The sequence below is a fragment of the Kitasatospora sp. NPDC001540 genome, assembly GCF_042894345.1.
Lineage (GTDB): Bacteria > Actinomycetota > Actinomycetes > Streptomycetales > Streptomycetaceae > Kitasatospora > Kitasatospora phosalacinea_C.
This window is the reverse complement of sequence record NZ_JBIAVO010000001.1, coordinates 586,333-669,836: the sequence shown is the minus strand read 5'-3', so window position 1 is coordinate 669,836 and position 83,504 is coordinate 586,333. Positions and strand designations below refer to the sequence as shown.

Sequence of the window (83,504 nt, the reverse complement as noted above, 5' to 3'; positions counted from 1 at the left end):
TGGCACCACCCCCGATCCGGCAGCCGCCCCGGAACTGCAGCCGACCCCACGATCGAGCGATGCCGAACCATTAAAAACAGGACTTAACGCCCTCTGAACGGACGCCGGACCTACCGCCGCACCGGACGCCGAACCGCCCGCCCGCCCGGGACGCCGTTCCGGGCGGGCGGCGCTCGTTGACAAGTCTTCCCGTCGGGCCGATCCTAAGCAAGCGCTTAGTCAGCACGCCCCGACCCCTGCGAGGTGCCCCGATGACCACCGCCGCTCCGCCCGGACTGGACCTGGAGAGGCTGCGCGCCCACCTGGACGCCGCCCTGCCGACCCCCGTCGCGGGGCCGCTGACGGCCCGGTTGTTCGAGGGCGGCCGGTCGAACCTGACCTACCTGGTCGAGGACGGCGCCGCCCGCTGGGTGCTGCGCCGCCCGCCGCTCGGGCACGTGCTGGCCACCGCGCACGACATGGGCCGCGAGTACCGGGTGCTGGGCGCCCTGGTGGGCACCGCCGTGCCGGTGCCGCGGCCGGTGCTGCTGGTCGAGGACACCGAGGTGATCGGCGCGCCGTTCTACCTGATGGAGCACGTCCAGGGCACCGCCCACCGGGACCCGAAGGCGCTGGCCGCGCTCGGCGCGGAGCGGGTGCACGCCCTGGGCGGGCGCCTGGTGGAGACCCTGGTCGCCCTGCACGCCCTGGACCCGGACGCGGTCGGCCTCGCCGGCTTCGGCCGCCCCGAGGGCTTCCTGGAGCGCCAACTTCGCCGCTGGGCCAAGCAGTTGGACGCCTCGCGGAGCCGCGAGGTGCCGGGCGCGGACGACCTGCGCCGCCGCCTCGCCGACACCCTGCCGTCCTCCCCCGCGCCCGCCCTGGTGCACGGCGACTACCGGCTGGACAACGTCCTGGTCGACGCCGAGGACCGGATCACCGCCGTCCTGGACTGGGAGATGTCCACCGTCGGCGACCCGCTCACCGACCTGGGCCTGCTGGTGATGTACACCGAACTCGCCCGCCGCTTCGACGGGTTGCTCCCCGGCGCCGCCCTCGCCCCCGGCTTCCCGTCCTCCGCCGAACTCGTCCGCCACTACGCGCAGGCCTCCGGCCGGGACGTCTCCGGCCTCGGCTGGTACGTCGCCTTCGCCTCCTTCAAGCTCGCGGTCGTGCTGGAGGGCATCCACTACCGCTACACCCGGGGCGGCACCGTCGGCCCGGGCTTCGACCGGGTGGGCGAACTCGTGCCGCTGTTCGTCGAGTTCGGCACCGAATCGCTGGAGGGCTGACCCCATGGACTTCGCCCACGACGCCCGGACCACCGAGCTGATCGCCGAACTCACCTCCTTCATGGACGAGTTCGTCCACCCCGCCGAACCGGTGCTGGCCGACCAGCTCGCCGACCCGGACCGCGAACCCTGGTCGATCCCGCCGGTGGTCGGCGAGTTGCGGGCCGCGGCGAAGGCCCGCGGCCTGTGGAACCTGTTCCTGCCGGGCAAGCTCGGCGCCGGACTGACCAACCTCCAGTACGCCCCGCTGGCCGAACTCACCGGCCGCTCCATCCTGTTGGCGCCGCCCGCGCTCAACTGCGCGGCGCCCGACACCGGGAACATGGAGCTGCTGGCCCAGTTCGGCACCCCGGCCCAGCGCGAACGCTGGCTGCGGCCGCTGCTCGACGGCGAGATCCGCTCCGCCTTCGCGATGACCGAACCGGACGTCGCCTCCTCGGACGCCAGCAACATCACCACCCGGATCGAGCGCGACGGCGACGAGTACGTCGTCAACGGCCGCAAGTGGTACATCACCGGCGCGATGAACCCCGACTGCAAGATCCTCATCGTGATGGGCAAGACCGACCCCGCCGCCGAGACCCACCGCCAGCAGTCGATGGTCCTCGTCCCGCGCGACACCCCGGGCGTCCGGGTGCTGCGCGGCATGCAGGTCTTCGGCTACCCGGACGAGGACCACGGCGGCCACGCCGAGATCCTCTTCGAGGACGTCCGCGTCCCCGTCGCGAACCTGATCGGCGAGGAGGGCGGCGGCTTCGCCATCGCCCAGGCCCGCCTCGGCCCCGGGCGCATCCACCACTGCATGCGCGCCCTCGGCATCGCCGAACGCGCCCTCGAGCTGACCTGCCGCCGGGTCAACTCCCGGGTGGCGTTCGGCCGTCCGCTCGCCGACCAGGGCGTCGTGCAGGACTGGATCGCCGAGGCACGGGTCCGGATCGAGCAGGCCCGCCTGCTCGTCCTGAAGACCGCCTGGCTGATGGACACCGTCGGCAACCGCGGCGCCCACACCGAGATCCAGGCGATCAAGATCGCCGTCCCGTCCACCGTCGAGTGGATCCTCGACAAGGCCGTCCAGGCCCACGGCGCCGCGGGCGTCAGCCAGGACACCCCCCTCGCCCAACTCTGGGCCGGGAACCGCACCCTGCGCCTCGCCGACGGCCCCGACGAGGTCCACAAGCGCTCGCTCGCCCGCCGCGAGCTGCGCAAGTACCGCTGAGGGCGGTGGGGGCGGGGGACGCGGCCCCCGCCCCCACCGGTCAGGGAACGATCGCGAGGCGGCCGGTGGTGGTCCCGGCGGCCAGGTCGTGGACGGCGGTGGCCGCCGCCTCCAGGGGGAGGCGGGCGGAGACCAGGGGGCGGGGGGCGAGGGCGGTGAGGGCCGCGTGGCAGGCCCGGACGGCGGCGGGGTCGCGGGTGACGTAGAGGCCCCAGTGCAGGCCGAGCAGCGAGTAGTTCTTCACCAGCGCGTGGCCCAGCGGCGGGGCGGGGATCTCCCCGGAGGCGAAGCCGACCACCACGATCCGGCCCTCGAAGGCGACGCACTTGGTGGAGCCGGTGTAGGCGGGGCCGCCGACCGGGTCGAAGACCACGTCGGCGCCGCGGCCGCCGGTGGCCTCCTTGACGGCGGCGACGAAGTCCCCGGCGCGCCGGTCGACCACCAGGTCCGCGCCCAACTCGGCCGCGACGGCGGCCTTCTCGGGACCGCCGACCACGGCGATGACGAACGCGCCCGCCGCCTTGCCGAGTTGGACGGCGGCGCTGCCGACGCCCCCGGCCGCGGCGTGCACCAGCAGGGTCTCGCCGGGGGCGAGGCGGGCGCGCCGGTGCAGGGCGAACCAGGCCGTCTGGTAGGCGATGTGGAAGCCGGCTGCCTCGGCGTCGTCCAGGTAACCGGGGGCGGGCAGCGCGGTGGCGTCGCTCATCAGGGCGTGCTCGGCGAACGCCCCGGCGGGCAACTCCGCTGCACCGATGAGGCGTTGACCGGCGCGCGGCCCCTCGACGACCTCGCCGCACAGCTCCACGCCGGGCGTGAACGGCAGCGGCGGGCGGACCTGGTACTGCCCGGCGGCCATCAGCGCGTCGGGGAAGTTGACGGCCGCCGCCCGCACCCGGACCAGGAGTTGGCCCGGTCCGGGGACGGGGAGGTCGGCGTCCTCGACGAGTTCCATCACGTCCAGGGGCGCGCCGGTTCGGGTGATCCGCCAGGCTCTCATCGGGTCTCGATCTCCTGCTGGAGGCGGTTCATGCCGCGCAGCCAGCGGTCGGGGGTGGTGGCGCGGGCCGCGTACTGCCCGGCGGTCTCGGGGTGCGGGAGGATCAGGAACTCGTCGGCGGCCATCCCGCGCAGGGCGGCGGCCGCGGCCGCGGCGGGCTCGATCGCGGTGGGGGCGAGCAGCACGTCCCCGTGGACGCCGGTGCCGTCGAGCATCCGGGTCCGCACGCCCTGCGGGCACAGCGCGTGCACCTTCAGGCCGCGGTGCCGGTAGGTGGCGGCGAGCCACTCGGCGTACGCGAGGGCGCCGTGCTTGGTGACGGCGTACGGGGCGGAGCCGAGCATGGTGAGCAGCCCGGCGGCGGAGACGGTGGCCAGGTAGCGGCCGGTGCCGCGCTCCAGCCAGTCGGGCAGCAGCAGGCGGCTGGCCCGGACGTGGGCGAGCACGTTGACCTGCCAGGCCAGTTCCCAGGCCTCGGGCGCGGCGTCGGGGCCGCCGGTGGTGGCGACGCCCGCGTTGGCGCAGTAGAGGTCGATCGCGCCGAGGTGGTCGCGGGCGGCGTCGATCAGGGCGGCCACGCCGTCCTCGCCCGCGGCGTCGCCGGGGACGGCGTGCCCGCCGGTCTCGGCGGCGACGGCGCGGGCCGCGTCGGCGTCGAGGTCGTTGACCACCACCCGGGCCCCGGCGGCGGCCAGCGCGCGGGCGAGGGCGGCGCCGATGCCGCGCCCGGCGCCGGTGACCACGGCGCCGACCCCGGCGAAGTCCGCCCCCGCGGAGTCGGCGCGGGAGTCGCTCACAGCCCGCCGCCGAGGGTGACGCCGCCGTCGACGACCAGGGTCTGGCCGGTGATCCAGGCGGCGTCCTCGGAGAGCAGGAAGGCGACGGCCCCGGCGACGTCCTCGGGCAGGCCGAGGCGGCCGAGGGGGTAGGCGCGGGCGACCTTCTCCTCGCGGCCCTCGTAGAGGGCCTCGGCGAACTTGGTCTTGACCACGGCGGGGGCGACGGCGTTGACCCGGACGCCGGGGCCGAGTTCGGAGGCGAGTTCCGTGGTGAGGCGGATCAGCGCGGCCTTGGAGACGCCGTACATGCCGATCCCGTTGGAGGCGCGGATGCCCGCGATGGAGGCGACGTTGACCACGGCGCCGCCGTGCTCGCCCATCCAGGCGGCGTGGGCGCGGCGGGTCCAGGCCAGCGGGGCGAGCACGTTGACGGCGAGGATCTTGGCGGCGGCGGCCGGGTCGGTGTCCAGGACCGGGCCGTAGACGGGGTTGATGCCGGTGTTGTTGACCAGCAGGTCGAGGCGGCCGTAGGCGTCCATGACGCGGGCCACGGTCTCCTCCTGGTGCGCGGCGTCGTCGGACTTCCCGGCGACGGCGATCGCGTGCTCCGGCCCGCCCAGCTCCTTCGCGGCCTGCTCCAGGGTCTCCGCGGTGCGGGCGGTGAGGCAGACCCTCGCCCCGCGCCGGACCAGCTCCCGGGCGATGCCGAACCCGATGCCCCGGCTCGCGCCGGTGACCACGGCCACCTTGCCCTCGAACGACACTGCCATCCTCGTACCTCGCACCTCTCCGAGCGGATGTGACTAAGCGCTTGCTTAGCATCTTGGCGGCGGGCGACACTGTCAACAGCCCGACCCGCCGGGGCGGGCCGGAGCCGTCTGGGAGGATTGCCCCATGACCGACCCAGCGACCGCCGACCTCTGGCCCGGGGAGCGCACCGAGGCCGCCCGGCGGCTGCTGCTGGCCGCCGTGGACTCCTTCGCCCGCCGCGGCTACCACGCCACCACCACCCGGGACATCGCCACCGCCGCCGGGATGAGCCCGGCCGCCCTGTACATCCACTACCCGTCGAAGGCGGCGCTGCTGGCCGAGATCTCCCGCACCGGCCACCGGGCCACGCTGGAGCTGGTCGAGCGCGCCGAGGCCGCCGGGGCGGACCCGGTGGAGCGGATGCGCGCCCTCGCGGAGTCCTTCACCACCTGGCACGCCCGCGGCCACACCGTCGGCCGGATCGTCAACCACGAGCTGCACGCCCTGCCCGAGGAGGACTTCGCGGCCGTCGCCGAGCTGCGGATCCGGATCGAGGAGACGGTGCTGCGGATCATCGCGGACGGGGTCGCCCAAGGCCTGTTCCACGTCCCCGACCAGCGCACCGCGGCCCGCGCCGTCACCTCGCTCGGCATCGACGTCTCGCGCTGGTACACCGAGCGCAGCAGCGAGACCCCGGAGGAACTGGGGCGCCGGTACGGGCAGTTGGTGCTGCGGATGCTGGGCGCCCCGGCCGGGCGGGTCGGCGACTGACCGCACCGGACGCTGGACGCCGGCCCCCTTCATGGTTAGGTTAGCCTCACCTAATCAGAAGGAGGCTCCCCGTGCTGCCCCGGCCTGCCCCCGCAGGTCGCCTGCGCGCTGCGGCCCGACGGCTCGGTGGCGGTCCTGGTCGGCCGCGAGTCGGCCCTGCACCGGATCACCGCCCTCGCCCGCACCCCGTTCACCGCCGAACTCGACTGCGTGGACGTCGCCCCCGTCGCCGTCCCCCACCGCGTCCGCGGCCGCCTCCTGGTCCGCGGCCTGCTCACCCCCTCCCCCGGCGAGAGCGCCGCCGCGCTGTTCCCCCGGCACGGCCACGCCGGGAGCGCGCTGCTCCGGCTGGCCCCCGAGCACCTGGCGCTGGACGACCTGTGGGGCTCCGAGTGCTGCGTCGACCCCGACGAGACGGCCGCCGCGGCCCCCGACCCGGTCGCCGCCGAGGAGGCCGGCCTGCTCCAGCACCTGGCCGCCGCCCACGCCGACCAGCTCCTGCTCCTGGGCGCGAGGGCCCTGGACCACCACCGCCCCACCGCCGACCACCTGCACGCGGTCCGCCCGGTCGCCCTCGACCGCCGCGGCCTGCGGGTGCGCCTGCTCCTCGGCGAAGGCACCCTGGACGCCCGCTTCGACTTCCATCGCCCGGTCGACCACCCCGACGACCTCCCCGAGGCGATGCACCGGCTGTTCGCCCCCACGCTCACCCCCTGACCCGGGAGGCCGGGCCGAACGGCGAGGCGCGCCATCAGGGGCCCGGGGAACGGCGGGCTCGGGGCTGCTCACGGTTCACTGCCGGTGCGTGTCGTTGCTTCGGGTTCTGTTCAGGCGGCCCGAAGCAGCAGGGACACATCGTTGGGCTCCGGCCGCCAGCAGCACGGACCCGCCGTTCCCCGAGCCCCTGAGCTCAGCGCACCGGGCTCAGGACCGAGAAGCGTCCGCCCTCCGCGTCCGCGAGGCGGGCCACCCGGCCGTACGGGGAGTCGGCGGGGCCGTCGAGGACGCGGCCGCCGAGGGCGGCGGCGTGCCGGGCGGCGGCGTCGGTGTCGGGGACGGAGAAGAACACCTCCCAGTGCGGGGAGAGGTCCTTCGCGGCGCGCAGCGCGGCCACGCTGTGGTCCTCGGAGCGCAGCACGACCCGCTCGTGCTCGTAGCGGACCTCGAACCGGGCCGGGTCGCGGTCGTCCCAGCGGAACACCTCGCCGTAGAAGAGGGCGGCGGCGAACGGGTCGGCGGTGCGCAGTTCGATCCAGGCGGGGGCGCCGGGCTCGGTGCTCCAGGGGGCGTCGCCGGGCCGGGGGTCGGCGAGGTCGCCCTCCCAGATGCCGAAGGTCGCGCCGAAGGGGTCGGCGGCCAGCGCGACCCGGCCGGCGTCGAAGGAGAGCGGGCCGACGGCGAGGGTGCCGCCGCGTTCGCGGACGCCGTCGGCGGCGCGGTCGGCGCTCTCGATGCCGAAGTAGGTGGTCCAGGCGACGGGGCGTTCCCAGTCGGTGCCGAGTTCGCTCAGCCCGGCGACCTCGACGCCGTCGACGACCGCGCGCAGGTACGGGCCCCAGCGGTCCGGCCCGGGGATGAACTCCCAGCCCAGCAGCGGCCCGTAGAAGCCCTGCGCGGCCGAGAGGTCGCGCGCTGTCAGGCCGACCCAGCACGGCACCGCGGGCACGCAGCGCACCGTGGCCGTTCGCTCCACCATCCCGGGGGCTCCCTTCGACGCTCCGCCGACCGGAAGGGCCGGACCCGCCCAGCCTAGGCAGAAAGCACCGCCGGGGGGTGGTGCGCCTCGCGGGCGAATCCGGTCCGGGGCGGTTCGCGGACCGGCGCGGGTCCCCCGGTCGGACGTGTGGCGGTGCCAAGGTCGGGCAGGACGGCGTACAAGGGGACGCCGCTGTGGGAAGGACGTGTGGAGATGGACACCGGGATCGTGATCGTCGGGGCGGGCCTGGCCGGGGCGAAGGCCGCCGAGGCGCTGCGCGCGGAGGGTTACCGGGGGCCGGTCACCCTGGTCGGCGACGAGGCCGAGCGGCCGTACGAGCGGCCCCCGCTGTCCAAGGGGTACCTGCTGGGCAAGGAGGAGAAGGAGAAGGTCTACGTCCACCCGGCCGACTGGTACGCGCAGCACGAGGTGACGCTGCGGCTGGGCACCGCGGCCACCGCGATCGACCCGGCCGGGCACACCGTCACGCTGGAGGGAGGCGAGCGGCTGCCGTTCTCGAAGCTGCTGCTGGCGACCGGTTCGGCGCCGCGCACGCTGCCGGTGCCGGGCGGGGACGGCGACTTCGTGCGGACGCTGCGGCGGCTCGGCGACAGCGAGCAGTTGCGGGCCGCGTTCCGCCCGGGCGCCCGGGTGGTGATCGTCGGCGCGGGCTGGATCGGCCTGGAGGCGGCGGCCGCGGCCCGCACCGCGGGGGCGGAGGTGACGGTGCTGGAGGCGGCCGAGCTGCCGCTGCTGCGGGTGCTGGGCCGGGAGGTGGCCCGGGTCTTCGCGGACCTGCACCGGGCGCACGGCGTCGACCTGCGCCTCGAGGTGGAGGTCGAGGAGCTGCGGGCGGACGGCGTGCGGCTGGGCGACGGCAGCACCGTCCCGGCGGACGTGCTGCTGGTCGGCGTCGGCATCGCGCCGAACACGGCGCTGGCCGAGCACGCGGGCCTGACGGTCGACAACGGCGTGCGCACCGACCAGCACCTGGCCACCTCGCACCCCGACGTGTTCGCGGCGGGCGACGTGGCGAACGCCTTCCACCCGCTGTTCGGCAAGCCGATCCGGGTCGAGCACTGGGCGAACGCGCTCAACCAGCCCGCGGTGGCGGCCGCCTCGATGCTCGGCAAGGCCGCCGTGTACGACCGCGTCCCGTACTTCTTCACCGACCAGTACGACCTGGGCATGGAGTACACCGGCTACGCGGAGCCCGGCGGCTACGACCGGGTGGTGTTCCGGGGCGACGTCGCCGGGCGGGAGTTCCTCGCGTTCTGGCTCTCCGGCGGGAAGGTGCTGGCCGGGATGAACGTCAACGTCTGGGACGTCACCGATCCGATCCGCGAGCTGGTCCGCTCCGGGCGCGCGGTGGACCCGGAGCGGTTGGCCGACCCGGCGGTGCCGCTGGACGAGCTCTGACGGCCGGGGCGGGCCCCGACGGCCGTCGCGGGGCGGTCAGGTCACGTCGTCGCGCCACATCAGCGGGGCCATCGGGTCCCCGGTGGGGCGGGTCGTCTCGTCGTGGGCCTTGGTGAGCAGCTGCATGGCGAGGTCGTTGAGGGCGCGGGCCCCGGCGACCTCCTCGCCGACCCGCAGCTGCGGGCTGTCGCCGTGGTGCCGGGTCGCGCCGCCGTGGCCGCGCAGTTCCGTGCCGTCGGCGAGGCGGACCAGCGCGGCGGCCCTGGTGCGGTCGCCGTCCTCCTGGAACTCCATCTCGACGTGCCATCCGACCAGCGTCCTCGTCATCGTCATGGCCGCCACCTCCCGGGTGCGTGCAGGGTGTCGGGACCGGTCCGGTCCTTCCAGGGTGCGACGCCCGGGCCGGGGCGGCCAGGCGGGGCCGGTCAGCAGCGGTTGAAGCCGGTCCGTTCCACGTCGATCGGCGCCTCGCCGACGCGCTCCTCGGGGGTGTCCGGCCCGTCGCACGCCTCGCGGCCGGTCCCGGTGTGCACCACGCGCACCGGGTGGTGGGGGTCGTCCTCGTGGACGACCTGCTGCGGGCGGCCGCAGCGCGGGCAGAGCAGGGGCATCTGGTTCATCGGCGCTGTCCACGCGCCCCGCGACGGGCAGCGCCCCGGGCCCGCGTGGCCTCCTCACTGCTTCCAGTGTGCCGCGTCCGCCGCGGGGACGGGGACGGTGACCAGCACCGACGTCCCGGAGCGGACCTCGAAGCGGGCGATCGCCGCCGGGGGCAGCCCGCTGCCGCCCTCGGTGCGCAGCCCGGTGGTGGCGCCGTAGCCGGTCGGCGGGACGGCCCAGGTCGCGACGGTCTGCCGGGTGCCGTCGGTGCCGACGGCCACCAGTTCGCAGGTCTGCGGGCCCGGGACGCGGCCCAGGTCGAGGGTGATCCGGCTGCCCCAGGCGACGGGGTCGACGCCGACCGTGGCGGACACCCCGGTGGCCGGGTCGGTGGCGCTGAACCGCTGCGCGACGGAGGCGACCTGGCTGCCCTGCAGGACCGCCCAGGTGACCGCGGGGCCGCCCAGCGCGAGGATCGCCGCGACGGCCGCCAGCACCAGCCGCCGCACCCGGGCCCGCCGCCGCTCGGCGGCCACCCGGCCGAGCAGCCGCTGCTCGCCCGCGGGCTCCGCGGGTTCCGGGGCTTCCGGGAGCGCGTCCGCGGCGAGTTCGGCGAGCAGCGCGGTGGTCGGGGCGAGTTCGGCGGCCTCGGCGGCGCAGCGCGGGCAGTGCGCGAGGTGCGCGGCGAAGCGGGCGGCCCGGTCGGGTTCGAGCACGCCGAGCAGGTGCGCGCCGAGGTCCGCGTGCGGGTCCTCGTACGGCTCCTCGTACGGTTGCTCGTGCCGGTTCTCGGGGGTGGTCATGGGGTCGCGCCCCGTTCCTCCAGGGCGAGCCGCAGGGCCCGCAGGGCGTAGTGCAGCCGGGACCGGACGGTGCCGGGCGGGACGCCGAGGACGGCGGCGGCCTCGGTCGCGGTGCGGCCGCGCAGGTAGGTCTCGGTGATCGCGGCGCGGTGTGCGGCGGACAGCGAGCCGAGCGCGTCGGTGAGCGTCATCAGCCGTAGCGCGCGGTCGAGTTCGTCCTCGGCGGCGGCCGCGTCCGGGCGCCGGTCGAGTGCGCTCTCGGGCACCTCGCGGGGGCGGGCGCGGGCGCTGCGGCGGCCGTCGATGACGATCCGGCGGGCGACGGTGGCCAGCCAGGGGCGCAGGCTGCCGCTCCCCGGGTCGAGCCGGTCGAGGTGCCGCCAGGCCCGCACCAGGGTCTCCTGGACGACGTCCTCGGCCCGCTGCCGGTCGCCGCCGACCAGGTGCAGCACCATGCCGTACAGCGGCCCGGCGTGCTCCCGGTACAGCGTGCGCATCAGCCGGTCCTCGGCGGCGGGGGTCGCGGTGCGGCGGGGACCGGTGGGGGGCGCGGGGTCGGCCACGGCGCCATCCTCGCGCGCCGGGCGCGGGGCGGCGATCGGGCACGGCGGACGCGGCGGGCGGGGGGCGCGGGGCGGGCGCGGGCCCTCAAGTCCGGTGCGGCCGGTGTCGATAACCGTGACGGGGGTGCGGCCCGGGCGCCCGCGCCGCACCCCCTTCCCCGCTCCGCCGTCCACGCCCCGGCCCGTCCGCCGTGCCCGCCGCTCAGTAACCGCCGCCGGACGGCGTGCCGGGCGTGCCGCCGTTGACCGGCATCGCCTTGCCGCCGCTCGGGGTGGCCGCGAACCAGGTGCCGTCCACGCCCTGGCCCTTGGTGTCGCCGGGCTTGCTGTCGGGCGCGTAGCGGTACAACGGCCAGCCGTCGAGGGTGAGTTGGTGGCTTCCGTCGGGGCGGGTGACGGTGGAGACCAGCTTGCCGTCGATGCCCTTCAGGTCGGCGCTGCCGCTGCCGTTCGCGAGTTCGGGCGGCCACAAGGTGGCGCAGGCGTCGGTGCAGTGCGAGGCCGAGGGGTGGTTGGTGTCCTGGTCGAAGCGGTACAGGGTGTGGCCCTGGCCGTCGGTGACCAGGGTGCCGAGGGTCGCGTCGTGCGCGGTCATCAGGGTGCCCTGGCTCTGCCCCGGGTTGCCGGTGTGGCCCGCCGAGGTGCTGCCGCCGCCGCTGCCGCCGCCGCTCCCGCAGCCGGCGACCAGGGCCGCGGAGGCGAGGGCCCCGGCGGCGAACAGGGTGAGGCGGCGGCCGCGGGGGGCCGTCCGGCCGGTGGTGGTCATCGGAGTGCTCCCGTCCGGGAGGGTGCCGTCCGGCCCGGTCGGGCCGGTTCGTCCGGGGGTACGTACGGCGGGCCCCGGGTGTTCACCGCCCGCGCCGCCGGAATAGTTCCGCAGGTGGCGGGGTTGTGCCGGGCGAAGGGCCCGACCGGCGGGGCCGGAGCTGCGAGAGGCAGGTGGCGATGATGAGCACGGTGGAATTGACCAAGGACAACTTCGACGAGGTGGTCCAGGGCGAGGACGGCAAGGCGTTCGTCCTGATCGACTTCTGGGCGGCCTGGTGCGGCCCCTGCCGCCAGTTCGCACCGGTCTTCGAGCGGGCGTCCGACAAGCACCCGGACATCACCTTCGCGAAGGTCGACACCGAGGCCCAGCAGGAGCTCGCCGCGGCGTTCGACATCCGGTCGATTCCGACCCTGGCGATCATCCGCGAGGGCGTCCTGGTCTTCGCCCAGCCCGGCGCGCTCCCCGAAGCGACCCTGGAGGACCTGATCGGCCAGGCCCGGAAGCTCGACATGGCCGAGGTCCACGCGGGCGTGGCCGCCCAGAAGGCCGCCCAGAACTGACCCACCCTCGCCCCCACGGCGGGGCCGCCCGGAGCACCACTCCCCCGGGCGGCCCCGCCGTTCCGCTGCCCGGCGCACCGGTTCGACGGGATCAGTTCTCCTGGTACGGCTCACGCAACGGTCGAGGTCGGCGTGCTCCGCCGACGATCTCCTCGGGCAGGTCGGCACCCGCCGTGTAGTAGCGCCCCTGGGCCTCGCCCTTGGCGGCGAGCCAACCGGCCCGGACGAGCTCCCGGATGTCGCGCTGGGCCTGCTGCTCGCTCAGGTCGGCATCGGCCTGGTAAGTGGCGCGACGGACCCGGTTGCCCATGGCCGCCGGATAGAGGGCGTAGAGAACGCGGTCGGGCCAGCCGTGCTGCTCGACGGCCTCGTCCAGGGCGGTCCAGACTTCCCGGGTGGTCTCCACCTGGCGCTGGACGGCTTGGGCCTGCTGGTGGTGGGCGCGCAGGCAGAAGCGGATCCAGGCCAGGGTGTCGCGCTCCGGAGTCCACACCGGCCCGCCGACCTCGGCGAGGACGTCGTAGTAGCGGTAGGTGTTGCGGGCGCGGCCGAGCCACTCCTCGATGCTGGAGAACTCCGGTGCCACGACGCCCTCCCGGGCCAGCACGAGGGTGTGCAGGGCGCGGGACATCCGGCCGTTGCCGTCCGCCCAGGGGTGGATCGCGACCAGGTTGAGGTGGGCCATCGAGGCCCGGACCAGTCCGGGTGCGTCGAGGTCGCCGCCGTTGAGCCAGTCGACCAGTTCCGCGGTGAGCCCGGGAACCGAGTCCGCGTCGGGCGCGGTGTAGGCGGCGATGGTGGGGTCCTCCGCCGAGGTGACGTACACCGCACCGGTGCGCCACCAGCCCGGACGCTTGAGCAGGTGGTGACCCTGCATCATGAAGTGCAGGGCGTTCAGCAGTTCCTTGCTGAAGGAGAAGTCGTCCCCCGCTTCCGCCAGGCGCTGGATGTAGGTCATCGCCTGCCGGTAGCCCTCGATCTCGACGGCGACGGTGTCGTTCGCCTCGATCGGCGCCTCTCCGAGCATGATGTCCTCGACGTCCGAGACGCTCGCCGCATAGCCCTCGATGGTGTTCGATCCGGCGATGGCGCGGGCGGTGAGGTTCCGCCGCAGTTGGCCCTCCCAGCGACGTGGCGTGCGCAGGTGCAGGCGCAGCCGATCCCGCATGTCGTCGATCTCCGCGAGCACGGCTTCGTCAATGTCGTGGAGCACGGGCGTCCTGTACAACATGAGGGAATGACACCATGACGGTGTTACCGCGTCAACAGAGGCCGTCGTGCGATGGCTACGCGGAGGGCGCCGCCCTGGCGGAGGAGGCCTGCGCCTTGGACAGCGGGTTGGCCGCGGGCGGTGCCCGCGCTCGTCCGCTGAGCCGGACCGGGGTGGGCGCCGGCATTTCCCGTCCGTGCGGCGCGCTGGCGTGCGGCTGTCAGTGGCCCGGAGCACACTGCTGCGGGACCGAGCACGACCGAGTCTCCGGATGGGTTCGACGATGAACGACGCACGTGACGCCCGTGGGTTCCTGCTGGCCGTCGGCACGAAGAAGGGCCTGTTCCTGGGCCGCAGTTCGGACCGCGAGAAGTGGGAGTTCAGCGGTCCGCACTTCCCGATGAACGGGGTCTACGCGGTCGGCATCGACCGCCGCGGCGGCCGCACCCGGCTGCTGGTCGGGGCCGACAGCAGCCACTGGGGGCCCTCGGTGTGGTGGTCGGACGACCTGGGCGGGAGCTGGCAGGAGCCCGCCCAGCCCGCCGTCCGGTTCCCGGAGCGGACGGGCGCCTCGCTGGAGCGGGTGTGGCAGTTGCAGCCCGCCGGGGACGAGGCCCCCGGCGTGGTGTACGCGGGCACCGAGCCCGCCGCGCTGTTCCGCTCCACCGACGGCGGCGAGAGCTTCACCATGGTCGACGCGCTGTGGGACCACCCGCAGCGCGAGCAGTGGGGCGCGGGCTACGGCGGCCAGGGCATGCACACGGTCCTCACCGACCCGCGCGACCCGGACGCGCTGCTGGTCGCGGTCTCCTCCGGCGGCGCGTACCGGACCGCCGACGGCGGGTTGAGCTGGCGGCCGTCCAACCTGGGCGTGCGGGCCGACTTCCTGCCCGACCGCTTCCCCGAGTTCGGCCAGTGCGTGCACAAGATCGCCCGCGACGCGGGGGACCCCGACCGCCTGTACCTGCAGAACCACGGCGGGGTCTACCGCAGCGACGACGCCGGGCGGACGTGGAAGTCGATCGCCGGGGACCTGCCCGCCGACTTCGGCTTCGGTGTCGCCGCGCACCCGCACACCTCCGGCACCGCGTACCTGTTCCCGCTGGAGGCCGACTACGCCCGGCTGCCCGTCGACCGCCGCTGCCGGGTCTTCCGCACCACCGACGCGGGCGAGACCTGGCAGCCGCTGGACACCGGCCTGCCCACCGGGGAGCACTACGGCGTGGTGCTGCGCGACGCCCTGTGCACCGACGACGCCGACCCGGCGGGCGTCTACTTCGGCAACCGCAACGGCGAGGTCTACGGCTCCCCGGACGGCGGCGAGCACTGGTCCCTGCTCACCTCCCACCTGCCGGACGTGCTGTGCGTGCGGGCGGCGGCGCTCGGGTAGGCCCCGGGGGGCCGGGGGCGCTCAGGAGTCGGCGGCGCGCAGGCGGTCGCTGACGGCACCGAGGCTCTCGGCGAGGGCGGTGAGCTGGGCCGGGGTGAGGACGTCGATCAGCGCCTCGCGGACGGCGGCGACGTGGCCCGGGGCGGCGGCGCGCAACGTCTCCCGGCCCTGGTCGGTGATCTCGGCGAAGACGCCGCGGACGTCGCTGGGACAGGAGCGGCGGGCCACCAGGCCCGCCTTCTCCAGTTGGGTGACCTGGTAGGTGAGGCCGCTCTTGGAGGTGACCAGGCGGTCGGCCAGGTCGGTCATCCGCAGCGAGCCGTCGGGGACGGCGGAGAGCTGCACCAGGATCTCGTACTGGGTGTGGGAGAGCCCCGCGTCCTCCTTGAGCTGGCGTTCGAGGCGGCGGGCGACCAGGTTGGTGGCGGCGACGAACCCCCGCCAGGCGGCCATCTCGGTCTCGTCGAGCCAGCGGGGATCGTCCATGCCCCGCACTCTACTCCGGTTGTTCAAATTCGAACTCGGGTGTACCTTCGACACCGTAAGGTTCAAATTTGAACTAACGGTTTGGGCCAAAGGCCGGCAGCAGGAGGACGGACCCATGAGCACCCCCACCACCGAGCGCATGCCCGCTCTCTACCTCTCGCACGGCGCTCCCCCGCTCGCCGACGACCCGGTCTGGCCCGGCCAGCTCGCCGCCTGGTCCGCGGAGCTGCCCCGCCCCAAGGCGATCCTGATGGTCTCCGCGCACTGGGAGGAGGCCCCGCTGGCGATCGGCGCGGTCGACACCGTGCCGCTGGTGTACGACTTCTGGGGCTTCCCCGAGCACTACTACCAGGTCCGCTACGCCGCCCCCGGCGCGCCCGAACTCGCCGCCTCCGTCCGCAAGTTGCTCAACGCCCCGGGCACCCCCGTGCAGGACGTGCCGGACCGCGGGCTGGACCACGGCGCGTACGTGCCGCTGGTCGAGATGTACCCCGACGCGGACGTTCCCGTGCTGCAGGTCTCGCTGCCCACCCTGGACCCGCAGAAGCTGATGGAGATCGGCCGCAGGCTCGCCCCGCTGCGCGACGAGGGCGTCCTGATCGTCGGCTCCGGCTTCTTCACCCACAACCTGCGCGCCCTCTCCCCCGACGGCCGGGTCACCTCCGTGATGGCCGAGTTCGACGACTGGGGCCGCCGCGCCCTGGAGGCCCGCGACCTCGACGCCCTGCTCGACTTCGAGCACAAGGCCCCCGCCGGGCGCCTCGCCCACCCCCGCACCGAGCACTTCGCCCCGCTCTTCGTCACCCTCGGCGCGGGCGAGGCCGACCTCGGCAGGCAGCGCAGCGTCATCGACGGCTTCTGGATGGGCCTGGCCAAGCGCTCCGTCCAGCTCGGCTGACGACGGGGGACGCGCCCGCGCCCGTGCTCACGGGGACCGTCCTTACACGTTCCTTCTCCGCCGTTCGACAGAATGCGCCGGGGCGGTCCGCGTGACGGAGGAGGAGCGGGAAGAGATGGCGCAGACGACGAGGACGGGCCGCCCGTTCCGGGCCAGGTACTGCCTGGCGGCGCGGGCGGCTGTCTGCTGTTCGTGGCCCTGCCCGCCGCCCTCCTGCTCGGCGCCTTCCAGTACGCCGTCCTGCAGGACGCCCGCGGGCAGGACGGCCCACGGCGCAGCCCCTGCGAGGGGGGCCCCGCCCACGGCGGGCTGGGCGGACCGCAACCTCCCCGACCGGCAGCGCGTCTGACCGGGGGACGGACGTCGAGCCGGACGGGACGGGTGGGAGATGGACGAGGACCGGGTGCGCTGGTGGTCCCGGGTGCGGTACAGCCTGCTGACGACCGGCGTCGGCTGGGCCTGCAGCCTCGGGGCGCTCACGGCCATGTCGGCGTTCCAGGCCGAGCTGGGCCGACACTGCTTCGGCACCCTCCGGATCGCCGGGTACGCGCCGCTGCTCGCCGCCACCGGCCTGCTGGCGGGCGCCGCCGCGTTCGGCTGGGGCGCCTGGCAGCTCGGCTCCGCCCTGTTCCGCCGACCGGAACGGGGAGGGGGCCGGGAACGGGCCGGGAACGTCGTGCTGGCCGTCGTGGTGCCACTGTCCGTGCTCGGCCTGCTGGGGCAGGCGGTCGTGCTGTACGGGGCCGACAGGTACCGCGCGCCGCACTCGACGTGGTGCCCCAAGGGCTGACCGCTGCGGAACGGGGTTCAGGGCGGGGGCCTGAGCGGGGTTCAGGGCGGGGTTCAGTAGGCGCAGGTGAAGCGTTCGCCGTGGTGGGCGGGCTGCTCCAACTCGTCGACCAGGGCCACCGCGAGGTCCGCCAGCGAGAGGGTGGACAGGCCGTCCGGGGTGGTCACCAGGTCGTCGGCGGCGGAACGGTAGGCCCCGGTGCGCTCGCCCGGGAGCAGGTGCTGCGGCGGGCTGAGCACCGTCCAGTCGAGGTCGCGGACCGTGCGCAGGTAGTCCAGGGCCCGGCCGTGCGCACGCATCAGCTCGAACTGGCGGGGCGTCACCGAGGGGTCGTCCCACAGCGGGGTGCCGGCGGCGGTGAGGAGACTGCCGGCGCTGCCGACCACCAGCAGGCGCGGTGCGGCGTCCGCGAGCCGCCGCAACCCCGCGACCAGCGCGTGCGCGGCGGGCTCCACCAGCCGCCCCCGCCCCGGGCCGTCCCCACCGCCCACCGCGCTCACCACCGCCTCCTGCCCCTCCGCGACCCGCGCCACGTCCTCCGGGTCCAGCACGTCACCGCGCTCCACGCTGATCGCCACCCCCTGGTACTGCTCCGGCCGCCGCACCACCGCCGTCACCCGGTGCCCCCGCGCCAACGCCTCGGTCACCACGCACCGGCCGATCGCGCCGTTCGCCCCGATCACCGCGACCTGCATGCCACCAGCCCCGCTCTCCTCGCCCGCGACCCTGACGTTTCATCAGACCATGTGAACGCGCGGTGACACGGGAGGCCGCCGCGCGGTGGAGGGTGGATGGTGGTGGGTAGGGGTGGGGGCGGTCGTGGTGTCGGTGCGGGAGAGGTGGGCGGGTGGACGGGTTGGTGGCGGACGTGTTGGCGGAGGGGGCGGAGCTGGAGGCCCTGGTGGTGGGGGCCGGGGCGGCGGGGTGGGGGGTGGCGACGCCCGCGGAGGGGTGGACGGTGGCGCACCAGGTGTCGCACCTGGCGTGGACGGACCGGTGGGCGTTGCTCGCGGTGCGGGACCCGGAGGGGTTCGGGCGGGCGCTCGAGCAGGAGTTCGCGAACGGGTTCGACGCGGTGGAGCGGGGGGCTGCGGAGGGGGTCGGGGAGGATCCGGCGGCGCTGCTGGGGCGGTGGCGGGCGGGGCGGCTGGAGGTCGCGGCGGCGCTGGCGGCGGTGCCGCCCGAGGTGCGGGTGCCGTGGTTCGGGCCGCCGATGAAGGCCCGGTCGATGCTGACGGCCCGGCTGATGGAGACGTGGGCGCACGGGCAGGACGTCGCGGACGCGCTCGGCGCGGAACGCGTCCCCACCGACCGGCTGCGGCACGTCGCGCACCTGGGCGTGCGCACCGTCGGCTTCGCGTTCGCCGCGCACGGGCGGCCCGTGCCGGACGCCCCGATCAGGTTCGAACTCCGCTCCCCCGGCGGCGAGTGGTGGTGCTGGGGGCCGGAGGACGCGGCGGACCGGGTGAGCGGCCCGGCGCTGGACTTCTGCCTGCTGGTCACCCAGCGCCGCCACCGCGACGACCTGGCCCTGACCGCGGAGGGCGACACCGCCCGGGCCTGGCTGCCGATCGCCCAGGCCTTCGCGGGCCCGCCCGGCCCGGGGCGGCCCCCGCGGCGGGGCTGAGCGGAGGACGGCCTCGTCAGGGGCGGCCGCGGTGGTGGCGGGCGCTACCCGGCGGGGGTGAGTTCCGCGCGGGCCTGGGTCACCCAGCGGCGGACGCCGCGGGCGTCGGGGGCCTCGGTGAGGGCCTCGGCCTCGCGGAGGAGGGCGGCGGCGTCCTCGGGGCGGCCCTGCTGGGCGGCGAGGTGGGCCAGGCCGACCAGGTTGGCGGCCACGCCGGGGAGGAAGCCCAACTCGCGGCGCAGGCGGGTGGATTCCTCCAGGTGGGTGCGGGCCTCGTCCAGGTGTCCGGCCTGGTGGGCGGCGAAGCCGAGGTGGCGGCGGGCGTAGGAGGTGGTGAGGCGGTCCCCGGCGGCGACGGAGAGCGCGAGGGAGCGTTCGAGGGCTGGCAGGGCTGCGGGGGTGTCGTCGCGGACGACCTGGTGGAAGGCGCCGATCCAGAACCTGGCCTCGCCCTCGCCGCGGGTGTCGCCGAGCGCGCGGTACAGCTCGGCCGCGCGTTCGAAGAGTTCGAGTTCCCGCTCGTCCTCGACGCGCTGCTCCAGGTAGCGGGCGTGGGCGATCCGGCCGCGGGCCAGGGCGAGGTCGGCCTCGACGGCGTCCAGGTCACGGTCGGCAGCTGACAGGACGTCGGCGTTGCCGCCGAACACGGCCTGTTCGTAGTGGAGTTGGGCCTTCGCGATCCTGGAGTCCGTGGTCACGGGCCGATGGTAGCAACGACGTTCGAACGGGGTCCTGCGGTGCGGCACTCCGGGCGGGGAGGGGGCTTTGACCTAGATTGCCCGGTTATGGGAGAGAGTCACGGGATCAGTCGCCGGTCGGTGCTCAGGACGGTCGCCGCCGCCGGTCTCGCGTCGGTGGCGGGGACGGGAGCGGCCGCGGGGCGGGCGGTGGCGGCCGCGGCGCCGGCGGGGTTCCCGCAGCCCGTGACCGCGTACCGGCGGCCGGCGCCGGGGCGGGTGCCGTCGGTGCTGGAGCAGGTGCTGGACGTCCGGTACGCGGAGGTCGCGGTGCCGGGCCACGGGCGGGTGACCGTCCGCGCCTACAACGGGGCCTTCCCCGGGCCGACGCTGCGGGTGCGGGCCGGGGACACCCTGCTGCTGACGCACGTCAACGGGCTGCCGCCGAACCCCGTCCACGACCACCGCGGGCACCGGATGGCGCACCGGCCCAACAGCTTCAACCTGCACACCCACGGGCTGCACGTCTCCCCGTCCGGGCGCGCCGACAACGTGCTGCGGGAGTTCGCGCCGCGCGCCGCGGAGGGCGACCCGGAGCCGCGCTACACCTCGGTCGTGCACGTCCCGGCCGACCACCCGGCCGGGACGTACTGGTACCACCCGCACCTGCACGGCTCCACCGCCGAGCAGGTGGCCGGGGGCATGGCGGGGGTGATCGTGGTGGAGGGGGACGTGGACGAGGTGCCGGAGGTCCGGGCCGCCGCGGACGTGGTGGTGTGCGTCAACGAGCTCAAGCTGCGCGACGGTCGGGTGCCGCCGTTCACCTCGAACGCCTGGACGGCGGGGGTGCCGTCGGTGTTCACCGTCAACGGCGCGGTCAACCCGGTACTGGCGCTACGGCCCGGCGAGGTACAGCGCTGGCGGCTGGTGGGGGCCACCGCGTTCACCGCGCTCAAGCTGCGACTCACCGGCCCGGCGGGCGGGTTGACGCTGCACCGGATCGCCCAGGACGGGGTGACGCTGCCCGCCCCGGTGCCCGCGCAGATGGTCGAGCTGGTGATGGGCAACCGGGTGGACGTGCTGGTCCGCGGCGGCGCGCCCGGCCGGTACGAGCTGCGCGCGGAGCGGGTGCCGCAGCCGCTGCTGACCGTCGAGGTGGCGGGGGAGCCGGTCGTCCCGCCGATGGGCCTGCCGTGCGCCCTGCCGCCGGGGCGGCCGTTCCTGGACGAGCGGGAGGTCACCGGCCCGGAGCGGGAGGTGCTCTTCCACACCGACCCGAACGTCTTCCCGCAGCCCTTCCCGGACGCCTTCCGCGTCCTCGGCAGCCACCCCACCCCGCCCGCCGACCCGGACGGCGACCTCGGCCGCGACCCGGCGTACGGCCTGTACGACCCCGACCACGTCAACCACGTGCTCCCGCTGGGGCGGACGGAGCGCTGGACGGTGCGCACCGGCGAGACCGCCCCCGGCTTCAACCACCCCTTCCACCTGCACACCAACCCGTTCCTGGTCACCCACCGGAACGGCGTCCGGCTGGACCCGCCGGTCTGGCACGACACCGTCGGCCTGGCGGGCGGCACGCCCGGCGAGTCGGTGACCTTCCTGGTCCGCTACGAGGACTTCACCGGCCGCACCATCGCGCACTGCCACCACCTGCACCACGAGGACCTCGGCATGATGCAGACCGTGCAGTACGTCGACCCGTGAGGCGGTGCGCTACAGCTGCTCGAAGTGGAAGGAGCGGATGAAGCAGTCACGGGGCTGGGAGACCGCGAACAGCACGCAGTCGGTGACCGACTGGGCGGTGAGCGGGTCGGCGGCGGTGCGCGGGGCGGTGTCCCAGGACGGGGCGAGCGGGTCGGCGTCGGTGAAGTCCGGCGGGTAGAGCGAGATCACCCGGATCCCCTCGGGGCGCAGCCGGGCGGAGAGGACGTCGGCGAAGCCCGCCTGGGCGGCCTTGGCGGCGTAGAAGGCGGGGTGCGAGTCGGAGCGGTGGTTGCGGGGTTCGGCTACGCCGGAGACCAGGTTGACCACGTCGGCGGCGGCGGAGGCGCGCAGCAGGGGCAGCAGGTGGCGGGTGAGCAGGACGGTGCCGGTGGCGGTGGAGGCGATGGTGTCGGCGATCGCCTCGTCGTCGGCGTCCAGCAGGTCGGTGCCGCGCAGGTAGCGGGCGCCGTTGTTGACCAGGACGTCGACCCGGTCGGTACGGGCGGCGACCGCGGCGGCGAAGGCCCGGACCGAGGCGGGGTCTGCCAGGTCGCAGGGCAGGCCCTCGGCGTCCGCTCCGCTGTCGGCGGCGACCTCGGCGGCGACGGCACGGGCCGTCTCCGCCGAGCGGGCGCAGAGCAGGACCCTGGCGCCGAGGCGTCCGGCCCGCAGGGCGAGGGCGCGGCCGGTGCCGCGGCCCGCGCCGGTGACGACCAGGACGCGGTCGGTCAGTTCCATCGGTGGTCCCCCGTTCGGTGGTGGATGATCCACGGGCGAAGATACCGGGGCGGACGGAAGGGGCCGGGGTGGACGGTTGGGGTGCGGAGGTCGGGGTGCCGTGCGAGTGCGGGGCGACGGCCGCGCAGGGGGTGGGGCAGTCCGTCCGGGACGGGCGGCTGTGCTGGGACGCCGACGTGTGGTGCCCGGCCTGCGAGCGGAGCCTCTGCCTGGACTACGGGCACGAGGACGCGCCCGCCTGGGTCCGCGGCCCGCTGCTGGAGCGGCACGGGCCGGTCCGGGTCAGGCTGACCGGACCGGCCGGGGCGGGGCGCGTCGCGGTGCTGCGGGTGGTGCGGGCGGCCTGGCCGGTGACGCTGCCGCAAGCCGCCGACCTGGCACGGCGGTTGGCCGCGGACGGGCTGGCGGGGACGCCCGCCGAGGCGGCCTGGCTGTGCGGGCGGCTGACCGAGCGGGGCGTGGCCGCCGAGACGCTGCCGGGCCCCGCGGGCCTGGCGGGCCTGGCGGCCGACTGGCCGTGGACGCTGAACGCCTGAGCGCCTGAGCGCCTGAGCGCCTGAACGGCCTGCGGGTGGCTGCCTCGGCGGGGTCAGTCCTGCTGGTCGGCGGCCCGGCGGCGGCGGCCGCTGGTGCGGGTGAACTCGCCGGAGGTGACCCGGGCCGCGAGGGTGTCGTCCGGGCCGGAGAGCAGGGAGCCGTAGCCGGTGGCGGCCCAGAGGCTGCGCTCGGCGGGGACCTCGAAGTACGGGACGGTGCGGCCCTGGTCGCGGACGGCGAGGACCTGCGGGGAGCGGCGGGCCCTGAGGGCCTGGGCGCAGTCCGCGCAGACGGCGACGTCGACGCGTTCGCGGCGGCCGAGGGGCCGCCAGGTGGTGCGGCGGGCGGCGGTGCCGTGGCGGGGGTCGAAGAAGCAGAGCGGCAGGCGCGGTTCGGTGGCGAGGGCGGCGCGTCCCTCGGCGGCGAGGGCGAGGACACCGGCCAGGTCGGGGAGGCCGTCGGCGGCGTCGAGGACCCGTCCGGCGGCGTCGTAGGCGTCCAGGGCGCGGCTCAGGCCGGGGGTGGTGGCGCCGTCGGCGCCGTGCAGGGCGGTGCCGAGGGCGAGGACCTCGTCGGCGGCCTGGCGGCGCAGCCCGGCCTCGTCGGCGGCCCGGTCGGCGGCGAACACCGCGTCGGGGAAGGTGAAGGCGGTGTGCCGGGGGCGGCGGCGGCTGCGGACCAGCAGGGCGGAGCCGATGACCAGGGCGAGCACCAGCACGGCGGCGATCGCGAACGGGCCGCTGGTGAGGGAGGAGCCGGACGGGGTGTCGTCGGCGCGGTCCTCGGTGGCGGGGCGGGCCGAGCGTTCGCGGTCGAGGCGGTCGGACTCGGCCCGGTAGACCTCGGTGCCCTTGCCGGTGCTGATCAGTTCGACCGCGCGGCCGACCTTGGCGGCCAGTCCGGCGTCCTTGAGTTCCTCGAGCAGGCCGACGGCGGAGGCCGCGTCGCGGGCCTGGTGGGTGTCGCCGGTGGGCCACTCGTAGCCGCTGAGCCAGCTGCCGTAGCTGCTGGTGATCACGATCAGCGGGCTCTGGCCGAGGCGTTCCTGGACGACGGTGGCCATCGCCCGGGAGTCGCCGTCGAAGGCGTCGCCCTTCTGCAGCGGGACCAGCACCACCTTGATCGGCAGGCCGGTGGCGGCGATCTGCTCGGCGATCTGCTGCTGCTGGGCGGGGGTGACGGCGGCGGCGTAGGCCGGGTCGACGTACACCGGGGAGGTCTTCAGCGCCGCGGCGATGCTCGCGCCGGTGGACGTGGTGGCGGGGGTGGGGTCGGCGGCCCGGGCGGCGGTGGCGCCGGTGCCGAGCAGGGCGGTGCAGGCCAGCAGCAGGGCCGCCAGCAGCGCGGTCAGCGGCGCCGTCGGCAGCGTGGTCGGCACCTGCGTGGTCGGCACCTGCGCGGTCGGCGGCGCGGGCGGGCGGGGCGTCGTCGTGGTGGGGCGGTCACTGGACACTGGCGGACTCCCTGGCCCTGAGGATGAGTGCGTCGAGGCCGTCGAGGGCGGCCGGCAGGACCTGCCCGGCCTCGTGCCAGACGGTGCTGCTGCGGCCGTCCGGGTCGGGGACCCGCAGCAGCCGCCTGTCGGCCTCGGTGCGGCGGAAGGCCCGGTCGGCGGTGGAGCGGTCGGCGCCGCTGCGGCGGAAGGCGTCCCGGCAGTCGGGGCAGACCCGGGCGGACTTGGGGCCGAGGTCGACGGAGGCGAACCAGAACGGGGCCTTGCCGCCGTTGGCGGCGCCGTGCAGCGGGTTGGCGCGGCACAGCAGCCGGTCGGGACGGCCGGTGAGGGCGTCGGCCCCGGCGCGGGCGAGGGCGACGGCGGCGGCCAGGTCGGACGGGTCGGCGGCGCGGCCGCCGTCCTCGCCGAGCAGGAGTTCGGCGGCGTCCAGGCAGTCCCAGGCGCGGGCCCGGCCGGGGGCGTCCTGGTCGGCGGCGGCGAGCCGGGCGGCCAGTGCGCGGGTGTCCTCGACGGCCCAGGAGCGCAGTTGGCGGGCGGTGGGCGTCGCGGCGAGGCGGCGGGGCCCGGTGACGGACGGCGCCGGGGACGAGGACGGGGCGGCGGCCACGGTGCGCCGGGCGCGGAGCACGGCCTGGGTGGCGGCGATCGCGGCCCAGGCGAGCAGCACCAGGACGCCGAGCAGCAGGGCGCCGAGGAAGAGGCCGGGTCCGAAGTCGTTGCTGAACAGCGGCGGCAGCTTGTTGCTGCGCAGTTCGGGCAGTTCGGAGCCCTCGGCGCTGTCGCCGGTGCGGCCGGTGGGCTGGGCGGCGGCGACCTCGTCCAGGACGGTGTTCAGCCGCTCGGAGAGCTTCAGGTCGTCGGAGTCGGTGCTGCGGTCGGGGTAGCGGAGGTCGGCGCGCGAGAACTGGCGCTCGACGTCGGTCGCGACGGGGCCGTACTCGGCGAGCTGCAGGTAGCCGCGGACCGGGTCGACCTGCACGTACACGCCGTCCCGGCCGGTGTGGCGGCGGACCTGGGCGAGCAGGGTCGCGCTGTCGCCCTCGCTCTCGTCGTCGCTGTTGGAGGAGGTGAACAGCAGGTGCACCGGGGTCTTGGCGGCGAGTTCGGACAGCCGCCGCCGGACGGCCGCCAACTGCTCGACGGTGAGCGGGGCGGGGGCGGAGGGGTCCTGGTAGATGCCGTCGGCGGCGAGCGCGGCGGCGGCCTCGGTGGCGCGGGCGTCCAGGTCGGCCCGGGTGACGGTGAGGTCGGGCTCGTCGATGGTCTGCGGGAAGACCGCGGGCGCGGCGAGCACCACGCCGAGCGCGGCGGCGACCGCGGCCAGCAGGGACGCCGCCAGGACGCCGCGGCGCAGCGGCTCGGGGGCGACGGCCCCGGGCCCGCCGGGCCGGGGGCGCTTGACGACGGAGGCCTTCGCGCCCTTCCCGGCCTTGGTCAGGGCGACGGTCGGCTGCTTGCCGAGCGGGACGGGGCGGCGCGGCGGCGCGGGGACGGCGGGCCGGGCGCCGCGGCGACGGGAGAGCCGCAGGCCGAGGGCGACCAGCAGGCCGGGGAGGACCACCACGGCGAGGCCCAGCAGCAGGTTCTGGTTCTCCCGGTCGGTGCTGGAGATGTACTGCCGGGGCGTCTCGTCGTCGTGGTTCCGGTAGATCTCCTCGACCTCGGCGTCGACCCGGGCCTCGTCCTGGACGACCTTGTCGGCGAAGGCGCTGAACCGGGCGAGCGGCCCGGCGTCGTACGACACCCGGTGGTTGGCGATCCGGGCGGCGGCCTCGGCGGGCAGGTCGACGCCGAACGCGGAGACGGTGACGCCGCCGTACTTCTCGACCAGCACGTACAGGCCGTCGGCGCCGAGCCGGTCGTGCACCTGGGCGAGCGTGGTGCGGTCCGCGTCCGGCAGCACCAGGACGTAGGTGGGCACGCCGATGCGCTTGGCGACGGCCGCGAACTCGGGCGCCATCGAGCGGGGCACCTGGCGGGGCAGGTCGGCCGAGACGTAGACCGGGTCCTTGCGCAGCTCGGCGGCCAGGCGCTCGGACTGCGGCGTCCCGACGGGCAGTTGGCCGGACGCGGGCGCGCCGGTGCCGGTGCTCGCGCCGGTGCTCGCGGACGGGGCGGGGCTCGCGGGGGCGGGGGCGCTCGCGGACGGGGACGCGCCCGGGTCGGCCGCGGCGCCCGGGGCGGAGGCGCCGAGCAGTGCCAGCGCGGCCAGCGCCGTGACGGCGAGCGCGGCGCCCGGGGCCGTCCGCGCCGTGGGCCGTCGCCGGTCCGGTGTCCGCTCCTGCGTCCGCATCGGTGCCTCCCGGGTGGTTCGGCCGGTCACTTTACCCGCGCTCGGTGGGGACGAGAACCGACGCCCGTCGGTTCCGGGTGGTTGGATCGGGGCGGCGGCGCCGCCACGGGCGCCGCGGACGGAGGGACGAGGACGATGAGCGGCGCGGCAGGGGCGGGCGGCGGGGACGGGCGGCACCCGGCGGACAGCCACGACCTGATCCGGGTGCACGGGGCCCGGGTGAACAACCTGAAGGACGTCAGCGTGGAACTGCCCAAGCGCAGGCTGACGGTGTTCACCGGGGTGTCGGGTTCGGGCAAGAGCTCGCTGGTGTTCGGGACGGTCGCGGCGGAGTCCCAGCGGCTGATCAACGAGACGTACAGCGCCTTCGTGCAGGGCTTCATGCCGTCCCTGAGCCGCCCCGAGGTGGACGTGCTGGAGGGCCTGACCACGGCGATCGTCGTCGACCAGCAGCGGATGGGCGCCGACCCGCGCTCGACGGTGGGCACCGCGACGGACGCCAACGCGATGCTGCGGATCCTGTTCAGCCGCCTCGGCGACCCGCACGTCGGCCCGCCGCCCGCGTTCTCCTTCAACGTGCCGACGGTGCACGGCGCGGGCGCGATCACGGTGGAGCGCGGCGAGGGGACGACGACCGAGGAGCGGACGTTCGGGCGGGCGGGCGGGATGTGTCCGCGCTGCGAGGGGCGGGGCAGCGTCTCGGACATCGACCTGGGCGAGCTGTTCGACGGCTCGAAGTCGCTGAACGAGGGCGCGCTGACCATCCCGGGCTACAAGCCGGGCGGCTGGAACCACCGGCTGTACACCGAGTCCGGCCTGGTCGACCCGGACAAGGCGATCGACGCGTACGGCGAGCAGGAGCGGCACGACTTCCTGTACCGCGAACCGGTCCGGATGAAGATCGCCGGGATCAACATGACGTACGAGGGCCTGGTCCTGCGGATCCAGAAGTCGATGCTGTCCAAGGACCGGACCGCCCTGCAGCCGCACGTCCGGGCGTTCGTGGACCGCGCGGTCGCCTTCACCACCTGCCCCGAGTGCGACGGCACCCGGCTGAGCGCGGGCGCCCGCTCCTCGAAGATCCGGGGCATCTCGATCGCCGACGCCTGCGCCATGCAGGTCAGCGACCTCGCCGACTGGGTGCGGGAGTTGGACGAGCCCTCGGTGCGCCCGCTGCTGGAGTCGCTGGTCCAGCTGCTGGACTCCTTCACCGGCATCGGCCTCGGCTACCTCTCGCTGGACCGCCCCGCCGGGACGCTCTCCGGCGGCGAGGCGCAGCGGGTCAAGATGATCCGGCACCTGGGCTCCTCGCTGACCGACGTCACGTACGTCTTCGACGAGCCGACCACCGGGCTGCACCCGCACGACATCCAGCGGATGAACGGGCTGCTGCGCCGACTGCGCGACAAGGGCAACACGGTGCTGGTGGTCGAGCACAAGCCGGAGACCATCGCGATCGCCGACCACGTGGTCGACCTCGGCCCCGGCGCCGGGTCGGCGGGCGGCGAGGTGTGCTTCGAGGGCGACGTGGCCGGGCTGCGGGCCAGCGGCACCGTCACCGGACGGCACTTCGACGACCGGGCCGCGCTCAAGACCGAAGTCCGCACCCCCACCGGGGTGCTGGAGATCCGCGGGGCCGACGCGCACAACCTGCGCAAGGTCGACGTGGACGTGCCGCTGGGCGTGCTGGTGGCGGTGACGGGCGTGGCGGGCTCGGGCAAGAGCTCGCTGGTGCACGGCTCGCTGGTGAGCGGCGCGGCGCTGACGGGCGGGGCCGTCCCGGACGGGGTCGTGGCGATCGACCAGAGCCCGATCCGCGGCTCGCGGCGCTCCAACCCGGCGACGTACTCGGGCCTGCTGGAGCCGATCCGCAAGGCCTTCGCCAAGGCGAACGGGGTCAAGCCCGCCCTGTTCAGCGCCAACTCCGAGGGCGCCTGCCCGGCCTGCAACGGCGCGGGCGTGGTCTACACCGACCTGGGCATGATGGCCGGGGTCGCGACGGTCTGCGAGGAGTGCGAGGGCAGGCGCTTCCAGGCCGCGGTGCTGGAGTACCGGCTCGGCGGCCGGAATATCGCCGAGGTGCTGGCGATGCCGGTGGACGCGGCCGAGGAGTTCTTCCGCACCGGCGAGGCCCGCACCCCCGCCGCGCACACCGTCCTGAAGCGGCTCTCCGACGTCGGCCTCGGCTACCTGACGCTCGGCCAGCCGCTCACCACCCTCTCCGGCGGCGAGCGCCAACGCCTCAAGCTGGCCGCGCAGATGGCCGAGAAGGGCAGCGTCTACGTGCTGGACGAGCCCACCGCCGGGCTGCACCTCGCCGACGTCCAGCAACTGCTCGGCCTGCTCGACCGGCTGGTCGACTCCGGCAGGTCGGTGATCGTCGTCGAGCACCACCAGGCCGTGATGGCGCACGCCGACTGGATCATCGACCTCGGCCCCGGCGCGGGCCACGACGGCGGCCGGGTCGTCTTCGAGGGCACCCCCGCCGCCCTGGTCGCCGACCGCAGCACCCTGACCGGACGGCACCTCGCCGAGTACGTCGGCGCCTGACCGCTCGTCTGACCCCCGTCGGTCCCCGGCCGACCGTCACCGCGCCCCCGCGGCGACGGTCGGCCACCGCGCCGATCCCGTAAGTGACCCTCCATCACTCCTCCGCATCACCTCGGCAAAGTTTTCGTCCCGGGCCGGAAATCCCCACGACAGCGCGGCGGCCCCCGCCGAGAATGACAGCCGATCTTCACGGGGCACGACTTCACTGGCACCACGGAGTACGGGGGAGCGCATGACCACCGAGATACCGCTGACCGCGCTGGACGACGCCCTGTGGGAGGGCCTGGAGACCGCGCACTGGTCGAGCCCGGCGACGATGGTGCCGCGGGTGCTGCACCGCCTCGCGCTGGCCGGGCCGGACGGCCGCGCCGAGGACTGCGAACTGCTGCACTGCCTCGTCCCCGCCCCGGGGCGGCCCGCCCCGACCGCCGCGCACGTCGCGCTGCCGCTGCTGCTCGCCCTCGCCACCGACCCGGACATGGGCGCCACCCGCGTCCCGCTGACCGCGCTGGTCGCCCGTCTGCTGCGTGTCGCCTCCGACCTCGCCGCCCGGCACCGGTCCGGCGCCCTCCCGCTGCTGGCCGACCCGGTCCCGGCCGTCCGCCGCGCCGCCCTCCCGCTCGCCCCCGACCCGGCCACCCTGCTCGGCCTGTGGCGCACCGAGGACGACCCGTCCGTCCGCCTCTCCCTGCTGCTGGCCCTGGCCGCCACCGGCACCACCGGCGCCCGCGCCGTCCTCGCCGAGACCCTCACCGAGGACCACCCGGCGCTGTACACCGCCGCCGTGCACGCCTCCGCCGCCTTCGACCCCGACCTGCCCGTCCGCCACCTCGGACGCCTGCTCACCCTGCTCACCGACCCCGCGCTGCGTCCCCGCTTCACGAACGTCTGGTACGCCCCGCACCGCCCCGACCCGCTGACCCGCGAGCACCTGCTCTGGGCCACCTACGGCCTGCTCGCCCACCGCCCCGACCTGCAGGCCGCCTTCCCCGGCGAGCTCCTGGCCGCGGCCGGGCGCACGGGGGACGGGGCGCTGCGCCGGGAGGCGGTCCTGCTGGCCCGGCACCACGCGGGCTGACCGGCGGCCCCTTCAGTCGGCGGGCGTCAGTCGGCGGACGGGCGGAGCGCCGCCGCGGCCAGGGCGGCGCGCAGGCGGGTGAGGCGGGCGATCTCGGCGTCCAGGGCGGCCAGGCGGCGACGGACCACCGGGCCGCCGGAGGCGTTCGCGCAGCGGCGGGCCGGGTCGGCGACCAGCAGGTCGAAGGACTCGGCGTGCGCGCGGAGGTCCTCGATGGTGAGGCCGAGCGAGAGCAGGGTGCGGATCACTCGGACCCGGGCCACGTCCGTGCTGTCGTAGCGGCGCTGGCCGCTGGTGGTGCGGGCGGGCGGCGGCAGCAGGCCGCGCTGCTCGTACAGGCGCAGCGCCCTGGGCGTGGTTCCGGCGGCGGCCGCCGCGTCCCCGATCCGCATCATGTCCTTGCGCCCTTCCGCCGCCGCTGCTCCACCGGTCCGTGGAACCAGCGGCGGCGCCCGGTCATTCCGCGGGCAGTTCCACCAGCACCGTGCCGAAGTGCCGTCCCTCGGCCATCTCCTGGAAGGCCTGCGGGGCCCGCTCCAGGCCGCTCACCCGGACGTGCGGGAAGGCGATCCGGCCCTCCCGCAGCCACGTGCCGAAGCGGGGCCGCCACGCGGCCTCCGCCTCGGCCTGCCCGGCGCCGCCGCTGCCGGTGACCTGCACGCCCTTGACGATGAGCTGGAAGGCGTCCAGCCGCAGCGGGGGGTGCGCGGCCGGGTCGTCGCCGAACTGCCCGGAGAGCACGCCGACCAGGGCGGCGCGGGCGCCGGGGCGGGCGGCGGCGAGGGCCGCCTCGGCCTGGTGGCCGCCGACGTTGTCGACCAGCAGGTCGATGCCGTCGGGCGCGGCCTCGGCGAGTTGCCGGGCGAAGCGGGCGGCGCGGTCGGACGCGTCGCCGGCCCGCTCGTCCACCAGCACGGCGTCGTAGCCGAGTTCGCGCAGGCGTTCGGCCTTGGCCGGGGAGCCGGTGGTGCCGATGACGGTGCCCGCGCCGAGCAGCCGGGCGGTCTGGCCGGCCAGGGTGCCGACGCCACCGGCCGCGCCGGTGACCAGCACGGTGTCGCCGGGGCGGACGGGCGCGGTGCGGGTGAGCACCCCGTAGCCGACCGAGCCGGGCGCGAGGTGGGCCGCCGGATCGTCCAACTCCTCGGTGAGCGGCGTGAGTTCGGGCGTTTCGGCCACCGCGTACTCGCGCCAGCCGCGGAAGTGGACGACCAGGTCGCCGGGGCGCAGCCCGCTGTCCGCCGGGGCGTCGACCACCTCCGCGACGGCGGGCCCGAACAGGGTGCCGCCGGGCTCGATCGACGGCCACGGCGCGCCCGGCGGGGTCTCGCCCAGCAGCGTCGCCAACCCGGCGAACAGCAGGAACCACCGGTTGCGCAGCAGGACCTGGCCCGCCGCGGGCTCCGGGGCGGGCGTCTCGACCACCACCAGGTCGGCGGCGACCGGACGGCCCTGCGGGCGGCGGGCGAGGCGGATCTCGCGGACGGTTGCGGGCACACTCATGGACGGCTCCTCGGGGAGTACCGGACGGCGGGTGCCGGAACGCTAGCCTTTGACCCGCGGGTCAGGGTCAAGGGACGTCCCGCGAGGCACGTCAACTGCGGTGAGGGGAACGGACGTTGGACGGAAGGACGGCGGTGCGCACGGGGCGGCCGGCGGACGCGGCCGGGTTGGTGCGGCTGGCCGGGCAGGTCGAGCACTGGTTCGGGCCGATGGTCGACGACCCGGGGTTCCACGCCGCCGTCGCCCGCCAACTCGCCCGTGGCAGCGCCCTGGTGGCCACCGACGGCCCCGTCGTGCTGGGCGGCCTGCTGGTCGGCCACCACCCGCCGGTGTGCCACCTGCACTGGCTGGTGGTCGACGCCGCGGCCCGCGGCCTGGGCCTCGGCCGGGCCCTGGTCGCCGAGGCGCTGTCCCGCTGCCCGGCGGAGGTCCGGACGGTGGAGGTGGTGACCTTCGGCGCGGACCACCCGGGCGCGGTGGCCAGTGGCGCCCGCGCCTTCTACGAGCACCTGGGCTTCTCCCCCGCCGAGGCCGCGGCCCCGGGCCCGGAGGGCGGCTCTCGGCAGGTGTACCGGCGCGCGCTGTGACGGTGCGCGCTGTGCCGGTGCGACGCTTCCGGCCGCCCGGAGGGCCACCGGGCCGGGTCACCGGATTGCCCGCCGGGCGGCCGGGTAGCCGGGAGGGCGGGACCGCACGCCCCGAAACCGAGGAGGCTCCGATGACCGCACGCCGCGACCCCACGCCCCAGGACCCGGGCCGGGAGCGCCCGGACGCCGAGGGCGACCGCCGCTACGGGGACCGGGCCGCCGGTGTCCGACCCACCCGCGAGCCCGACCCGGACGTCCGCGGCCCGCAGGAGGGCTACGACGCCACCGCCGACGCCGCCCGCCGCACCGCCCCGTCCGGCGCGGGGAGCGCGAGCCACCGGGAACCGGACCCGGAACCGGCCACGGAACCGGACCCCGAGCGGCGTTGACCGGCGCCGGGCCCGGAGCGTCCGGACCGCCCGCTGTCGGCGGCGGCTGGCAGGCTGGCCCGATGAGCGACGAACCCACCACCGCCCCGCAGTACTTCTCCCCCGCCTGGGCCGACGCCGCGGACCGCGTCGACCCCCCGCTGGTCGGTGACGAGCGCGAGATCCTCCTGTCGTACCTGGAGTTCCACCGCGAGACCTTCGCGCTGAAGTGCGCGGGCGTCCCGACCGACCGGCTCTCGGAGTTCCTGGTGCCGCCGTCCGGGCTGTCCCTGCACGGCCTGGTCCGGCACCTGACCGGGGTCGAGCAGTGGTGGCTGCAGATCCAGTTCGCCGGGGACGAGTCCCGGCCGGTGCTGTACTACTCGGACGAGGACCCGAACCAGGACTTCGAGCGCCTCGACGGGAGCTTCGACGAGGCCTTCGCCGCCTGGCGCGCCCAGGTCGAGACCTCCCGCCGGATCGTCGCCGAGGCCCCCTCGCTGGACGCCACCGGCGTGCACAAGGCCACCGGGAAGCCGGTCTCGCTGCGCCGCGTCCTGGTCCACCTGCTCGCCGAGTACGCCCGCCACAACGGGCACGCGGACCTGCTGCGCGAGCGCGCGGACGGCGCCACCGGCTACTGAGCCGGTCCGCGTCCCGGCGCGGCCAGGAGGCTTCCGGGCGGGGGCGGTAGCCTGGTGGGGTGCTCCTACTCGTCAGCCGTCGCCACGTGGACCTGCTCCGCGTCACGAGTGCGTCCTGTCGACGCTCCGGCTGACCTCACCCCTCCCTCCGGCTCCGCCCTCCCACCTGGACGCGCGGGCCCCCGCCTCCCCCGGCCGTCCGGCGCGATCCGCCGACCCCGCCGGGGGTCTCACCACCGCGGACGCACCCCCATGACGCAGCAGCACCCCACCTCCCTCCCCGTCGTCGACCTCTCGCTCGCCGACGGCACCCCGGCCGACCGGGCCCGCCTGCACCAGGAGTTGCGCGCGGCCGCGACCGGGGTCGGCTTCTTCCAGCTCACCGGCCACGGCGTCACCCCCGCCGAGACCGCCGCCCTGACCTCCGCGATGCGCGCCTTCTTCGCCCTCCCGGAGGCCGACCGGCTGGCCGTCAGCAACCTCAACTCGCCGCACTTCCGCGGCTACACCCGCACCGGTGACGAGCACACCGGCGGCCGCCGCGACTGGCGCGACCAGCTCGACATCGGCCCCGAGCTGCCCCCGCACGTCCCGGCGCCGGGCGAGCCCGCGTACTGGTGGCTGGAGGGCCCCAACCAGTGGCCGCCCGCCCTGCCCGAGCTGCGCACCGCCGCCCTGCACTGGATCGACCGGCTCGACGGCGTCGCCCACCGCCTGCTGCACGAGCTGCTCGCCTCGATCGGCGCCCGTCCCGACTTCTACGACGACGCCTTCGCCCCGCACCCGCACCTGCACCTCAAGCTGGTCCGCTACCCGGGCACCGCCCCCGACGGCCCCCCGCAGGGCGTCGGCACCCACAAGGACTACGGCTTCATCACCCTGCTCCTCCAGGACACCGTCGGCGGCCTCCAGGTCGAACGCCCCGACGGCACCTTTCTCGACGTCCCCCCGCTGGAGGGCGCCTTCGTCGTCAACCTCGGCGAGCTGCTCGAGGTCGCCACCGACGGCTACCTGCGGGCCACCTCCCACCGCGTGCTGTCCCCGCCCGGCGCCCGCGAGCGCTTCTCCGTCCCGTTCTTCTTCAACCCCCGCCTCGACGCCCACATCGCACCGCTGGACTTCCCGCACGCCCACCACGCCCCCGGCATCACCCAGGACCCTTCGAATCCCCTGCATGCCGAGTTCGGCACGAACGAATTGAAGGGCTACTCCCGAGCCCACCCTGAAGTCACCAGGCGCCACCACCCCGAGCTGCTCGGTCGAGCGTCGTAGCGCCCGCGCCCCGGTGGGTGCGACACTACTGCTGTCACAGTGGGGTCGGGCTGGGGGTCGGTGTGGTGGACGGGCCGCGGTGGACGGTGGAGGAGCTGGCGGGGCGGGCCGGGGTGACGGTGCGGACGCTGCGGTTCTACGGGGCGAAGGGGCTGCTGCCGCCGCCGGAGCTGGGGGCGCGCCGGGTGGGGTGGTACGGGGCCGAGCACCTGGGGCGGCTGGAGCTGATCGAGGAGCTGCAGCGGCAGGGGCTGACGCTCGCCGCAATCGAGCGGTACCTGGCGCAACTTCCGCAGGACATCGGCGAGTTGGACCTGGCGATCCACCGGGCCCTGGTGGCCTCCTGGACGCCGGAGTCGGCCGAGGAGGCGAGCCGGGAGCAGGTGGAGCGGCGGGCCGGGCGGGCCCTGTCGGACGCCGACCTGGACTCGCTGACGGCGATGGGCGCGCTGCACCGCACGGACGACCCCGGGGTGTTCAAGGTCGACCCGGGCCTGCTGCCGCTGGGGGTGCGGGTGCTGGACGTGCCGATCCCGCTGGAGACGCTGCTGGCGGCGCGGGCGGTGGTGCGGCTGCACAGCCGGGCCACCGCGCACGACCTGCACCGGCTGTTCCGGGACACGGTGTGGCGCCCGTACCGGGAGAGCGGCCCGGAACCCGCGGAGCTGGAGCGGATGCGGGAGCTGACGGACCGGATCCAGCCGATGGTGGTGCAGGCGCTGGTGACGGCGTTCCAACGCTCACTGGCGGAGGAACTGGCCCGCCCCCAGGCTGCCGCGGAGGAGCAGGAGACCGAGAGGGTGGACCCGGAGGACGGTCAGGGGTGCGCCCGGTGGTGATCGAGGGGCGGGCGCTGCGAGCTCCTCGATCCGGATCATCGCGCTGCGGAGCCGGAAGGCTGCGAGGTGGGCCACCGAGACTCTGGTGCAGTGCGCGGCGGCGCCCCACCAGGCCTTCGGCCGGAGCCCGTATCGGCGGCGAGCTCGGCCCACAGGAGTTCAACTCAAGCAACTTGCCTACCGAATTGCCGAGTTGACGCCTCAACGTCGAGGCGCGACGGTAGGAAGGGCATGAAGCGTAGCCGGTCGAGGAGAAGGGTTGTGTAATGGCGGCAGGGCGGGCGGGCTTGGCCTTCCTGGTGTTGGGCGCGATCGGAGTGGCGGTCTGCGGGACGACCGCGGTGACGTTCGCCCTCGATTCGGGGAGGGTGACCGTGCGGGAGGAGAATCCGACTCAGCCGGGAACGGACAGGTTCACGGAAGATCCCGCCGCGTTTGACGAGTACGTCCGAACGCACCCGGTCGAGCCGAGGTAGGACGCCACTGGCTCGTGGTACCGGGTCCGGTACCACGAGCCAGTGGCGAACCGAGTCGCGTCAGTGCGCGTTGAGCCAGTTGATGACGCCGACGGCGTCGCCTCCGTGGTTGGACGAGTACAGGTAGTTGTCCACCCAGTTGCCGTTGCTGTCGGCCGACCGATGGCTGTTCACGCCGACGATCTGCGGGTTCGATGCGAAGTTCTGGATCATGGGGCCACCACTGGCGCCGTGACCCATGTCGCAGGCCATGCGCAGGCGATCGTCAAGGGGGTTCCAATTGAACGCGTCGACGGTGGCGCCCTGGCAGTACATTGCGTGCTCACCGTCGCTGAAATCCGAATCGGGACGGTTGTAGCCGTCAGCCGGATATCCTATGGCGGTGACGTCCGAATAGTCGGTGCCGCCACTGAAATGGTATCCGTAACCTCCCATGAAGTCCTCCAGATTGCCATACTCGGAGAGAGGATTGACAATCCCGCCGCCGATGTCACCCCAGTTCATATCACCATCGTCGGCCCAGTCCGAAGAAACGATGACGGACCTGAGGCTCCAGTATCCCCAACGCTGGTTGCTGTCGTATCCGGGCGAGAAGAGGAAACCACTGTAGAACCCTCCCCCGTTGCCCCGGTTGAGACAGTGCCCGGCGGTCCAGATCGAGTTCTTGTTGTTCGACACGATCACAGCCGCACTGCACGAGCTCAAGGAGCCGCCGTTGTTGAAGAACAGTCGGCCGGTGAGTGCGCTCTGCCAGCCGAGGGCAGGCCCCGCGAGTTCCGAGCGCGAGAGGCTCGTGATCGCGGTCGCACCGGCAACCAGCCCGTTCGATGCTTCCTGCTTGCGGAGCGCGAGCGGGGCAACAGCGTCGGCAGAGGCCGCCGCAGCCCCCTTCGCTGCCGCGTCGGCCTGCCTCCGGATCGCCTTCCGGTTCGACTCCTTGGCTGCGGACCCGGTCAGATGGGGCAGCGGAACAGGGTGATCAGCCGCTTCGCGAATCCGCTCCGGAGTCCAGAACGACTGAATTTCGGAGTCCGTCTGCGAAATCACCGAGAAGGTGACTCCGTCCGCCGTCCCCGTATGATCCGGCGCAGCCGAACTCGCCCGTGCGGCTCCGGCGGAGGCGACCGCCAGAAGCCCTGCGGCGGTCAGCACGGCCATGCGGCGAAGTATCAATTCGATCCCCGATGCTCGGCGCTTCACATGCATGTTTGCATGCAGCCATTTGGCATGCACGACCATACAGTTGACGATTCGACCGGACCCGCCGCATACGATGTGACGTCCAGAAATGATCGCCTTGTGGCCAAAATGAGGGGAGTCCGATCTCCTGCATATTGGCCGAATTCCTCATATCGGCGACCCGACGACCTTTGAGATGACATGGGGGATTTGATCGCCGCAACCAGCACTACCCGGACCGGCCTTCTCGGTCCGGCTCCGATCCGGCCGACCGTGTTCCGCTGCGGGCCCAGGAGGGCGAGGACGCCGACAGGAGAACGACGACCTGCACCATGCCGTACAGGCCGTCGCCCCCATGCACAACCTCGCGCTGACAGGAAGGAACACCGGGTCGGAGCAGACTTGAGCCCGCCCTGCCACCGCCTTCTACGACGACCTTCAGTAGCGGCCGCCGCTCTCGGCGAGGGCGACCAGGGAGGCGGGCGGGGTGAAGCGTTCGCCGTAGGCGGCGGCGAGTTCGCGGGCGCGGGCGGTGAAGCCGGCCGGGCCGCCGGGGTAGCCGTTGACGTACTGCAGGACGCCGCCGGTCCAGGCGGGGAAGCCGATGCCGAGGATCGAGCCGATGTTGGCGTCGGCGGCGGAGGTGAGAACGCCCTCGTCGAGGCAGCGGATCGAGTCGATGGCCTCGGCGAACAGCATCCGCTCCTTCATGTCCTCGAACGGGATCTCCGCGCCCTCGCGCGCGAAGTGCTCGCGCAGGCCGGGCCACAGGCGGGTGCGGCGCCCGTCGACGTACTCGTAGAAGCCCGCACCGCCGCTGCGGCCGGGGCGGTCGAACTCGTCGAGCATCCGGTCCATGACGGCCTCGCCGGGGTGGGGGGTCCAGGTGCCGCCGGACTCCTCGACGGCGCGCCGGGTCTCGTTGCGGATCTTGCGGGGCAGGGTGAGGGTGAGCTCGTCCAGCAGCGCGAGGACCTTGGCGGGGTAGCCGGCCTGGGCGGCGGCCTGTTCGACGGAGGACGGGTCGAGGCCCTCGGCGATCATCGCGACGCCCTCGTTGAGGAACTGGCCGATCACCCGGGAGGTGAAGAAGCCGCGGGAGTCGTTGACCACGATCGGGGTCTTGCGGATCTGCCGGACCAGGTCGAAGGCCCGGGCCAGGGCCTCGTCGCCGGTGCGCGGGCCGCGGACGATCTCGACCAGCGGCATCTTGTCGACGGGCGAGAAGAAGTGCAGGCCGACGAAGTCGGCGGCCCGCTCGACGCCCTCGGCGAGCAGGCCGATCGGCAGGGTGGAGGTGTTGGAGCACAGCAGCGCGTCGGGCGCGACCACGTGCTGGACCTCCTGGAACACCTTGTGCTTGAGCTCGGGGTTCTCGAAGACCGCCTCGATGACGGTGTCGCAGCCCGCCAGGTCGGCGGCGTCCGCGGTCGGGGTGATCCGGGCCAGGAACGCGGCGCGCTCCTCCTCGGTCATCCGGCCGCGCGCCACCTGCTTGTCCAACAGGCCCGCGCCGTAGGCCTTCCCGCGTTCGGCGGCCTCCCGGGTGACGTCCTTGAGCAGGACCTCCAGGCCCGCCTTGGCGCAGGAGTACGCGATGCCCGCGCCCATCATGCCCGCGCCCAGCACGGCGACCTTCGCGGCCTTCCGCTCCGGCACCGAACCCGGGCGGGAGGCACCGGAGTTGACGGCCTGCATGTCGAAGAAGAAGGCCCGGATCATGTTCTTGGAGGTCGGCCCGCAGGCGAGTTCGGTGAAGTACCGGGCCTCGATCGCGAACGCGGTCTCCACGTCGACCTGGCTGCTCTCCACGGCCGCGGCCAGGATGTTGCGCGGCGCCGGGTAGGGCGCGCCGCCGAGCTGCTTGCGCAGGTTGGCGGGGAAGGCGGGCAGGTTGGCGGCGAACGCGGGGGTGCTGGGCGTGCCGCCGGGGATCTTGTAGCCCTTGGCGTCCCAGGGCTGCAGGCTGGTCGGGTGGGCGGCGATGAAGGCGCGCGCCTTGGCGTCCATCTCCTCGGCGGTGGCGGCGAGTTCGTGCACCAGGCCGTGCTCCGCGGCCTGCGCCGGACGGTACTGCTGGCCCTGGAGGAGCACCTTGAGCAGGGCGTCGGTGATGCCGAGCATCCGCACGGTGCGCACCACTCCGCCGCCGCCGGGCAGCAGGCCGAGGGTGACCTCGGGCAGGCCGATCTTGCTGCCGGGGGCGTCCAGCGCGATCCGGTGGTGGCAGGCGAGGGCGATCTCCAGGCCGCCGCCGAGGGCCGCGCCGTTGATCGCGGCGACCACCGGCCTGCCGAGCGTCTCCAGCCGGCGCAGTGCCCGCTTGATCCGCATCGAGTCGGTGAAGACCCGCTCCGCGTCCTCGGGCCCGGCGGCGGAGAGCAGTTTGAGGTCGCCGCCCGCGAAGAAGGTCTTCTTCGCGGAGGTGACGATGACGCCGGTCAACTCCTCGGTGGCGGCGAGCCGTTCGACGACCCCTTCGAGGGCGTCGGTGAACGCGGCGTTCATGGTGTTGGCGGACTGGGCGGGGTCGTCGAGGACGAGGGTGACCACGCCGTCCTGGTCCTGCTCCCAGCGGATGGGGCTGCTCACGTCGGTCATGTCTGTGAAGTCCTTGGGTGGGTACGTGAGGGGACGGGTGGTCAGGCGGTGACGCGCTCGATGACGGTGGCGATGCCCATGCCGCCGCCGACGCACAGGGTGGCCAGGCCGTAGCGCAGGTCGCGGCGCTCCAGCTCGTCGACCAGAGTGCCGATCAGCATCGCGCCGGTCGCGCCGAGCGGGTGGCCGAGCGCGATCGCGCCGCCGTTGACGTTCACCTGCTCGTGCCGGAAGCCGAGTTCGCGCATGAAGCGCAGCGCGACCGCGGCGAACGCCTCGTTGATCTCGACCAGGTCGATGTCGGCGGCGCTCAGCCCGGCCTTGGCGAGCGCCTTGCGGGTGGCGGGGGCGGGGCCGGTGAGCATGATGGTCGGCTCGGAGCCGGAGACCGCGGCGGAGACGATCCGGGCCCGCGGGGTGAGGCCGTAGCGCTCGCCGATCTCGCGCGAGCCGATCGCGACCAGGGCCGCGCCGTCCACGATGCCGGAGGAGTTGCCCGCGTGGTGGACGTGGTCGATGGACTCCACCCAGTGGTACTTCTGCAGCGCGACGGCGTCGAAGCCGCCGAGCTCGCCGATGTCGGCGAAGGAGGGCTTGAGCCCGGCCAGCGACTCCACGGTGGTGCCGGGGCGGATGAACTCGTCGCGGCCCAGCACCACCAGCCCGTTGCGGTCGCGCACCGGCACCACCGAACGGTCGAACAGCCCGTCGGCCTGGGCCTTGGCGGCGCGGGCCTGCGACTCGGCGGCGAACGCGTCCACGTCGGTGCGGGTGAAGCCCTCGACGGTGGCGATCAGGTCGGCGCCGATGCCCTGCGGCACGAAGCCGGTCTCGTAGGCGGTCATCGGGTCGGCGAACCAGGCCCCGCCGTCGGAGCCCATCTTCACCCGGGACATCGACTCGACGCCGCCCGCCAGGATCAGGTCCTCCCAGCCCGAACGGACCTTCGCCGCGGCCAGGTTGACCGCCTCCAGGCCGGACGCGCAGAAGCGGTTCTCCTGCACGCCCGCGACGGTGTCGGGCAGCCCGGCGGCGATCGCCGCGACCCGGGCGATGTCGGAGCCCTGGTCGCCGATCGGGCTGACCACGCCGAGCACGATGTCGTCGATCGTGGCCGGGTCCAACGACGGGAACCGGCGGCGCAGTTCGTGGATCAGACCGACCACCAGGTCGATCGGCTTGGTGCCGTGCAGGGAGCCGGTCTGCTTGCCGCGTCCGCGCGGGGTGCGGATCGCGTCGTAGACGTACGCTTCGGTGGTCACGGGTGAATGAGCCTTTCGGACGGTTTTCAGGCGAGCAGGGAGCGGCCGACGATCTCTTTCATGATCTCCGTGGTGCCGCCGTAGATGGTCTGGACGCGCCCGTCGGTGAACGCCCGGGCGACCGCGCTGTCACTCATGTAGCCGGATCCGCCGTGCAGTTGCAGGCAGCGGTCGGCGGTGCGCTTCTGCAGCTCGGTGGCCCACCACTTGGCCATCGAGGCGTCCACCGGGGTCAGCGCGTAGCGGTTGTGCTCGCTCACGCAGCGGTCCACGAACGCGCGGGTGACGGCGCACTCGGTGGCCAGCTCGGCGATCTCGAACCGGACGTGCTGCAGCTTGGCCAGCGGGCGGCCGAACGCGGTGCGCTGCTTGACGTGGCCGATGGTCTCCGCGAGGACGCACTCGGCGGCGGCGATCGCGGCGACCGCGATGGTCAGCCGCTCCTGGGCCAGGTTGCGCATCAGGTACAGGAAGCCCTGGTGCTCCTCGCCGAGCAGGTTGGCCTTCGGCACCCGCACGTCGTGGAAGAACAACTCGGCGGTGTCCTGGGCCTTCTGGCCGATCTTGTCGAGGTTGCGGCCGCGCTCGAAGCCCGGCGTGCCGCGCTCCACCACCAGCAGGCTCAGGCCGTGCGCGCCGCCCTCGGCGGTGGTCCTCGCGACCACCACGACCAGGTCGGCCAGGATGCCGTTGGAGATGAAGGTCTTCGTGCCGTTCAGCAGGTAGTGGTCGCCCGCGTCGACGGCGGTGGTGCGGATCGCCTGCAGGTCGGAGCCGGTCTCCGGCTCGGTCATCGCGATCGCGGTGACCAGCTCGCCCGAGCAGAAGCCCGGCAGCCAGCGCTGCTTCTGCTCCTCGGTGGCCAGGCCGGTCAGGTACGGGCCGATGACGTCGTTGTGCAGGCCGACGGCCAGGCCGCTGGCCCCGGCCCGGACGAACTCCTCGGCCAGCACCGCGGCGAACCGGAAGTCGGCGCTGCCGCCGCCCCCGTACCGCTCCTCCACCGCCAGGCCGAGCAACCCTGCCTTCCCGGCGGCCAGCCAGGCGGAGCGGTCGACGACGCCCTGCTGCTCCCAGCGGGCGTGGTGCGGGGCGACCTCCCGGGCGAGGAAGGCCCGGACGGTGGCGCGGAAGTCCTCGTGCTCCTCGGTGTAGAGCTCGCGCTGCACGGGCTGGTCCCTTCCGTCAGGAGGATTGCGGGGCGAGGGGGTTCAGGGCGGGGACGGCCCAGTCGCGGGCCACCTCGGCGGTGTGCTCGCCGGGTCGGGCGGGCGGGGTGCGCAGCGCGCCGGGGGTGGCGGAGAAGCGCGGGGCGGGGGCGGGCTGGCGGGTGCCGCCGTGCTCGGGGTAGCTGCCGCGGGCGGCCAGGTGCGGGTGCGCGGCGGCCTCGCCCAGCGTCAGGACGGGGGCCACGCAGGCGTCGTGGTCGGCGAACAGCTCCGTCCACTCGGCCTGGGTGCGGGTCGCGAAGCGGGCCGCGAGGGCGGCGCGCAGCTCGGGCCAGCGCGGCAGGTCGTACTGCTCGGGGACGTCCGGGCCCAGCTCCAGCAGCCGGGCGAACTCGGCGTAGAAGCGCGGCTCCAGCGGGCCGACCGCCATCCAGCGGCCGTCGGAGGTCTCGTACGTCCCGTACCAGGGGGCGCCGCCGTCCAGCAGGTTGACGCCGCGGCGGTCCTGCCAGAGCCCCGCGTCGATCAGGCCCCACAGCATGGTGGACAGGTGCGCGGCGCCGTCCACGATCGCGGCGTCGACGACCTGGCCGGTGCCGGTGGCGCGGGCGTGGTGCAGCGCGGCGAGCAGGCCGACCACCAGGTAGAGCGAGCCGCCCGCGTAGTCGCCGAGCAGGTTGGCCGGGAGGGCCGGGGGCCCGTCGGGCGCGCCGATCAGCCCGAGCAGGCCGGAGGTCGCCAGGTACGTGACGTCGTGCCCGGCCCGCTGGGCCAGCGGCCCGTCCTGCCCCCAGCCGGTCATCCGGCCGTAGACCAGTGCCGGGTTGCGGGCCCGGCAGGCGTCCGGCCCGATGCCGAGCCGCTCGGCGACCCCGGGCCGCCAGCCCTCGACCAGCAGGTCCGCCCGGGCGGCGAGGTCGAGCACCGCGGCGACGCCCTCCGGCGCCTTCAGGTCGACCAGCACCGACCGCTTGTTGCGGTTGGTCAGGTCGCGCGCCGGGTCCGGTCCGAGCCCCTGCCCGCCGGGCCGGTCGACCCGCACCACGTCCGCCCCGAGGTCCGCGAGCAGCATCGCGGCGAACGGCCCGGGCCCGATGCCCGCGAGCTCCAGCACCCGCACCCCGGCCAGCGGGCCGGACGGGGGCGGTGCGGAGGGCGCTGCGGGGGGTGTTGCGGGGGTCATCGTCGACCGCCTCCCAGGTTTGACAGTGGAGCTGTCACAGTGGCGATGATAGGGACGTGACTCGCCGGTAACAAGAGCCCGGCACGGGCCGGTCGCGGGCCGGACGCGGGCTGGCGCCGCCGCCCGCGCGGGGTGCGGAGGCGGGGCGGGCGGGTGCGGGACCATGGGAGGGAGCGACCGAGCGGGAGGAACCGTGGGCATGGACGTGCTGGACGACCCGGTGGGGGCCTCGCTGGGCGGGGCGCACGCGCACCTGGCGCGGCGGTGCGGGGAGGCGGTGCGGTACGACCCGGAGGTGGCGAGCTTCAGCAGCGTCGGCCTCGCGCCGGGGCCCGGGGCGTGGGACGACCTGGCGGGGCTGCTGGGATCGGGCGAGTTCGCCGACCTGTTCAGCTGCCCTGCGCCGCCGCCCGCCCGCTGGCAGGCCGAATTCGTCCTGGAGGGGCACCAGTTGGTGCAGGAGCGACAGGTCCGTCCGGCCGCCCCCGCCGGGCTGCGGGTGGTCGAGCTGGGGGCGGCGGACGTGCCCGAGATGCTGGCGCTGGTGGCCAGCACCCGGCCCGGCCCGTTCCGGCCGCGCACCCGCGAGCTGGGCACCTACCTGGGCGTCCGCGACGGCGGGCCCGGCGGCGGGGGCGGCGGGGGCGCGCTGCTCGCGATGGCGGGCGAGCGCCTGCGCCCGCCGGGCTTCACCGAGGTCTCCGCGGTCTGCACCGCCCCCGAGGCCCGCGGCCGCGGCCTGGCCGCCCACCTGGTCGGCGAGCTCGCCGCCCGGATCACCGCCCGCGGCGAACGCCCGTTCCTGCACGTGGCGGCCGCCAACACCGGTGCGCTCGCGCTGTACGAGCGGCTGGGCTTCGTCCGCCGCGCCGACGTGGTCTTCCGCGGCTTCCGCACCCCCTGAACGCCCGCCCGCACGCCCGCGGGCCCGCGCTGTTGACGCCCTCCCGGCCGCGGCGGAGGCTGGAGGGACGAGGCGCACCGGCCGCCCGTGCGCGGTGCGCACCCGGAGGTGAACCGCCATGCAGAACCACTGGGTCGTCGACCTGAGCTTCGACGAGGACGAGTCCCGCACCACCTGCACCGCCTCGCTCAGCGGCTTCAGCGCCCCCGGCGCCCGCGGCACCGGCACGGCCCGGCGCAACCCCGTCGACGACGCCGACACCGCGATCGGCGAGGAGCTGGCCGCCGCCCGCGCCTGCAACGACCTCGCCCGGCAGCTGATCGGCCACGCCGCGACCGGCATCGAGAGCCACACCCACACGCCCGCGCAGCTCTCCTTCTGAGCCCGCGGACGGGCGCGCACCGGCCGCGCACCGGCCGCGCACCACCAGCGCACCGGCCGTGCACCGCCCCGGACCGGTGATCTTTTCCGACCGCCGAACCGGCGGGTAGAGTGCGGCGATCTGTCGTGCCCACGGGGGGCACCGCCGAAACGAACGTCCGGTGACCGCATGACCGTCTGGGCCCGCCCCGCCACCTGGTGGCGCTCCGCCATCGTCCTGTCCGCGTTCCTGGGGATCTTCCTCAGCAACAGCTCGCTGGTGTACTTCACCATCCAGAGCAACGTGATCGTGCTCGGCTACTTCCTGGCCGCGCTCTACTGGACGGCCCGGCGCGACACCGCCGACGCCCCGGCCCCCCGCCTGCGCGGCGCCGCCGTCCTGTACATCACCATCACCGGCATCGTCGCGCACGTCCTGCTCAACCACGGCGAGAACCCGCTGCCCGGCCTGTTCTCCGGCCCCGACCGCCTCCAGCACTGGTCGAGCTTCTTCCTGCACTACACCACCCCGCTGCTGGTCCTGGTCGAGTGGCTGCTGTGCTCCCCCCGCAACGCCTCCCGCTGGCGCGACCTGCCGCTGTGGCTCTCCTACCCCCTCGGCTACGCCGTCCTCACCGAGACCCGGGCGATCCTCTTCCCCGACTTCCCCGTCCGCTACCCCTACTTCTTCCTCGACCCCACCGAGAAGGGCTACGCCTGGGTCGGCCTCCAGATGGTCGAACTGGTCGCCGAGTTCGCCGCCCTCGGCGCCCTGGTCATCGGCCTCGACCGCCTGGGCACCAAGCTCCGCCGCACGCCCGCGACCGAGACCGCCGAGGCCTGACGGGCGCCGCCAGGACCGCTTTCCCACTTCTTTGATAATCTCGACCCATGACCGGGAGCACGTACAACATCGGCGACGGCCCCGCCACCAGGGTCAGCCTCTCGCTGCCGGAGGGCACTGCGGCCGCCATCCGGGAGCGGGTCGGAAAGCGCGAGTTCTCGGCGTTCATCACTGCCGCCGTCGAACGCGAACTCCGCGGCCGGATACTGGACGAGTACCTGGCCGACTACGAACGTCGCAATGGCCCGATCTCGACCGCCGCGCAGGACCGCGCCCGCGAGGTGTTCGACGAGGTGTTCGCCGGGGAGAGCGAATGGCCCGCCGCAAGCTGAGCCACGAGGGCACGCTGGTCCTCGACTCCGAGGGTCTCTCGCAGTTGCTGGCCGACCGCGAGCCCGTGGTCGCTCTGGTCGCGGAGGCCCGCGCCCGGGGCATGGAGGTGGTGATCAGCGCACTGACCGTCATCGAGGCGGTGCACGCACGTACCGACCAGGCCCGGCTGCGCTGGTTGCTCTCCGGGCTGCGGATCGCCCCGGTCGGCGAGGAGGAGGCCAGGGCCGCGTCCACCCTGTTGCTCTCGGCGGGCCTGCACGGGCACAAGTACGCGATCGACGCCGCGGTGGCCGAACTCGCTCTCCGGCAGCAGCGGCCGGTGGTGGTGCTGACCTCGGACGTCGACGACCTCACCAAGCTCTGCGGCGGCCGCGTCCGGCTGATCCCCGTGTAGCCCGCGGCGGCGCCGTCAGCGCGTGGAGCCCATCCGGCGGGAGACGCGGGCGGCGGTGGCGGCGACGACGGGGCCGAGTTCGCGGGCCCGGGCGGCGGTGATGCGGGAGGTGAGGGCGGAGGTGGAGATGGCGCCGATGACGGTGTTGTTGTGGTCGAAGACGGGGGCGGCGATGCAGCGGACCTCGGGTTCGTTCTCGCGGTCGTCGACGGCGTAGCCGCGGGTGCGGATGCGGGTGAGGTCGGCGCGCAGGGCGGCGGCCGAGGTGAGGGTGCGGGTGGTGATGGCGGGCAGGCCGTCGGCGACGACGGTGGCGAAGGCGTCCTCGGGGAGCCAGGCGAGCATGGCCTTGCCGACGGCGGTGCAGTACATGGGGGCGCGGCTGCCGATCCGGGAGGCCATCCGGACGGCGGTCTCGTTCTCGACCTTGTCGACGTAGACCACGTACGGGGTGTCGGGGACGCACAGGTGCACGGTGCCGCCGACCTCGCGCATCAGCTGGTGGGCCTCCTCGGAGGCGGCGGTGCGCAGGTCGAGGGTGGCGAGGTAGGCCTGGCCGAGCTGGAGGGCGCCGGGGCCGAGCCGGAAGTGGCCGGTGTCGCGGTCGCGGGCGAGGAGTTGGGCGTCGACCAGCGGGGCGGCCAGGCGCAGCACGGTGGACTTGGACATCCCCAGGCCGTCGGCGAGCGCGGTGAGGCTGAGGTCGGTGCCGGCCGCCGCGCGGTCCCGGACGTGTTCGAGCACCGCGAGGGCGCGGCGCAGCGACGCGGACTGGTTGCGTTCCGGTCGGCCCTCGGCGGGTCGGCTCTCGGCGGCGGTGCTGGTCATGGGGTGTGACGCTACGGCGCGGCCGGGCGGCGTGCCAGATCCGCAGCACATCGTTTTGCAGTGCAGAACTTTCGCGGTCTGCTCTTGTCGCCGCGCCCGGCGAGTTTCTAACGTCCCGCTCACACCGATCCCCCACTGCATGTCCCGGTTCGTCCCGGGGCGCGCAGGTGCGTCCCGCTGCGGCGAGGAGATGACGTTGAGCATGAAGAAGCTGGCCCGTGGTGCCGCCCTTGCCGTGCTGGCCGGCACCGTGGCCACGGCCTGTGCGCCGGGCACCGCGAAGACCGCCACGTCCGCGGACGAGCAGACCGGCACCGTGAAGGTGTGGCTGTACGACGAGGCGAACCGGGCGCCGAAGGAGCAGGTGGTGGCGCAGGCCGTCGCCGACTTCAAGGCGAAGCACGCGGGCGTCGAGGTCGAGGTGTCGTACATCCCGACCGACGCCGGTCCGCGCGCCGAGAAGATGAAGGGCGCGTTCAACGACCCGTCCTCGGCGCCGGACGTGGTGGAGTTCGGCAACACCGACCTGTTCGGCTACACCGCCTCGGGCGGCCTGGCCGACATCACCTCCGACCTGGCGGGCTGGGAGGAGGGCAAGGACCTGCCGCAGGACCTGAAGGACACCGCGGTGGTGGACGGCAGGACGTACGGCCTGCCGTGGTGGCTGGGCGTGCGGGCGCTGTACTACCGCACCGACGTGTTCGCCGAGCTGGGCCTGCAGGCGCCGACCACGTACGGGGAGCTGAAGTCGGCGGCGGAGAAGGTGCGGGCCGCGCACGGCGACCTGCTGGGCATCGCGGTCGGCGGCAAGTACACCTTCGGCGCGCTGCCGTTCGTGTGGGCCAACGGCGGCGACCTGGCGGCGCCGGGCGGCTCGGGCTACGCCTCGGCGATCGACTCGGCGCCGTCGCAGGCGGGCGTGAAGGCGTACACCGACCTGTTCACGGACGCGATCTGCCCGGCGCAGCAGTGCGCCGACCTGACCGGCGGCAAGACCGTGGAGGCGTTCGCGGCGGGCAAGGCCGGGATGGCGATCCTGCCGAACTCCTCGCGCAGCGCGGTGGAGGCGGGCGCGGCGAAGGGCAAGTACGCGATCGTGCCGCTGCCGGGCACCGCGGCCGGGACGATCGCCCCGGCGTTCTCCGGCGGCAACGACCTGGGCGTGATGAAGTCGACCAAGCACCGCAGCCTGGCGTCCGACTTCATCAAGGAACTGGCGTCCAAGAAGAACCAGTTGGCGCTGTTCGACGCGATGGGCAACCTGCCGACGCTCTCCTCGGCGCGCGCCGAGGTGGTGCAGAAGCAGCCGTGGCTGAAGCCGTTCACCGACACCATCGCGGCGGGCACCAAGTTCGTCCCGAAGGACGCCGCCTGGGCGAAGATCGACGCCCAGAACGTGGTGCCGACGATGCTGCAGAAGGTCATCACCGGCAAGTCCGACGTGGCCGGTGCCACCAAGGAGGCCGCGGCCGCGATGAACTCCTCGTTCAGCGGCAAGTAGCCACCGGCCCGTGGAGAAGCGGAAGTTGTCGATGCCTGCCACGACCGTCACCGCCCCGGCGGACCGGGGCGACTCCCCGGTCCGCCCGGCGGGCGGCGCCCCCGCCCCGGGCCGCCGCCGCTCCGGGCCGCTCGCCCGGATCCCCGTCCCGCTGTGGCTGCTGCTGCCCGCCGCCCTGGTCCTGCTCCCGCTGTTCGGGTACCCGCTGTACCAGCTGGGCCTGCTGTCGGTGCTCAAGTTCGGGCAGCCGCAGGCCTCCGGCGGGGTGCCGACCGAGTTCGTCGGCCTGTCCAACTACACCGACGTGCTGGGCGACGCCCAGTTCTGGACGGTGCTGGGCCAGACCCTGGCGTTCGCCGCGTTCTGCGTGCTGGCCACCCTGGCGGTCGGCGCGACCTGCGCGGTGCTGCTGACCCGGGTCGGCCGGTGGCCGCGGCTGATGCTGATGTTCGGCGCGCTGGGCGCCTGGGCGGCGCCCGCGATGACCGGCTCCACGGTGTGGCTGTTCCTGCTGGACACCAACTCCGGCCTGGTCAACGAGGTGCTCGGCACCCAGGGCCACAACTGGATGTACGACAAGTGGTCGGCGTTCGCGATGGTCGCCGTGGTCGTGGTCTGGCACAGCTTCCCGTTCGTGATGATCACCCTGTACGCGGGCATCCAGGCGATCCCCGACTCCGTCCTGGAGGCGGCCCGGCTGGACGGCGCCGGGACGGCCACCGTGTTCCGGAAGATCATGCTGCCGATGCTGCGGCCGCTGCTGGTGATCGTGGTGATCCAGTCGGTCATCTGGGACTTCAAGGTGTTCACCCAGATCTACGTGATGACCGGGGGCGGCGGCATCGCGGGCCAGAACCTGGTCCTCAACGTCTACGCCTACCAGAAGGCCTTCGTCGCCGAGAACTACAGCCTCGGCGCCGCGATCGGCGTCCTGATGACGCTGATCCTGCTGGCCGTCACCGCCGTCTACGTCCGCAGCCTGCGCCGCTCCGGGGAGGAACTGTGACCAGCAAGCGCTTCTCGGCCGCGCGCCGCGACAACCGGGTGCTGCGGCAGGGGGCCAACACCGTCGCCGTGGTGCTGGCCCTGCTGACGGTGTTCCCGCTGTACTGGATGGTGCTGTCGGCGCTGAAGCCGAAGGGCGAGATCACCGCGGCGCACCCGCGGCCGTGGACGTTCGCACCGACGCTGGAGAACTTCCGCAACGCCCTGGGGGTCTCCGGGTTCGGGCGGTACTTCCTGAACAGCCTGGCGGTGGCGGTGGTCGTGGTGGTGGTGTCGGCCGCGATCGCGTTCCTGGCGGCGGTGGCGCTGTCCCGGTTCAGGTTCCGGTTCCGGACCACGATCCTGATCATGTTCCTGGTGGCGCAGATGGTGCCGGTGGAGGCGCTGACCATCCCGCTGTTCTTCCTGGTCCGGGACATCGGCACGGTCGCGCCGGGCTTCGGCCTGTCCTCGCTGGGCTCGCTGATGCTGGTGAACCTGGCGTTCTCGCTGCCGTTCGCGGTGTGGATGCTGCGCGGGTTCGTCGCCGCGGTGCCGGAGTCGCTGGAGGAGGCGGCCCGGATCGACGGGGCGAGCCGGTTCACCGTCCTGTGGCGGATCCTGTTCCCGCTGGTGGCCCCGGGCCTGGCGGCCACCAGCGTGTTCTCCTTCATCACGGCGTGGAACGACTTCGTGTTCGCGAAGACGCTGATCCTGGACACCGACCACCAGACGCTGCCCGCCGCGCTGATGGTGTTCTTCAAGCCGGACGAGAACGACTGGGGCGGCATCATGGCCGCCTCGACCCTGATGACGGTGCCGGTGCTGGTCTTCTTCGTGCTGGTCCAGCGGCACATGGTCTCGGGCCTGGGCGGCGCGGTGAAGGACTGAGCGGCTCCCGGGCGGCTCAGCCCTCCGGCCGGGCCGCCCAGGCGGCGAACGCCTCGTGGAAGCCGGGGAAGGTCTTGCGGACGCAGCCCGGGTCGTCGAAGGTCGTGCCCGGGGTGCGCAGCCCGGCGACGGCGAAGGACATCACGATCCGGTGGTCGCCGCGGGTCTCGATCTCGACGGGCTTGGGGGTGCCGGGGCGGATCTCGATCCAGTCCCGGCCGGTGGCGACGTCGACGCCCTGGCGGCGCAGGTTCTCCGCGCAGGCGTCGAGCCGGTCGCACTCCTTGACCCGGGTGTTGTAGACGTCCTCGATCCGGATCGGGCCGGAGGCGAACGGGGCGATGGCGGCCAGCGTCGGCATGGTGTCGGAGATGTCGCGCATGTTGACGGTGCCGCCGGTGAGCGTGCCGCCGGTGACGGTGGTGGCGTCCGCCCCGATCTCGACCTTCGCGCCGAGGCGCTCCAGCACCTCGACGAACTTCAGGTCGCCCTGGAGCGCGCCGCGCCCCAGCCCGGGGACGGTCACCTCGCGGCCGGTCAGCGCGGCGGCGGCGAAGAAGTACGAGGCGGTGGAGGCGTCCGGCTCGACCGGGTACCGGACGGCGGTGTAGCCGCCCGCCGGAACGTCGAACACGTTCCCCTCGCGGGCCACCTCGACGCCGAAGCTGCGCATCATCGCGAGGGTGATCTCGACGTACGGGGCGGAGACCAGGTCGGTGACGCGGATCCGCAGGCCGGTGCGGGTGAGCGGGCCCAGCAGCAGCAGCGCCGTCAGGTACTGCGAGGAGAGCCCGGCGTCGAGCGTCACCTCCCCGCCCTCGACGCCCGCCGCCCGGACGCTCAGCGGGTGGTGGCCCTCGGCGCCGTGGTGCTCCAGCTCGACGCCGAGCTCGCGCAGCGCGGTGGTGAGCGGGCCCAGCGGGCGGCGGCGCATCTGCTCGGACGCGTCGAAGTGGAAGGTGCCGTGCCCGGCGGCGGCCAGCGCCGGCAGGAAGCGCGCCGTGGTCGCGCCGTCCCGGCAGAACACCGACGCCCCGTCGACCCCGGGCCCCTGCGGACGCCCGGTGATCCGCCACTCCCGCTCCGCGCGCTCCACCTCGTACCCGAGCGCGCGCAGCCCCTCCGCGAACCCCTCGGTGTCGTCCGACACCAGCGGCCGCACCAGCGTGGTCACCCCGTCCGCCGCCGCGGCCAGGAACAGCGCCCGCGCCGTCACCGACTTCGAACCGGGGATCTCGACCAGTGCCACGACACACACTCCAGCAGGACCGACGACAACAGGACGCCCCCGATCCTGCCCTCCCCCCGCCCGCCCCGTCCCCCTCGTCCCACGGTACGGACACCGCGACGGAACGAAGGGGACGGCGCGGGCGACGGCCGGGTCAGCGCGGGTCGGTCGGGCGCAGTTCGCCTCCCTCCCACTCCAGCCAGCGGGTGATGCCGATCTCGCGGAGGAAGGGGAGGTCGTGGCTGGCGACGATCAGGGTGCCGCGGTAGCCCGCGAGGGCCTGGGTGAGTTGGCGGACGCTGGAGAGGTCGAGGTTGTTGGTGGGTTCGTCGAGTAGCAGGAGCTGCGGGGGCGGGTCGGCCAGCAGGAGGGCGGCGAGGGTGGCGCGGAAGCGTTCGCCGCCGGAGAGGGTGCCGGCCGGTTGGTCGGCGCGGGCGCCGCGGAACAGGAAGCGGGCGAGGCGGGCCCGGACCTCGTTGTCGGTGGCGGCGGGGGCGTGCGCCCTGACGTTCCGGAAGACCGTCTCCTCCTCGTCCAGGACGTCCAACTGCTGTGGGAGGTAGCGCAGTTGGACCGGGGTGGTGACCATGCCCTCGGCGGGGGCGAGTTCACCGGCGACGGTGCGCAGCAGCGTGGTCTTGCCGGAGCCGTTGCGGCCGGTGAGGGCGATCCGCTCGGGGCCGCGCACGTCCAGGTCGATCCGGCCGCGGCCGCCGTGGGCGAGGCGGACGCCCTCCAGGGTGAGGACGATGCGCCCGGCGGGGACGGCGGTGCGGGGCAGGTCGATCCGGATCTCGGCGTCGTCGCGGACGGCCTCCTCGGCGGTGGCCAGCCGCTCCTTGGCCTCGTTGAGGCGTTCGGTGTGCATGCCGCGCAGGCGGCCCGCGGTCTCCTCGCCCCTGCCCTGGAGCTTGTCGGCCAGCGCCTTGGGGTCGTTGCGGCGCACCGAGCGCTGCTTGCCGTAGGCGGCGGACTTGGCGAGCCGCTGGGTCGCCTCGACCAGATCCCGCTTCTGGCGCTTGACGTCGGCCTCGGCGTTGCGGACGAGGCGCTCGGCGGCCTCCTGCTCGGTCTCCAGCGCCTCCTGGTAGGCGCTGAAGTTGCCGCCGTACCACGTGACCTGGCCGTCCCGCAGGTCGGCGATCTGGTCGACCCGCTCCAGCAGCTCGCGGTCGTGGCTGACCAGCAGCAGCACGCCGGGGAAGGCGGCCACCGCGTCGTACAGCCGGGCCCGGGCCTGGACGTCGAGGTTGTTGGTGGGCTCGTCGAGCAGCAGGACGTCGGGGCGGCGCAGCAGCAGGGCGGCGAGGTGCAGCAGCACGGCCTGGCCGCCGGAGAGTTCGCCGGTGGTGCGGTCGAGGTCGAGCTCGGTGAGGCCGAGGCGGTCGAGGGTCGCGCGGGCGCGCTCCTCGACGTCCCAGTCATCGCCGACGGTGGTGAAGTGGCGTTCGTCCACGTCTCCGGACTCGATGGCGTGCAGGGCCTCGCGCCGGGCCCGGATGCCGAGCGTCTCGTCGACCCGCTGCCCGGCGACGACCGTCAGGTCCTGCGGCAGGTAGGCGAGTTCGCCCGCGACGCGGACGCTGCCCGCGGCGGGGGTGAGCTCGCCCGCGATCAGCCGCAGCAGCGTGGACTTGCCCGCGCCGTTGAGGCCGACCAGCCCGGTCCGCCCCGGGCCGACGGCGAGGTGGAAACCGCTCAGCACGGGGCGGCCGTCGGGCCACTCGAAGCCGAGGTCGGTGCAGAGGATCGAGGTGGTGGGTTGCGCCATGAGGGCCTCCTGGAGGTTGCCGCGTAGGGAAGGGGAGCAACACGGGAGACACCGGGGACGCGGGAGCGCGGAAGCACAGGAGCACGGGGCCGTCGCGGGGAAACGGAAAACCCGCACGGGAGCCGTGATCGCTGCCCTGCCGAGGTCGCACTCGCGCCCGCACGCTCAACGGACCCGGAAAGGACACGGGTGTGGCGTGGCGCGGTGTCTCATGACCTCAGACGAGCAACGGCCTTCTCCAGACGTGCGGGAATGCGACGTCTTCGAGGGTACGCAACCCCTCGCACCTCCGGCAACGGAATTAGGTCCCGACCCCGGACCACGCCTCCCGGCCCGCTGTCAGTGGCCCCGGGCACACTCGGCGCCGTGGACGAGGACGAGTTCTGGCACCTGCTGGAGGAGTGCCGCCCGCCCGGCGCGGACCCGGACGCGGAGCGCCTGGCCGCCGCACTGGAGGAGCGCCTGTCGGCCGGGCCGGTCGCCACCGTGGTCCGCTTCGCCGAGCGGCTGTCGACGGCGCTGTACCGGCTGGACCGCCGCGAGCTGGGCGAGGGGCTGGGCGGCGACGCCTTCCTCTACGCCCGCGCGGCGGTGGTCGCCGACGGCCGCGCCGCGTACCGGGCGGTGCTGGCCGACCCGCGCCGCTTCGCGCCGTACGCCGAGGGGTTCGTCTGGGCCGAGCCGCTGCTGTACGTCCCGGACCGGGCGTACCGGCGGCTGACCGGCGAGGAGTGGCAGCGCGCGACGGCGCACGGCTACGAGTCGTACTCCAACGCCGGGGGCTGGGCCCGCTAGGTCCTGTCCGGCCGCCCGGCCGGGGCGGTCCGGGGCGCCGCCTAGAATCGTCCCCATCATGACTGCCACTCTCGTCGTCAAGGACCTCGCCGCCGGCCACGGCGAGCGCACGCTGTTCTCCGGGCTGGACCTGGTCGTCGCCCCCGGGGACGTGATCGGCCTGGTCGGGGTGAACGGCGCGGGGAAGTCGACCCTGCTGCGCCTGCTCGCCGGGCTGGACGCCCCGGAGGGCGGCAGCCTGAAGCTCAGCCCGCCGACCGCGAACGTCGGCCACCTGCCGCAGGAGCCGGAGCGCCGGGAGGGCGAGTCGGTGCGCGACTTCCTGGCCCGCCGCACCGGCGTCGCGGCGGCGCAGGCGGCGCTGGACGAGGCCACCGAGGGCCTGGTGGAGGGCCGCCCGGGCGCGGACGACGCGTACGCGGAGAGCCTGGACCGCTGGCTGGAGCTGGGCGGCGCGGACCTGGAGGAGCGGGCCGAGGAGGTCGCCGGCTCGCTGGGCCTGAAGGTCTCGCTGGACGTGCCGATGACGGCGCTGTCCGGCGGCCAGGCGGCCCGCGCGGGTCTGGCCTCGCTGCTGCTGTCGCGCTACGACGTGTTCCTGCTGGACGAACCCACCAACGACCTGGACCTGGACGGCCTGGAGCGGCTGGAGGCGTTCGTGAAGGGCCTGCGCGCGGGCACCGTGCTGATCAGCCACGACCGCGAGTTCCTGGCCCGCACCGTCACCCGCGTCCTGGAACTCGACCTGCACCAAGGGCAGGTGAACCTGTACGGCGGCGGTTACGAGGCGTACCTGGAGGAGCGGGCGATCTCCCGGCGGCACGCCCGCGAGCAGTACGAGGAGTTCGCGGACACCAGGGCGGGCCTGGAGGCCCGGGCCCAGATGCAGCGCAACTGGATGGAGCACGGCGTCCGCAACGCCCGGCGCAAGGGCGGCGACAACGACAAGAAGGCCCGGGCGCAGCGCGCCGAGTCGACCGAGAAGCAGGCCGCGAAGGCCCGGCAGACCCAGCGGATGATCGAGCGCCTGGACGTGGTGGAGGAGCCCCGCAAGGAGTGGGAGCTGCGGATGGAGATCGCCGCCGCGCCGCGCTCCGGCTCGGTCGTGGCGACGCTGCGCCAGGCCGCCGTCAAGCGCGGGGATTTCGCGTTCGGCCCGGTGGACCTGCAGGTCGACTGGGCGGACCGGGTGGCGATCACCGGTGCCAACGGCGCGGGCAAGTCGACGCTGCTGGCGGCGCTGCTGGGACGGCTGGAGCTGGACTCGGGCTCCGCGGCGCTGGGTTCGGGCGTGCGGATCGGCGAGGTGGAGCAGGCCCGCGGGCACCTGTTCGGCGGCGACGCCGGGCGCCCGCTGCTGGAGGCGTTCGCGGCCGCCGTGCCGGAGCTGAACCCGGAGGACGTGCGGACCCTGCTGGCGAAGTTCGGCCTGAAGGCGGTGCACGTGATGCGCCCCGCCGGGACGCTCTCCCCGGGCGAGCGGACCAGGGCGGCGCTGGCGCTGCTGCAGGCCCGCGGGGTGAACCTGCTGGTGCTGGACGAGCCGACCAACCACCTGGACCTGCCCGCGATCGAGCAGTTGGAGTCGGCGCTGGCCTCGTACACCGGCACCCTGCTGCTGGTCACCCACGACCGGCGGATGCTGGAGGCCGTGCAGGTGAACCGGCGCCTGGTGGTCGCGGACGGGAAGGTCACCGAGGCCTGAGGGCCCGGCACCCGCCGGTGGCCGCGGCCGGCCGCCGCACTTGCCGGTATTCGCCGACCGCGCCCCGGCCCCTTCCGCCGGGGCGCGCGGCGTGCTGGGGTGGCGCGCATGGCTGACCGTGACCCCTCCCGCGCGCCGTCCGACCCGACGCCGCCGCCGCTCCGCCCGGCGCCGTCCCACCCGACGACGCCGCTGCACCCGATGAGCGTCCCCGCCCACGAGGCGGCCGACCGCTGCCGGGGCTTCTACCAGGTGATGGACCGGCGCCGCACCGTGCGCGACTACTCGACCCGGCCGCTGCCCGAGGGCGTGCTGGAGTGGGCGGTGCGGACGGCGGCGACCGCGCCCAGCGGCGCGCACGTGCAGCCGTGGCGGTTCGTGGTGGTCACCGACCCGGAGCGCAAGCGGCGGCTGCGGGAGGCCGCGGAGGCGGAGGAGCGGGAGTTCTACGCGCACCGGGCGTCCGAGGAGTGGCTGGCGGCGCTGGCCCCGATCGGCACCGACTGGCACAAGCCGTTCCTGGAGGACGCGCCCGCGGTGATCGTGGTGTTCGAGGTGCACAAGGGCCCGAACTCGCCCCGGCCCTACTACACCAAGGAGTCGGTCGGCATCGCGGTCGGCTTCCTGCTGTCCGCCCTGCACCAGGCGGGCCTGGCCACGCTGACCCACACCCCCAGCCCGATGCGCTTCCTGAACGAGGTCTGCGACCGCCCGCCGGAGGAGCGCGCCGCGTACGTCATCCCGGTCGGCTACCCCGCCGAGGACGCCCGGGTGCCGGACCTGGTCCGCAAGCCGCTGGACGAGGTGCTGGTGCGGCTGTGACCTGCGGCGGGACGACGGCCCGCGGCGGGCGGCAGGCAAGGGTGGCGGAGCGGATATCCGCTGGTCGGGGCGGTCGTGCATGACGCATACTCCGTCCATGAGTCACTCCACCGACGCACCTGACGACACCGTGCGACCGATCACCGCGGGCCGCCCGCCCGAGCTGCTGCCCCTCGGCGGCGGAGCACACCTGCGCCGCCGCCGCCTGGCGGACGCGGCAGCGCTGAACGCCGCGGTGATCGACAACCTCGACCACCTGCGTCCGTGGATGCCCTGGGCCCGGCACGCGCCGACGCCGGCGGAGAGCGAGCAGCTCTCGGTGGCGGGCGAGAAGGTCTGGGACGAGGGCACCGACTTCATGTACCTGCTCGGCCTGGACGCCGACCCGGCCGCGGTCATCGGCGGCTTCGGCCTGCACGGCCGGATCGGCCCCGGCGCGCTGGAGATCGGCTACTGGGTGCACCGCGAGCACACCGGCCGCGGCCTGGCCACCGCGGCCGCCCGCGCCCTCACCGACGCGGCGCTGGCGCTGCCCGGGATCACCCGCACCGAGATTCACTGCGACGAGTCGAACGCCGCCAGCGCCGCCGTCCCCCGCAAGCTCGGCTACGTCCTGGACCGGATCGACGAGGAGGCCCCGACCGCCCCCGCCGAGACCGGCCGCAAGATGATCTGGCTGCACCGCGGCTGACCGCCCGCACGCGACGCCTCACGAAGGGGACGGCCCGCCGGCCGTCCCCTTCGGCCGTCTAGCGAGCCGTTCAGCGGGCCGTCCAGCGGGCCGCGAGCCGTCCAGCGGGCCGTTCAGCGGCGGGCGACCCGCTCGACCAGGGTCTGCCAGCCGTCCGCGAGCAGGGTGCCCAGGTCGTTCCGGCCGCACCCGGCGGACTCGCTCTCGGGGGACTGGTCGGCGACCAGGAAGAGCAGCGGGGGACCCTCCAGGGCGCTGGCGAGCTGGAGCGAGAGGGTGTCCGGGTCGGGGAGGTCCAGGGCGGCCTGGCCCAGCAGCATCCGGATGTGCGGGCGGGAGAAGTTCGGGCCGACCGCGGGCGGGACGGGCCCCTTGCGCTCGAACGCGGCGCGGGCGATCTCGTGGCGCTCCAGCAGGAAGCGGGTGCGGGCGCGCCCGTAGGCGATCAGCCGGTCGATCGGGTCGGCGCCGGGCCCGAGCGGGGGCGGGCCGGACAGCACCTGGCACTGGAAGCGCTGCTCCTCGGCGTCGAGCAGGGCTCGGAAGATCCCGGCCCGGGTGCCGAAGCGGCGGAACACGGTGCCCTTGCCCAGCCCGGCGCGTTCGGCCAGCCCGTCCATGGTCACGTGGTCCGCCCCGAGCTCGGCGATCATCGCGCGGGCGGTGCAGAGCAGCACCTCGCGGTTGCGGGCGGCGTCCGCGCGCTCGGTGGGGGGCGGGCCGAAGGGGACCAGGGGGCTGTCCATGGCCACAATTTACCCGGCGACAGAAACGGGGTAAAGTCCGTTTACGTCGAGTGCGGCGCCTCCCCGGCCCGCACCCCCGCTTCGCCGTGCCCACCCGCGCCCGCCACTCCCCGGCGGGGCGCGAACCGAGGAGTCACTGTCATGAACCTGTTCCGCCTGGACGCCAGCATCATGCCCGGCGCCTCCACCAGCGCCGAGCTCGCCAACGCCGCCGAGGCCGAGTGGACCGCCGCCCACCCCGAGGGCACCGTCACCCGCCGCAACCTGGGCACCGACCCGCTGCCCGGCGACGTGTGGGCCACCGCCGCCCTGGCCGGCTTCACCCCCGAGGACCAGCGCACCCCCGAGCAGCAGGAGGCCGCCGCCCTCGGCGCCTCCCTCGCCGAGGAGCTGCGCGCCGCCGACGCCGCGATCATCGCCGTCCCGCTCTACAACTGGGGCGTCTCCCAGCACTTCAAGACCTGGGTCGACCTGGTCATCGCGGGCGCCGGCCCGACCGCCGAGCTGCTCAAGGGCAAGCCGGTCGTCCTGGTCACCTCCCTCGGCGGCGGCTTCGCCCCCGGCACCCCCCGCGAGGGCTGGGACCACTCCACCCCGTACGTCGAGCGCATCCTGCGCGACGTCTGGGGCGCCGACCTCACCACCATCCGCCGCGAGCTGACCCTCGCCGCCGTCAACCCGGCGATGGAGAGCCTGCGCGACCTCGCCGCCGAGTACCACGCCCAGGCCCTGGAGGCCGCCACCGCCGCGGGCAAGGCGCTCGTCCGCGCCTGAACCCCCGCACCGCGCGCACCCGGGAGGGCCCCCTTCCCGGGTGCGCCGGTGCGCGGCCGGGCCGTCCCGGCCGCCGCTGTGAGACGGCCTATCATCTCGGCATGCCCTCAGCCGAGTTGGTCCGCATCGTCTCCCGCTCCTCGCCCATGGCGCTCGCCCAGGTGGAACGCGTCCGCGCCGAACTGGCCGCGCTCCACCCGGGCATCCGGACGGAGGTGGTGCCCGTCACCACCTCCGGCGACCGCTGGACGGGCGACCTGGCCGCCCTCGGTGGGAAGGGCGCCTTCACCAAGGAGGTCGACCAGGCCCTGCTCGACGGTGCGGCCGACCTGGCGGTGCACTGCCTCAAGGACGTCCCCGCCGACCGCCCGCTACCGGCCGGCACCACCTTCGCCGCCCACCTGCGGCGCGACGACATCCGCGACGCCCTGGTCCACCCCGGCGGCCTGACCCTCGACCAGCTCCCGCCCGGCAGCCGGATCGGCACCTCCTCCGTCCGCCGGATCGCCCAACTCGCCGTCTCCCACCCGCACCTGGAGACCGTGCCGATCCGCGGCAACGCCAACAGCCGCCTCGCCAAACTGGCGGCCGGCGAGGCCGACGCCCTGCTGCTGGCCGTCTCCGGCCTGGAACGGATCGGCGCCACCGACCGGATCAGCGAGATCCTCACCGTCGAGGCGATGTGCCCCCCGATCGGCGCCGGAATCCTCGCCCTGCAGTGCCGCGAGGACGACACCCGCACCATCGACACCGTCTCCGCCCTCGGCCACCACGACACCTGGCGCGAAGCCGCCGCCGAGCGGATGTTCCTCCACGTCCTGCAGGGCCACTGCAACTCCCCCATCGCCGGCTACGCCAAGGCCGAACCCGACGGCACCCTCTCCCTGCGCGGCCACGTCTTCACCCCCGACGGCAAGCGCATCCTGAAGGCCCACGAATGGGCCGGCCCGCTCTCCCCCGAAGACCTCGGCACCTCCGTCGCCCTCACCCTCAAGCGCGCCGGTGCCGCCGAACTCATCGCCGCCATCCCGCACTGACCCCCCGCCGAGCGCCCCTCCGCGCCCCGTACGCCCAGCGGCGCGAGCAGTTCCAAGGCCGAGCGGAGGTGGCCCGTGCGGCCCCGGCCCGGGCCGCACGGGCGGTCAGGGGGTGCTGTCCGCCGGAACCCCGGCGGGGGCGGTGCGCAGGACGCCCGCGCTGGCGGCGGTGGCGGCGCAGAGCAGGGTGAGCAGGAGGAAGGCGTGGTTGAGGGCGGTGAGGTGGGTGAGCCAGCCGATGACGGCGGGCCCGGCGAGCATGCCGAGGTAGCCGAGTCCGGCGACCCGGGAGACGTTGGCGCCCGCGGCGGCGGGGTCGGCGTGGCCCGCGGCGCTGAGGAGTTGCGGGACGCAGCCGGAGAGGCCGAGGCCGAACAGCGCCCAGCCGAGGAAGGCGGCCCACGTCCAGGGGGTGAGGGCAGCGACGGTGATGCCGAGGGCGGCGGTGGCCGCGCCGTGACGCAGGACGGCCGTCGAGCCGTGGCGGGTGGCGATCCGGTCGGCGAGCAGGCGTCCGGTGGTCATGGCGGCGGCGAAGGCGCCGTACGCGAAGGCGGCGGTGGAGGCGGGCGCGCCGAGGACGTCCTTGAGGTGCAGGGCGCTCCAGTCGTTGGCGGCGCCCTCGGCGAGCATGACCATCAGCGCCAGGACGGCGAGCATCCGGATCCGGCGGCGCACCTCACCGCCCTCGGCGGTCGACGCGTCCGCGGCATCGGAGGCGGCATCGGAGGCGGCATCGGGGGCGGGGCCCGCGGGCAGCAGGCCGCGCGCGGCGAGCAGGGCGGTGGCGAGGCCGAGCGCGCCGAGCAGGGCGAGGGTGGCGACCGGGCCGAGGCCGGTCGCGGTGGCCGCGGCGGCGGCACCGGCGGCGAGCACGCCGCCGATCGAGAAGGTGGCGTGGAAGCCGGACATGACGGGCCGCCCGTAGGCCTGCTCGACGTGGACGGCGTGGGCGTTCATGCTCACGTCCAGGCAGCCGTTGGCGAAGCCGAAGACCAGCAGCGCGGCCGCCAGCGTCCACGGGTTCGGGGCGAGGCCGGGCAGCACCAGGGAGGCGGCGCACAGGGCGCCGGAGGCGGGGACGGCGGTGCGGGCGCCGAGGCGGTCGGTGAGGGGCCCGGCGGCCCGCATGCCCGCGAAGGCGCCGAGGCCGAGCAGGACGAGCAGGCCGCCGAGGGCGGCGTGGCCGATGCCGACCCGGGCTTCGACCGCGGGGATGTGCACGACCCAGGCGCCCATCAGGGTGCCGCACAGGACGAAGTAGACGTAGGTCGCCGCTCGGGCGGCCCGGAGCGAGCGTTCCATGCCGTCGACCATAACGAACATTCTTTGTGTTCGAAAGCCTGAGATCGAACAGCTTGTCTGTTCGTTAAGGGATGCGGTTCAATGCCGGTATGAACACCGCGGAGCGCCACACCCTGATCGCCCAGGCCGTCCGGGACGCGGGCAGCGCCACCGTCCAGGAACTCGCCGCGCTCACCGGCGCCTCCGAGATGACCGTCCGGCGCGACCTCGACGCGCTGGCCGCCCAGGGCGCCCTGGAGCGCTTCCGCGGCGGCGCCCGCACCCTGCTGCTGCGCGGCGAGGAGCCGCCGTTCGCGCTGCGCGCCCGCGAGGCCGTCGAGGCCAAGCAGCGGATCGCCGCCGGGGTCTGCGCGCTGATCGCGGACGGGGAGACCGTGCTGCTCGACAGCGGCACCACCTGCCTGGAGGTCGCCCGGCTGCTGCGCGAGCGCCCCGTCACCGTGATGCCGATGTCGCTGCCCGCGGTGCACGTCCTCGGCGACGCCCCCGGACCGGCCACCCTGCTCGTCCCCGGCGGCCGCCCCCGTCCCGTCGAGGGCGCCCTGACCGGCCCGCTGGCCCTCGCCTCGATCAACGCGCTGCGCTTCGACACCGCCGTGCTCGGCTGCTGCGCGCTCAGCGCCGCCGACGGACTGACCGCCTACGACCTCGACGACGCCACCGTGAAGAAGGCGATGATCGCCGCCGCCCGCCGCACCCTGGTGGTCGCCGACGGCGGCAAGCTCGGCCGCACCGCCTTCGCCCGCGTCGCCCCCGCCGCGAGCCTGCACACCCTCGTCACCGACGCCGACGCCCCCGCCGACGAGCTCGCCGCCTTCACGGCCGCCGGAACCACCGTCGTCCGGGCCTGAACTCCCGCCCCGCGCCCCGGCGGCACCAGTGCTGCCGGCGAAGGGAGCCTTAAGGGCGGCTCAAGTGGCCGGGGAACGCTTGACGCTCCTGCCCGGCCGGGGCATTTTGAGTGCACGGAACGGTCCGGCCGCTCCGCGCAGGATGCACCGAATCCGCCTTCCGGGGCGGCAGTTGAGAGAACGACCCCCACACACCCGGCCCGGCCGTCGCGCTCCCCCACAGTCAGTAGGCGCGATCGGCCGGGCCGGTCGGCACCCCGGGCCCGGACGGCCGGGCCGGGGTGGTGGCGGTCCGTCAGGAACCGGCCTGGGCGCTCTTCATGATCTCCGCGAAGTCGACGGTGTCGCTCGCGCTCGGGGCGCTGGTGGTGACCGAGGAGCCGTAGTCGGTGTAGAGCGCGGTGGAGACGACCTTGCCGACCTTGCTGTCGAAGGCCTCGACCTTCTTGACCAGCAGGTTGTCGGTGCTGATCCAGAGCTCGATGTGCTCGGTGGTGATGCCGGACGCGGTGAACTGCTCCTGCAGGGCGTCGGTCTGCTCCTGGGTGAGGCCCTTGCTCCCGGCCTGGGCGAGGTCGGCCGCGGCGAGGTCGCCCTCGTACTTGGTGGCCTTGACGCCGCCCACGGTCTCGGTGCCGGTCTTCTCGACCTTGCCGGAGGCGATCAGGGCCCGCACCGAGGTGATCGGGTCGGCGTTCTGCAGCTGGTTCTTGAGGCTGTCGCCGGCCGCGCCCATCAGCTTGGCGAGGTCCGCGTAGCCGTACTTGATCCAGTGGGCGCCGCCGAGCTGGGCGGCCATGCCCTCGCCCATGTTGATGTACATCGCGTCGCTGAGGTAGCGGGCGGTGATGCTGCCGTCGCCGCCGGCCTTGGTGACGGACTCGGCCATCGCGCCGCCGAGGTTGCCGCTCACCTCGCCCTGGAGGCCGTTCGCCCAGGAGATGGCGCCCTTCATCGTGGTCTTCGAGGCGCCCATCTCGGTGACGGCCTCGACCTTGGCGGACTTGGCGGCGCTGGTCTTCTCCCCCACCAGCTTGAGCAGCGCGGCCGGTTCGAGGGCGGCGGCCTGGGCGTCGGGCGCGGCGTTGCCGCCGCCGGTGCCGCCGGTGCTGGACGACGCGTGGGAGTCGTCACCGCCCTTGCTGGCGCAGCCCGTCGCGGTCAGGGCGAGCACGACGGCGGTCGCGGCGAGGAAGGTACGTCCGGTCTTGCGCATGTGGTTCTTCTCCCCCTGGGAAACGTCCCGGTGCGGTGTCTCCGCCGCCGGGTGGTGCCGGGGCCGGTGATCTCCCGGGCCCGGACGATCTGGTCGGGTCTGGTCTGGTCGGGTCTGGTCTGGTCGTCTCGGTCGGCGGGCGAGGGGGCGTTCCGGCGGTGCGACCCGGGCGGTGCGCCGGTTGACCCCTCTCGTACCGTTCTCATGCTTCTTTCATACTTCGTGCCGGACTCTAGCCGATGCCCGCGACAGCCGGGCAACGGAACGACCCCGGTTCGGTGCCAACCCGTCGACAACGACCGGAAGCCGTCCGCACCGGACCGGAAGTCCGCGGAATTCCGGTTGCCGCGCCGACGAGAATGACCGGTATGCCGCACGTCGACACCGCCGCCCTGCTCGCCGCCATGGACGCCCTCCCGCTCCGCGAGCGCGAGGTGCTGTTCGCCCGCGCCGTCCGTACCGCCCACGCCGCCGCGCCCGCCGAAGTGGACGCGCTGATCGGCGAGTTGGCCGGCCGCGGCCGGTACGGGCGGCGGCTGGCCGCGTTCGCCGCGGTGCTCACCGCCCGGGCCGACCTGCTCGGCGGCCTGCTGACCGACCCGGACCGGGTGGTGCGCGGCCGGGCGGTCGACGCGCTGCGCACCGTACCGGAGTTGGCGTCGGCCGTGCCGGACGCCTACCGGCGGGCGCCGCACGCCGTCCGGCAGGAGCTGCGCGCGGCGGTGGCGCGCGGGCGGTGCGCACCACTCGCCGCCCGGCTGCTGCCGGTGGCCCGCGCGCACGGCGGCGAGGCGGAGGCGGCGGCGCTGCTTCCGGCCTGCCCGCCCGAGGTGGTGGCCGCCGAGCTGCCGGGCCTGACCATGACGTGGGACGCCTGGTGGGCCCTCGGCTCCCGGCACCCCGACGCGGTGCTGGACCACGTCGAACGCGAACTCGCCGCCCGCCCGGCCGGTGCGGCCGCCGACCGGTGGAACGCGTTCGACCTCCCCCTGGCGCCCGTGCTGCCGCTGCGCCCGGCCCGGGTGCTCGACCTGCTGGAGCGCCACCCGGGCCGGAGCGCACCGCCGTGGGCCCTGGAGGGCTTCGGCCACCTGCTGGCCGTCGACGCCGAGCGCGCCACCGCCTGGCTGGCCGCCCCCGAGCGGCCGCTCACCCGCTGGGAGCAGGCGCCCAGCCGCACCGCGCTCGACCGGCTCGTCCGGGCCGACCCGCCGTCGCTGCCCGCCCTGGGCCGCCGCTGGCTCCCGGAGCCGCGCCTGTTCGCCCCGCTGCTGCGGGCCGTCCCGCCCGCGCGGCGCCCCGCGTTCCTGGACGCCGCCGCCGACGGGCAGCCGCTGGACGCCGCCCGGCTGACCGAGCCGGTGCTGCGGCTGCTGCCGGGCGAGCGCCGCTGGCGGGAGGCCCGCAGGCTGCGCGCCGAGCAGGCGGCCAAGGGGCGCTCCGGGCACCAACTGCTGTGGCTGACCGCCCTGGTGGAGCCCGAGGAGGCGCGGGCCGAGCTGCTGGGGCGCACCCGGCTGCCGCAGGCCGCCGACCGCGCCGAGGCCTGGCGGCGCCTGGTGCAGGCGGCCGCCGCCGACCGGCGCCCGGCGGCCCCCGCCGTCCTGCTGGCCGACCTCGGCCGCCTGCGCAACGAGCAGGACCCGGTCCGGCAGGCCGCGCTGACCGCGCTCGCCGCCTTCCCCGCCCACCGCTTCACCGACGCGCATGCCGAGGCGCTCACCGCGTCGGCCGTCGCCGCGCTCGACGCCCGCGACTGCTCGCCGGGCACCCGCGACGCCCTGGCCGCGCTGGCCGTGGCCGTCCTGGCCGCCGGGGCCGGGCCCGCGCTGACCGCGTTCGCCTGCTCGACGGTCGGCCGACTCGCCGACCGGGCGGGCGAGTTCGCGCTGCCCGGCCGGATCGGACGCCTGCGCCCCGACCGGCAGCGGCAGGTACTGGAGGCGCTGCGCCCCCGACTCGACGCGGAACGCCGAACCGGCGGCGCCGCGCTGCTGTTCGCCCTGGTCCGTGCCCTGGGCGAACGGGCCGGGCAGTTGCCGGAACTCGACGAACGCCTGGCCGAGGCCGCCCGCGACCCCCGGGAGCGGACCGCCGCCGAGGCCCTGGAGCTGTGGCTGCGGCCGCGCGCCGGGCGCACCGCGAAGGTGCTGGCGGCGCTCGCCCACGACCCGTCCGCCGTGTTCTGCGCCCCCGTGCTGCGGCACGCCGCCCTGGCCCGCACCGACCTGCTGGACCGGGCGCTGGCCGAACGGCCGCCCACCGGAAGGTTCCTGCACCCCGGCGACCCGCGCCCGCTGCCGCCCGCCCACGACCCCGCCCGCTGGACGCCCCGCCAGGTGGAGCGGGCCGCCGCGCTGTGCGCGCGGGCCGCCGCCGACCCCGGGCTGACCGACGAGCAGCGGGCCGCCGCGGTCGCACGGGCCGCCCTGCTGCTCGAACCCGGCGCCGCCGTGGTGCGCCGCCACCTCGACGACCCGCGGCCGCTGCTCGCCGACACCGCGCTGGCCGCGCTGGCCCGGACGTCCGACCCGGCCGCCGCCCTGCCCGAGCTGCTGGCGCACGCCGGGGACGACCGGGCGAAGGTCGCGGTGCGCGCCGCCGGGCGGGCCGCCCGGCGCACCGACCCGGAGCAACTCGCCGTGGTGCTGGGCGAGTTGGCCGTCCGCACCGAGGGCACCAAGGTCACCGCCCGCAAGGAGGCCGTCCGGCTGGCCGCGGCGCTGCTGCCGCCCGCCCGGGCCGCCGAGGTGCTGGCCGCCGCCTTCCACGCGCCCGGGCAGCACCCCGACGTCCGGGCCGCCGCGACCGCCCACTGCCAGGGCCTGCTGGACGCCGAACCGCTCTGGACGCTGCTCGCCGAAGCCGCCGCCGCGCCCAAACCGCCCCTGCGCCGGGCCGTCGCCGGGCAGCCGCCGCACCTGCTGCCGGAGCGCCACCGGGCCCGCTACGCCCGGCTGGTGGCCGCGGTCGCCGCCGGGACGGACGCCGACCCGGAGGCCGCCCGGACGGCGCTCAAGGCACTGCCCGAGTGGGCCCGGTACGCGCCGGAGGTCGCCGAGGTGCTGCCCGCCGCGGCCACCGACCTCGACGACCGCACCACCTGGCGGACCGCCTCGCTCGCCCTGCGCGCCCTGGCCGTCTCCGAGCTGCCCCACCCGACCGGCGGCGCCGCGCCCGGCAGCCCGCTCCACCGGGCGCTGGCCGCCCTGCTGGCCGCCGGGCCCGACAGCGCGCCGCCCTCGGTGGCCCGCGACCAGCCGGTCCGGCAGCGGATCGAGTCGCTGACCGCCGTCCCGGCCGTCCTGCGCCACCGGGAGGTCAGGCTCGCGCTGGCCGAACAGCTGCGCCCGCACGAGGAGTTGCTCGACCTGCGGGCGACCCTGCTGGCCCGGGTCGCGGACCCGGCCGCGCCCGGCTTCGGGGCCGACATCGCCCGGCTGGCCGGGGCGCTCGCCGACCACCCGGTGTCGGCGGCCCGGCTGGCCGCCCGACTGGCCGGGGCCGTCGCGGGCACCTCCGCGCTGCCGACCGCCGCCGACACCGCCGCCCCCGACGCGCTGCTGGCCCTGCTGCCCGGCCGCGGCCCCGCCCTCGGCCTGTTCGCCACCGCCCTCGCCGAGCAGCTCGGCACCCGCTGCGCCTGGACCGGCCGCTGGCTGCCGCTGCTGGCGGCGCTGCGCGCCCACCCCGACGCCGAAGTCCGCGCCGCGGCCCGGGCGGTGGTCGTCGTGCCGGAGTGAAATCCACCTGACGCGCGATCAGGTGAACTCAGCGGGACCCGAGTTGACAGCAGGCCACGGGAAGGTGAGGTTTCGTCCGCTTCGTTGACCGTCCGGGCCCGTCCGGGACCGGACGGGACTACGATCGATCGATGACGGACACCACACGCAGAGCGAGCGACAGCACCGAACTGGCGGCCCGGTACCCGGCCCTGCACGCGCCGCAGCGCTGGGAGTGGGGCGGCATCGACGCCCAGTTCAGCACCGAGCCGCCACCCGACGAACTGGTCACCAACATCCACCTGGTCGGCTTCGCCGAGGGCCGCGTCGTCCTGTGCCGGGACGTCCGCGGCCACTGGTTCCTCCCCGGCGGCACCCGCGAGGCCGCCGAGAGCATCGAGTCCTGCCTGGAGCGCGAACTGCGCGAGGAGGCCGGCGCCCGCCTGCTCTCCCCGCCCACCTGGATCGGCCACCACCTCGCCGTCTCCGAGGGCCCCACCCCCTACCGCCCCTGGCAGCCCCACCCCGTCAAGGCCTGGCTCTGGGGCTGGGCCGACGTCCTGGTCGACTCCGCCCCCACCAACCCCGCCGACGGCGAACAGGTCGTCGAAGTCCGCCCCGTCCCCCCCGAGGAGGCCCGACGCCTGCTCGCCCGCCACCGCGAACCCTGGTGGCCCGAACTCGTCGCCCTGGCCGTGGAGTCCCGCACCGGCTGAGGGGCGGCCCGGCCCGGCCGCCCCTCGGGGCGCGCTACTTGCCCAGGCCCGCGCGGCGGAGGGCGTCGGCCATGGCGGAGTTGGCGGGGGCCGCCGGGGGGTTGGGGCTGGGGCGGCGGTCCTGGCGCGGGGGGCGGGGGTCGCGGCGGGGGGAGCGCTCACCGCGGTTGCCGCCGCCGGGGGCGGGGGCGGTGTCGTCGTCGAGGCGCAGGGTGAGGCCGATCCGCTTGCGCTGGACGTCGACGGTGGTGACCTTGGCGCGGACGATGTCGCCGGGCTTGACCACCTCGCGCGGGTCCTTGACGAAGTTCCTCGACAGCGCGGAGACGTGCACCAGGCCGTCCTGGTGGACGCCGATGTCGACGAAGGCGCCGAACGCGGCGACGTTGGTGACCACGCCCTCCAGGACCATGCCGACCTCCAGGTCGGAGATCTTCTCGACGCCGTCCTTGAAGGTGGCGGTCTGGAAGGCGGGGCGCGGGTCGCGGCCGGGCTTGTCGAGCTCGCCGAGGATGTCGGTGACGGTCGGCACGCCGAAGGTGTCGTCGGCGAAGTCGCCGGGCCGCAGCGAGCGCAGCACCGGGCCGTTGCCGATCAGCTCGCGCAGCTGCCCGCCGGTGGCGGCGAGGATCCGGCGGACCACGGGGTACGCCTCGGGGTGGACGGCCGAGGCGTCCAGCGGGTCGTCGCCGTCGGGGATGCGCAGGAAGCCCGCGCACTGCTCGAAGGCCTTGGGGCCGAGCCGGGCGACGTCCTTGAGCGCCTTGCGGGTGCGGAACGGGCCGTTGGCGTCGCGGTGGGCGACGATGTTGTCGGCGAGGGTGCCGGTGATGCCGGAGACCCGGGTGAGCAGCGGCGCGGAGGCGGTGTTGACGTCGACGCCGACGGCGTTGACGCAGTCCTCGACCACGGCGTCCAGCGAGCGGGAGAGCTTGAGCTCGCTCAGGTCGTGCTGGTACTGGCCGACGCCGATCGACTTGGGGTCGATCTTGACGAGTTCGGCCAGCGGGTCCTGCAGGCGGCGGGCGATGGAGACGGCGCCGCGGATCGACACGTCGAGGCCGGGCAGCTCCTGGGCGGCGAACGCGGAGGCGGAGTAGACGGAGGCGCCGGCCTCGCTGACCATCACCTTGGTGAGGCCGAGCTCGGGGTGGCGCTTGATCAGGTCGGCGGCGAGCCGGTCGGTCTCCCGGGAGGCGGTGCCGTTGCCGATCGCGACCAGGTCGACCTTGTGTTCACGAGCCAGCCGGGCCAGCGTGGCGAGCGCGGCGTCCCACTTGTTGGCGGGCTGGTGCGGGTAGATCGTCTCGTGCGCGACGACCTTGCCGGTGGCGTCGACCACGGCGACCTTGACGCCGGTGCGGAAGCCCGGGTCCAGGCCCATGGTGGCGCGCGTCCCCGCGGGGGCGGCCAGCAGCAGGTCGCGCAGGTTGGCGGCGAAGACCCGCACCGCCTCGTCCTCGGCCTCGGCGCGCAGCCGGGTGCGCAGGTCGATGCCGAGCCGGACCAGGACGCGGGTGCGCCAGGCCCAGCGGACGGTGTCGGTGAGCCACTTGTCGGCGGGGCGGCCGCGGTCGGCGATGCCGAAGCGGGCGGCGATCCGCTGCTCGTAGTCGCTCGCGCCGGGCAGGTCGGCCTCCTGCTCGCCGTCGTACGGGGAGAGTTCGAGGTCGAGGACCTCCTCCTTCTCGCCGCGCAGCATGGCCAGGATCCGGTGCGAGGGCAGCTTGGTGAAGGGCTCGGCGAAGTCGAAGTAGTCGGCGAACTTGGCGCCGTCCTGCTCCTTGCCCTCGCGGACCTTCGCGACCAGCCGCCCGCGCGTCCACATCCGCTCGCGCAGCGAGCCGACCAGGTCGGCGTCCTCGCCGAAGCGCTCGACCAGGATGGCGCGGGCGCCCTCCAGGGCGGCGGCGGCGTCGGCGACCTGCTCGTTCAGGTACGTCGCGGCGAGGGCGGCCGGGTCCTGCCGCGGGTCGGCGAGCAGGGTGTCGGCGAGCGGTTCGAGCCCGGCCTCGCGGGCGATCTGCGCCTTGGTGCGCCGCTTGGGCTTGTACGGGAGGTAGATGTCCTCCAGCCGGGCCTTGGAGTCGGCGGCGAGGATCTGCGCGCGCAGCGCGTCGTCCAGCTTGCCCTGGGCCTCGACGGACTCCAGGACGGCGGTGCGGCGCTCCTCCAGCTCGCGCAGGTACCGCAGCCGCTCCTCCAGGGTGCGCAGCTGGGTGTCGTCGAGGGCGCCGGTGGCCTCCTTGCGGTACCGGGCGATGAAGGGCACGGTCGCACCGCCGTCGAGCAGGCCGACGGCGGCCTGCACCTGGTTCTCGCGGACGCCGAGTTCTTCGGCGATCTTGCGTTCGACGGGCATGGTCACGGTGCCGGTCTCCCCTTCTGACGGTTGCGCGGTTCGCCCGTGCATTCTGGCAGGTCCGGCCGACAGCGGCCGGTGCTCCGGGTGGCGGCCGGGGCGTGGCGCGTTCCGGGGACGTCCGGGGACACGCGCGGGAGCGGGCGGAGGGCGTCCGATTCGTCTGATATGAGAGACGGACGACTGTCTGCAGGACAGCATCGGGACGGTCCCCGGGACGGTCCCCCGAGCGCACAGGAGGACATGGTGGCGCAGGCCCCCGCCCCGGCCGTCCGGACTCCCGCCCGACCGGTCCGCTGGACCCGCCCCGCCACCTGGCCCCGCGAGGTGCTCGCCCTGGCCGCGTACTGGATCGCCAGCCGGGTGCTGATGGTCGGCCTGATCCGCTCCGGCCGGACCGAGCCCGCCGTCGAGGTGCACTGGCTCTACCAGGGCTGGTACCGGATCCTGCGCACCGGCACCTTCCCGGTCGACGACGTCACCTGGCAGTACCCGCCGGGCGCCGCGCTGCCGATGCTGGCCCCGGGCCTGCTGCCGTTCCTGACGTACCTGCAGGCCTTCGTGCTGCTGGTGCTGCTGGCCGACGCCGCCGTGCAGGCCGCCCTGCTGGTGGCCGGGCGCGGGGCGGGGCGCTCCACGTGGGGGGCCTGGGGCTGGGCGCTGGCCCTGCCGCTGCTGCTCGGCCTGCCGTACGGCCGCTACGACCTGCCCGCCACCGCGCTCGCGGTCGGCGCGCTGCTGCTGCTCCCGAACCGGCCGAAGGCGGCCGGGGTGCTGGCCGGGATCGGCGCGATGGTCAAGGTGTGGCCCGCGCTGACGGTGCTGGGCACCCCGCGCGGACGCACCACCCGGCAGGCCTGGACCGCCGCCGCCGTCTCGGCGCTCGCCCTGCTGCTGGTCCTCGCCGCGCTCTTCGACCACGCCTTCGACTTCCTGCACGCCCAGCGCGGCCGCGGCGTGGAGATCGAGTCGCTGGGCGGCAGCGTCCTGCAGGTGGCCCGGCAGTTCGGCTGGTCCGGCCGGGTCGAGCAGCACTACGGCTCGATCGAGTTCCTCGGCCCGTACGTGCACCGGATCTCGCAGCTGTCGCTGCTGACCTCCTTCGCCGCGTTCGGCTGGCTGCTGCTGTGGCGCGTCCGGGCCCGGCGCTGGACGGCCGCCACCCCGTACGACGCGGCGCTCAGCGCGGTGCTGCTGTTCACCGTCACCAGCCGGGTGATCTCCCCGCAGTACCTGGTCTGGCTGATCGGCCTGGCCGCGGTCTGCCTGAGCGTGGAGTGCACCACCCAGCGGCCGGTGGCGTTCCTGCTGCTGCCCGCGATCGGCGTCACCACCGTCGACTACCCGCTGTTCTTCGAGTCGATGCAGGCCGGGGGCTGGTGGCCGACCGGCGTGATCCTGGTCCGCAACGGGCTGCTGCTGGCCGCCTCGGTCTGGTCGGCGGCCCGGCTGTGGCGGGCCACCGTCACCCGCGCGCCCGCGCCCCGCCCGGCCGCCGACTCCCCGGACGCGCCCGGCGACCCGCGGAGCGACGCGGACCCAGACCACGTCCCCGCGGCCTGAGCCCCGTCCGCCGACGCCCCGCCCGCTGACGCTCCGTCAGGGGACGTACACTCCCCCAATGGCCGACACCGCGCTGGACCGGCTCGCCGCCGGCAACTACCTGCTGATCACCAGCTACAAGAAGGACGGCAGCGCCGTCCCCACCCCCGTGTGGGTGGTCCGGGACGGCGACGCCCTCGGGGTGTGGACCGCCGCCGACTCCTGGAAGGTCAAGCGGATCCGGCGGCGCGGCGAGGTGCTGGTCGGCCCGTGCGACGTGCGCGGCAACCCGAGCGGGAAGTCGCTGCCCGCCACCGCCGAGATCGCGGACGCGGCCACCACCGAGCGCTACCGGCAGCTGATCGCCCGCAAGTACGGGCTGGTCGGGCGGCTCACCCTGCTCGGCAGCCGGCTGCGCCGCGGGAAGGGCGGCACGGTCGGCATCACCGTCCGGCTCGACCCGCGGCCGGGGGCGGAGTGAGCCCGGCTCAGCCCTCGTAGGGCAGCAGTTCCGGGCGCTTGGCCGGGCGGCCGTCGCCGGAGGAGCGCCCGCGCAGGCGGCGGCCGATCCACGGGCCGACGTGGGTGCCCAGCCAGCGCAGGTCGGCGCGGGCCTTCTCGCCGCGGGTCCGGGGGTCCGGCGCGGCCAGCGGCGCCCGCCAGTCCTCGGCGGACGGGCGGCCGAGCGCCTCCAGCACCGCCAGCGCGACCCGGCGGTGGCCCTCCGGGGAGAGGTGCAGCCGGTCCTCCGCCCAGAGCCTGCGGTCGTCGAACACCGGCGCGGAGAACAGGTCGACCAGCACCGCCCGGCCCGGGTGCTCGCGCACCACGCCCTCCACGAAGGCCTTCATCCGCAGGATGGCGGGCAGCAGGCGGCTGCTGCCCGCCATCCGCCGGGTCGGGTCGGTGGAGGTGAACAGCACCACGGTGCGGCCCTCGGCGATCAGGGCGCGGGCGCAGGCGCCGAGCTGCCGCTCGACCTCGGCCACGTCGCAGCCCGGCCGCAGCACGTCGTTCAGGCCACCCGCCAGGGTCACCAGGTCGGCGCCGGTGGCCGCGGCCAGGTCGACCTGCTCGGCCCGGATCTGGCCGATCAGCTTCCCGCGGACGGCCAGGTTCGCGTACCGGAAGCCCTCCGCGCCGGCCTCGGCGGCCAGTGCCGCCGCGACCCGGTCCGCCCAGCCGCGGAAGTGCCCGTCGGCCAGGACCTCGTCGCACATCCCCTCCGTGAACGAGTCGCCCACCGCCACCATCGCCCGGTACTGCCGCACACCGCCTCCTGGGTCGTTCCCGATCGACCCACCACCCTACCGAGGCGTAACCCGGGCGCTCGGGCGCCTATCGGGCGGGACCGGCCGGTGCCGGTCGACAGCGAGGACCCCGCCCTCCCCGGGGCGGGGCGGGCGGGGTCGGCGGAGCCGGGCTCAGGGGGTGGTGAGGGCGACGGCGGCCTCCGGGGTGTGGAGCTGGAAGGTGAGGGACTCCTGGAGGTAGAGGTGGACGGTGGTGTCGTCGTGGGAGAGGTAGCCGATCGAGAGGTCCTCGCCGAGGTGGAGCTCGAAGTCGCCGCCGCGGGCGGAGAGGAGGACGGCGCCCTCGACGGCGGGGGCCCAGATGATCTCGCCGTCGAGGAGGCGGGCGAGGTGGTTGTGGACGGGGTAGCCGTGGTCGGAGGTCTCGTTGACGGCGGTGAAGGTGTCGGCGCCGAGGAGGAGGGAGTAGGGGCCGCCGACCCCGGCGAGGCGCAGGGCGGTGAGGGCGCGGCTGACGGCGTTGGGGTAGTCGCGGACGTCGGTGGGCAGGTCGACGGGGTGGTTGGAGGAGCCGTCGCGGATGCCGGTGATGCCCGCGGCCGGGTAGCCGTCGAAGAGGGTGCGGTCCTCGGCGAGGGCGATGGTGCGGGCCGCGTCCTTGACCGGGTCCCAGTCGGAGTCCTTGGAGCCGCGCTCGACGTCGTCGACGGCGGCCCGGGTGACGGTGAAGGGGACCCGGAGCTCGACCACCCGGAGCGACTCCCGGGCGCGGGCCCGGACGCCGTTGCCGGGGGCGGCGATGTCGGCGAGGTGGCCGGTGCCGACGGCGGCGAGCTCGGGCCCGTCCGGGCCGGAGAGGTCGACCACCCGGCGTCCGGCGACGTGCAGTCGGAAGGTGCGCCGGGCCTCCTCCTCGATCTCGGCCCAGGCGGCGGCGGAGACGGGCGCCAGGTCGCGGTGCAGGTTGTTCACGGTGCGGAGCTCCTTTTCAGGCTGCCGATGCGGAGGCTGCCGTCCCGGACCGGCGAGGCGGGCACGGCTTCGGCGGCCGGGGCGGGCGCGCCGGGGGCGGGGGGCGGGTCGTTCAGGAAGTCCGCGCTGGGGACGTGGAAGAAGGTGCCGGTGACGGGGGTGGAGAAGTCCAGCAGCCGGTCGTGGGCGGCGGGGCCGCGGCCGAGGAACATGTTGCGGAGCATCTCCTCGGTGACCCCCGGGTCGCGGGCGTAGCCGATGAAGTAGGTGCCGCACTCGCCGCCCTCGGCGAAGGACCCGAACGGCATGTTGAGCCGCCAGATGTCGCGGTCCTCGCCGTCGGGGCCGGTGACGGTGTTCAGCGCGACGTGCGAGTCGGCGGGCTGGGCGGCCTCGTCGAGTTCGACGTTGTCGAGCTTGGTGCGGCCGATCACGCGTTCCTGCTGCTCGGTGCCGATCGCGCGCCAACCGGCCATGTCGTGCAGGTACTTCTGCACGATGACGTAGCTGCCGCCCGCGAAGGCCGGGTCCTCGTCGCCGATCAGGACGGCGTCGGCGGCGTCCCGCCCGGTGGGGTTCTCGGTGCCGTCGACGAAGCCGATCAGGTCGCGGCAGTCGAAGTACCGGAAGCCGTGGGTCTCGTCCAGCACGGTGACCCGGTCGCCCAGCCGGCGGCTGACCAGGGAGGCCAACTCGAAGCACAGGTCCATGCGTTCGGCCCGGACGTGCAGCAGCAGGTCGCCGGGGGTGGCGGGGGCCAGGTGCCGGGGCCCGGCGAGTTCGACGAAGGGGTGCAGCCGGGCCGGGCGGGGTCCGGCGAACAGGCGGTCCCAGGCGTCGGAGCCGATGCCGAGCACCAGGCTGACCTCCTGCCGCGGCGCCCGGCTGCCGACGCTGCGGGCCAGCCCGCCGAGGTCGGGCAGCAGGTCGCGGACGGTCTGCTCGCCGCCGTCCTCGATCGCGAGCACCAGGAACACGGCGGCCCCGGTCAGCGTGGCGAGGACCGGTTGGGGCTGCGGCATGGCGGATGCTCCCGGGAAGCTGCCGGACGTTCGGACGCCCGCCGACCATACCCGGCAAAAAGGACGCGGCCGTGCGATGGCACCCGAATCGGGCGTGTCCGGCGGCTCGGTGGACTCAGGGGCGGTCGGCCCGCCTGGCCCGCCGGAGTTCGGCGAGCTCCTCGGTCATCCGGGTGAGGAAGCGGACCACGGTGGCGACCTGCTCCGGGGCGAACTCGGCGCGGACCCGGTCGGTGCACTCGGCGACGGGGGCGAACCACTCGCCCGCGATCCGGGCCGCGGCCGGGTGGTAGTGCACGTGCACCTGCCGCCGGTCGGCCTCGTCCCGGGTGCGGTGGACGTGCCCGGCGCGCTCCAGGCGGTCCAGGACGGCGGTCACCGCACCGGAGGTCAGGCCGAGTTCGGCCCGCAGCCCGCCGGGCGTGATGCCGGGCGGGTCGGCCGCCCGCAGCACCGCGAGCAGCGCCTGGACGTCGGTGGCGTGCAGCCCGGAGTCGGCCGCGAAGTCGTGCCCGAGCAGGTTCATCTCGGACGCCAGCCCCTGCAGCAGCCGCCCGAACTCCCGCTGTGCCACCGGCCTCTGCTCCACCGGCCCCTCCTCCGCCACGCCCGTCCGCCTGCCCGCCCGGTCACCCGCCGGGCCGGACACGACCTTAGCGGGCGCACCCGGCGGCTCCCGCCGGGCGGACGACCGGAGCCGTCAGGCCCGCCCCGACGCCCGCGCCAGCAGGTCGAGGGCGCCCGGCAGGTCGCGGGGGGCGAGGGAGCCGGGCGGGCGGGCGGCGCGGTGCCAGCCGGGGCCCGCGGTGAGCAGGGCGGGGCGGAGGCGGGCGCCGCGCGGGCCCCAGGCGGTGGCGGCGACGGTGCGGGCGGGGGCCGGGTCGGCGGTGGCGCGGGTCTGCGACCAGAGCAGGACGGCGGACGGGCCGGTGCGGCGGACGGCCTCGGCCAGGGCCCCGGCGGGCAGCGCGGCGCCGAAGACCCGGAACGGCAGGCCGCGTTCGGCGAGCGCGGCGGCCACCGCCTCCAGCGGCAGGGTGTGCTGCTCGCCGGGCATCGCGGCCAGCAGCACCGGCGGCCCGGCCGCGCCCGCCGGGGGCTCGGCGATCCGGCGCAGCGCGCTGGAGACGTGCCAGGACAGCAGGTGCTCGACCTCGACGTACCGCTCCCCGCCGCCCGCGGCCCAGCGGCGTCCGGCGGCGCGCAGCGCGGGCGTCATCACCTCCGTCCAGGCGGCGACGGCGCCCAGTCGTTCGACGCTCGCGTGCAGCAGCCGGGCCACCTCGGGCCCGTCCAGCCGCCGCGCGGCCCGGGCCAGGCCGCGCACCTCGGACGGCGCCGCCCCCGGCGGGGCCTCGGCGACCGGCGGCGGGACGGCCCTCCCGGCCACCGCAGCCCTCCCGGCCGATCCGGTCGGCCCGGTCGGACCGGCCAGCCCCGGCGCGAGCCGGGCCGCCTCCGCGGGCGCCACCCCGCGGGCGGTGAGGCGGCACATCGCCTCCAGCACGGCCACGTCCCGCGCCGTCCAGCGCCGGTGCCGCCCCGCCGCCCGCTCGGCCGGTCCGATGCCGTAACGGCGTTCCCATGAACGGACGGTGGCCGGTGACACCCCGAGCAGCCGGGCCACCGACCCGGTGCTCGCTCCGGCCTCGGGCGACAGCTCTGACATGGCGTCAGCCTAGGGCCGCCGCGCCCGGAACCAGGTCGACGTCTTCGAGCGTGCCGTGGACGAGGACGGCGGCCGGGGTGCCGTCGGCGGCGCGGCCGAGCCAGCTGGTGATGCCGGAGCTGGGGAAGGCGAGCAGGTCCGCGGCGTGGGCGGGGCTGCTGGTGCGCTGGAAGGCGTGGTCGTGGAGGTGGTCGACGCCCCGGCCGTCGTTGGGGCGTCCGGCGATCGCGTCGAGGGTGAACTGCCGGAAGGGGTCGACGAGTTCGGGCCAGGCGGCGGCGTCGGCGAAGGCGCAGCGCTGGTGCTCGTCGTAGAAGTGCCGGCGGCCGTGGTCGTCCGTGCCGAGGTGGCCGCCAGGATCGGTGGCGCCGATCGGGAGGAAGGCGGCGGCCTCCCAGCGGGCCACCGGGGCGTCGGCGAGGCGGAGGCGGACGGCGGCGACCTGGCGGCGGTCCTGGACCTGGCCCATGAACAGCACCGGGGCCTCGTACCAGGCGGTCTCGACCGGGTGGGGGCCGGGCGGGACGCGTTCGGCGAGTTCGAAGGCGACGGGGAGCGGCAGGTCGGAGTCGCCGTCCGGCGTCCAGGGGCAGGCGACGGCCAGGCGGCCGCTCGGGATCCGGACGGTGGTGACCTCCTCCACCTCCAGCACCCGGGCCGGGAGGGCGGGGTCGTGCCCGTAGGCGTGCGCGGCGCCGAGCAGCGCGCCGGGGGTGAAGAGCGCCTCCAGGAGCCACTGTTCGTGCGGGTCGGGGGCGTGGTGCGTGCCGTTCATGCGGCGAACCGTAGCCGACGGGGCGGACGGCGCTCCCCCAATCTCTCAATGATTGAGATATTCTTCGGGCCATGCCGACCCACGTCCCGACGCCCGCGCGGCGTCTGCGCTTCCTGCTCCCGCTCGTGCTGCTGCTGGTCTGGTTGGTGCTCGGGGGTGCGCTCGGGCCGTTCGCGGGGCGGCTGGGCGAGGTGTCGACCAACGACGGGGCGGCGTTCCTGCCGCGCAGTGCCGAGTCGACCCGGGTCGCGCGGCTGGAGAAGGACTTCCGCACCGAGTCGACGCTGCCGGTGGTACTGGTCTGGGAGGCCCGCTCCGGGCAGGTGGACGAGGCGCTGCGGGCCGACGCCGGGAAGGCGCTGGCCGCGGCCGCGCAGGTGCCGGGCGCGGTCGGACGACCCTCGCCGCTGCTGCCGTCCGAGGACGGGAAGGCGCTGGAGGCGGTGGTGCAGCTCCGCGCCGACCTGGGGCCGGACACCAAGGAGGCGGTCGCGGCGATCCGCGACCTGGCCGGGCGGGTGCCGGGCGCCACCGCCGGAGTGGCCGGTCCGGCGGCGGTGCTGGCCGACCTGTCGGGGGCGTTCGCGGGCATCGACGGGCTGCTGCTCGGGGTCGCGCTCGGCGTGGTGCTGCTGATCCTGCTGCTGGTGTACCGGGCGGTGCTGCTGCCGCTGCTGGTGATCCTCGGCGCGGTGTTCGCCCTCGCGGCGGCCTGCGCGGTCGTGTACGCGCTGGCGCAGCACGGCGTGGTCCGGGTGGACGGGCAGGTGCAGGGGCTGCTGTCGATCCTGGTGATCGGCGCGGCCACCGACTACGGGCTGCTGCTGTCCGCCCGCTTCCGCGAGGAGCTCGCCGCCGGGCACGACCGGTACGCCGCGGCCCGCACCGCGCTGCGCCGCTCGGCGGAGCCGATCGCCGCCTCGGGTCTGACGGTGGGCCTGGGCCTGCTCGTCCTGCTGCTCTCCGACCTGACGAACAACCGGGCGCTGGGCCCGGTCGGCGCGATCGGCATCGCCTGCGCGGTGCTGTCCGCGCTGACCTTCCTCCCGGCGGCGCTGGCGCTGTGCGGCCGGGCCGCGTTCTGGCCCGCCCGGCCGCGCACCGACGGGAAGGGCGGCTCGCACCGGGTCTGGCAGCGGGTCGCCGAGCTGGTGGGCCGCCGCCCCCGGGCCCTGTGGGTGGGGTCGGTCGCGGTGCTGGCGGCGCTCGCGGCCTGCTCCCCGCTGCTGGACGCCCGCGGCGTACCGCAGTCCGAGCTGTTCACCACCGCCCAGCCCTCGGTCGCCGCACAACGCCTGCTGTCCGCGCACTTCCCCGGCGGCTCGGGCAACCCGGCGGTGATCGTGGCCCGCGCCGACCGCGCGGAGGCGGTGGTGGCAGCGGCCGCCCCGGTGCCCGGCGTCGCCGCGGTCCGCCCGTACACCGGCGGCGCGCCCACCGACCCGCCGGTGGTCGCCGACGGCCTGGTCCGGCTGGACGCGACGCTGGCCGACCCGGCCGACAGCGACGCGGCGCTCGCCACCGTCGCCCGGCTGCGCACCGCCGTGCACGCCGTGGACGGGGCCGACGCGCTGGTCGGCGGCTACTCGGCGCAGCAGGCCGACACCCGGACCACCGCCCGGCACGACCGGACGCTGATCATGCCGGTGGTGCTGCTGTGCATCCTGGTGGTGCTGGTGCTGCTGCTGCGCTCGGTGCTGGCGCCGGTGCTGCTGGCGGCGACGGTGGCGCTCTCCTACCTGGCCACGCTGGGCGTCTCGGCGCTGGTGTTCCCGCACGTGTTCGGGTTCTCGGCGACCGACCCGTCCGTGCCGCTGTACGGGTTCGTGTTCCTGGTCGCGCTGGGCGTGGACTACAACATCTTCCTGATGACCCGCGTCCGCGAGGAGACCGCGGCGCTCGGCACCCGGGCGGGCGTGCTGCGCGGCCTGACCGCGACCGGCGGGGTGATCACCTCGGCGGGCGTGGTGCTGGCCGCGACCTTCGCGGCGCTGGGCGTCATCCCGCTGGCCTTCCTCGCGCAGATCGCCTTCATCGTGGCCTTCGGCGTGCTGCTGGACACCCTGCTGGTGCGCTCGCTGCTCGTCCCGGCCCTGGTGCACGACCTGGGCGGGCGGGTCTGGTGGCCCGCCCGCGCGGCGGACTGACGCGCCGCCGGACCGTTTCCGTCTCCGGGCCGCGTCTCAGCCGGCGGCCGCGGCCAGCCCGGCCGCCAGGACGAACGCGGCGGCCAGGCTCCCGTACACGGTGAGGTGGTAGCGGCGGCTGCGGCCGGTGAAGCGCAGCCAGCTGCGGCCGGGTTCGGCGCCCAGCGGGCCGGCCAGCGCGCCGAAGACGGTGCTGGAGACCAGCAGCATCACCAGGTAGAGCACCCCCGTCCAGTCGGTCGGCTCGCGGTCGAGGCTCTCTCCCAGGAGGTCCCCGACCGCGAACGCCGCCGTCATGACCGGCAGGCAGGCCGCCAGGGCGACCAGGGTGGCGGGACGCCGGTGGCCGCGGCGCTCGCGCCACAGCGGGGCGACGAAGCTCGACGCGGGCATCAGCAGCGGCCCGAGCAGGTACGCCGGGAACGCGCCGTCGCCGATCAGCGCCGACAGCGCCCAGGCCGCCAGCGCGATGCCCGTACCGATGGCCGCCCCGGCCGCCCCGGCCCGGAAGCCGTCCCGGGCGCCCGCCAGATCCGTCTCGTTCACGCCCGGAAACCTACCCCTGGGACCGGGCCGCCGATCCACGGGCCCGTCCGCTCCTGCGCGTTGAGGACGGCGATGCCCGCCTCGCCCCTCTCGAAGGCGGCGAACAGCTCCTCGAGCGAGGCCGCCGGGCCGGCGTGGTCGATCAGCAGGACGGGCTGCCGCCGCCCGTACCGCTCCTGCGGGACGAAGTCGGTGGCCAGCTCGCGGCGCGGCAGGATCACCCACTCGACCTCGGTCGGGGCGTCGGCGAACTCGGCCGGCAGGTCCGGGTGTTCGGCGAAGTCCCGGTCGACGGGGATGCGCGGGGCGACCAGCGAGACGGCGAGTCGGTCGCCGGTGCGGGCGAGCTCGTGGGGTCGACGGCGGGCAGCACGCCGACGTCCTCGGAGTCGAAGGCGGGACGGCGGTGATCCAGGTTCCCGGGGAGGTGGTCATGGCGACCGGCCGAGCGCGACTCCCGGACGGTGCTCAGGAGTCGGCGGTGGTGTACCAGTGCTCGCGGACGGCGTCGGTGGGGCGCGGCTCGCCGAGGTCGGGGCCGCCCCAGCGGGCCAGGGCGTCGAGGACGGGGCGCAGTTCGGCGCCGCGGGGGGTGAGTTCGTAGACGGTGGCGTTGGCGGGGCGTTCCAGGCGGCGGCGTTCGACCAAGCCCTCGCCCTCCAACTGCTTGAGGCGGGTGGCGAGGATGTCGGTGGAGACGCCGGGCAGGTCGGCGTGCAGGTCGGTGTAGCGGCGCGGTCCGCCGAGGAGTTCGCGGACGATCAGGAGGCTCCAGCGCTCCCCCACCGCGTCCAGGGCGCGGGCGACGGCGCAGTACTGGTCGTAGCTTCGGCGTGGCATGCCGTCAGCATAGCCAATAGGTTGGACTTTCCAAGTCATCACTTGGTAGAACGAAGCAAGCCGGCCGCAGGGGCTCGGTGAGGGTCGGGAGGCCGCTGATGGAGTTTCGCCAGTCCAGCAAGCTGAAGGACGTGTGCTACGAGATCCGTGGCCCGGTCGTCGACACCGCCACCGCCCTGGAGGAGGCCGGGCACAGCGTGCTGCGGCTGAACACCGGCAACCCCGCCCCGTTCGGTTTCGAGGCCCCGGAGGAGATCCTCCAGGACATCATCCGCAACCTGCCCAACGCGCACGGCTACTCCGACTCGCGCGGCATCCTCCCCGCCCGCCGCGCCGTCGTGCAGTACTACCAGCAGCGCGGCGTCGCGGGCGTCGGCGTCGACGACGTCTACCTGGGCAACGGCGTCTCCGAACTGATCCAGATGGCCGTCCAGGCGCTGGTGGACGACGGAGACGAGGTGCTCGTCCCGATGCCGGACTACCCGCTGTGGACGGCCGTGGTGCGGTTCGCGGGCGGCAAGGCGGTGCACTACCTGTGCGACGAGGAGTCCGACTGGTACCCGGACCTGGACGACATCGCCGCCAAGATCACCCACCGCACCAAGGCGATCGTGGTGATCAACCCGAACAACCCGACCGGCGCGGTCTACCCGAAGGAGCTGCTGGAGGGCATCCTCGACCTGGCCCGCCGCCACCACCTGCTGGTCTTCGCCGACGAGATCTACGACAAGATCCTCTACGACGGCACCGAGCACCACTGCCTGGCCGCGCTCTCCGACGACGTGCTCACCCTCACCTTCAACGGCCTGTCCAAGGCGTACCGGGTGGCCGGCTTCCGCAGCGGCTGGCTCACGGTCTCCGGCCCCAAGGAGCACGCCGGGGACTACCTGGAGGGCCTGACCATGCTGGCCTCGATGCGGCTGTGCCCCAACGTGCCCGCCCAGTACGCGGTGCAGGCCGCGCTCGGCGGCCGGCAGTCCATCAACGACCTGGTGCTGCCCAACGGCCGGCTCACCGAACAGCGCGACGTCACCTGGCGCGCCCTGAACGAGATCCCCGGCGTCTCCTGCGTCAAGCCGCGCGGCGCGCTGTACGCCTTCGCCAGGCTCGACCCGGCCGTGCACCGGATCGTCGACGACGAGCGCTTCGTGCTGGACCTGCTGCTCCGCGAGAAGATCCACATCGTCCAGGGCACCGGCTTCAACTGGCCCCGCCCCGACCACTTCCGCTTCGTCACCCTGCCGCGCGCCGACGAACTGGAGACGGCGATCAACCGGATCGGCCGCTTCCTGGCCACCTACCGGCAGTAGCGCCGGCGGCGGTTCAGCGCCCGCCCGGGAAGGACAGGGACGAGGGCAGGGGCAGGGACGAGGGCAGGGGCAGGGGCAGGGACGGCCAGGACGAGGTGCCCGGCCCGGACTCGCCCCCCGTCGGGCTCTCGTGCTCGGTGCCCCACACCCCCAGGGCCACCAGGCCGCACAGGCCCAGCACCGACCACCCCAACTGGACCTTCTCCCACCTGAACTGCCGCGCCACTCGCTCCCCCGCCACGGTCTCCTCCTCGGAACCGGGCGAACCTAGCACGCGCCCCCGGCCCCGTGCCCGCAATAAACCACCGCCCCGGCAGGGGAGTTGCCGGCACCGGCGCAGCTCCCCCCGCGGCGCCGGTTCAGCGGCCGCCCGAGAACGGCCGGAACCCGGTCGGCGACGGGGACGGCCGGGGCGTGCGGGTCGGCTGCCCCGGCTTGGCCGGCGCGGGCAGCAGATCGCCGTCCGCGAGACCGCCGTCCTCCCGCCACAGGGACACCTCGAGGGAGCCGCCGCTGCCGTCCGCGTTCCGGGCCACCACGAGGTGGTACGCCGTGCCGGGGTCGCGGGTGGGCGCGGGGGCCCCGACCGAACCCGAACCCGAACCCGAGCCGCCGCCACCGAGGTCGAGGGTCACCCAGTGCAGTTGCTCCGCGTAGGCGACCGCGGGCCGCCCGGCCACCGGCGCCACCTCGCGGGCACTCACCCGGGCGCCGTCCAGCAGCAGGTCGTACGGGACGGTGCGCCTCTCGGACACCGCGTGCCCGCCCGGGGCGCCGACCGGTTCCGCCAGGTCGGGGCGGTGCCGCGCGGCGCACATCGCCGGACAGCCGGACGGGGCGGCTGCGTCGAGCGGGGGTGCTGCGCGGCAGTCGGATTGCCGATCGATAACGAAACCGCCACCCGGCCTCCACCGGTCGCACACACTCGGAAGGATGGCGGACCGTCCAGAGCCGTTCCCCCGAGATGAGCCGTCTTGTCCCTCTCCCTCCGCCTGCGCCGGGCCTCCGCCGCCGGTGCGCTGCTCGCCGCCGCCCTGTTCGCCACCGCCTGCGAACCGACCGACGCGACGGCGCCGCCCACCCCCGCCGCCACGCACAGCAGCAGCGCGCCCGCGCCGAGCCCGAGCCCGACTCCCACACCCAGCCCCACGCCCAGCCCGACGCCGCCCCCCAGCCCGACGCCGACGCCCGAACCGACCGTCGCGCCGACCACCGAGGCACCGAAGGCCGCCACCACCAAGCCCGCGGCCACCCCCACCACCGCCCGCACCACCAGCAAGCCGCCCGCCCAGCCGACCCCGGCCCCGACCCGCACCCAGCAGGCCGCGGGCTGCCACCCGCTGTCCAACGCGGGCAACTGCTACCAGGCGGGCCAGTTCTGCCGCACCTCCGACCACGGCGTCTCCGGCACCGACGCCTCCGGCCGGGTCATCGTCTGCATGGACAAGAACGGCTGGCGCTGGGTCGCGTCCTGACGCCGCCTACCGGCGCGGCCCGTACATGATCACGCCGACGCCGACCAGGCAGACCAGCGCCCCCACCACGTCCCACCGGGTGGGCCGGAAGCCGTCCAGCAGCACGCCCCACAGCAGCGACCCGGCCACGAACACCCCGCCGTACGCGGCCAGCACCCGCCCGAAGTTCGCGTCCGGCTGCCACGCCGCGGTGAACCCGTACAGTCCCAGCGCCACCACCCCGAGCCCGGCCAGCCACCACGGCCGGGACTCGCGGACGGACTGCCAGACCAGCCAGCAGCCGCCGATCTCCAGGACGGCGGCCAGCGCGAACAGCAGGATCGAACGGACGGTGCTCACCGCCCCACCCTAGACGGCACCCCGCCCCGGGGGGGGGGGGGGCGGGGGCGGGGGGGGGGGGGGGGGGGCGGGGGGGGGGGGGGGGGGGGGGGGGGGCGGCGGGGGCCCGCCGGGCCCCCC

General features: G+C 75.1%; 83 protein-coding genes and 1 pseudogene. 42 read left to right on the top strand and 42 right to left on the bottom strand.

All coding sequences use genetic code 11. The features are described 5' to 3' along the window. The first annotated feature begins 251 nt into the window (after positions 1-251). Both ACFY00_RS03040 and ACFY00_RS03035 read left to right on the top strand, forming a co-directional pair. Positions 252-1,271, top strand: a complete 1,020-nt coding sequence (locus tag ACFY00_RS03040) for a phosphotransferase family protein (RefSeq protein WP_388026544.1) — start codon at positions 252-254, stop codon at positions 1,269-1,271. Between the two features lie 4 nt (positions 1,272-1,275). After that, positions 1,276-2,487, top strand: a complete 1,212-nt coding sequence (locus ACFY00_RS03035) for an acyl-CoA dehydrogenase family protein (RefSeq protein WP_388026543.1) — start codon at positions 1,276-1,278, stop codon at positions 2,485-2,487. Between the two features lie 40 nt (positions 2,488-2,527). Here ACFY00_RS03035 and ACFY00_RS03030 read toward each other — a convergent pair whose 3' ends face one another. Genes ACFY00_RS03030 through ACFY00_RS03020 form a run of 3 tightly spaced genes read right to left on the bottom strand, consistent with a single transcriptional unit; the run spans position 2,528 to position 5,033 of the window. After that, positions 2,528-3,484 carry an NADPH:quinone oxidoreductase family protein gene (locus ACFY00_RS03030; protein ID WP_388026541.1) on the bottom strand — a complete coding sequence of 319 codons (957 nt, stop codon included), beginning with the start codon at positions 3,482-3,484 and terminating at the stop codon, positions 2,528-2,530. Beyond that, the gene (locus tag ACFY00_RS03025) at positions 3,481-4,281 is read right to left on the bottom strand and encodes an SDR family oxidoreductase (RefSeq protein WP_388026539.1); all 801 of its coding nucleotides are present in this window, start codon (positions 4,279-4,281) and stop codon (positions 3,481-3,483) included. Before ACFY00_RS03025 ends, ACFY00_RS03030 begins: the two co-directional genes overlap by 4 nt. Beyond that, positions 4,278-5,033 carry an SDR family oxidoreductase gene (locus ACFY00_RS03020; protein WP_388026537.1) on the bottom strand — a complete coding sequence of 252 codons (756 nt, stop codon included), beginning with the start codon at positions 5,031-5,033 and terminating at the stop codon, positions 4,278-4,280. The genes ACFY00_RS03025 and ACFY00_RS03020 overlap by 4 nt, the downstream gene beginning before the upstream one ends. Before the next feature lie 124 nt (positions 5,034-5,157). On the opposite strand from ACFY00_RS03020, the gene ACFY00_RS03015 reads away from it, so the two are divergent. Continuing rightward, positions 5,158-5,784 carry a TetR/AcrR family transcriptional regulator gene (locus tag ACFY00_RS03015; protein ID WP_388026535.1) on the top strand — a complete coding sequence of 209 codons (627 nt, stop codon included), beginning with the start codon at positions 5,158-5,160 and terminating at the stop codon, positions 5,782-5,784. A 126-nt stretch (positions 5,785-5,910) separates the two neighbouring features. Further along, entirely contained in the window at positions 5,911-6,501 is a 591-nt protein-coding gene (locus tag ACFY00_RS03010; RefSeq protein ID WP_388026533.1) for a DUF2470 domain-containing protein, read from the top strand. A gap of 193 nt (positions 6,502-6,694) precedes the next feature. Here ACFY00_RS03010 and ACFY00_RS03005 read toward each other — a convergent pair whose 3' ends face one another. Beyond that, entirely contained in the window at positions 6,695-7,480 is a 786-nt protein-coding gene (locus ACFY00_RS03005) for a VOC family protein (protein WP_388026531.1), read from the bottom strand. Between the two features lie 213 nt (positions 7,481-7,693). Here ACFY00_RS03005 and ACFY00_RS03000 point away from each other — a divergent pair, with 213 nt between their 5' ends. Then, a complete protein-coding gene (locus ACFY00_RS03000; protein WP_388026530.1) occupies positions 7,694-8,899 on the top strand; it encodes an NAD(P)/FAD-dependent oxidoreductase in 1,206 nt (401 codons plus the stop codon). A gap of 36 nt (positions 8,900-8,935) precedes the next feature. On the opposite strand, the gene ACFY00_RS02995 is transcribed toward ACFY00_RS03000, so the two are convergent. The 5 genes from ACFY00_RS02995 to ACFY00_RS02975 all read right to left on the bottom strand — a co-directional run bounded on the left by ACFY00_RS02995 (position 8,936) and on the right by ACFY00_RS02975 (position 11,631). Continuing rightward, positions 8,936-9,226 carry a DUF1876 domain-containing protein gene (locus tag ACFY00_RS02995; RefSeq protein ID WP_388026594.1) on the bottom strand — a complete coding sequence of 97 codons (291 nt, stop codon included), beginning with the start codon at positions 9,224-9,226 and terminating at the stop codon, positions 8,936-8,938. A gap of 98 nt (positions 9,227-9,324) precedes the next feature. Then, positions 9,325-9,519, bottom strand: a complete 195-nt coding sequence (locus ACFY00_RS02990) for a hypothetical protein (protein ID WP_388026529.1) — start codon at positions 9,517-9,519, stop codon at positions 9,325-9,327. A gap of 54 nt (positions 9,520-9,573) precedes the next feature. Beyond that, positions 9,574-10,302 carry an anti-sigma factor family protein gene (locus tag ACFY00_RS02985; protein ID WP_388026527.1) on the bottom strand — a complete coding sequence of 243 codons (729 nt, stop codon included), beginning with the start codon at positions 10,300-10,302 and terminating at the stop codon, positions 9,574-9,576. Next, positions 10,299-10,865: a sigma-70 family RNA polymerase sigma factor gene (locus ACFY00_RS02980; protein WP_388026525.1), complete on the bottom strand. Its 567-nt coding sequence runs from the start codon at positions 10,863-10,865 to the stop codon at positions 10,299-10,301. The genes ACFY00_RS02985 and ACFY00_RS02980 overlap by 4 nt, the downstream gene beginning before the upstream one ends. A gap of 202 nt (positions 10,866-11,067) precedes the next feature. After that, positions 11,068-11,631 carry a hypothetical protein gene (locus tag ACFY00_RS02975; protein WP_388026523.1) on the bottom strand — a complete coding sequence of 188 codons (564 nt, stop codon included), beginning with the start codon at positions 11,629-11,631 and terminating at the stop codon, positions 11,068-11,070. Between the two features lie 173 nt (positions 11,632-11,804). On the opposite strand from ACFY00_RS02975, the gene trxA reads away from it, so the two are divergent. Next, positions 11,805-12,194, top strand: coding sequence for a thioredoxin (gene trxA / locus ACFY00_RS02970; RefSeq protein ID WP_285736312.1), 390 nt, complete (start codon positions 11,805-11,807; stop codon positions 12,192-12,194). Positions 12,195-12,285: 91 nt separating this feature from the next. On the opposite strand, the gene ACFY00_RS02965 is transcribed toward trxA, so the two are convergent. Beyond that, positions 12,286-13,407, bottom strand: coding sequence for a Fic family protein (locus ACFY00_RS02965; RefSeq protein WP_388026521.1), 1,122 nt, complete (start codon positions 13,405-13,407; stop codon positions 12,286-12,288). 280 nt (positions 13,408-13,687) lie between these two features. On the opposite strand from ACFY00_RS02965, the gene ACFY00_RS02960 reads away from it, so the two are divergent. Next, a complete protein-coding gene (locus ACFY00_RS02960; RefSeq protein ID WP_388026519.1) occupies positions 13,688-14,794 on the top strand; it encodes a WD40/YVTN/BNR-like repeat-containing protein in 1,107 nt (368 codons plus the stop codon). Positions 14,795-14,815: 21 nt separating this feature from the next. Here the strand turns inward: ACFY00_RS02960 and ACFY00_RS02955 are convergent, their stop codons facing one another. Then, complete coding sequence (locus tag ACFY00_RS02955) at positions 14,816-15,280, bottom strand: MarR family winged helix-turn-helix transcriptional regulator (RefSeq protein ID WP_388026517.1); 465 nt, start codon at positions 15,278-15,280, stop codon at positions 14,816-14,818. 115 nt (positions 15,281-15,395) lie between these two features. On the opposite strand from ACFY00_RS02955, the gene ACFY00_RS02950 reads away from it, so the two are divergent. Both ACFY00_RS02950 and ACFY00_RS02945 read left to right on the top strand, forming a co-directional pair. Further along, positions 15,396-16,178 carry a dioxygenase gene (locus ACFY00_RS02950; RefSeq protein ID WP_388026515.1) on the top strand — a complete coding sequence of 261 codons (783 nt, stop codon included), beginning with the start codon at positions 15,396-15,398 and terminating at the stop codon, positions 16,176-16,178. 388 nt (positions 16,179-16,566) lie between these two features. Further along, on the top strand, positions 16,567-16,968 hold the full coding sequence (locus ACFY00_RS02945; protein ID WP_388026514.1) for a hypothetical protein: 402 nt from the start codon (positions 16,567-16,569) through the stop codon (positions 16,966-16,968). Between the two features lie 53 nt (positions 16,969-17,021). Here the strand turns inward: ACFY00_RS02945 and ACFY00_RS02940 are convergent, their stop codons facing one another. Beyond that, the gene (locus ACFY00_RS02940) at positions 17,022-17,663 is read right to left on the bottom strand and encodes an NAD(P)-dependent oxidoreductase (protein ID WP_388026512.1); all 642 of its coding nucleotides are present in this window, start codon (positions 17,661-17,663) and stop codon (positions 17,022-17,024) included. Between the two features lie 152 nt (positions 17,664-17,815). On the opposite strand from ACFY00_RS02940, the gene ACFY00_RS02935 reads away from it, so the two are divergent. Next, positions 17,816-18,595 carry a TIGR03084 family metal-binding protein gene (locus ACFY00_RS02935; RefSeq protein ID WP_388026510.1) on the top strand — a complete coding sequence of 260 codons (780 nt, stop codon included), beginning with the start codon at positions 17,816-17,818 and terminating at the stop codon, positions 18,593-18,595. 44 nt (positions 18,596-18,639) lie between these two features. On the opposite strand, the gene ACFY00_RS02930 is transcribed toward ACFY00_RS02935, so the two are convergent. Then, complete coding sequence (locus tag ACFY00_RS02930; RefSeq protein WP_388026509.1) at positions 18,640-19,293, bottom strand: tetratricopeptide repeat protein; 654 nt, start codon at positions 19,291-19,293, stop codon at positions 18,640-18,642. Between the two features lie 87 nt (positions 19,294-19,380). Between ACFY00_RS02930 and ACFY00_RS02925 the strand changes: the two genes are divergently transcribed. Beyond that, complete coding sequence (locus ACFY00_RS02925; RefSeq protein ID WP_388026507.1) at positions 19,381-20,979, top strand: multicopper oxidase family protein; 1,599 nt, start codon at positions 19,381-19,383, stop codon at positions 20,977-20,979. A gap of 9 nt (positions 20,980-20,988) precedes the next feature. On the opposite strand, the gene ACFY00_RS02920 is transcribed toward ACFY00_RS02925, so the two are convergent. Then, entirely contained in the window at positions 20,989-21,717 is a 729-nt protein-coding gene (locus tag ACFY00_RS02920; protein WP_388026506.1) for an SDR family oxidoreductase, read from the bottom strand. A 68-nt stretch (positions 21,718-21,785) separates the two neighbouring features. Here ACFY00_RS02920 and ACFY00_RS02915 point away from each other — a divergent pair, with 68 nt between their 5' ends. Next, a complete protein-coding gene (locus ACFY00_RS02915) occupies positions 21,786-22,253 on the top strand; it encodes a hypothetical protein (RefSeq protein WP_388026504.1) in 468 nt (155 codons plus the stop codon). 53 nt (positions 22,254-22,306) lie between these two features. On the opposite strand, the gene ACFY00_RS02910 is transcribed toward ACFY00_RS02915, so the two are convergent. Continuing rightward, the gene (locus tag ACFY00_RS02910; RefSeq protein ID WP_388026503.1) at positions 22,307-23,707 is read right to left on the bottom strand and encodes a hypothetical protein; all 1,401 of its coding nucleotides are present in this window, start codon (positions 23,705-23,707) and stop codon (positions 22,307-22,309) included. Continuing rightward, entirely contained in the window at positions 23,697-26,003 is a 2,307-nt protein-coding gene (locus ACFY00_RS02905) for a hypothetical protein (protein ID WP_388026501.1), read from the bottom strand. Before ACFY00_RS02905 ends, ACFY00_RS02910 begins: the two co-directional genes overlap by 11 nt. 135 nt (positions 26,004-26,138) lie before the next feature. Here ACFY00_RS02905 and ACFY00_RS02900 point away from each other — a divergent pair, with 135 nt between their 5' ends. Then, positions 26,139-28,553, top strand: a complete 2,415-nt coding sequence (locus ACFY00_RS02900) for an ATP-binding cassette domain-containing protein (RefSeq protein WP_388026500.1) — start codon at positions 26,139-26,141, stop codon at positions 28,551-28,553. A 232-nt stretch (positions 28,554-28,785) separates the two neighbouring features. Then, positions 28,786-29,631 (top strand): hypothetical protein, encoded by an 846-nt coding sequence (locus tag ACFY00_RS02895; protein ID WP_388026499.1) that lies wholly within the window; start codon positions 28,786-28,788, stop codon positions 29,629-29,631. A gap of 26 nt (positions 29,632-29,657) precedes the next feature. On the opposite strand, the gene ACFY00_RS02890 is transcribed toward ACFY00_RS02895, so the two are convergent. Both ACFY00_RS02890 and ACFY00_RS02885 read right to left on the bottom strand, forming a co-directional pair. Then, a complete protein-coding gene (locus tag ACFY00_RS02890; protein WP_388026593.1) occupies positions 29,658-30,023 on the bottom strand; it encodes a MerR family transcriptional regulator in 366 nt (121 codons plus the stop codon). A 64-nt stretch (positions 30,024-30,087) separates the two neighbouring features. Further along, positions 30,088-31,134: a zinc-binding dehydrogenase gene (locus ACFY00_RS02885; protein ID WP_388026498.1), complete on the bottom strand. Its 1,047-nt coding sequence runs from the start codon at positions 31,132-31,134 to the stop codon at positions 30,088-30,090. A gap of 134 nt (positions 31,135-31,268) precedes the next feature. Between ACFY00_RS02885 and ACFY00_RS02880 the strand changes: the two genes are divergently transcribed. From ACFY00_RS02880 to ACFY00_RS02855, 6 genes are all read left to right on the top strand, one after another. Then, a complete protein-coding gene (locus tag ACFY00_RS02880) occupies positions 31,269-31,721 on the top strand; it encodes a GNAT family N-acetyltransferase (RefSeq protein ID WP_388026497.1) in 453 nt (150 codons plus the stop codon). 131 nt (positions 31,722-31,852) lie between these two features. Beyond that, positions 31,853-32,110 (top strand): hypothetical protein, encoded by a 258-nt coding sequence (locus tag ACFY00_RS02875; RefSeq protein ID WP_388026495.1) that lies wholly within the window; start codon positions 31,853-31,855, stop codon positions 32,108-32,110. 62 nt (positions 32,111-32,172) lie between these two features. Next, the gene (locus ACFY00_RS02870) at positions 32,173-32,733 is read left to right on the top strand and encodes a DinB family protein (RefSeq protein ID WP_388026493.1); all 561 of its coding nucleotides are present in this window, start codon (positions 32,173-32,175) and stop codon (positions 32,731-32,733) included. Positions 32,734-32,792: 59 nt separating this feature from the next. Beyond that, positions 32,793-32,867, top strand: coding sequence for a putative leader peptide (locus ACFY00_RS02865; RefSeq protein WP_388026592.1), 75 nt, complete (start codon positions 32,793-32,795; stop codon positions 32,865-32,867). Positions 32,868-32,985: 118 nt separating this feature from the next. Beyond that, entirely contained in the window at positions 32,986-34,005 is a 1,020-nt protein-coding gene (locus ACFY00_RS02860; RefSeq protein ID WP_388026492.1) for an isopenicillin N synthase family dioxygenase, read from the top strand. 65 nt (positions 34,006-34,070) lie between these two features. Then, the gene (locus ACFY00_RS02855; RefSeq protein WP_388026490.1) at positions 34,071-34,844 is read left to right on the top strand and encodes a MerR family transcriptional regulator; all 774 of its coding nucleotides are present in this window, start codon (positions 34,071-34,073) and stop codon (positions 34,842-34,844) included. A gap of 536 nt (positions 34,845-35,380) precedes the next feature. On the opposite strand, the gene ACFY00_RS02850 is transcribed toward ACFY00_RS02855, so the two are convergent. The 5 genes from ACFY00_RS02850 to ACFY00_RS02830 form a co-directional block, all read right to left on the bottom strand. Further along, a complete protein-coding gene (locus ACFY00_RS02850) occupies positions 35,381-36,478 on the bottom strand; it encodes a trypsin-like serine peptidase (RefSeq protein ID WP_388026489.1) in 1,098 nt (365 codons plus the stop codon). Positions 36,479-36,937: 459 nt separating this feature from the next. Next, positions 36,938-39,100 carry a 3-hydroxyacyl-CoA dehydrogenase NAD-binding domain-containing protein gene (locus ACFY00_RS02845; protein ID WP_388026487.1) on the bottom strand — a complete coding sequence of 721 codons (2,163 nt, stop codon included), beginning with the start codon at positions 39,098-39,100 and terminating at the stop codon, positions 36,938-36,940. A gap of 41 nt (positions 39,101-39,141) precedes the next feature. Then, complete coding sequence (locus tag ACFY00_RS02840) at positions 39,142-40,362, bottom strand: acetyl-CoA C-acetyltransferase (protein WP_388026485.1); 1,221 nt, start codon at positions 40,360-40,362, stop codon at positions 39,142-39,144. Between the two features lie 26 nt (positions 40,363-40,388). Continuing rightward, on the bottom strand, positions 40,389-41,531 hold the full coding sequence (locus tag ACFY00_RS02835; RefSeq protein WP_388026484.1) for an acyl-CoA dehydrogenase family protein: 1,143 nt from the start codon (positions 41,529-41,531) through the stop codon (positions 40,389-40,391). Positions 41,532-41,547: 16 nt separating this feature from the next. Further along, entirely contained in the window at positions 41,548-42,714 is a 1,167-nt protein-coding gene (locus tag ACFY00_RS02830) for a CaiB/BaiF CoA transferase family protein (RefSeq protein ID WP_388026483.1), read from the bottom strand. A gap of 199 nt (positions 42,715-42,913) precedes the next feature. Here ACFY00_RS02830 and ACFY00_RS02825 point away from each other — a divergent pair, with 199 nt between their 5' ends. From ACFY00_RS02825 to ACFY00_RS02805, 5 genes are all read left to right on the top strand, one after another. Continuing rightward, positions 42,914-43,618, top strand: coding sequence for a GNAT family N-acetyltransferase (locus ACFY00_RS02825; RefSeq protein ID WP_388026482.1), 705 nt, complete (start codon positions 42,914-42,916; stop codon positions 43,616-43,618). A gap of 118 nt (positions 43,619-43,736) precedes the next feature. After that, a complete protein-coding gene (locus ACFY00_RS02820; RefSeq protein ID WP_285736345.1) occupies positions 43,737-44,000 on the top strand; it encodes a DUF1876 domain-containing protein in 264 nt (87 codons plus the stop codon). A gap of 168 nt (positions 44,001-44,168) precedes the next feature. Further along, positions 44,169-44,822 carry a Pr6Pr family membrane protein gene (locus tag ACFY00_RS02815; RefSeq protein WP_388026480.1) on the top strand — a complete coding sequence of 218 codons (654 nt, stop codon included), beginning with the start codon at positions 44,169-44,171 and terminating at the stop codon, positions 44,820-44,822. A 47-nt stretch (positions 44,823-44,869) separates the two neighbouring features. Next, entirely contained in the window at positions 44,870-45,154 is a 285-nt protein-coding gene (locus tag ACFY00_RS02810) for a hypothetical protein (protein ID WP_388026479.1), read from the top strand. Continuing rightward, positions 45,136-45,549: a PIN domain-containing protein gene (locus ACFY00_RS02805; RefSeq protein ID WP_388026477.1), complete on the top strand. Its 414-nt coding sequence runs from the start codon at positions 45,136-45,138 to the stop codon at positions 45,547-45,549. Before ACFY00_RS02810 ends, ACFY00_RS02805 begins: the two co-directional genes overlap by 19 nt. 15 nt (positions 45,550-45,564) lie before the next feature. On the opposite strand, the gene ACFY00_RS02800 is transcribed toward ACFY00_RS02805, so the two are convergent. Then, complete coding sequence (locus tag ACFY00_RS02800; protein ID WP_388026476.1) at positions 45,565-46,377, bottom strand: IclR family transcriptional regulator; 813 nt, start codon at positions 46,375-46,377, stop codon at positions 45,565-45,567. Positions 46,378-46,579: 202 nt separating this feature from the next. On the opposite strand from ACFY00_RS02800, the gene ACFY00_RS02795 reads away from it, so the two are divergent. The 3 genes from ACFY00_RS02795 to ACFY00_RS02785 are packed head-to-tail and all read left to right on the top strand — an operon-like array spanning position 46,580 to position 49,753. After that, entirely contained in the window at positions 46,580-47,878 is a 1,299-nt protein-coding gene (locus ACFY00_RS02795) for an extracellular solute-binding protein (RefSeq protein WP_388026591.1), read from the top strand. Between the two features lie 31 nt (positions 47,879-47,909). Further along, positions 47,910-48,884, top strand: coding sequence for a carbohydrate ABC transporter permease (locus ACFY00_RS02790; protein ID WP_388026474.1), 975 nt, complete (start codon positions 47,910-47,912; stop codon positions 48,882-48,884). Next, positions 48,881-49,753 carry a carbohydrate ABC transporter permease gene (locus tag ACFY00_RS02785; RefSeq protein ID WP_388026473.1) on the top strand — a complete coding sequence of 291 codons (873 nt, stop codon included), beginning with the start codon at positions 48,881-48,883 and terminating at the stop codon, positions 49,751-49,753. Before ACFY00_RS02790 ends, ACFY00_RS02785 begins: the two co-directional genes overlap by 4 nt. Positions 49,754-49,769: 16 nt before the next feature. Here ACFY00_RS02785 and aroA read toward each other — a convergent pair whose 3' ends face one another. Together aroA and ACFY00_RS02775 are read right to left on the bottom strand one after the other, a co-directional pair. Beyond that, positions 49,770-51,002 (bottom strand): 3-phosphoshikimate 1-carboxyvinyltransferase, encoded by a 1,233-nt coding sequence (gene aroA / locus ACFY00_RS02780; RefSeq protein ID WP_388026471.1) that lies wholly within the window; start codon positions 51,000-51,002, stop codon positions 49,770-49,772. A gap of 133 nt (positions 51,003-51,135) precedes the next feature. Continuing rightward, entirely contained in the window at positions 51,136-52,752 is a 1,617-nt protein-coding gene (locus ACFY00_RS02775; protein WP_388026470.1) for an ABC-F family ATP-binding cassette domain-containing protein, read from the bottom strand. Between the two features lie 366 nt (positions 52,753-53,118). Here ACFY00_RS02775 and ACFY00_RS02770 point away from each other — a divergent pair, with 366 nt between their 5' ends. From ACFY00_RS02770 to ACFY00_RS02755, 4 genes are all read left to right on the top strand, one after another. Continuing rightward, positions 53,119-53,547 carry a DUF4240 domain-containing protein gene (locus tag ACFY00_RS02770; RefSeq protein ID WP_388026469.1) on the top strand — a complete coding sequence of 143 codons (429 nt, stop codon included), beginning with the start codon at positions 53,119-53,121 and terminating at the stop codon, positions 53,545-53,547. Between the two features lie 58 nt (positions 53,548-53,605). Further along, positions 53,606-55,252 carry an ABC-F family ATP-binding cassette domain-containing protein gene (locus ACFY00_RS02765; protein WP_388026468.1) on the top strand — a complete coding sequence of 549 codons (1,647 nt, stop codon included), beginning with the start codon at positions 53,606-53,608 and terminating at the stop codon, positions 55,250-55,252. 108 nt (positions 55,253-55,360) lie between these two features. Continuing rightward, positions 55,361-56,074 (top strand): nitroreductase family protein, encoded by a 714-nt coding sequence (locus ACFY00_RS02760; protein ID WP_388026466.1) that lies wholly within the window; start codon positions 55,361-55,363, stop codon positions 56,072-56,074. 97 nt (positions 56,075-56,171) lie between these two features. Next, positions 56,172-56,765, top strand: coding sequence for a GNAT family N-acetyltransferase (locus ACFY00_RS02755; protein WP_388026464.1), 594 nt, complete (start codon positions 56,172-56,174; stop codon positions 56,763-56,765). A 113-nt stretch (positions 56,766-56,878) separates the two neighbouring features. On the opposite strand, the gene ACFY00_RS02750 is transcribed toward ACFY00_RS02755, so the two are convergent. Beyond that, on the bottom strand, positions 56,879-57,511 hold the full coding sequence (locus ACFY00_RS02750; RefSeq protein ID WP_388026462.1) for a TetR/AcrR family transcriptional regulator: 633 nt from the start codon (positions 57,509-57,511) through the stop codon (positions 56,879-56,881). A 141-nt stretch (positions 57,512-57,652) separates the two neighbouring features. Between ACFY00_RS02750 and ACFY00_RS02745 the strand changes: the two genes are divergently transcribed. Both ACFY00_RS02745 and hemC read left to right on the top strand, forming a co-directional pair. Then, positions 57,653-58,285: an FMN-dependent NADH-azoreductase gene (locus ACFY00_RS02745; protein WP_388026461.1), complete on the top strand. Its 633-nt coding sequence runs from the start codon at positions 57,653-57,655 to the stop codon at positions 58,283-58,285. Between the two features lie 101 nt (positions 58,286-58,386). Then, positions 58,387-59,322: a hydroxymethylbilane synthase gene (hemC, locus tag ACFY00_RS02740; protein ID WP_388026460.1), complete on the top strand. Its 936-nt coding sequence runs from the start codon at positions 58,387-58,389 to the stop codon at positions 59,320-59,322. 105 nt (positions 59,323-59,427) lie between these two features. On the opposite strand, the gene ACFY00_RS02735 is transcribed toward hemC, so the two are convergent. Then, positions 59,428-60,627, bottom strand: a complete 1,200-nt coding sequence (locus ACFY00_RS02735) for an MFS transporter (RefSeq protein WP_388026459.1) — start codon at positions 60,625-60,627, stop codon at positions 59,428-59,430. A gap of 89 nt (positions 60,628-60,716) precedes the next feature. On the opposite strand from ACFY00_RS02735, the gene ACFY00_RS02730 reads away from it, so the two are divergent. Beyond that, on the top strand, positions 60,717-61,478 hold the full coding sequence (locus ACFY00_RS02730; protein WP_388026458.1) for a DeoR/GlpR family DNA-binding transcription regulator: 762 nt from the start codon (positions 60,717-60,719) through the stop codon (positions 61,476-61,478). A gap of 295 nt (positions 61,479-61,773) precedes the next feature. On the opposite strand, the gene ACFY00_RS02725 is transcribed toward ACFY00_RS02730, so the two are convergent. Then, positions 61,774-62,694 carry a hypothetical protein gene (locus ACFY00_RS02725; RefSeq protein WP_388026457.1) on the bottom strand — a complete coding sequence of 307 codons (921 nt, stop codon included), beginning with the start codon at positions 62,692-62,694 and terminating at the stop codon, positions 61,774-61,776. 368 nt (positions 62,695-63,062) lie between these two features. Here ACFY00_RS02725 and ACFY00_RS02720 point away from each other — a divergent pair, with 368 nt between their 5' ends. After that, entirely contained in the window at positions 63,063-66,437 is a 3,375-nt protein-coding gene (locus tag ACFY00_RS02720) for a hypothetical protein (RefSeq protein WP_388026455.1), read from the top strand. Between the two features lie 131 nt (positions 66,438-66,568). After that, positions 66,569-67,132 (top strand): NUDIX domain-containing protein, encoded by a 564-nt coding sequence (locus tag ACFY00_RS02715; RefSeq protein ID WP_388026454.1) that lies wholly within the window; start codon positions 66,569-66,571, stop codon positions 67,130-67,132. Positions 67,133-67,166: 34 nt separating this feature from the next. Here the strand turns inward: ACFY00_RS02715 and ACFY00_RS02710 are convergent, their stop codons facing one another. Beyond that, on the bottom strand, positions 67,167-69,494 hold the full coding sequence (locus tag ACFY00_RS02710; protein WP_388026589.1) for a Tex family protein: 2,328 nt from the start codon (positions 69,492-69,494) through the stop codon (positions 67,167-67,169). 243 nt (positions 69,495-69,737) lie between these two features. On the opposite strand from ACFY00_RS02710, the gene ACFY00_RS02705 reads away from it, so the two are divergent. Both ACFY00_RS02705 and ACFY00_RS02700 read left to right on the top strand, forming a co-directional pair. Then, complete coding sequence (locus tag ACFY00_RS02705) at positions 69,738-71,057, top strand: glycosyltransferase 87 family protein (RefSeq protein ID WP_388026453.1); 1,320 nt, start codon at positions 69,738-69,740, stop codon at positions 71,055-71,057. A 58-nt stretch (positions 71,058-71,115) separates the two neighbouring features. Continuing rightward, on the top strand, positions 71,116-71,517 hold the full coding sequence (locus tag ACFY00_RS02700) for a PPOX class F420-dependent oxidoreductase (protein WP_388026452.1): 402 nt from the start codon (positions 71,116-71,118) through the stop codon (positions 71,515-71,517). Between the two features lie 7 nt (positions 71,518-71,524). Here the strand turns inward: ACFY00_RS02700 and ACFY00_RS02695 are convergent, their stop codons facing one another. From ACFY00_RS02695 to ACFY00_RS02670, 6 genes are all read right to left on the bottom strand, one after another. Beyond that, positions 71,525-72,307: an SGNH/GDSL hydrolase family protein gene (locus ACFY00_RS02695; RefSeq protein ID WP_388026451.1), complete on the bottom strand. Its 783-nt coding sequence runs from the start codon at positions 72,305-72,307 to the stop codon at positions 71,525-71,527. A gap of 153 nt (positions 72,308-72,460) precedes the next feature. Next, on the bottom strand, positions 72,461-73,261 hold the full coding sequence (locus tag ACFY00_RS02690; RefSeq protein WP_388026449.1) for a family 1 encapsulin nanocompartment shell protein: 801 nt from the start codon (positions 73,259-73,261) through the stop codon (positions 72,461-72,463). Beyond that, complete coding sequence (locus ACFY00_RS02685; protein WP_388026447.1) at positions 73,258-74,283, bottom strand: Dyp-type peroxidase; 1,026 nt, start codon at positions 74,281-74,283, stop codon at positions 73,258-73,260. The genes ACFY00_RS02690 and ACFY00_RS02685 overlap by 4 nt, the downstream gene beginning before the upstream one ends. Positions 74,284-74,398: 115 nt before the next feature. Next, positions 74,399-74,872, bottom strand: coding sequence for a MarR family winged helix-turn-helix transcriptional regulator (locus ACFY00_RS02680; protein WP_388026446.1), 474 nt, complete (start codon positions 74,870-74,872; stop codon positions 74,399-74,401). 111 nt (positions 74,873-74,983) lie between these two features. Further along, entirely contained in the window at positions 74,984-75,952 is a 969-nt protein-coding gene (locus tag ACFY00_RS02675; protein ID WP_388026444.1) for a MerR family transcriptional regulator, read from the bottom strand. A 4-nt stretch (positions 75,953-75,956) separates the two neighbouring features. Further along, positions 75,957-76,727 carry a hypothetical protein gene (locus tag ACFY00_RS02670; protein WP_388026443.1) on the bottom strand — a complete coding sequence of 257 codons (771 nt, stop codon included), beginning with the start codon at positions 76,725-76,727 and terminating at the stop codon, positions 75,957-75,959. A gap of 71 nt (positions 76,728-76,798) precedes the next feature. On the opposite strand from ACFY00_RS02670, the gene ACFY00_RS02665 reads away from it, so the two are divergent. After that, positions 76,799-78,874, top strand: coding sequence for an MMPL family transporter (locus ACFY00_RS02665; protein WP_388026442.1), 2,076 nt, complete (start codon positions 76,799-76,801; stop codon positions 78,872-78,874). Positions 78,875-78,910: 36 nt separating this feature from the next. Here ACFY00_RS02665 and ACFY00_RS02660 read toward each other — a convergent pair whose 3' ends face one another. From ACFY00_RS02660 to ACFY00_RS02650, 3 genes and pseudogenes are all read right to left on the bottom strand, one after another. After that, the gene (locus ACFY00_RS02660) at positions 78,911-79,420 is read right to left on the bottom strand and encodes a hypothetical protein (RefSeq protein ID WP_388026441.1); all 510 of its coding nucleotides are present in this window, start codon (positions 79,418-79,420) and stop codon (positions 78,911-78,913) included. After that, entirely contained in the window at positions 79,417-79,641 is a 225-nt protein-coding gene (locus tag ACFY00_RS02655) for a hypothetical protein (protein ID WP_388026440.1), read from the bottom strand. Before ACFY00_RS02655 ends, ACFY00_RS02660 begins: the two co-directional genes overlap by 4 nt. A gap of 265 nt (positions 79,642-79,906) precedes the next feature. Continuing rightward, positions 79,907-80,260 (bottom strand): annotated as a pseudogene (locus ACFY00_RS02650) (winged helix-turn-helix transcriptional regulator); the annotation flags it as partial. A gap of 98 nt (positions 80,261-80,358) precedes the next feature. Here ACFY00_RS02650 and ACFY00_RS02645 point away from each other — a divergent pair. Next, a complete protein-coding gene (locus tag ACFY00_RS02645; RefSeq protein WP_388026438.1) occupies positions 80,359-81,570 on the top strand; it encodes a pyridoxal phosphate-dependent aminotransferase in 1,212 nt (403 codons plus the stop codon). Between the two features lie 13 nt (positions 81,571-81,583). Here ACFY00_RS02645 and ACFY00_RS02640 read toward each other — a convergent pair whose 3' ends face one another. Further along, positions 81,584-81,811: a hypothetical protein gene (locus tag ACFY00_RS02640; protein WP_388026437.1), complete on the bottom strand. Its 228-nt coding sequence runs from the start codon at positions 81,809-81,811 to the stop codon at positions 81,584-81,586. A gap of 118 nt (positions 81,812-81,929) precedes the next feature. Next, entirely contained in the window at positions 81,930-82,325 is a 396-nt protein-coding gene (locus ACFY00_RS02635; RefSeq protein WP_388026435.1) for a hypothetical protein, read from the bottom strand. Between the two features lie 219 nt (positions 82,326-82,544). Between ACFY00_RS02635 and ACFY00_RS02630 the strand changes: the two genes are divergently transcribed. Continuing rightward, on the top strand, positions 82,545-83,045 hold the full coding sequence (locus tag ACFY00_RS02630; RefSeq protein WP_388026434.1) for a hypothetical protein: 501 nt from the start codon (positions 82,545-82,547) through the stop codon (positions 83,043-83,045). Positions 83,046-83,051: 6 nt separating this feature from the next. Here the strand turns inward: ACFY00_RS02630 and ACFY00_RS02625 are convergent, their stop codons facing one another. Further along, the gene (locus ACFY00_RS02625) at positions 83,052-83,384 is read right to left on the bottom strand and encodes a YnfA family protein (RefSeq protein WP_388026432.1); all 333 of its coding nucleotides are present in this window, start codon (positions 83,382-83,384) and stop codon (positions 83,052-83,054) included. Positions 83,385-83,504 lie beyond the last annotated feature (120 nt).

Excerpts from the sequence above, each read along its gene's own strand:
- ACFY00_RS02945 (WP_388026514.1), top strand. The coding sequence starts at position 16,567 with ATGGACGAGGACCGGGTGCGCTGGTGGTCCCGGGTGCGGTACAGCCTG.
- ACFY00_RS02925 (WP_388026507.1), top strand. The coding sequence starts at position 19,381 with ATGGGAGAGAGTCACGGGATCAGTCGCCGGTCGGTGCTCAGGACGGTC.
- ACFY00_RS03035 (WP_388026543.1), top strand. The coding sequence starts at position 1,276 with ATGGACTTCGCCCACGACGCCCGGACCACCGAGCTGATCGCCGAACTC.
- ACFY00_RS03015 (WP_388026535.1), top strand. The coding sequence starts at position 5,158 with ATGACCGACCCAGCGACCGCCGACCTCTGGCCCGGGGAGCGCACCGAG.
- ACFY00_RS02860 (WP_388026492.1), top strand. The coding sequence starts at position 32,986 with ATGACGCAGCAGCACCCCACCTCCCTCCCCGTCGTCGACCTCTCGCTC.
- ACFY00_RS02665 (WP_388026442.1), top strand. The coding sequence starts at position 76,799 with ATGCCGACCCACGTCCCGACGCCCGCGCGGCGTCTGCGCTTCCTGCTC.
- hemC (WP_388026460.1), top strand. The coding sequence starts at position 58,387 with ATGCCCTCAGCCGAGTTGGTCCGCATCGTCTCCCGCTCCTCGCCCATG.
- ACFY00_RS02975 (WP_388026523.1), bottom strand. The coding sequence starts at position 11,631 with ATGACCACCACCGGCCGGACGGCCCCCCGCGGCCGCCGCCTCACCCTG.
- ACFY00_RS02755 (WP_388026464.1), top strand. The coding sequence starts at position 56,172 with ATGAGTCACTCCACCGACGCACCTGACGACACCGTGCGACCGATCACC.
- ACFY00_RS02745 (WP_388026461.1), top strand. The coding sequence starts at position 57,653 with ATGAACCTGTTCCGCCTGGACGCCAGCATCATGCCCGGCGCCTCCACC.
- ACFY00_RS03005 (WP_388026531.1), bottom strand. The coding sequence starts at position 7,480 with ATGGTGGAGCGAACGGCCACGGTGCGCTGCGTGCCCGCGGTGCCGTGC.
- ACFY00_RS02960 (WP_388026519.1), top strand. The coding sequence starts at position 13,688 with ATGAACGACGCACGTGACGCCCGTGGGTTCCTGCTGGCCGTCGGCACG.
- ACFY00_RS02815 (WP_388026480.1), top strand. The coding sequence starts at position 44,169 with ATGACCGTCTGGGCCCGCCCCGCCACCTGGTGGCGCTCCGCCATCGTC.
- ACFY00_RS02805 (WP_388026477.1), top strand. The coding sequence starts at position 45,136 with ATGGCCCGCCGCAAGCTGAGCCACGAGGGCACGCTGGTCCTCGACTCC.
- ACFY00_RS02850 (WP_388026489.1), bottom strand. The coding sequence starts at position 36,478 with ATGGCCGTGCTGACCGCCGCAGGGCTTCTGGCGGTCGCCTCCGCCGGA.
- ACFY00_RS02990 (WP_388026529.1), bottom strand. The coding sequence starts at position 9,519 with ATGAACCAGATGCCCCTGCTCTGCCCGCGCTGCGGCCGCCCGCAGCAG.
- ACFY00_RS02645 (WP_388026438.1), top strand. The coding sequence starts at position 80,359 with ATGGAGTTTCGCCAGTCCAGCAAGCTGAAGGACGTGTGCTACGAGATC.
- ACFY00_RS02685 (WP_388026447.1), bottom strand. The coding sequence starts at position 74,283 with ATGCCGCAGCCCCAACCGGTCCTCGCCACGCTGACCGGGGCCGCCGTG.
- ACFY00_RS02950 (WP_388026515.1), top strand. The coding sequence starts at position 15,396 with ATGAGCACCCCCACCACCGAGCGCATGCCCGCTCTCTACCTCTCGCAC.
- ACFY00_RS02870 (WP_388026493.1), top strand. The coding sequence starts at position 32,173 with ATGAGCGACGAACCCACCACCGCCCCGCAGTACTTCTCCCCCGCCTGG.
- ACFY00_RS03000 (WP_388026530.1), top strand. The coding sequence starts at position 7,694 with ATGGACACCGGGATCGTGATCGTCGGGGCGGGCCTGGCCGGGGCGAAG.
- ACFY00_RS02955 (WP_388026517.1), bottom strand. The coding sequence starts at position 15,280 with ATGGACGATCCCCGCTGGCTCGACGAGACCGAGATGGCCGCCTGGCGG.
- ACFY00_RS02920 (WP_388026506.1), bottom strand. The coding sequence starts at position 21,717 with ATGGAACTGACCGACCGCGTCCTGGTCGTCACCGGCGCGGGCCGCGGC.
- ACFY00_RS02795 (WP_388026591.1), top strand. The coding sequence starts at position 46,580 with ATGAAGAAGCTGGCCCGTGGTGCCGCCCTTGCCGTGCTGGCCGGCACC.
- ACFY00_RS02900 (WP_388026500.1), top strand. The coding sequence starts at position 26,139 with ATGAGCGGCGCGGCAGGGGCGGGCGGCGGGGACGGGCGGCACCCGGCG.
- ACFY00_RS03030 (WP_388026541.1), bottom strand. The coding sequence starts at position 3,484 with ATGAGAGCCTGGCGGATCACCCGAACCGGCGCGCCCCTGGACGTGATG.
- ACFY00_RS02735 (WP_388026459.1), bottom strand. The coding sequence starts at position 60,627 with ATGGAACGCTCGCTCCGGGCCGCCCGAGCGGCGACCTACGTCTACTTC.
- ACFY00_RS02830 (WP_388026483.1), bottom strand. The coding sequence starts at position 42,714 with ATGACCCCCGCAACACCCCCCGCAGCGCCCTCCGCACCGCCCCCGTCC.
- ACFY00_RS02995 (WP_388026594.1), bottom strand. The coding sequence starts at position 9,226 with ATGACGAGGACGCTGGTCGGATGGCACGTCGAGATGGAGTTCCAGGAG.
- ACFY00_RS02875 (WP_388026495.1), top strand. The coding sequence starts at position 31,853 with ATGACCGCACGCCGCGACCCCACGCCCCAGGACCCGGGCCGGGAGCGC.
- ACFY00_RS02765 (WP_388026468.1), top strand. The coding sequence starts at position 53,606 with ATGACTGCCACTCTCGTCGTCAAGGACCTCGCCGCCGGCCACGGCGAG.
- ACFY00_RS02825 (WP_388026482.1), top strand. The coding sequence starts at position 42,914 with ATGGACGTGCTGGACGACCCGGTGGGGGCCTCGCTGGGCGGGGCGCAC.
- ACFY00_RS02725 (WP_388026457.1), bottom strand. The coding sequence starts at position 62,694 with ATGCGCAAGACCGGACGTACCTTCCTCGCCGCGACCGCCGTCGTGCTC.
- ACFY00_RS02705 (WP_388026453.1), top strand. The coding sequence starts at position 69,738 with ATGGTGGCGCAGGCCCCCGCCCCGGCCGTCCGGACTCCCGCCCGACCG.
- ACFY00_RS02885 (WP_388026498.1), bottom strand. The coding sequence starts at position 31,134 with ATGAGTGTGCCCGCAACCGTCCGCGAGATCCGCCTCGCCCGCCGCCCG.
- ACFY00_RS02890 (WP_388026593.1), bottom strand. The coding sequence starts at position 30,023 with ATGCGGATCGGGGACGCGGCGGCCGCCGCCGGAACCACGCCCAGGGCG.
- ACFY00_RS03020 (WP_388026537.1), bottom strand. The coding sequence starts at position 5,033 with ATGGCAGTGTCGTTCGAGGGCAAGGTGGCCGTGGTCACCGGCGCGAGC.
- ACFY00_RS02700 (WP_388026452.1), top strand. The coding sequence starts at position 71,116 with ATGGCCGACACCGCGCTGGACCGGCTCGCCGCCGGCAACTACCTGCTG.
- ACFY00_RS02810 (WP_388026479.1), top strand. The coding sequence starts at position 44,870 with ATGACCGGGAGCACGTACAACATCGGCGACGGCCCCGCCACCAGGGTC.
- ACFY00_RS02720 (WP_388026455.1), top strand. The coding sequence starts at position 63,063 with ATGCCGCACGTCGACACCGCCGCCCTGCTCGCCGCCATGGACGCCCTC.
- ACFY00_RS02675 (WP_388026444.1), bottom strand. The coding sequence starts at position 75,952 with ATGTCAGAGCTGTCGCCCGAGGCCGGAGCGAGCACCGGGTCGGTGGCC.
- ACFY00_RS02670 (WP_388026443.1), bottom strand. The coding sequence starts at position 76,727 with ATGAACGGCACGCACCACGCCCCCGACCCGCACGAACAGTGGCTCCTG.
- ACFY00_RS02895 (WP_388026499.1), top strand. The coding sequence starts at position 28,786 with ATGACCACCGAGATACCGCTGACCGCGCTGGACGACGCCCTGTGGGAG.
- ACFY00_RS02820 (WP_285736345.1), top strand. The coding sequence starts at position 43,737 with ATGCAGAACCACTGGGTCGTCGACCTGAGCTTCGACGAGGACGAGTCC.
- ACFY00_RS02730 (WP_388026458.1), top strand. The coding sequence starts at position 60,717 with ATGAACACCGCGGAGCGCCACACCCTGATCGCCCAGGCCGTCCGGGAC.
- ACFY00_RS02845 (WP_388026487.1), bottom strand. The coding sequence starts at position 39,100 with ATGACCGACGTGAGCAGCCCCATCCGCTGGGAGCAGGACCAGGACGGC.
- ACFY00_RS03040 (WP_388026544.1), top strand. The coding sequence starts at position 252 with ATGACCACCGCCGCTCCGCCCGGACTGGACCTGGAGAGGCTGCGCGCC.
- ACFY00_RS02715 (WP_388026454.1), top strand. The coding sequence starts at position 66,569 with ATGACGGACACCACACGCAGAGCGAGCGACAGCACCGAACTGGCGGCC.
- ACFY00_RS02940 (WP_388026512.1), bottom strand. The coding sequence starts at position 17,663 with ATGCAGGTCGCGGTGATCGGGGCGAACGGCGCGATCGGCCGGTGCGTG.
- ACFY00_RS02750 (WP_388026462.1), bottom strand. The coding sequence starts at position 57,511 with ATGGACAGCCCCCTGGTCCCCTTCGGCCCGCCCCCCACCGAGCGCGCG.
- ACFY00_RS02985 (WP_388026527.1), bottom strand. The coding sequence starts at position 10,302 with ATGACCACCCCCGAGAACCGGCACGAGCAACCGTACGAGGAGCCGTAC.
- ACFY00_RS02775 (WP_388026470.1), bottom strand. The coding sequence starts at position 52,752 with ATGGCGCAACCCACCACCTCGATCCTCTGCACCGACCTCGGCTTCGAG.
- ACFY00_RS02710 (WP_388026589.1), bottom strand. The coding sequence starts at position 69,494 with ATGCCCGTCGAACGCAAGATCGCCGAAGAACTCGGCGTCCGCGAGAAC.
- ACFY00_RS02800 (WP_388026476.1), bottom strand. The coding sequence starts at position 46,377 with ATGACCAGCACCGCCGCCGAGAGCCGACCCGCCGAGGGCCGACCGGAA.
- ACFY00_RS02790 (WP_388026474.1), top strand. The coding sequence starts at position 47,910 with ATGCCTGCCACGACCGTCACCGCCCCGGCGGACCGGGGCGACTCCCCG.
- ACFY00_RS02760 (WP_388026466.1), top strand. The coding sequence starts at position 55,361 with ATGGCTGACCGTGACCCCTCCCGCGCGCCGTCCGACCCGACGCCGCCG.
- ACFY00_RS02905 (WP_388026501.1), bottom strand. The coding sequence starts at position 26,003 with ATGCGGACGCAGGAGCGGACACCGGACCGGCGACGGCCCACGGCGCGG.